The 115,343-nt window shown below is 48.8% G+C and carries 101 protein-coding genes and 3 pseudogenes (1 of these 104 cut by a window edge); 45 read left to right on the top strand and 59 right to left on the bottom strand.

The genetic code is table 11. The annotated features are described in order from the left end of the window. Nucleotides 1-131: 131 nt before the first annotated feature. The 4 genes from MUG06_RS18530 to MUG06_RS18515 all read right to left on the bottom strand — a co-directional run bounded on the left by MUG06_RS18530 (nt 132) and on the right by MUG06_RS18515 (nt 3,459). Nucleotides 132-341, bottom strand: coding sequence for a DUF1471 domain-containing protein (locus MUG06_RS18530; protein ID WP_215844950.1), 210 nt, complete (start codon nt 339-341; stop codon nt 132-134). Between the two features lie 467 nt (nt 342-808). Next, nucleotides 809-1,054, bottom strand: a complete 246-nt coding sequence (locus MUG06_RS18525) for a hypothetical protein (protein WP_215844951.1) — start codon at nt 1,052-1,054, stop codon at nt 809-811. Between the two features lie 228 nt (nt 1,055-1,282). Then, the gene (locus tag MUG06_RS18520) at nt 1,283-2,197 is read right to left on the bottom strand and encodes a ParB family protein (protein WP_215844987.1); all 915 of its coding nucleotides are present in this window, start codon (nt 2,195-2,197) and stop codon (nt 1,283-1,285) included. A 59-nt stretch (nt 2,198-2,256) separates the two neighbouring features. Beyond that, complete coding sequence (locus MUG06_RS18515) at nt 2,257-3,459, bottom strand: AAA family ATPase (RefSeq protein ID WP_243079684.1); 1,203 nt, start codon at nt 3,457-3,459, stop codon at nt 2,257-2,259. A gap of 3,493 nt (nt 3,460-6,952) precedes the next feature. Here MUG06_RS18515 and MUG06_RS18510 point away from each other — a divergent pair. Both MUG06_RS18510 and yajD read left to right on the top strand, forming a co-directional pair. After that, a complete protein-coding gene (locus MUG06_RS18510) occupies nt 6,953-7,978 on the top strand; it encodes a RepB family plasmid replication initiator protein (RefSeq protein ID WP_243079598.1) in 1,026 nt (341 codons plus the stop codon). Between the two features lie 893 nt (nt 7,979-8,871). Beyond that, nucleotides 8,872-9,219 carry an HNH nuclease YajD gene (gene yajD, locus MUG06_RS18505; protein ID WP_243079597.1) on the top strand — a complete coding sequence of 116 codons (348 nt, stop codon included), beginning with the start codon at nt 8,872-8,874 and terminating at the stop codon, nt 9,217-9,219. Between the two features lie 498 nt (nt 9,220-9,717). On the opposite strand, the pseudogene MUG06_RS18500 reads toward yajD, so the two are convergent. Further along, nucleotides 9,718-10,258: pseudogene (locus MUG06_RS18500) on the bottom strand (transposase); the annotation flags it as partial. Nucleotides 10,259-10,711: 453 nt separating this feature from the next. Here MUG06_RS18500 and MUG06_RS18495 point away from each other — a divergent pair. After that, on the top strand, nt 10,712-11,695 hold the full coding sequence (locus tag MUG06_RS18495; protein ID WP_215844952.1) for a DUF1852 domain-containing protein: 984 nt from the start codon (nt 10,712-10,714) through the stop codon (nt 11,693-11,695). A 26-nt stretch (nt 11,696-11,721) separates the two neighbouring features. Continuing rightward, nucleotides 11,722-12,753 (top strand): methionine synthase, encoded by a 1,032-nt coding sequence (locus MUG06_RS18490; protein ID WP_243079596.1) that lies wholly within the window; start codon nt 11,722-11,724, stop codon nt 12,751-12,753. Between the two features lie 658 nt (nt 12,754-13,411). On the opposite strand, the gene MUG06_RS18485 is transcribed toward MUG06_RS18490, so the two are convergent. The 3 genes from MUG06_RS18485 to yahO form a co-directional block, all read right to left on the bottom strand. After that, the gene (locus MUG06_RS18485; RefSeq protein WP_215844953.1) at nt 13,412-14,281 is read right to left on the bottom strand and encodes an ATP-grasp fold amidoligase family protein; all 870 of its coding nucleotides are present in this window, start codon (nt 14,279-14,281) and stop codon (nt 13,412-13,414) included. A gap of 5 nt (nt 14,282-14,286) precedes the next feature. Beyond that, nucleotides 14,287-15,522, bottom strand: coding sequence for an oligosaccharide flippase family protein (locus MUG06_RS18480; RefSeq protein WP_347568904.1), 1,236 nt, complete (start codon nt 15,520-15,522; stop codon nt 14,287-14,289). Nucleotides 15,523-17,044: 1,522 nt separating this feature from the next. Next, the gene (yahO, locus tag MUG06_RS18475; RefSeq protein WP_243079594.1) at nt 17,045-17,314 is read right to left on the bottom strand and encodes a DUF1471 family periplasmic protein YahO; all 270 of its coding nucleotides are present in this window, start codon (nt 17,312-17,314) and stop codon (nt 17,045-17,047) included. A 551-nt stretch (nt 17,315-17,865) separates the two neighbouring features. Between yahO and MUG06_RS18470 the strand changes: the two genes are divergently transcribed. Together MUG06_RS18470 and MUG06_RS18465 are read left to right on the top strand one after the other, a co-directional pair. Then, nucleotides 17,866-18,117 carry a DUF3313 family protein gene (locus MUG06_RS18470; protein WP_347568906.1) on the top strand — a complete coding sequence of 84 codons (252 nt, stop codon included), beginning with the start codon at nt 17,866-17,868 and terminating at the stop codon, nt 18,115-18,117. 1,105 nt (nt 18,118-19,222) lie between these two features. Continuing rightward, nucleotides 19,223-19,792 (top strand): DUF4142 domain-containing protein, encoded by a 570-nt coding sequence (locus MUG06_RS18465; protein ID WP_243079592.1) that lies wholly within the window; start codon nt 19,223-19,225, stop codon nt 19,790-19,792. A 365-nt stretch (nt 19,793-20,157) separates the two neighbouring features. On the opposite strand, the gene MUG06_RS18460 is transcribed toward MUG06_RS18465, so the two are convergent. Continuing rightward, nucleotides 20,158-20,421 carry a DUF2798 domain-containing protein gene (locus tag MUG06_RS18460; RefSeq protein WP_243079591.1) on the bottom strand — a complete coding sequence of 88 codons (264 nt, stop codon included), beginning with the start codon at nt 20,419-20,421 and terminating at the stop codon, nt 20,158-20,160. Between the two features lie 128 nt (nt 20,422-20,549). Here MUG06_RS18460 and MUG06_RS18455 point away from each other — a divergent pair, with 128 nt between their 5' ends. The 4 genes from MUG06_RS18455 to MUG06_RS18440 all read left to right on the top strand — a co-directional run bounded on the left by MUG06_RS18455 (nt 20,550) and on the right by MUG06_RS18440 (nt 24,653). After that, on the top strand, nt 20,550-21,452 hold the full coding sequence (locus MUG06_RS18455) for a LysR family transcriptional regulator (RefSeq protein ID WP_243079590.1): 903 nt from the start codon (nt 20,550-20,552) through the stop codon (nt 21,450-21,452). A gap of 271 nt (nt 21,453-21,723) precedes the next feature. After that, nucleotides 21,724-22,035 (top strand): cupin, encoded by a 312-nt coding sequence (locus MUG06_RS18450; RefSeq protein ID WP_215844958.1) that lies wholly within the window; start codon nt 21,724-21,726, stop codon nt 22,033-22,035. A 462-nt stretch (nt 22,036-22,497) separates the two neighbouring features. Further along, complete coding sequence (locus MUG06_RS18445; protein WP_243079683.1) at nt 22,498-23,757, top strand: sensor domain-containing diguanylate cyclase; 1,260 nt, start codon at nt 22,498-22,500, stop codon at nt 23,755-23,757. A gap of 392 nt (nt 23,758-24,149) precedes the next feature. After that, nucleotides 24,150-24,653, top strand: a complete 504-nt coding sequence (locus tag MUG06_RS18440) for a DUF1543 domain-containing protein (RefSeq protein WP_243079589.1) — start codon at nt 24,150-24,152, stop codon at nt 24,651-24,653. A 183-nt stretch (nt 24,654-24,836) separates the two neighbouring features. Here MUG06_RS18440 and MUG06_RS18435 read toward each other — a convergent pair whose 3' ends face one another. Then, on the bottom strand, nt 24,837-26,279 hold the full coding sequence (locus MUG06_RS18435) for an amidase (RefSeq protein ID WP_243079588.1): 1,443 nt from the start codon (nt 26,277-26,279) through the stop codon (nt 24,837-24,839). A 120-nt stretch (nt 26,280-26,399) separates the two neighbouring features. Between MUG06_RS18435 and MUG06_RS18430 the strand changes: the two genes are divergently transcribed. The 3 genes from MUG06_RS18430 to MUG06_RS18420 all read left to right on the top strand — a co-directional run bounded on the left by MUG06_RS18430 (nt 26,400) and on the right by MUG06_RS18420 (nt 29,649). Then, complete coding sequence (locus MUG06_RS18430) at nt 26,400-26,978, top strand: TetR/AcrR family transcriptional regulator (RefSeq protein ID WP_243079587.1); 579 nt, start codon at nt 26,400-26,402, stop codon at nt 26,976-26,978. A gap of 553 nt (nt 26,979-27,531) precedes the next feature. Beyond that, nucleotides 27,532-28,827 (top strand): MFS transporter, encoded by a 1,296-nt coding sequence (locus MUG06_RS18425; protein WP_243079586.1) that lies wholly within the window; start codon nt 27,532-27,534, stop codon nt 28,825-28,827. A 15-nt stretch (nt 28,828-28,842) separates the two neighbouring features. After that, entirely contained in the window at nt 28,843-29,649 is an 807-nt protein-coding gene (locus MUG06_RS18420; RefSeq protein WP_243079585.1) for a substrate-binding domain-containing protein, read from the top strand. Here MUG06_RS18420 and MUG06_RS18415 read toward each other — a convergent pair. The 5 genes from MUG06_RS18415 to MUG06_RS18395 form a co-directional block, all read right to left on the bottom strand. Further along, nucleotides 29,624-30,523: a LysR family transcriptional regulator gene (locus MUG06_RS18415; RefSeq protein WP_243079584.1), complete on the bottom strand. Its 900-nt coding sequence runs from the start codon at nt 30,521-30,523 to the stop codon at nt 29,624-29,626. The two genes, MUG06_RS18420 and MUG06_RS18415, sit on opposite strands and share 26 nt — an antisense overlap. Nucleotides 30,524-31,232: 709 nt before the next feature. After that, on the bottom strand, nt 31,233-31,502 hold the full coding sequence (locus tag MUG06_RS18410) for a hypothetical protein (protein WP_243079583.1): 270 nt from the start codon (nt 31,500-31,502) through the stop codon (nt 31,233-31,235). A 640-nt stretch (nt 31,503-32,142) separates the two neighbouring features. Beyond that, a complete protein-coding gene (locus tag MUG06_RS18405; RefSeq protein ID WP_243079682.1) occupies nt 32,143-40,590 on the bottom strand; it encodes a glucoamylase family protein in 8,448 nt (2,815 codons plus the stop codon). Between the two features lie 835 nt (nt 40,591-41,425). Then, entirely contained in the window at nt 41,426-41,719 is a 294-nt protein-coding gene (locus tag MUG06_RS18400; RefSeq protein WP_243079582.1) for a DUF1330 domain-containing protein, read from the bottom strand. Nucleotides 41,720-41,808: 89 nt separating this feature from the next. Next, nucleotides 41,809-42,270, bottom strand: coding sequence for an aldo/keto reductase (locus MUG06_RS18395; RefSeq protein WP_243079581.1), 462 nt, complete (start codon nt 42,268-42,270; stop codon nt 41,809-41,811). A 116-nt stretch (nt 42,271-42,386) separates the two neighbouring features. Between MUG06_RS18395 and MUG06_RS18390 the strand changes: the two genes are divergently transcribed. Next, nucleotides 42,387-43,292: a LysR family transcriptional regulator gene (locus tag MUG06_RS18390; RefSeq protein WP_243079580.1), complete on the top strand. Its 906-nt coding sequence runs from the start codon at nt 42,387-42,389 to the stop codon at nt 43,290-43,292. Between the two features lie 85 nt (nt 43,293-43,377). On the opposite strand, the gene MUG06_RS18385 is transcribed toward MUG06_RS18390, so the two are convergent. The 3 genes from MUG06_RS18385 to MUG06_RS18375 all read right to left on the bottom strand — a co-directional run bounded on the left by MUG06_RS18385 (nt 43,378) and on the right by MUG06_RS18375 (nt 45,499). Further along, nucleotides 43,378-44,142 (bottom strand): NAD(P)-binding domain-containing protein, encoded by a 765-nt coding sequence (locus tag MUG06_RS18385; protein WP_243079579.1) that lies wholly within the window; start codon nt 44,140-44,142, stop codon nt 43,378-43,380. Nucleotides 44,143-44,293: 151 nt separating this feature from the next. Further along, nucleotides 44,294-45,046 carry an NAD(P)-binding domain-containing protein gene (locus MUG06_RS18380; protein ID WP_347568905.1) on the bottom strand — a complete coding sequence of 251 codons (753 nt, stop codon included), beginning with the start codon at nt 45,044-45,046 and terminating at the stop codon, nt 44,294-44,296. 18 nt (nt 45,047-45,064) lie between these two features. Continuing rightward, nucleotides 45,065-45,499 (bottom strand): MarR family transcriptional regulator, encoded by a 435-nt coding sequence (locus tag MUG06_RS18375; protein ID WP_243079577.1) that lies wholly within the window; start codon nt 45,497-45,499, stop codon nt 45,065-45,067. Between the two features lie 431 nt (nt 45,500-45,930). On the opposite strand from MUG06_RS18375, the gene MUG06_RS18370 reads away from it, so the two are divergent. The 3 genes from MUG06_RS18370 to arsC all read left to right on the top strand — a co-directional run bounded on the left by MUG06_RS18370 (nt 45,931) and on the right by arsC (nt 48,144). Further along, entirely contained in the window at nt 45,931-46,284 is a 354-nt protein-coding gene (locus MUG06_RS18370; protein WP_243079576.1) for a metalloregulator ArsR/SmtB family transcription factor, read from the top strand. Nucleotides 46,285-46,382: 98 nt separating this feature from the next. After that, a complete protein-coding gene (locus MUG06_RS18365) occupies nt 46,383-47,666 on the top strand; it encodes an arsenic transporter (protein WP_243079575.1) in 1,284 nt (427 codons plus the stop codon). Between the two features lie 49 nt (nt 47,667-47,715). Beyond that, nucleotides 47,716-48,144, top strand: a complete 429-nt coding sequence (gene arsC, locus MUG06_RS18360) for a glutaredoxin-dependent arsenate reductase (RefSeq protein ID WP_110015861.1) — start codon at nt 47,716-47,718, stop codon at nt 48,142-48,144. Nucleotides 48,145-48,202: 58 nt separating this feature from the next. On the opposite strand, the gene arsH is transcribed toward arsC, so the two are convergent. The 4 genes from arsH to MUG06_RS18340 form a co-directional block, all read right to left on the bottom strand. Beyond that, a complete protein-coding gene (arsH, locus tag MUG06_RS18355; RefSeq protein ID WP_269294802.1) occupies nt 48,203-48,916 on the bottom strand; it encodes an arsenical resistance protein ArsH in 714 nt (237 codons plus the stop codon). A 5-nt stretch (nt 48,917-48,921) separates the two neighbouring features. Further along, entirely contained in the window at nt 48,922-49,257 is a 336-nt protein-coding gene (locus MUG06_RS18350) for a metalloregulator ArsR/SmtB family transcription factor (protein ID WP_215844726.1), read from the bottom strand. Nucleotides 49,258-49,675: 418 nt separating this feature from the next. Then, a complete protein-coding gene (locus tag MUG06_RS18345; protein WP_243079574.1) occupies nt 49,676-50,563 on the bottom strand; it encodes an EamA family transporter in 888 nt (295 codons plus the stop codon). Next, nucleotides 50,560-51,771, bottom strand: coding sequence for an MFS transporter (locus tag MUG06_RS18340; protein WP_243079573.1), 1,212 nt, complete (start codon nt 51,769-51,771; stop codon nt 50,560-50,562). Before MUG06_RS18340 ends, MUG06_RS18345 begins: the two co-directional genes overlap by 4 nt. Before the next feature lie 128 nt (nt 51,772-51,899). Here MUG06_RS18340 and MUG06_RS18335 point away from each other — a divergent pair, with 128 nt between their 5' ends. Both MUG06_RS18335 and MUG06_RS18330 read left to right on the top strand, forming a co-directional pair. Beyond that, nucleotides 51,900-52,361, top strand: coding sequence for a helix-turn-helix domain-containing protein (locus MUG06_RS18335; RefSeq protein ID WP_215844727.1), 462 nt, complete (start codon nt 51,900-51,902; stop codon nt 52,359-52,361). 429 nt (nt 52,362-52,790) lie between these two features. After that, entirely contained in the window at nt 52,791-53,654 is an 864-nt protein-coding gene (locus MUG06_RS18330; protein ID WP_243079572.1) for an alpha/beta hydrolase, read from the top strand. Between the two features lie 186 nt (nt 53,655-53,840). On the opposite strand, the pseudogene MUG06_RS18325 reads toward MUG06_RS18330, so the two are convergent. Then, nucleotides 53,841-54,133, bottom strand: a pseudogene (locus MUG06_RS18325) (RidA family protein); the annotation flags it as partial. 43 nt (nt 54,134-54,176) lie between these two features. Here MUG06_RS18325 and MUG06_RS18320 point away from each other — a divergent pair. After that, entirely contained in the window at nt 54,177-54,350 is a 174-nt protein-coding gene (locus MUG06_RS18320) for a hypothetical protein (RefSeq protein ID WP_243079689.1), read from the top strand. Between the two features lie 52 nt (nt 54,351-54,402). Here MUG06_RS18320 and MUG06_RS18315 read toward each other — a convergent pair whose 3' ends face one another. From MUG06_RS18315 to MUG06_RS18260, 12 genes are all read right to left on the bottom strand, one after another. Beyond that, a complete protein-coding gene (locus MUG06_RS18315; RefSeq protein WP_243079571.1) occupies nt 54,403-55,986 on the bottom strand; it encodes an SUMF1/EgtB/PvdO family nonheme iron enzyme in 1,584 nt (527 codons plus the stop codon). Between the two features lie 48 nt (nt 55,987-56,034). Continuing rightward, nucleotides 56,035-57,249: an FtsX-like permease family protein gene (locus MUG06_RS18310; protein WP_243079570.1), complete on the bottom strand. Its 1,215-nt coding sequence runs from the start codon at nt 57,247-57,249 to the stop codon at nt 56,035-56,037. Beyond that, nucleotides 57,239-57,967, bottom strand: coding sequence for an ABC transporter ATP-binding protein (locus MUG06_RS18305; RefSeq protein WP_243079569.1), 729 nt, complete (start codon nt 57,965-57,967; stop codon nt 57,239-57,241). Before MUG06_RS18305 ends, MUG06_RS18310 begins: the two co-directional genes overlap by 11 nt. Continuing rightward, nucleotides 57,967-59,925, bottom strand: a complete 1,959-nt coding sequence (locus MUG06_RS18300) for a vWA domain-containing protein (RefSeq protein ID WP_243079568.1) — start codon at nt 59,923-59,925, stop codon at nt 57,967-57,969. The genes MUG06_RS18305 and MUG06_RS18300 overlap by 1 nt, the downstream gene beginning before the upstream one ends. Further along, complete coding sequence (locus tag MUG06_RS18295) at nt 59,925-60,917, bottom strand: hypothetical protein (RefSeq protein WP_243079567.1); 993 nt, start codon at nt 60,915-60,917, stop codon at nt 59,925-59,927. Before MUG06_RS18295 ends, MUG06_RS18300 begins: the two co-directional genes overlap by 1 nt. Next, the gene (locus MUG06_RS18290) at nt 60,911-63,604 is read right to left on the bottom strand and encodes a virulence factor SrfC family protein (protein ID WP_243079566.1); all 2,694 of its coding nucleotides are present in this window, start codon (nt 63,602-63,604) and stop codon (nt 60,911-60,913) included. Before MUG06_RS18290 ends, MUG06_RS18295 begins: the two co-directional genes overlap by 7 nt. After that, a complete protein-coding gene (locus MUG06_RS18285; RefSeq protein ID WP_243079565.1) occupies nt 63,604-66,678 on the bottom strand; it encodes a virulence factor SrfB in 3,075 nt (1,024 codons plus the stop codon). Before MUG06_RS18285 ends, MUG06_RS18290 begins: the two co-directional genes overlap by 1 nt. Before the next feature lie 17 nt (nt 66,679-66,695). Then, nucleotides 66,696-68,186, bottom strand: coding sequence for an SrfA family protein (locus MUG06_RS18280; protein WP_243079564.1), 1,491 nt, complete (start codon nt 68,184-68,186; stop codon nt 66,696-66,698). A 49-nt stretch (nt 68,187-68,235) separates the two neighbouring features. Beyond that, nucleotides 68,236-69,381 (bottom strand): tellurite resistance domain protein, encoded by a 1,146-nt coding sequence (locus tag MUG06_RS18275; protein WP_243079563.1) that lies wholly within the window; start codon nt 69,379-69,381, stop codon nt 68,236-68,238. An 85-nt stretch (nt 69,382-69,466) separates the two neighbouring features. Next, nucleotides 69,467-69,949, bottom strand: coding sequence for a hypothetical protein (locus tag MUG06_RS18270; protein ID WP_243079562.1), 483 nt, complete (start codon nt 69,947-69,949; stop codon nt 69,467-69,469). Nucleotides 69,950-70,036: 87 nt separating this feature from the next. After that, nucleotides 70,037-70,777 (bottom strand): hypothetical protein, encoded by a 741-nt coding sequence (locus tag MUG06_RS18265; RefSeq protein WP_243079561.1) that lies wholly within the window; start codon nt 70,775-70,777, stop codon nt 70,037-70,039. A 1,038-nt stretch (nt 70,778-71,815) separates the two neighbouring features. Next, nucleotides 71,816-72,322: a GNAT family N-acetyltransferase gene (locus MUG06_RS18260; RefSeq protein WP_243079560.1), complete on the bottom strand. Its 507-nt coding sequence runs from the start codon at nt 72,320-72,322 to the stop codon at nt 71,816-71,818. A gap of 156 nt (nt 72,323-72,478) precedes the next feature. Between MUG06_RS18260 and MUG06_RS18255 the strand changes: the two genes are divergently transcribed. After that, the gene (locus MUG06_RS18255) at nt 72,479-72,721 is read left to right on the top strand and encodes a hypothetical protein (protein ID WP_243079559.1); all 243 of its coding nucleotides are present in this window, start codon (nt 72,479-72,481) and stop codon (nt 72,719-72,721) included. A 149-nt stretch (nt 72,722-72,870) separates the two neighbouring features. On the opposite strand, the gene MUG06_RS18250 is transcribed toward MUG06_RS18255, so the two are convergent. After that, nucleotides 72,871-74,052, bottom strand: coding sequence for an MFS transporter (locus MUG06_RS18250; protein ID WP_243079558.1), 1,182 nt, complete (start codon nt 74,050-74,052; stop codon nt 72,871-72,873). Between the two features lie 41 nt (nt 74,053-74,093). After that, nucleotides 74,094-74,621, bottom strand: a complete 528-nt coding sequence (locus MUG06_RS18245; protein ID WP_215844734.1) for a GNAT family N-acetyltransferase — start codon at nt 74,619-74,621, stop codon at nt 74,094-74,096. A gap of 98 nt (nt 74,622-74,719) precedes the next feature. On the opposite strand from MUG06_RS18245, the gene MUG06_RS18240 reads away from it, so the two are divergent. Together MUG06_RS18240 and MUG06_RS18235 are read left to right on the top strand one after the other, a co-directional pair. Then, complete coding sequence (locus MUG06_RS18240; RefSeq protein ID WP_243079557.1) at nt 74,720-75,625, top strand: LysR family transcriptional regulator; 906 nt, start codon at nt 74,720-74,722, stop codon at nt 75,623-75,625. Nucleotides 75,626-75,787: 162 nt separating this feature from the next. Continuing rightward, nucleotides 75,788-76,114 carry an SDR family NAD(P)-dependent oxidoreductase gene (locus MUG06_RS18235; RefSeq protein WP_279234055.1) on the top strand — a complete coding sequence of 109 codons (327 nt, stop codon included), beginning with the start codon at nt 75,788-75,790 and terminating at the stop codon, nt 76,112-76,114. On the opposite strand, the gene MUG06_RS18230 is transcribed toward MUG06_RS18235, so the two are convergent. Then, nucleotides 76,076-76,951: an MBL fold metallo-hydrolase gene (locus tag MUG06_RS18230; protein ID WP_243079679.1), complete on the bottom strand. Its 876-nt coding sequence runs from the start codon at nt 76,949-76,951 to the stop codon at nt 76,076-76,078. The genes MUG06_RS18235 and MUG06_RS18230 overlap by 39 nt on opposite strands. Before the next feature lie 127 nt (nt 76,952-77,078). Here MUG06_RS18230 and MUG06_RS18225 point away from each other — a divergent pair, with 127 nt between their 5' ends. Next, nucleotides 77,079-77,999, top strand: coding sequence for a LysR family transcriptional regulator (locus MUG06_RS18225; RefSeq protein ID WP_243079556.1), 921 nt, complete (start codon nt 77,079-77,081; stop codon nt 77,997-77,999). 446 nt (nt 78,000-78,445) lie between these two features. Continuing rightward, complete coding sequence (locus MUG06_RS18220) at nt 78,446-78,895, top strand: VOC family protein (RefSeq protein WP_243079555.1); 450 nt, start codon at nt 78,446-78,448, stop codon at nt 78,893-78,895. A 316-nt stretch (nt 78,896-79,211) separates the two neighbouring features. On the opposite strand, the gene MUG06_RS18215 is transcribed toward MUG06_RS18220, so the two are convergent. Further along, a complete protein-coding gene (locus MUG06_RS18215; protein WP_243079554.1) occupies nt 79,212-79,982 on the bottom strand; it encodes a DeoR/GlpR family DNA-binding transcription regulator in 771 nt (256 codons plus the stop codon). Between the two features lie 136 nt (nt 79,983-80,118). On the opposite strand from MUG06_RS18215, the gene MUG06_RS18210 reads away from it, so the two are divergent. Continuing rightward, a complete protein-coding gene (locus MUG06_RS18210; RefSeq protein ID WP_243079553.1) occupies nt 80,119-81,282 on the top strand; it encodes an MFS transporter in 1,164 nt (387 codons plus the stop codon). After that, a complete protein-coding gene (locus tag MUG06_RS18205; RefSeq protein ID WP_215844738.1) occupies nt 81,279-81,662 on the top strand; it encodes a VOC family protein in 384 nt (127 codons plus the stop codon). Before MUG06_RS18210 ends, MUG06_RS18205 begins: the two co-directional genes overlap by 4 nt. Before the next feature lie 353 nt (nt 81,663-82,015). Here MUG06_RS18205 and MUG06_RS18200 read toward each other — a convergent pair whose 3' ends face one another. Continuing rightward, nucleotides 82,016-82,885 carry a LysR family transcriptional regulator gene (locus MUG06_RS18200; RefSeq protein WP_243079552.1) on the bottom strand — a complete coding sequence of 290 codons (870 nt, stop codon included), beginning with the start codon at nt 82,883-82,885 and terminating at the stop codon, nt 82,016-82,018. Between the two features lie 129 nt (nt 82,886-83,014). Here MUG06_RS18200 and MUG06_RS18195 point away from each other — a divergent pair, with 129 nt between their 5' ends. Together MUG06_RS18195 and MUG06_RS18190 are read left to right on the top strand one after the other, a co-directional pair. Next, complete coding sequence (locus tag MUG06_RS18195; RefSeq protein ID WP_243079551.1) at nt 83,015-83,761, top strand: glucose 1-dehydrogenase; 747 nt, start codon at nt 83,015-83,017, stop codon at nt 83,759-83,761. A gap of 99 nt (nt 83,762-83,860) precedes the next feature. Further along, nucleotides 83,861-85,318 (top strand): MFS transporter, encoded by a 1,458-nt coding sequence (locus MUG06_RS18190; protein ID WP_243079550.1) that lies wholly within the window; start codon nt 83,861-83,863, stop codon nt 85,316-85,318. Nucleotides 85,319-85,411: 93 nt separating this feature from the next. On the opposite strand, the gene MUG06_RS18185 is transcribed toward MUG06_RS18190, so the two are convergent. After that, nucleotides 85,412-86,245, bottom strand: coding sequence for an oxidoreductase (locus MUG06_RS18185; RefSeq protein ID WP_243079549.1), 834 nt, complete (start codon nt 86,243-86,245; stop codon nt 85,412-85,414). 104 nt (nt 86,246-86,349) lie between these two features. Between MUG06_RS18185 and MUG06_RS18180 the strand changes: the two genes are divergently transcribed. The 3 genes from MUG06_RS18180 to MUG06_RS18170 all read left to right on the top strand — a co-directional run bounded on the left by MUG06_RS18180 (nt 86,350) and on the right by MUG06_RS18170 (nt 89,096). Continuing rightward, nucleotides 86,350-87,270 (top strand): AraC family transcriptional regulator, encoded by a 921-nt coding sequence (locus tag MUG06_RS18180; protein ID WP_243079548.1) that lies wholly within the window; start codon nt 86,350-86,352, stop codon nt 87,268-87,270. 333 nt (nt 87,271-87,603) lie between these two features. Beyond that, a complete protein-coding gene (locus MUG06_RS18175; protein ID WP_243079547.1) occupies nt 87,604-88,308 on the top strand; it encodes a TetR/AcrR family transcriptional regulator in 705 nt (234 codons plus the stop codon). A gap of 92 nt (nt 88,309-88,400) precedes the next feature. After that, nucleotides 88,401-89,096, top strand: a complete 696-nt coding sequence (locus MUG06_RS18170; protein WP_332626127.1) for an aspartate/glutamate racemase family protein — start codon at nt 88,401-88,403, stop codon at nt 89,094-89,096. A 157-nt stretch (nt 89,097-89,253) separates the two neighbouring features. On the opposite strand, the gene MUG06_RS18165 is transcribed toward MUG06_RS18170, so the two are convergent. The 4 genes from MUG06_RS18165 to MUG06_RS18150 form a co-directional block, all read right to left on the bottom strand. Next, on the bottom strand, nt 89,254-89,529 hold the full coding sequence (locus MUG06_RS18165; protein ID WP_243079546.1) for a hypothetical protein: 276 nt from the start codon (nt 89,527-89,529) through the stop codon (nt 89,254-89,256). Nucleotides 89,530-89,603: 74 nt separating this feature from the next. Beyond that, the gene (locus MUG06_RS18160) at nt 89,604-90,143 is read right to left on the bottom strand and encodes a cytochrome b/b6 domain-containing protein (RefSeq protein WP_243079545.1); all 540 of its coding nucleotides are present in this window, start codon (nt 90,141-90,143) and stop codon (nt 89,604-89,606) included. Then, nucleotides 90,140-91,195 carry a catalase family peroxidase gene (locus tag MUG06_RS18155; RefSeq protein ID WP_243079544.1) on the bottom strand — a complete coding sequence of 352 codons (1,056 nt, stop codon included), beginning with the start codon at nt 91,193-91,195 and terminating at the stop codon, nt 90,140-90,142. The genes MUG06_RS18160 and MUG06_RS18155 overlap by 4 nt, the downstream gene beginning before the upstream one ends. A 78-nt stretch (nt 91,196-91,273) precedes the next feature. Continuing rightward, a complete protein-coding gene (locus MUG06_RS18150; RefSeq protein ID WP_243079543.1) occupies nt 91,274-91,858 on the bottom strand; it encodes a DUF308 domain-containing protein in 585 nt (194 codons plus the stop codon). 136 nt (nt 91,859-91,994) lie between these two features. On the opposite strand from MUG06_RS18150, the gene MUG06_RS18145 reads away from it, so the two are divergent. Further along, on the top strand, nt 91,995-92,426 hold the full coding sequence (locus MUG06_RS18145) for a hypothetical protein (RefSeq protein ID WP_243079542.1): 432 nt from the start codon (nt 91,995-91,997) through the stop codon (nt 92,424-92,426). A 335-nt stretch (nt 92,427-92,761) separates the two neighbouring features. Here MUG06_RS18145 and MUG06_RS18140 read toward each other — a convergent pair whose 3' ends face one another. Then, nucleotides 92,762-94,285 (bottom strand): DUF1214 domain-containing protein, encoded by a 1,524-nt coding sequence (locus MUG06_RS18140; RefSeq protein ID WP_243079541.1) that lies wholly within the window; start codon nt 94,283-94,285, stop codon nt 92,762-92,764. Nucleotides 94,286-94,964: 679 nt separating this feature from the next. On the opposite strand from MUG06_RS18140, the gene MUG06_RS18135 reads away from it, so the two are divergent. The 4 genes from MUG06_RS18135 to MUG06_RS18120 all read left to right on the top strand — a co-directional run bounded on the left by MUG06_RS18135 (nt 94,965) and on the right by MUG06_RS18120 (nt 98,186). Beyond that, complete coding sequence (locus MUG06_RS18135; RefSeq protein WP_243079540.1) at nt 94,965-95,843, top strand: AraC family transcriptional regulator; 879 nt, start codon at nt 94,965-94,967, stop codon at nt 95,841-95,843. A gap of 81 nt (nt 95,844-95,924) precedes the next feature. Further along, complete coding sequence (locus MUG06_RS18130) at nt 95,925-96,575, top strand: LysE family translocator (RefSeq protein WP_243079677.1); 651 nt, start codon at nt 95,925-95,927, stop codon at nt 96,573-96,575. 232 nt (nt 96,576-96,807) lie between these two features. After that, nucleotides 96,808-97,548, top strand: coding sequence for a metallophosphoesterase family protein (locus MUG06_RS18125; RefSeq protein ID WP_243079539.1), 741 nt, complete (start codon nt 96,808-96,810; stop codon nt 97,546-97,548). Between the two features lie 182 nt (nt 97,549-97,730). Further along, nucleotides 97,731-98,186, top strand: coding sequence for a GNAT family N-acetyltransferase (locus MUG06_RS18120; protein WP_243079676.1), 456 nt, complete (start codon nt 97,731-97,733; stop codon nt 98,184-98,186). Between the two features lie 142 nt (nt 98,187-98,328). Here the strand turns inward: MUG06_RS18120 and MUG06_RS18115 are convergent, their stop codons facing one another. After that, complete coding sequence (locus MUG06_RS18115) at nt 98,329-98,811, bottom strand: glutathione peroxidase (protein ID WP_243079538.1); 483 nt, start codon at nt 98,809-98,811, stop codon at nt 98,329-98,331. A 577-nt stretch (nt 98,812-99,388) separates the two neighbouring features. On the opposite strand from MUG06_RS18115, the gene MUG06_RS18110 reads away from it, so the two are divergent. Further along, nucleotides 99,389-100,453 (top strand): mechanosensitive ion channel domain-containing protein, encoded by a 1,065-nt coding sequence (locus MUG06_RS18110; RefSeq protein ID WP_215844751.1) that lies wholly within the window; start codon nt 99,389-99,391, stop codon nt 100,451-100,453. A gap of 126 nt (nt 100,454-100,579) precedes the next feature. On the opposite strand, the gene MUG06_RS18105 is transcribed toward MUG06_RS18110, so the two are convergent. Continuing rightward, a complete protein-coding gene (locus tag MUG06_RS18105; RefSeq protein WP_243079537.1) occupies nt 100,580-101,368 on the bottom strand; it encodes a sulfite exporter TauE/SafE family protein in 789 nt (262 codons plus the stop codon). A 108-nt stretch (nt 101,369-101,476) separates the two neighbouring features. Between MUG06_RS18105 and MUG06_RS18100 the strand changes: the two genes are divergently transcribed. Continuing rightward, on the top strand, nt 101,477-102,244 hold the full coding sequence (locus tag MUG06_RS18100; protein WP_243079536.1) for a helix-turn-helix transcriptional regulator: 768 nt from the start codon (nt 101,477-101,479) through the stop codon (nt 102,242-102,244). Nucleotides 102,245-102,634: 390 nt separating this feature from the next. On the opposite strand, the gene MUG06_RS18095 is transcribed toward MUG06_RS18100, so the two are convergent. Then, complete coding sequence (locus MUG06_RS18095; RefSeq protein WP_243079535.1) at nt 102,635-103,099, bottom strand: nuclear transport factor 2 family protein; 465 nt, start codon at nt 103,097-103,099, stop codon at nt 102,635-102,637. Nucleotides 103,100-103,127: 28 nt separating this feature from the next. Here MUG06_RS18095 and MUG06_RS18090 point away from each other — a divergent pair, with 28 nt between their 5' ends. Next, nucleotides 103,128-103,598 carry a helix-turn-helix domain-containing protein gene (locus MUG06_RS18090; RefSeq protein ID WP_208294490.1) on the top strand — a complete coding sequence of 157 codons (471 nt, stop codon included), beginning with the start codon at nt 103,128-103,130 and terminating at the stop codon, nt 103,596-103,598. 28 nt (nt 103,599-103,626) lie between these two features. On the opposite strand, the gene MUG06_RS18085 is transcribed toward MUG06_RS18090, so the two are convergent. After that, nucleotides 103,627-104,517, bottom strand: a complete 891-nt coding sequence (locus MUG06_RS18085) for an AraC family transcriptional regulator (RefSeq protein WP_243079534.1) — start codon at nt 104,515-104,517, stop codon at nt 103,627-103,629. A gap of 138 nt (nt 104,518-104,655) precedes the next feature. Between MUG06_RS18085 and MUG06_RS18080 the strand changes: the two genes are divergently transcribed. The 3 genes from MUG06_RS18080 (at nt 104,656) to MUG06_RS18070 (ending at nt 106,870) form a co-directional block, all read left to right on the top strand. Next, nucleotides 104,656-105,399 (top strand): SDR family oxidoreductase, encoded by a 744-nt coding sequence (locus tag MUG06_RS18080; RefSeq protein ID WP_243079533.1) that lies wholly within the window; start codon nt 104,656-104,658, stop codon nt 105,397-105,399. 14 nt (nt 105,400-105,413) lie between these two features. Next, nucleotides 105,414-105,815, top strand: coding sequence for a VOC family protein (locus tag MUG06_RS18075; RefSeq protein ID WP_243079532.1), 402 nt, complete (start codon nt 105,414-105,416; stop codon nt 105,813-105,815). A 71-nt stretch (nt 105,816-105,886) separates the two neighbouring features. Continuing rightward, entirely contained in the window at nt 105,887-106,870 is a 984-nt protein-coding gene (locus tag MUG06_RS18070; RefSeq protein WP_243079531.1) for a saccharopine dehydrogenase NADP-binding domain-containing protein, read from the top strand. Between the two features lie 1,028 nt (nt 106,871-107,898). On the opposite strand, the gene MUG06_RS18065 is transcribed toward MUG06_RS18070, so the two are convergent. From MUG06_RS18065 to MUG06_RS18030, 8 genes and pseudogenes are all read right to left on the bottom strand, one after another. Next, nucleotides 107,899-108,189 (bottom strand): Bor family protein, encoded by a 291-nt coding sequence (locus MUG06_RS18065; protein WP_243079530.1) that lies wholly within the window; start codon nt 108,187-108,189, stop codon nt 107,899-107,901. Between the two features lie 201 nt (nt 108,190-108,390). Next, nucleotides 108,391-108,525: pseudogene (locus MUG06_RS18060) on the bottom strand (molecular chaperone DnaJ); the annotation flags it as partial. Nucleotides 108,526-108,874: 349 nt separating this feature from the next. Further along, nucleotides 108,875-109,252 (bottom strand): hypothetical protein, encoded by a 378-nt coding sequence (locus MUG06_RS18055; protein WP_243079529.1) that lies wholly within the window; start codon nt 109,250-109,252, stop codon nt 108,875-108,877. Nucleotides 109,253-109,859: 607 nt separating this feature from the next. Next, entirely contained in the window at nt 109,860-110,279 is a 420-nt protein-coding gene (locus tag MUG06_RS18050) for a VOC family protein (protein WP_243079528.1), read from the bottom strand. 214 nt (nt 110,280-110,493) lie between these two features. Further along, nucleotides 110,494-111,204 carry a helix-turn-helix transcriptional regulator gene (locus MUG06_RS18045; RefSeq protein WP_243079527.1) on the bottom strand — a complete coding sequence of 237 codons (711 nt, stop codon included), beginning with the start codon at nt 111,202-111,204 and terminating at the stop codon, nt 110,494-110,496. Beyond that, nucleotides 111,201-111,593, bottom strand: a complete 393-nt coding sequence (locus tag MUG06_RS18040) for an amino acid-binding protein (protein WP_243079526.1) — start codon at nt 111,591-111,593, stop codon at nt 111,201-111,203. The genes MUG06_RS18045 and MUG06_RS18040 overlap by 4 nt, the downstream gene beginning before the upstream one ends. Continuing rightward, nucleotides 111,586-111,909, bottom strand: coding sequence for an antibiotic biosynthesis monooxygenase (locus tag MUG06_RS18035; RefSeq protein ID WP_243079525.1), 324 nt, complete (start codon nt 111,907-111,909; stop codon nt 111,586-111,588). The genes MUG06_RS18040 and MUG06_RS18035 overlap by 8 nt, the downstream gene beginning before the upstream one ends. Nucleotides 111,910-112,193: 284 nt before the next feature. Beyond that, on the bottom strand, nt 112,194-112,925 hold the full coding sequence (locus tag MUG06_RS18030) for an aspartate/glutamate racemase family protein (protein WP_243079675.1): 732 nt from the start codon (nt 112,923-112,925) through the stop codon (nt 112,194-112,196). Between the two features lie 436 nt (nt 112,926-113,361). Between MUG06_RS18030 and MUG06_RS18025 the strand changes: the two genes are divergently transcribed. Both MUG06_RS18025 and MUG06_RS18020 read left to right on the top strand, forming a co-directional pair. Then, on the top strand, nt 113,362-114,264 hold the full coding sequence (locus MUG06_RS18025) for a pyridoxal-phosphate dependent enzyme (protein WP_243079524.1): 903 nt from the start codon (nt 113,362-113,364) through the stop codon (nt 114,262-114,264). Nucleotides 114,265-114,587: 323 nt separating this feature from the next. Then, on the top strand, nt 114,588-115,190 hold the full coding sequence (locus MUG06_RS18020; RefSeq protein WP_243079523.1) for a LysE family translocator: 603 nt from the start codon (nt 114,588-114,590) through the stop codon (nt 115,188-115,190). A gap of 89 nt (nt 115,191-115,279) precedes the next feature. On the opposite strand, the gene MUG06_RS18015 is transcribed toward MUG06_RS18020, so the two are convergent. Next, nucleotides 115,280-115,343, bottom strand: partial view of a DMT family transporter gene (locus MUG06_RS18015; RefSeq protein WP_243079522.1) — the 3' end only. The gene runs 797 nt beyond the window's last position; 64 of the gene's 861 nt are visible here — the last part of the coding sequence; its start codon lies beyond the right edge, outside the window — the gene reads right to left on this strand; its stop codon occupies nt 115,280-115,282.

The raw sequence follows: 115,343 nt of genomic DNA, 5'->3' as shown, positions 1-115,343 counted from the left end.
GCCGTATCAGTAAAAAAAGAGGAGGATCACGTAGGCACGACTTAATTATGCGACATCATTCTGGGTGAGAGTGTTGACTTCAAATGCGAAAAGGCCACCCTATTGGGCAGCCTTTCCTGAATCAATTCTGTTTATTTGGTCAGTTCGGCTGATACGTAAGCTTTGTTATCAACACGGGCGCCAGTAATTTTATATGAAGCGCCAATCTTATGAGCCTGAGCCGCAATTTTGGCTTCGGCACCGTCAAGTGTAGAAGCGGAAGCAGTAACGCTTTGTGCGAAGCTACCGAAAGAAACCAGGGTCAGGGCTGCAACTGCAACGAAAGTTTTGATAGATTTCATGGTCATTTCCTCAGTTAATTTTATACGGTGTGAGGCATTGTGCCTCGATGTGTACAATCATAGAGCTGAGGAAGCTTGATTAAAAGCAGTGCTATTTGCTCAAAGAAATCAAAAAATTTGAATATTCATTCGTGATGTATAAACCTTAAAGCGTGAACACGGATTCAACACCAATGCATGGATCGACGCCTAAGAGAGTAAACATATTTGTTAGGTTCGCGAAAGTGACAGGCGTAAACGTAAAGGTTGAGTGGACGAAAAGGCTTTAAGCTAATAAAGAACCCGCAACTGATTGTTGTCAGGATATAGGACGCGCTTAATGATAGAAGTCATGACTCCCAAACGGTGTGCTTTGATTTATTGGTAAGCGTTATGTTAGAAGCTGTGCCGAGACCATTCTGAGGTTAAATGCTCTGCGGCACTGTTCATTCTAAATAGCAGCTTAACTGTTACGCTGTAACCTGTACTTACCAGAGAGCTGCTTCAATGAGTTTATCTTGCGCGATATAGACACGTTGTTTTAGATCTTCACTTTCATTGAAGCCCAGCTTTTCGGCCGCAAACTCTTCATTAATGAGCGCCAAAACAATTTTAGTTTTATTTTTTAACCCAACATGCCAGTTACCGTCGGGAAAAGTCGCAACCTGATTCTCTATCATTGATACACACTCAACTGCACTTTTACCCGCGGTAGAATTTAAATACGCACACATATCTACCTCTTTAACCAAAAGAAAAAATTATACCTTAGGTTGCCCATTCGAAGGGCTCTTTTATGAGCATTCACACCTTATGATTACGCTCAATTGAAGACGCGTAACTTGAAATGCCACTAACATTTTAAATTATCAAAACCAATAAAAAACCGGCTCGTAGCCGGCTTCTTAAATGTAATCATAAAGCAGAGAACTCAGCACCTTCCCCTGCCCTACTCAACGGCGTTATTTCATTGTCGCCAAAATTTCTCTAATTGAGCGGTCGATCTGATCTGCAATCTCTTTCGGCAAACGGCTGAACTCATACTGCACCGTGCGCTTCTCTTCATTGGTTTTACGACGTGCATAGGTATTAGCCGTGGTAAAACTTGCCAATTTTTCTGTAACTGCTTTATTGATCTTAACCGGCGCTTTTAGTTGCCGTTTCGTCGCCTTGAAGAATCCCAGGATCGCAGACTTCTTCTCGTCAGCATTGCTGGTGTTTGGCAACTCAGCTTCGGTGATCTTTTCCTTAACCTTCGCGATTACATCTGTAATGTCGACAGCTTCCGCTTTCGCCTCTTCCCAAACATCCAATAGCAGTTGATAGTCCTGAAGCGTCAATTCTGAAACCACCGGGAACAGCTCAATAAATTCCACTGGCACTGCGGCGGCTTGAAAAGCACGCGTCACCTTGGCATTAGAGATACCTTCAGCTTTGGCAATATCGCTTTTGCTCATGCCTGCTTCATGCAGCAACATGAAGCGCAAACCTAACTCGCGTAGGTTGTGCTCTTTAGCTGTCTGTATATCTGCAGCTAGCTGGCGCGCATCGCTGATATCGAGTTCGTCTACGGTAGTCAGGACTTCAAGGCTGGCACCGGAGAAAAGACAAGCCGCTCGACGACGCGAACCATCCATGATTTCAACACGATCGCCCTTCATACGGCCAATCGCTGGAAAGAACTGCTGTAAGGTGATAGTCCGCGTAATGTCTTTAACGGACTCTTCCGTCAACGTTTTTTGGTCACGTCCATTGATCTGCGGATCAACAAAAGTTTTCGCTTCAATATCATCATGTGGCACTAACTGACGAACAAAGGTCGCTGTTTTTCCTGACTTCAGCGTGAAGACGCGAGACTGGCTACTGCTGTCGATCATACTCGCGATCGCTGATTGGCCAAGGGTTCGGCCGATGCGCTTTAGTTGTTTTGGATCGCTCACAGCGTGCTCCTGATATATTCAATGCGGTCAAAAACAGCCCGTGAGAACTGCTCAGCTTCATGTTTGGCTTTACGTAATGCGTCCGCACTACCAGGATAAGAAGAAGGATTTGCACTTATCACAGTATCAAAGGATTCACCGCAGCGCTCAAATCCATCCAATCGCGGTAAACCGCAGTCCAGCATTGATTTGGTAAAAACTTCGCGCGCGTAGCTCTGAGAGGTTAAATGGTCATGCTTAGACGTCATCTTCGACATAAAGCCAATATTAGCTTTAAGTCGCGGCTCAACCCCTTCTGACTCGATGCGCTCAAGCATTTCCGGTAGGCGCGTCAGGTACTTCATCGTTGAATGGAAATCAACTTGTGCAGGCGGTGTCGGTGTAAGCAGAACATCACTGGCGGCGATGGCATTCAACATAAAGGAGTCAAGATGCGGACCCGTATCAAGGAAGATAAAGTCGTAGTCGCCTGCCAGGCGATCAATCACATTTCGACGCAACACTTCTGAAGGTGCAACTCCTGGTAAATGTTCCGCAACCAGCTCTTCCCAATCGCTGGCCACAAAGCCGTCATCAATTGAAGCAGGTATAACATCAACGCCCGGCATGACTGTCGGTTTGATGAATTGAGCACGCAACTGATCCGCATCCAGATCGTTAAGCATCGCTTGGGCAGCCGTCTCGAGTACAGAACCGACGCTGTTGGTATGGCTTAAGAACATGGTGCTGGATGCCTGCGGGTCAAGATCGATGACCAAAATGCGCAAATCGTTGTGCAGCATGGACGGATGGGCGCGCATACCATGAGCAAGCGTGACGGTGCTGACGGTTTTAGACACGCCACCCTTGAGGCTCACCACAAATACAACGAATGGCCCTTCATGCTTATCGCGGTATTTTGGCACTTTGCGATGCTGATAGATGTCGATGACGTTTTGTAAGCTCAGTGCGTATTGTGAAGTGCTGCCCGTTTGCTTTTTACCAAACTGATAACCGGCTTCTTCCATATCATTTATGGCAGCAACGACAGCGTGTTTACTCAGCAAAGGCATGTTAGCTACAGCGTTGCGGGAAAAAGTTTGATAAAAGCTTGTTTGATTAAATTCCTGCCGCTGCTGTTCAATGTGACTGCTTAACCCGTGCAACATGGAATTAGCACGCGTCGCCATCTCCAGCACACCACCGTAATCACGCTTCATAAGCACCTCAGTATTAATGTTTTTTGGCATACTACACAAAAAACTGAAATCTGCCAATTTTTTAGGAAAATCCCAAAAACTTGGATTTTTTCTGGCTAGGTGGATCAAAGCATGCAGTTCATTATTAGATGATTTCAAATTACTACTTTTGAATTAAGAGAAAGAAACTGACATTTATCATAAATAAGGTTCATAACGATATAACGCTAAGTCGCGTAATAAGGAAAATGCATATCTATTATTGACCTTTTCTTACAACAACAATTTGGCTGGCTGTTCTTACTGAAGCGATTTTATTGCTTTGTTGCAGTTTCAACACGCTTATAAGCAAGAGCTTTTCAGATCGAGAGCATTTCTTCTCTTTAGGGGAAATCAATGCTTCTATCTGTAATCATTTTAATACAGTAAATGATGCTTAGAAGGCTGCGTGTTTCGAGCATAACTTTTTGGGTTTATTCATAAGAGGGGGTATCCAAATTCCGCTATCGTAAAGTCTTAAAGACGAGTGCAAAGAGGTGTTTTCATCATGAAAATTATAATATATTGCTTTATATTCAATAACATAGAGTAAAAATGGCAAGGTGATATATTTTATGAATAATGAGATTAGAAGTATGGGAATCAAATGCGATTAGTCTCGACGGAAGGCTGTCGGTATTCGCTTCTGAGGTAAGCTAAAGAGGATTACGTATCGTTTAAGGGCTTCAAAAGAGGTAATGGCAGATCAGGTTTGTTTGACTACTTCACAGTAGTTGTCAACGTTGTAGAAACTCTACGCAAGTATCTTTACGCCGGTTAATTCACAGACGCCTTGGGTCGTATTTTTTCTAGTCAACTTTGGCTTATTCGGTTTACGTTGTAAAAAACGCATTCATGAGATGGACTACAATTTAAAGCACAACTATGTTGAGCGTCACGTCAAATCCTTCTCAACTATTCAAACGATACACACAGACCTTATTTAATTACTGATAACAACCAGGGAAGACATGTAAATTTCGCTGTCTTATCACGCTTAAGTTAATTTGAAGCATGGAACTGCCATCAATAAGTAAAGCTTAGCTCCACAAGGTAAATTTAGCAGAGAGCAGTGCGGCTGCGCTTCAAAAAACAGAATAGTAGGAGCATATAACGTATGAGTGCTTATTAAGATCATAGCTACTTAACAAGCGTGCATTTGACAGCCATATCTAATCCCGCAAACTAATTCCACCTTTATTAACAACCGGGTCAAAGCAGTGCTACGCAAGATAAAGAACGTGTAACGCTCGAAGCTTAATTCAATTCATAGTGATTCACTTAAATCATTGGGTTGGTGAAACGAATCTGAAGATCACGTTTCGTAGACTACCTCTATTCTTTCTAATGGAAAATAAAGAGTCTGATGTTCACTTCACGCTGTGTTTGCAAGTTATTATTGCTACATTCAGCAATATTAAAAAAAAAAAAAGCATGCGGCTTGATAGCTAAGAGAAAAATTATCTAGAGTCTGGATCTGGCAACCTGGCCTGATGATGCTGAACGATAATAAATTTTTTTAAAAAAATTAAGATGCGAGCAAGTAATATTGCTGTGCCGTTCACATTTGCATTACCTCATCAAATTAAATCTGCTTTAGGTAGGTATACGCAGATATATATCTTAGTGAGTTTGAGCCACCAAACTGCAAATTGGTGCAAGGTACCCTGATTACTCGTACGCAATCGAAAAATTCAAAAGATTAGTTAGGGTATTTTCATCATGAAAATCTCACAAAAACCCCTTATTGTCATATAGTTAGCAGCATATTCAAAGGGTGAAAAAAAATGTTCTGCTGCTGGCATACGATTCTGGGCAATCGCTTTCTGCTGTAAATTACTGCTTTCAAAAGCTTGTTTTGTACGGCAGTGCGAGGATCTATTAAGTGATGGTACATGTATAGGCGGCACATAAGGATGAGCAAAGGGGAGGGCGGTTCATTTGGATTTAACGACATATTTAATAGAGAAGATAAGCAGTAGATAGGTTTAACGAGTTCTATTTCTAAAATGATCTGTTCTAATTTTTTAGTCTAAGCATGTACAACACTTTCATGTCGGCGTTAAAACTGTTGATGTACGTACTGATGACGGATTTATTTCTATACGTAAAAAAGTTTCATCCACAAATCGAGTGAGAGCTAAGCATGATAAAAAGTGTAATGCCGTGTTGAGCGAGTGAAACTTACAGAGGCTCGACATAAGTGACCTGTATCTGAACATTTAGCCTCTTTGCAAAAGAGAAATCATATCGTTGATCCCCATCATCAAAAGTTCTTCTCGCACCAGTCTGATCAATCCTAAGTTCTCCCTCGTCTAATTTCAGAAAGCCGAAGCCTTCCTCATTACGTTCGTATATGCCTGTAAAGGGAAAATATCGTTATAAAAGAGTTTTTGGTTTTGCTCATCAGAAACGGCAAACTCAGGAACCAAGATCTTCCCATTTTAAAATGTCTATTGTCGTCATCTTTAAACTTCATTATCAGTAAGTTAATACGTTAACTTCACAGATATAATGAGCCATTATTTTAATTATTAACATCCTTTAAAAACCACATATTTTATGTGGTTAAAGAGGTTGTCGATCAGAAAAGCATATTTGATGTATTTAAAAGAATTCTTTTGCCCGGTTTCAAACAATACAGGTTACGTTGCTCGTCATGCATGGACCTACCTTTGCGAAGGTAAAGTTTCAACGAATGTCACCTTTTTGAACAGAGTAGGGCGGTGTCAAAAACTGAGCGTTAAGGTGAAGGGTTGTTCAATCTGAAAAAATGTAGATTCACTGCCAATACAGGCCGTTAACTTTGCATCTTGCGTTGTCTCTTTTTGTATATCGCTCTCAAATATTTATGAATCACTTTTCCCCGTTATTCACAGGCTAGATCCAATCAGTCGATCCTATATAGATCATATATAGATCCTAAATAGATCCCCGTACCTTGGCAGCCCTTGCTGTATAAGGCCTTTAAGGGCTTCTATAACCACTATGGAGAGAAGATTAACCACTATAGGTAGTGAAACAACCACTGTAGCGAGTGTTACTAACCGCGCTGGAGAGTAGATGAAAACCACTATAGCGAGTAACTGTGCTTTTATCCTGTGCTTAACTTCTGGCTACGAAATGAACGAAATAACCCATCGCGGTTGAGCCTTGCAGTGAAGGATATTGAATTCGAAGAAAGTATGATGAAGATATGCACAGTTCCTGGTAACTATTTGAGCGAGTTATTCAATGGGTAGATCCAATAACAGATCCTCATAAGATCCCTATAGTTCCTATAAGATCCCCATGTGCAGCCATCCCTTGCCCTACCTGCCCTGAAAGGGGATTACTATCCACTGTAGTGAGTAAAGCAACCACTATAGCGAGGAAATAAACCACTGTAGTAAGTAGCCTAACCGCTACAGTGAGTGCTAGTATCCACTATAACCAGTAACGGCGATTATTAATTGTTCATATCACGGAATTTCCGATGCCGAAAAAAGAACAAGAAAACAATATGATAGCGGAAGCGTTTAGCGAAACTGACAAGCGAACCGGTGAAGTTATCAACCTTACACCCAATAGTAACAACACAGTTCAGCCCGTTGCCCTGATGAGACTGGGTTTATTTGTCCCTACGCTGAAATCCACGGCTCGAGGTCAAAAGAATCAACTCTCTTCAATGGACGTTACTGATGAGCTAAAACAGCTGTCGATCGTCAAATCTGAAGGCTATGAGAATATAAAGATCCTTGGTGCCCGGCTGGATATGGATAACGATTTCAAAACCTGGGTTGGTATCATTCATGCCTTTGCCAAATATAAGGTTCTGGGAGACAGCGTAACGCTTCCTTTCGTCGATTTCGCCAAGTTATGTGGCATACCCTCTGTTCGCTCCTCTGCGAAGCTCAGAGACCGTTTAGATTCGTCCTTGAAGCGTATTGCCACTAACACCATCTCTTTTTCAAACAAAGAGGGTGATACTTACATCACTCACCTTGTTCAGTCAGCAAAATACAGCGTCAAAAACGACAGTGTAACCTTGCAGGCAGATCCCAAAATCTTTGAGCTCTATCAGTTCGATAAAAAAGTCCTTCTTCAGCTAAGGGCTATCAATGAACTCTCTCGTAAAGAGTCTGCACAGGCGCTCTACACTTTTATTGAAAGCCTTCCTACCGATCCAGCACCAATATCGATGGCACGCTTACGCGCCAGACTTAATCTCACCTCACGTGCTATTACGCAAAATGCCACGGTCAGAAAGGCGATGTTGCAGCTTAAAGAGATTGGTTACCTGGATTACACAGAGCTAAAGCGTGGCAATACGGTTTACTTTGCCGTGCATTATCGCCGGCCAAAACTCAGGCCTGCAGACCTGCCGTTAAGCCTGCCTGATATTCATGATGATGAGCTTGATAACGAGCCGGACGTGAATGAGAAGGGCGGAGAGATGGTGATGCTTTCACGTGAAGAGATGGCGCTGCTTGAGAAAATCAGAAAGGGCAAAAAGAGTTAGCGCTTTCTGCAGAGAGTAAGCAATGCAAAAGCTATCCATTGTAGCGAGAGTAAGAAGGCTCACTAACCACTGTGATGAGTATTTTTGATCTCTTATCAAGTAACCGCTATAGCGAGTAACCAACCACTGTAACGAGGTATTTTACTCTTCATAGTGGTTATTCTTTTAAACCGCCCTGGTAACTACTAACCTGCCAAGCCATGTCATTACTCATGTTAGTAATCACTAACATGACAACAACCACGCCTTCATTCTGTAATTTCTCACTATAGCGGTTAGCTTGTTAGGGCAGTAACTTCACTCGCTACAGTGGTTATACTCGTTTTTATACTCCCTACAGTGGTTATCCAGGCAAACATTTCTCATCATGACTACCGCATGAGCAGGTTTACTCTCTACAGTGGATAGTTAGCGAGCCCAGATGCCGCTATTTACTCGCTATAGTGGATAGCCTCTTTAGATTACTCGCTACAGTGGTTATACATAGCGATCTTCTCGCTACAGTGGTTATTGCAGAGAATCGGTCTGTATATCTTTGAGTTGCATAGCCATATGTTCCTTAGTCATCAGTACTGGCCGGATCATCCCCTTTGCTTACGCACTTCTCAGGCCTACACAGTAAGAGATAAGCTTTCAGTAATAAACTCATGCGATTCATTGCTCAAAAAGCCGATTAGCCGCTCAAAAACTCATGACAGAAGTGGTAAAACGGAAAGGAGTAAGTCGAGGATCAATTAGAACGCATTCTCCTTGAGATCTGCATTTAGCGGGTCTTCTAATCGAATTTTAGGTGAGGAGCGGACTTAGTATTCAACTTGGAGTACCCTGTTAAGCAAGCTAGCCAGCTAACAATCAAATGTAAGATTATCTCTTTATAACAGGTGACATCGGTAATGGCTCTGATCCCAAAAAACTACACGCGGCTGGAAAATGGTTACCGCGAAAAAGCATTGAAAATCTATCCGTGGGTTTGTGGACGCTGCGCGCGCGAGTTTGTTTATTCAAACCTCCGCGAATTAACGGTACACCATATTGATCACGACCATACCAATAACCCGGAAGACGGCAGTAACTGGGAGTTATTGTGTCTGTATTGTCATGATCATGAACACTCGAAGTACACTGAAGCTGATCAGTACGGGACAAGCGTTGTGGCGGGGGAGGACGCGCAAAATGATGTTGATGCAGCAACCTATAATCCCTTTGCCGATTTAAAGTCGATGCTGAACAAGAAGAAATAAGGTTTGATATGTCCGCTGTTGGCACCAAACTGCCTCAGACGGCTATGAGCTAAGAAGAAACATTGAGAAAGCAGTGAGCCAACGCGATGCGCATCTTTTGAGTCCCCAATCTAAACCGTCAACGGAAGCTCATAATGAGCCATCCGTTCTTTTATCGGCTGGATATCTGACCTAATCGATTATCTCTTTGAACGCTCTAATACAGGTGTTTCAGTTGGTTATTCTGAACGCCTGTTTTAACAAGATACTGCCTGTACTGTCAGCATAATCTCTTCAAGGGTTAGATACCTCCACCAGTAAAAAATGCCGGTCTTAATTGACGGATTCTCCGTTTCGCAACATCACTACAGGCGCTAATAGTATTAGATAATTTAGCGTTGCATGTAGGCGACGTTCGTTGTTGTGCTGCCGCCAGTCATAAATGATGTCAGACACGTGTTGTTGCGTCAGGCTGGCCGCTTTCGGGTACAGCAGCGAAAGCCGCTCAGTGGCAAGTCACTTGCGACGTCTGTGTTTATGGCTTGGCCGCTGAGATGATAAACGACATGCTTCGGATTTGCGTAATGGTCCTCACGCCGCCGAAGTTGCCAAAGGCATCGCTAACCGAGACGCCTGCGTGCTAGCGCCAATTTAGTTATGCTTGCAGATAAATAAGCACCAGCGTCCGGGTGCTGTGACTTATAGCGACATGTTAACAGGGCCAAATCTGTCAGCTTGCAGACATGACGCTGCAACAGAACCGTCGCATTACTCGCCTCTCGCTTTTGATCTGTCGTCAGTACTCTTGCCCTAAAGCCACTTGAGGCATCTCCTTATCCAGTAGGGTTCTGGCAAGCAGCCACTTCAGGCGGGCATTCTCTTCTTCACGAGCCTTTAGGCGTTTAACTTCGACACTTCCATCCCGCCAGGTTTATTACGCCAGGCGTAGAAGATGGATCTGAGGTGGTATGTTTACAGCAAAGCCTGCAGGCAGAAACCCCGGTTTCGGCTTCATGAAGATCTGTTCCTCGGAAAACGCTTTTCCAAAGGATGCCCTCACGTGATTGATGATGACATGGCCAACATCGCGGTGTGCTAACCAACGGAGCGCAGGACAAACCTTATGCGTGTTCTGATCCTGTCATTCAGCAACATGCATTTTATTCAACAAGACCAGCATAAGTGGCAGATTTTACGCTGAGGGAGACGTCCATCACACCCCAACAGTTAGCCGCTCTACACCCTATGAACTCCAGCTTTAAATCATTTCGATCAGGGTTTCTGCCACAATGCCTTTGCTTACCGCACCCCTAATCATGAATAAGACTCATGTTTAATGAAATTAAATCACTTTTACTCACTCAATGAGTCAGGCATAAAATATGCTCTGTAATTAACTATAGATAATATAAAGGCTACTGAATGAGAAAACCACAAATGAAATTTAGGACATGCTGAAAAGCAATGAAAAAATCAGGTTTTTTTATCTCAGAGTTTAGGATGCCAGATTACAATGAATAAAGAATTTACTTTTACTATTAAAAGCATTCGTTTCGACGAGAATTATAACCCCTCCGAAAGTACGCGTATCACTACTAATTTTGCTAATTTGGCTAGAGGTGAGAAACGCCAAGAGAACTTGCGTAACGCCTTAGTGATGATTGACAATCGGTTCAACGCATTGGCGCATTGGGATAACCCCAAAGGCGATCGTTATTCTGTCGAGCTTGAAATTATATCCGCTGAGTTGAATGTTGATGCTGACGGTAACGGTGATGCCTTCCCAGTTATTGAAATACTGAAAACAAATATCGTTGATAAAAAAACCAACGAACGCATTGATGGTATTTTAGGGAATAATTTCTCCTCTTACGTACGTGATTATGACTTCAGCGTACTACTCCCAGAGCACAATAATAATCAATCCAAATTTAGCACGCCGGAGAGTTTTGGCGTTTTACATGGTAATATCTTTAAAAGATTCATTGGTTCAAAGGCTTACAAAGATAACTTCAATAAAACACCTGTTATATGCCTAAGTGTTTCAAGCAAAAATACCTATCATCGAACAGGTAACGAGCATCCTGTATTGGGCGTCGAATATCAGCAGAATGAATCTTCTTTAACTGACCAATATTTTACGAAAATGGGGTTGCAGGCTCGCTATTTTATGCCGCCAAATAGTGTTGCGCCTTTGGCATTTTATTTTGTTGGTGATTTACTCAGCGATTACACGAATCTTGAGCTTATCAGTACCATCAGCACGATGGAGACTTTTCAAAAGATTTATCGACCTGAGATTTACAATGCTAATTCTGCAGCAGGAAAATACTACCAACCAAACCTGAATCATCAGGATTATTCTATAACGCAGATTGTTTATGATCGAGAAGAACGTAGCCAATTAGCTGTTGAGCAGGGAAAGTTTACTGAGAAGCACTTCATCAAACCTTACCAAACTATTCTTGAGCAATGGTCTGCTAATTCCGTTCTTTGATTAATCAAAATACAAGGTCATCTATTATGAAAAAGTTACTTCCCACTTCGACTGCTGGCAGTTTACCTAAACCTTCCTGGCTTGCTCAACCCGAGACACTTTGGTCTCCCTGGAAATTACAAGATCAGGAATTAATTGAGGGCAAACAAGATGCCCTGCGTTTGTGCCTGGAAGATCAACAACAGGCAGGTATTGATATTGTTAGTGATGGCGAGCAGACGCGACAGCATTTCGTTACTACGTTTATTGAGCATCTCGACGGCGTTGATTTTGAAAAACGTGAGATCGTTAAAATTCGTAATCGCTACGATGCAAGTGTACCGACCGTCGTGGGTGCCGTGTCTCGCCAAAAGCCCGTTTTTGTTGAAGATGCCAAGTATTTACGTCAGCAAACCAAGCAACCCATTAAATGGGCCCTACCAGGTCCCATGACTATGATAGATACGCTCTACGATAGTCACTATAAAAGCCGCGAAAAACTTGCCTGGGAATTCGCCAAAATTCTTAATCAGGAAGCCAAAGAGTTAGAGGCTGCTGGTGTCGATATTATCCAATTTGATGAGCCCGCATTTAACGTTTTTTTTGATGAGGTAAACGATTGGGGTATTGCCGCTTTAGAAAGAGCAATTGAAGGGCTTAATTGCGAAACTGCCGTACATATTTGCTACGGTTATGGCATTAAAGCCAATACAGATTGGAAAAAGACGCTGGGAACAGAGTGGAGACAATATGAAGAGATTTTTCCTAAACTACAAAAATCGAATATCGATATAATATCACTGGAATGTCAAAACTCTCATGTACCAATGGAACTCATTGAACTCATTCGAGGTAAAAAAGTCATGGTTGGGGCCATAGATGTGGCAACCAATACCATTGAAACACCAGAGGAAGTTGCCAATACTTTGCGAAAAGCACTACAGTTTGTTGACGCCGATAAGCTCTACCCTTGCACCAACTGTGGCATGACGCCTTTATCTCGTCGAGTAGCAAGAGGCAAGCTAAATGCTTTAAGTGCTGGTGCAGACATCGTCCGAAGAGAACTCTTGGCTAAATAACTTCGCCAAATTTTATATCCCTACTCAGTCCGGGTTGAGCAATGAGATCAATCATCAACTATCCCAAACCATCATTCGGACTGAGCGATGATGCTCATCGCAGCAATCATTGATAAGAACAACAACGATTGAGTAAAGACGCTAAGCAGACTTTTACCGTGTCTCGGCCATGGTTTTCTACTGATTGGCCTCTATTGCATGTCATTATTCATCGCTGTCATTAACTACTTGTGTTCTACCAGAAGTAAAAATAACGAGAAATTTTTCATTATGGAATAACGGGTTATTTAAGCTTATGTTTCATATGACTGCATGTCTTTTTTTAGGTGTGTCCTCTTTAAATTTTTCGCGAATGTATTTTACCTAAGACGTTTATAAAGGTAATGGCGCAGCCTTGGATGAAAATGAAGCTACTACGCCATTTTTGAGCGAGCTCAACCTTTTAATTTTCTCAACAAAGGCGGCATGCCGCTGAATTGCTGAATTGTGGCCATCAGCCTGACCGTCATAGTTATATGTCTATGAATGATAGTAGTAATATCAATATGTTAGTGTTATCCCCAATCGTTGCCTATTACCTGAAATCACTGTGATCTGACAGAGTAAATGGTAACGCATTTTTCTGTTCCACTTGTAAATCTATTTATCACCTTTCTCTCTATAATCTTAGCTGACTTCCTAAAATAAAGTCTGCTTCCTGTAGTGTTACATCTAGTCCCGCTGAAGGGGTAAATGTCAGCTCACCAAATATTACCTTGCTATTTAGAAGGTAGAAGTCAGCTCGGACAAACTTAAAGTCAGAAGCTAATTTTGCAGCATACTCTTTCATTTTATTAAAACCATCGGGCATTTTTGGGAAACGTTTTTTATTTATTAATTCAATGGTATCCTCGAAAGGTAAAGGGTTCCAGTTCATATCAAAATAGTAAAACTTAGGTATTCCTTTTTCTCGCCCTATGCATACCATTACCGCGTATGGTTTTCCATTAAAACAATAAAATTTGTAATCATCAGGAAAGCCACCGCTTTCATTTTCAATATACTTCTCGCACAGAATTTTCCTTTCTATTTTTTTATACTGGGGCTCAATAAAAAGGTTAGAAAAATCCTGTCTTAACCATTTATTTAGTTGTCTGTTTGTCTTTTCAATGTCTATTGATGATTTATTATCACATATTATATTATAACCGGCTCCATGGTTGCATTTTAGTGCAAACTTTTCAGGTAATGTATTATAATCAATGCTTTGTGGGTTATCGTATACGCCGTATAAGTCATTAAGGATTTCATCACACCCTTTAGATGAAACATACTCCCTAACTTTATATTTATCAGCGCACATGGTGTAAATATCACCATTCAGTTCGTTGAACTTAAGCCACTGTATTTTTTCGTTAAAATTGGTGGGGTTTGTTAAGTTAAGTTTTTTCTTAAACTTAATATAGTAATGAGCTTTAGCACAAAACTTTGGAGAGATATTAGCATAGATGTTTAAAGCTGATTTTACTGTGTGTTTTATCATTTTCATTTAAATTATCTCGTTTTGAAAATGTTAAGATGCATTTTGATGATTGTTTTATTTCTGAAGAAATAATTAAGTAAAGTGCAAGAGAGTATCTCTACAGTTAAAAAACAATATGCAGCACCATTAATCCCGAATGAACTAATCATTAACCAGGATAATGGTATTGTTAATATACAGCATAAGATCATTTTTTTAGCCAGGTAACTATACCCAGACTCTTTTATCATATATCTATAACAAATTGTCCCTAATGAAGAGAACATTGTGCCAATGATTATTATGGGGATAATGTTAACCGAATCCATGTAATTATCGCCATAGAGTAAATGTATAAAATAACCTCCAAAAAGATAGAATCCACCTAAAGCAATAAGTGATAATAGAATCACGATTCTGTTTATTTTAATAAGTAATTTCTCAACGGTTATTTCATTCTTCTCACTATAAATCTTTGAGAAAAAACTGGTTACTAATGACAATACAATAAACGACCAAGCACCTCCTATTGTTAACGCTACGCTATAAATTCCCAGGTAAGAGTAAGACATTATCTTAGTTAAAAAAATGCTGGATATCTGAGTGTATATATCTGCTGATAAGCTTGATAAGATTAAAGCACCACCAGCGTATAACATGTGGCGATTATATATGCCAGCCACCTTACTGTTTTCTTTTATTTTTGTCGTGTACTTAAAATAAATTAAGCGCATAATGTAAGGTATGAGAGGGATAATGACAATAGGTATTGTGAAGTAGTGAACCGGCATTTTAAAGTGAGCAATATAATATCTAATTAATAGGGCGAGAGATAACCCAATTACATTCGTAATTGTATTTATTTTTGATTTTAATTGAGTGTTGTTGTAAATGGAAAAAAAGTCCATCACAATATAGTATGTGGCAATGCAGTTGGCCACGCCAAATAAAAATACAATTAAATCAGTAAAGAAATAGAGATAAATTAAAACTGAGCCTGATGATGCGAGAAAGAAAATACGCCGTAGATTTTGAGTGTGTATCGCCATGGCGATTCCAGACTTTGTATTTTCACTCATGCGTTTAAATATAATGTTCTGACCACCAAACCATGATAGCGTTTGCACAAAAATAAAAATAGATGTAGAAATATTTATTTTGCCAAAGTTTTCTGGCCCAATGTACTTTGCCATAAGCGAATTAATATATATCAAGCCGATTATATTAACTGACTTTTCTAGCATGATCCATATCGCGTTAGAGTACATTTTATTTCTCACGTAAACATAGTTTTTTGATGTCTGTAAATTTGACCCATGATTTTTTGGATAAAGTGGTCCTTTGTTATGAATAATTTCTTTATTTATTGCTAGGGTTTCTTTTTATCTAAATAACCATTCACATCATTTTGTTGAGTTGTTAGTGTGAATGCTTATATAAAAATAGGAAAGTTTTTTTTGAATGAATCAGATTAGTGGCAGTATTATATAAATAATGATTCCACTTATTTTTAGTGTTTTATGGGCAGGTAATTCGATAAATGGAATGGCGATCACAGGTTTTGAATTGGGTGTCACCAGCATGAATTCACATGCATTTATCATAAAAAATCGAATGAGCAAGCGCACCATCAACACCCTGTTAAATTTATGCGCGGGGGCTGCTTATCTTTAGTATTAATACCAGTGACATCTAAAGTATTCGTCAGGAGCAATGCCAATACACGGAGGAATAATTCGTACGACGATGGCCCTGTTGGCCTGTAATAAACACGCCTGTCACGTCGCCTCTCGCCTCTGCTGTTATGCCTCATCCCACTATTTTATTAGACAGGGTACATCGGAGCATTACAGTAAGCGGGTGTTAATTCAAATGTTCAGACCAGTAATTTCGATGACCCTTCAGCATTGAAGAACAGGAAACTGAAATATTGCCATTCTCGTCTTTGATAATGAATGGAAGTAAAGCAATAGTCTGAATGATCGGCTTAGGTATAGGGATGATTTCGAGTTTTATGGCCTAGCCATGGCGGGGACGAGGCGAGCTGACTCCGATAATTTCTGAGTTTACCGCGGAGCGGCAAACATTACCGTCCTGTGGCCTTAGCGCTAGCCTTCTAATCCTGGGTACGTGCTTTTCTGGATAGGTTTTTTTGTTCCTGCTTAAAGAGGATGATCTGCACCCATAGATTAACTCAGCATGGTGTTAGTAAGGACCGCTTCTGGCATAAAGCAGGAAATAAGGAACGTTGTCTGACCGCTATGAGCGAAAAGCAGACCTGAGGCTTACGGTATGTTGAGCGATGCAAGTCATTCTGTTCATGTGTTAGAAGCTTAGCTCTAATCCAATGCTGGTCGCTCCGACAAGTTCGGGAATGCCAGGAGACGGGTGATGCTTCAACAGTTATCACTGTCAGCAAGGGTTTTGTATGCTCATCGTATAGTCTGGACTTAAGCAGTTGCGTCATACTGTGAAGGCACGTCATAAAGCGTATCCGTAAAATTTCCTTTTCTTCCTTGCGGAGCCAGTCAGACAAAGGCATTAACAGAAACGCCATGAGATCTTCAGGGCTGTAGCTGGTATTGACTTCCCCAGATAACCAGCCTGTGTTTCATCGGTTCCGGATAGAAATTGAAAAAATAAATTCCTGCCTGCGAAATTTCCAGCCGCCAGGCTGATACTGCCGCGAATCATTCAAGAGGGGTAATCTTCATGCTCAAAACGCTAGAAGCACGGGCATCCTTTAGACTGGGAAACCCGTGCTTACGCAACGGGTGTCTTTCTCCGAATTCACTTTTTCTTATAAACATCTGCAGTAGCATGCATCTTGTTTTTGGTATTGCCGGATGTCAGGACGTAAATATCTCCGCCTTTCTTATCGGCAAGTTCAGAAAGCTCAGTCTTTGCATCGGCTGCACTGGTCTCACCTGATGTTGAAATGCTGCCAACCTTTTCATATTGCCCCTGCACCTTTTCAAAATCATTTTTCGGCATCATTTCTGCCGCAAATGAGCTAAATGAAAAAATGCACGCGGCTATAGCGTAAATGAATATTTTCATCTGATAACTCTCCCGTCTGGTTTAGTATGAAGTTAATATTAATTACAAGGATAAATATATAGTCAGCTTCAGACTTTTGCCTTAGGCATTAAATTTATTTTTCCTTTTTGTGATGAGTGATTTCTTCAGAGCATATGAGCTACTGCTTAAAAGTGGATTCGTCGCAAATAGCCTCAGTAAAAGAAGAACGTCTTTGGGGGGATTAGCCAGTATTGAATGAGGTTATATATTTTAGAGTGCTAAAGGTTATAGGTTTTTAGAACTTTCAGAAGAAATAACTTTAAAATAAAGACGGGTTGAATTAAATTTTTCGGCGCATGACTGTTGATTTCTTAATTTCCGCTGTAGATTATTTTTTTAATGAGGTGATATTTGTTAGGGTTGCAACATGATAAGTGTATTATCATCCTTAATGAATTTAACTGGCAATGCATTATCAACCATACTTAGGGGAAAGATGATTATTCCACAGAAGCTCGAATAAAAGTTGAGCGCTATTAGAATTTTTAACGCTCTCTGTTTTTTTTTGAAAGTGGCAGAAACCAGTCAGTATTCAGGTTTATGAGCTTCTTCCTGTGACAGCCTTTGTTGCGGGGACAATGACCGGAAAACGCTCACAGCGCACTTATCTGTTTATCGAAGCCGTATTGCCAGACGTCACAACGAATAAGCCGGTCATTAAAGTAGTCAGAAAAGCCTACGGTGGTAAAGTTTCTACCAGTCAGTCTCAGATAAGCAGGGATGACTTAAAAAGTGCAATCGATGTCATGGTTGCTGATGTCGTAGACTTTCCGGGAAAATAAATACGGAGAGGGCAGTCTGGCTTATGCTGAATCCTATCTGGAGATTCACATGGCCTTTTCTGAAGAGAGTTGTCTGTTAGCTAAAAATCCACTCTGAAAATAGTGGTTAATATTTATCGCGTAACAGCGCGTTATTGATGTTTGAAATGAGCCTTGCTGCGACCTGTTACACTTTCGTAAAAACAGAGTAGCCGATTTCTGCCTGCCTCGCATCGACCGGTAGTTTAACCATAAGGGCTGCTAGACAATATCTATTATCTTCTAACAGGCATTAAATATGAGGACGCAGCGAGCCGATATGCCGCGCTGAGATGACCGCCTGCCCGGAATATTTCGTCGCAGTTATGTCTACGATCTTATTCCGTCAAAAAAACAGAGCTGATTTAGATAACACATCGACTGACTGCGTTCAGAGTTAAGATTTTTTTACGAATAAGCCCGGTTGGATAGGTCGTATCGGCCCGGTAAGAAGTTCCTGCGCTTTTTTAGATGCGCTGATACACGTCGTTTTAGGAGCCAGAAGCAGGGATTTCGCTGTTCACAACCTCAGGCCCGACATCAGGTCGGTAAAATCAGCTTGGATCCATTCGACTCGGGCTTGGTAGCGATTTTTTCTAACCGGAAAAGCATTCCCTTTCTTCATAGTCATCTTATGTGAATGAAAAAATTGTCAGCTGAGCTTGCCCCTATTACTGGGGATAGAGGCAAGAGCATTTTCACAATAGACTCAAAGAATAAGGACAGATCGCTGTGGGGCGACGGGCTTCAGTCCGCCCATTCCAGCGCCGCCAGCTCGTGAGGCTAAACCCTACTTTCCGACAGGCGGGCAGCAGACGTTATGGCTTTACGTAGCCACCGGATCAGTTGCGCGCGTTCGTGAGCGGTATGCCTCCAATCTGACCTTCGCCTTGAACTCCGCGCTGTGCAGTTTCCGCTTCTTTGCTTCCGTCATTTCCTGTCGTCCTGCGTTGAGGACAATGAGCGTAAACTGCTGTCTCACATCGTTGCTCCACTATACTGACCATTGCAGTAGTCACTTACATACGAGGCTGCGCACGGTTAATTACCGGGTGCTAACCTTACCCATGACCATCAGGAGAGCAAAATGCAAAAGAGTAAAACCTTGAAAGCCCTGCTAGCCGTAACGGTAGTGGCAGCTATGTTCAGCTCTGTCGGCGTGCAAGCCCAGACCCCGACGAGCGCCGCGAAGAATGGTGCCGCTGGCCAGACCGGATCGCGCACCATGCTCAGCTCCGACGACGTAAAAGCGTTGAAGGACATGGCGCAGGCTAATATTAATGAAATCGCCGCCGCCAAAATCGCGCTGAGCAAGGCCCAAAGCAGTGAAGTCAAAGCATTCGCTAAGCAGATGGTCGACGACCATGGCGCTGCCTTGACCAAAGTACAGACGGTCGCCCAGCAAAAGGGTGTAGCACTGCCGACTGAGCCAGACGCCAAGCACAAGGCTATGGCCACCGAGCTGGAAAAGCAGAGCGGCGGCGCATTTGACAAAATGTATATGGAAAACGCCGGCACTAAGGACCACAAGATGGTGTTATCGACGCTGCAGAGTGACTCCAGGAAGATCAAGGATCCGGATGTGAAGGCCCTGGCCGACGCGCACACGCCGGTTGTTGAGCAGCACCTAAAGTCCGCCCAACAGATGTCGATGTAAGCAAAGTCAGTAAATAGGTCGTTCGATGGGCACAAAGTGCTGCGACGTGGAGTACCCTTTGTTCAAAGTGTTGACGAAAGTCACGGCGGTAATGTTACTGTTGACATTGCTGAATAACGGGGACGACTTTTACTGTAAATGTGCCGATCGATGCTCGCCCATGTGCATTACAAGCTGACACTTACTCTACATGTGGGCGGCTACAATTGCCCGGAAACAGCCGTTCGATAGGCTACATGGCGCAAACATTGACAACGTCCGCTTCGGGCACAAAGCAGCCGGACGCGGACGCACCTTCCATTGTGAGCGAGGATCGGACTCGCAAGCCCTTAATGTGAGATGTCGAAATAGGCGGATTAAATCCCTCAGTGACCGCGAACGGTCAATCCTACAAGTCGGATAACAATCGGACGTACAACGAGTATGCAAACAAAGGCCGCTGGCATAGCAACCTGATAAGCATTCATCACATTTGTCATGTAATGCGGCCCCCTTCCAAATTCAGCCAGAGTGATGACCAAACTCATCAGAAACGCCATGATGGTTGCCATATAAAGAGCAAATATGTAGGGCGAAGCGTGCTTGGGTAAGCGGAATTTTGCTGTTTTTTTAGTGATTGAATGAGTCATCAAGTTGTCCCTTTTAACAAAGATTAGCGAAACAGCGACTAACCTAACAACCTAACGAGGACGAGGGTAGAGCGGTTATGCTTTAATCATTACTAAGTAAAAGTAACGAATCAAGCATTGGGGATGATATGGACGTGTTAGGGCTGATTAGCACTTTTATCCGCGTGGTGGAGAACGGCAGTATTGCAGCGGCGGCACGCGCTAAAGGCATGAGTCCAGCGGCAGTTAGCCAGAGCCTTTCTCGGCTTGAGACCCATTTGGGTGTGCGCCTGATTTCGCGCACCACACGTAGCATGACACTCACCGAAAATGGTAAGCGTTATTTCGAGAAAGTACGCCATATTCCCCATGATATCGAAATCGCCTCGCAGGCTGCAGCGTTTGAAACCAAACCGCAGGGTCCTCTTTGTATCGCTACTACGGCTGCATTTGGTCGTTACGTTCTCGCTCCACTGATGCCCGCTTTTCAAAACGCTTTTCCTGATATTAATATCGAATTGATTAGTACCGATCGCAACGTCGACCATCGGTTGGAAGGCGTCGACGTCAGTATCCGCATTGAGGCACAGCTGAACGATCAACTGATTGCCAGGAAAATCGCATCGTTACCGTTTATCTTCTGTGCGGCCCCTGCTTATCTGAACCATGCGGGCATCCCTCAAACTCCCGAAGAACTTAGCCAGCACGCCTGTCTGGTTTTCCGCTATCCCACAGATGGTCGTTTTCTACCCTGGACTTTTATGATCAATGGCCAACCGGTTAACGCGAAACTCAACCCCACGTTCATTAGTGACGATATTGATATCATTGCAAAAATAGCGGCAAACGGAGGAGGCGTTGCTCGACTGGCAAGCTTTGTTGCTCAGCCGTTGATAAACAGTGGTCAACTCATGCCTTTGTTCTGCTCAGGCCACCGTGGTGAGAGCAAAATAGAGTCTTTACCGATGAATATTTATGCCTGCGTCAACGAACGTTCGGCACTTAATTCAAAGGTCCGAGCCTTTATTGAGTTTTTAGAAAGGGCGATGTAGGGCGAGGCACAGTTGTTTTATGCAGAACCAAAAATTGAGTGCTTTTAAGACAAACGATCAACGGTAAGTTCAGCGGGTTACGCATGGCTATCTTTAAAAAAGGTGGCCGAGCATGACCGATTGAACACACAGCATAATACTGGCTTTTAGCGAAATGCGGACGTATGAAGGACAGATCAGGACAAGAGATGTCGAGAGTATAGAATTAATGAATCCTGTCTGGTAATCATTATGTTGATGAGATTAAAGCACTTCTGCATAAGGCGGATATATGGATTTTTATTGCAGTAAAGAATTCACTGGCTTAAAAGCCTGGGACTCTCAACATGTTGCCAGCTTCGATAATATCAGCGTAAAACTTCACTGGACCGATCAGCCTTACAAATGGCATATCAATGACGGACAAGAGGTTTTTGCTGTTATGGATGGTTGTGTTGAAATGTTTTACAAAGAAAACGGGGAAATTAAAAGCAGGGAGCTGAAAACAGGAGATATTTTTTATGCAAGTGAAGGGACAGAACACATTGCTCACCCGCAAGGAATAGCACGCGTTCTTGTTATTGAAAAAGAAGGATCAATCTAATCCTAATTTCAAATAACCGGTTTAAGCGATTTGATCTGTCACGTACCAGGGAGGTACTGGGTTATCAGCCAGCCGATAATGCCTTGCAGGCGTTTAAGCCGTGTTCACTTCTAAACTGACATCAACAGATGTCATATATGGCCGGGGCCAGGCCAGTTGTAGGATGCAGGTTTCATTAAAGATCATGGGTAAATCAGCCGATAAACGTAGACTACTCCTTCTGACCTTGTATTCGTCATAGAGAATTTCCCGCTCATTTCTGCGGGCAAAATGGCACCGTAGAAGTGCTGTTGATCAAGCTACAGTGTCAGCCACCGCTCATGACTGACATTCGAGAAATTGAGAACCTCTTACCGACGCACTTCCCAAGTTTCTGAGGCAGCAATTACGGCGATCAAAAGGTCGGTGATGACCAGTATCGAGCTTGTTCAGTATTGTCAGCAAACAACGGATCCGACCACCATGAACACTGTGATCAAACCTACCCTTTCCGCCGTTTGGTCTATGGACGCACAAGGCATATGCATCGCCAGTCAGGAAAGCCCTGCGGGTCTAATGCCCGCACTGAAAGGCGTCACGCTAAGTGCATGGCTGAAGCTCGCACAGGCTGATGATGATGCGAAGATCGCGCAGCAACTTACTGCGGCATTGGAATTTGTGACACCTTTTCATCTCGAAGTGCCGATCCATTGTCTGGATGGGACGACGCGGCGTGTGATTGTTTCAGGCCTGCCGGATTGCCAACCTAGTGCTCCTCGTCTGCAGTACAGCGGCTTCATTGTTGATATAACCGGGCAGCGCAAAGCACTTGAAGACGCGCTGCGCACGGCGGCGGAATACCGTCTGTTGATTGAAAACAGCACCGACCTGATCGCCCATTGCGACACGGATGGCAGGTACGTGTCGATCTCGCCTTCTTATAGCAAAATGATAGGCTGGTCAGCCGATGAGATGACAGGCCAACGGGTCGTGGATTTCTTGCATCCCGACGACCGCGCATCCGCCACGGATGTACTGGTACATCTCTTCAATGGTGGCGTGCGGCCGGACGTAGTCGAGGTGCGCAAGCAACATCGCGATGGGCACTACATTACACTTGGCACCAAGGCCTGCGGCGTCAGCGATCCTTCCACAGGCAATAACATCGGTGCCGTGTTGATTTCGCGCGACATTACGCGTGACAAAGAAAAGATCCAGAAACTTGAGAAACTGGCCACCCACGATACGTTGACAGGATTGCCTAACCGAGCCTGGATCAATGACCAGGTTAGCTGCATGCTCTCGCAGGGCGAAGATCTGGCATACACGACAGTCCTGTTTATCGATCTGAATGGGTTCAAAGCTGTCAATGATTCGATGGGACACGCGACTGGGGATGCCTTGCTGCAGCAGGTAAGCGAACGGCTACAACGCTGCATGCGCCCGGGCGACTCTGTGGCACGCCTGGGCGGAGACGAGTTTGTGGTCGCAGCGAAGTGCAGCAATCGCGAGGCGGCGTCCATAATCGCCCAGCGCCTCATTGACAGCCTGAAAGAGCCATTTTCTATCAATAGACTGGAAGTACCGATCGGAGCGGCGATTGGCATCAGCCTTGCACGGTTTGGGACGACATCGGCCAAGATGTTATTTGAAAATGCCGATAAAGCGATGTACCAAGCGAAAGCACGCCGTGATAGTTCATATCAGTTTTTTGAGCCCACAGCGCTACCGTTGCGTGATTAGGATAGCCGGCTTCGCTTTCTGCCCTTGTCTGTAATTCATCAGGGTGTCGTTTACCCTAATGCCCGTTCGGCGCATTACCGTAGAGCGCTTCAGCGCATATTTCCCGCCTCAGAAAGATGCGCTGAATTTCGCAAATGAATCCTGCGCTTAAGCATAGCTAAGCAAAAAATGTATAAGAAATGACGTTAGAAGCTTCTCAGACATTCGCTATTGGCACAAAGCCGTCTTACGCGAGCAAAAGCGGATATTCTGTCTGCGATCTTAATTACAAAGCTAACGGATGCCGGTATGAAAGATCACCCGAACACCAACTCTATCTTTTTTAGGTAGTTGCAGTGCAAATCGTTATGTAGTGAAATATATAGCGATAAGGATACTGAAAGAGGGGTTCAATGAATCTGTATATGTTTTACATCGGTGGAAACGCCGGTAAATCTAATATTGAAGTGCATGACATCCAGTTTGTTGCAGCCAAAGAACCAAAAGATGCTTGGCCTGCTCTGCGGGAAGCATGGTTTGGTGATAGTGATAAAATTCATATTGACGGCTACAGCCGTATTACCTGGGCTGATGGATATTCCGTCAAGCTCTCTGCTGAACCATCGCAATTTACGAAAAAGTTATTTTTCGTAAACGCAGGCGGTTACAGACCTGACAGGCTAGCAGAGTTACATGAATTCGATTTGTTTGTCGCTGAAAATGCACAAGGTGCCAAAGACAAAGCACTACAAACGTTGCTCTGTGGCGTCGATCATCAACATAAGGATAATTTGAAAGATGTTGACGATTGTTTGTTACTTGAAAAAGTAGGGGGATTATTTATTCATCTGGCTCCCTGCGATTCAGGAAGTCGTGATCAACCCGAATGGCAGGGCTATCAACCGATAGGTATCTGACATTGTAAAGACGGTCTTGCCGACTTAGGGTGAGGCTTGTCCCCGCCTTTAGTTTGGCACAAAGCGGTCAGGTACTAGTCCGAGTCTGCTGTGAGCGAGAAGCGGTCGCACAATAAATCTATCTTTGCGCGACGCGCCGCTACGTATATCGCAATCTATCGATTAACTGAGAAGATTGCAGTTTCAGTTTGGCAGCGCACCTGCCCAAATCTCCGGACGCCGTTCACGCCAAGGGTGCGCACGTTCAATCTGACCGGCAAGACTGAGTAGTGCATGCTCGCAGTTGTATCCTGCGAAGAACTGCATCCCGATTGGCAGATGGTTTGATTCGCAGAAACCCAGTGGAATCGACATGGCTGGCGTTCCGCACACGTTAGCCAGCGCTGTGAAGGGCGTCTGGCTGAAAACATGATGTAGCCAATCGCGGCCATCCATTTTATCCTGACCGCGATTGAAGGCACCCAACTTCGCAGGAACGTCAGGCAAAGTCGGGGTCAGCAACATGTCGTATTCGCCAAAAAATGCCCCCATCTTTCGCGTAACGGTGTTTCTCATGTGCATTGCCCCAACAAGCTCAGTTGCCTTAAGTTCATGACCGAGTTTCCAGAGGGCAAGGTTAGAAGGTTCGAGGGTTTCGGTATTGATGGGTTTATTGTTCATTGAAGCCAGCGCATCGATCCAGCCTGCTGAGTTTGCCGCCCAGAAACACGCATTCATTTCCACAAATGCATCCCAGCTCAGCCCAATGTCTGGCATGACTTCTTCCACCTGATGGCCCAGTGCCAGCAGCAGCTTGACGGTTTGTTCAAGTGCAGACACGACTTCCGGTGTGCTTCGTTTACCGTTAAAAGGATGAGTTATAACGCCAATTTTGAGATTGCCCGGGTCGTTATCAACGCTTGTGACTAATCCAGGCGTGGAGCGATCAATGTTAAAGGGATCTCCCGGCATATTTCCCTGAACGGCTTCCAAAAGCGCAGCGCTATCGCGTACCGAGCGGGTGACAAAACCATGCACGGCGAGTCCCGACCAGATTTCGTCGACATCAGGTCCCATACTGATCCGGCCCCGACTGGATTTTAATCCAAACAGGCCGTTTGCTGATGCCGGGATACGAATAGAGCCACCGCCATCTGTAGCATGTGCAGCAGGAACGATACCGGAAGCGACGGCAACAGCTGAACCGCCACTCGATCCACCGGCACTAAAATCACTATTCCATGGATTTCGTGTACCGCCATTAAACAGGGGTTCGGTAGTAATACTGGCAGCTAACTCAGGCGTGGTGGTTCGCCCCATAAGAACCAAGCCTGCCTGCCTCATTTTTACGGTCAGATGGGAGTCATGAGGCGAAACCATGCCAGCTGCGAGACGGCTACCGAGCTCATTGAGGCGCCCGGCGACAGAAATACCCAGATCTTTAACCAGCATCGGCACGCCAGCCATTGGCCCCGCTTGATTGTATTTTTCACCTTCCCAGCATTCTATAACAGCGTCAACATCAGGGTTTACGGCCTGATAAGCCCGCATGGCTGCGGATGATACTTCGGCAGGGCTAACTTCTTTTTTATTGATCAGCTCAGCAAGACCGATGGCATCAAAAGACGTGTAGTCAGATAAGTTCATAAACGTTCCGGTGTTTTGAGTAAGACAGCTAAGCCCGTGTGGGGTATACTTTGTGGTATCTTTTGATACCGATCGGTATCGTATGATACCAATCGGTATCATTGCAACCAGGAATTTACGATGCCCAGAGCCAATGAGCCACGCCTGCCTCCCCGAGATCGCATTCTTCAGGCGGCCGAAGCACTTTTTTATCAGGAAGGAATAGTTCGCGTTACCGTTGATGCCATTGCAGAAAAAGCGCAGTCAACGAAGATGACGCTGTATCGTCATTTTGAATCCAAAGAAGTGCTGGTATCGGAGTGGATCGGGTTGTTAATCGAAGATTACAGCCACGTTTTAGACCAATTGGCGGAAAGTCATGCTGATAGTGCGGCTGAACAAATTAGCGGGTTCGTACGTTTTGTTATCGACAATCTCTCTGGCACCTCCCAGCGAGGGTGCCCCTTTACCAACACGTTGGCAGAGATAGGTGATCAGTATGCTGATGTACGCGCACTGATAATCAGCCATAAAAAAAGGCAATATCAGCGGCTGGAGGCTTTATGTTCCAAGGCTGGTGCAAATGCCCCTGATTCTCTGGCAAAAGAGATAACGCTCATTCTTGAGGGGATTCAAGTGGTTGCTCAAAATGCAAGCTTCGAGAAGTCTTCAGAATTTACCCTCAATATTATTGAAAGCAAGCTCGCTCTGCTTAAATGATCTGTTTTAGAGGCCCCTGAAAGTAAACCCGTTTGCGGTGAGTATGCCTTACTTGTGGCCTGAATGTGTTGAATCACTGAATCGCTATGTCCGCTGCTGGCAAAAGGTAGCCTGATGGGGTGGCTCAGATCGCTATGAGCGAGAAGCGGACCGACATGTCATGCCGTAAACCCCTAATAAATTCAATCTCAAATCTTGCTGCTCAACGTGGCTATAGAGTGAAATGTCGCATACTGACGTAGGGGAAAGATTATTTCAGAGATATTCTGCGGCGTTCCTCAATCCTTCCTACCCACCTTAGCCTTTCTCTGCCCTTAAACCTTATATGAACCTTGTCACAAAACAGGCATGAAGTTTTTAGCCTTCATCAAACAATATTGCCCGGAGTGAAACTGTAGATATCCCGTTACAGCTTCTCGATCATCATTGTTAACGCTGATTCATGCACCAAACGCATCAACTCATGATTTTATTGCGCTTATTTACTTTATTTTCCTGATCCAGTCTGCAGCTACAGGCGCTGTAAAAGCGTCAAGACAAACTGGAGATAAAAATGCATTCCTCTAACGCACCCATGACGACTTGGGCAAGAACCAGCGCGATACTGCGTGTGACCTCTGGCAACTTTCTGGAGCAGTTTGATTTTTTCCTGTTCGGATTTTATGCCACCTACATCGCACATACTTTCTTTCCGGCCAGCAGTGAATTTGCCTCGCTGATGATGACTTTCGCCGTCTTTGGTGCGGGCTTTCTGATGCGTCCTATCGGCGCAATCGTGCTGGGCGCGTACATTGATAAAGTCGGCAGACGTAAAGGTCTGATTGTTACCCTGACTATCATGGCCGCAGGGACCTTCCTGATTGTCCTGATCCCATCCTATCAATCGATTGGCCTCTGGGCGCCGTTGTTGGTGCTGGGAGGGCGTTTATTGCAAGGTTTTTCTGCGGGTGCAGAGCTGGGCGGCGTATCTGTTTACCTGGCAGAGATTGCCACGCCAGGCCGTAAAGGCTTCTACACCAGTTGGCAGTCTGGCAGCCAGCAAGTAGCCATTATGGTAGCTGCGGCCATGGGCTTCGCACTGAATGCCATCATGGAAGAAAGCGCCATTCGCGAGTGGGGCTGGCGACTGCCTTTCCTGTTCGGCTGTCTGATTGTACCTTTCATCTTTTTCCTGCGCCGCAAACTGGAAGAGACCGAAGAGTTCACCGCGCGCCGCAATCATTTGGCGATGCGCGACGCGTTTAAAACCCTTTTAGCAAACTGGCAGGTGGTTATTGCCGGTATGTTAATGGTCGCCATGACCACCACCGCATTTTATCTGATCACCGTGTATGCCCCGACGTTCGGTAAGAAAGTGCTGATGCTCAGCGCCTCTGACAGTCTGCTTGTGACCTTACTGGTTGCGATATCTAACTTTCTCTGGTTACCGGTAGGTGGTGCCCTGTCAGATCGTTATGGCCGTAAGCCGGTCTTAGTTGCCATGGCATTGCTGGCTCTTATCACTGCATATCCGGCACTTAGCCTGCTTGCTAAAGCACCGAGCTTTTCCATGATGCTGACGGTACTGCTGTGGCTGTCCTTCCTCTATGGCCTCTACAACGGCGCCATGATCCCGGCATTAACGGAGATCATGCCAACAGAGGTCCGGGTTGCTGGTTTCTCTCTGGCCTACAGTCTGGCAACCGCTGTGTTTGGCGGATTTACGCCAGTTATTTCTACTGCACTGATTGAGTACACCGGCGATAAAGCCTCACCCGGCTACTGGATGAGCTTTGCTGCTGTATGTGCACTACTGGCGACGTTTTATTTGTACCGTCGCAGCGCATTATCACTACAAACTGCCCGTTGAATCAGGATTTACGTTATGCAAAAAATTTATCGTTCACTCCTTACCACACTGTTATTTGCCTCTGTCAGCTCGGGAGCATTGGCTAAAGAAGTAACCGTCATGATTTCAGGCGGATTTAAAGCCGCACTGGAAAAATTGGCCCCACAATTTGAAGCTGAGAGCGGCGACAACATCATTTTGATATCCGGCCCCTCTATGGGTAAAACCCCTCAGGCGATTCCAGCACGCCTGGCCCGTGGCGAAAACGCTGATGTGGTAATTATGGTGGGTGATGCGCTGAAAAATCTGGAAAAGGATAAATGGCTACTACCGGGCTCGCGCGTAGAGCTAGCTGACTCATCAATTGGTATGGTCGTCAAACAAGGTGACTCTGAACCGACTATCAAAAAGCAGGCAGATCTGCGCAATACCCTACTGCAGGCCAAATCCATCGCTTATTCTGACAGTGCCAGCGGCCGATATGTCAGCAGCCAGCTGTTCAAAAAACTGGGTATTGAAGACAAGGTAAAAGAGAAAGCGCACATGATTCAGCGCATTCCGGTGGCATCCGAGGTGGCGAAAGGAAAATATGCTCTGGGTTTCCAGCAGGTGAGCGAATTGATTCCGGTGGCGGGCGTAACCTTTATTGGCGAGCTGCCTGAAGATGTGCAATACATTACCCGGTTTTCCGGCGCGGTGACCGCCAAAGCAGAACACCCGAAAGAAGGCAAAGCGCTACTGAATTTTCTGTCTTCCGCCGAGGCGCAAAAAACGATTCGTGCCACCGGGATGCGATCGGTGAAAACTGAACGACCCGTTAACCCACGTGATACTGTTCAGTGATCAACTTTTCCAACTCGGCGGCGACGTAGGACTGCATACGTCCGCTGCGCCTGATCAGGCCAACCGTGCGCTTCACCACCGGATCCGTTAGCGGCAGGTGAGTCAGCAATGAATGCTCAGAAGTCGGCATGGACATAGTGGGCACGGCAGCAATGCCGACGCCCGCTTCAACCATACCTAGCATGGTCGTCACGTGACGGGTTTCGCAGATACTGGCACGCTCAGGAGTGATGTTTTCCAGCATTTTATCGAGCAAATTGCGGTTACCAGATGTCTTATCCAGCCCAACATAATCGTGTTGATAAAACTCGCGCCAGGTCAGGCTTTTTTTGCTGGCTATTGGATGATCGCGTCTGCAGGCGGCAACGTAAGCATCTCCCACCAACGGGAGAAATTCGATATTGGGCTGCAGGTTTTTCGCAAAACAGATACCGAAGTCTGCCTGACCACTGGCAACCGCTTCAATGACATTACCGGCACTGCTATCAATAATCTTAACGCGTACCCGTGGATAGCGGACCTGGAAACGGCGAATCACGTCAGGCATGAAATAGTAGGCTGCCGAAGGCACTGTGGCGACAGTTACCAAGCCCACGCGATCCTGACCAACCTTATTGATATCCGCTAATACCAACTCAACATTGGCCAGTAGCTGATCTGAACGTTCAGCAAAGGTCTGTCCATAAAGTGTCAGCGTGACGCGCCGGGTAGTTCTTTGGAACAACTTTATACCGAGCGCAGATTCTAGCTTCTCTATCCTGCGGCTCAATGCTGACTGTGAAAGGCAGATAGACTCTGCGGCAAGCCGAAAATTACCGTATTCAACCAGCGCTCGAAAGGCATAAAGATCGTTGAGATCAAAATTCACGGGCATAGTGGCAGTCAATCCTTTCCGAGCCGACAATGGCTTAAAGCAAGGATAATAGCGCTATATTGGACAACGGCAACTTTTTGAAGCCTGGCCGCTCTTTGCCGCCGGTGACACGTTGTCCGGGGTATCTGAAACGCGTGTCGCCCGCACGCTACGCTGAATTATCAGAGCCCGTCTGATTTTGCAACGGGCTGGAGAAAGGGGAAGGCTGAAAGTGAAGGGGCCGGTATGCTCTACTGAACTTTTCACAAGGCAAAAAAGCGATGAATTTTTAATGTATTAATCTGGCAACTGGTACTGAGCGGTAAGCCGACTTAACAGCCCACCGGTCCTGAGTGATGAGACTCATGCCATAAAAAAACGTCCGCGCGCGGTTTTTATGCATCAGGTAATTATTTTCTATCAAGATGTATAATAAATAGCGACTTACAGTGTGGGCAAATCAACGTCTTTTCATGACAATATCCGTTTTACGACAATTCACGGCTAGCGACGAAGCGCTTGGTAATTTCAGATGGGCATCTTAGAGCGTAAGTTAATCTTTAATCCGTAGTGGTTAATAATCACTATGACCCAGCCCACATAGTGCGGCCAGTACATCAAACTCTCCATCGTGACGAACTAACAGTTTTATGGCCTGTTGCAAAGGTGTCCAGAAGACAGCATCCTGCCAGTCATTTTTTTAATGACAGCGGATAATTAATTTTAGGCTCTAGTATTCATTTAATAGCCTCTGTGATTCTTTTTCTTCTGTGTATTCAAAGGGAAGAAGGTGTGTTTGGATATTGTTGCAAAACCATGCGGATTCGTTTCTATGAATAGTATCGCCGGGTTTGAGACATATTCCTGATGCTGCACGAACGACAGCGAACTTTCCATTATTAAACATGACATTATGGATACAAAAAGTGTGGCTTGACTCGCCCATGCGCCGACTCGCAACAATATGTCCTTCAATAGGCATAGCATGCTTGATTTTCATGAGTTTACCTTTATTACAGTTGTAAAATTAATAAAAAAGATAATTGTAAATTGCCGTCGCGCAGTTCGCTTATTGCAAAAGAGAGTCAATTTAGGAATAGATAAAATCTGTCAGCTTTCGGAGAGTCGACAAAACAACCCTCAAAGGAGGCACTCAAGACAGGTATCGTTTCCAATATTACCGGTTGTTTTGTCAATTATAATGTACAAAAGCACAGGTAATCTTTTTACTGTTAATTTATTTTTCGGCAGCTGGCTAAAAGAATATAAATTAACACCATAACTCTGCAATAAATAATCATACGCCGTTATTAAACAATGTTCTGTGATTTTTATTATTATCCTTGATTTCATCCTAATGCTTTCAGGGATGCCTTGGGAATTTATATGAAAAGCGCAAGACATTCCCGGCTGATACCCCAAAAAATGACCGCCAGTTAAAAAAACATACCCAGAGAAGCCGTTCGGGTGGTCGGTGAGCAGGTTGACCCACCAATACCCGTTCATTGCTTACGTGCTTGCAGAGGAGCCAGGAAAAACAATCAAAGAAGGGAGTGAAACTCCGAGGCAAATCGCAATTCTTCTTCCCCAAGCCAATCAATGCATTAACGGCAGGCGTTAATACACTGATTGAGCCAGTATCAGTTTTGAAAAATATCGACCGTATGGTTTTGCCCGTCATCAATCAGCGGAATTCGGTCGTGTGGCAGTATTACACCATCCAGGACGACCCGGTACTCCTCGCTGCCCTGCGAAACGGTGATGTGGTACTGACTTTGCCCACATTGATACGTTATGCCAACCGGTGGCCAGTCATGAGGTAGGTGGGCATGTATAACTAAATCTGCACCATAATGTTTAATCCCCAGTAATTCCTCTGTAAGCAGGCGATATGCCCAGCCTGCAGAGCCTGTATACCAGCTCCATCCTCCACGCCCGATATGGGGAACGACGCTGTAAACATCCGCGCTCATAACGTAAGGCTCTGTTTTATATCTCTCGACATCGCGGGCATTTAGCGCGTGGTTTATGGGATTGATCATCGACCACAGCTGCCATGCACGCGCAGTATTACCCATTCGCGCAAAAGCCATTACCGCCCAGATTGCGCCATGCGTATACTGCCCTCCATTTTCCCGCACGCCTGGCAGATAACCCTGAATATAACCGGGATTCGGCCCATGGCCATCGAACGGCGGCGTTAACAGTTTTATAATCCCGGCTTCGTTATCTACCAGATGCTTATCCAGTGACTGCATGGCGAGGATGCTGCGCTCCTGACTGGCTGCCCCGGATAGCACAGACCAGCTTTGCGCAATGGCATCAATTCGGCAATCCTGTGAGGCTTTCGCCCCCAAGGGAGTGCCATCATCAAAATAGCCACGCCGGTACCATTCGCCATCCCATGCGGAGGCTTCAAGGTTTTTCTGTAAACGCGACGCCTCTGTACGGCACAGCGAAGCAATCTGGGCGTCCTGACGCTGTTCAGCCAAGTCTGCAAAGCGCTGTAAAATGTCGTACAGGAAGAAGCCCAGCCAGACGCTTTCCCCTTTACCTTCGATCCCGACTCGGTTCATGCCATCATTCCAGTCGCCCGCGCCCATGAGGGGCAGACCATGCAGCCCGAACTGCAGGCCATGTCTGATGGCTTTCACACAGTGCATCCACAGCGTCTCTTCAAAGGTGCTGATAATGGGTTTATCGTAGACGGACTCTTCGCCGGGCTGGAGCGTCCGGCCTTCCAGGTAAGGTATGCGCTCTTCAAGTACGCCGGTATCCCCCGTGGTTTCAACATAGTGACAGACAGCCAGCGGGAGCCAGAGATAATCATCTGAACAGCGCGTGCGGACACCGTTGCCATGCGGAGGATGCCACCAGTGCTGTACGTCACCTTCTATGAACTGGCGCGATGCGCACAGCACAATCTGGTCGCGTAGCCGGTCCGGCATGGCGTGACTCAGCGCCAGCGTATCCTGCAGCTGATCGCGGAAACCGAACGCGCCGCCGGACTGATAGTAACCGCTGCGCGCCATTAAACGACAGGCCACCGTCTGGTACAGCAGCCAGCCGTTCACCAGTAAATTAACGGTGGTGTCAGGCGTTCTGACCACGACTTTATCCAGCACGCTGTGCCAGTACCGGTGAACGTTACCTAGCTCCTCGCGGGCGGCCTCTTCGTTCAGATAATGTGTGAGGCATGCCTGAGCCTGAGCCTGATCTTCCCCAATGCCCAGCACAAAAATAAATGTCTTCTGATCACCATCAATTAATGTGGCTGCAGACTGCACCGCACCGCAGGGATCGAGACCGGCTCCCGTTTTATCTGACAGGGCGCGCAGATTCATTGCCGCCGGTTTTTGCAGGGAACCGTTGCGGCCGAGAAACTCACGACGGTCGCCCGTCAACGAACAGTGAGCACCCGTGACGGCAAAAAATGCGGTACGTGCGGCTCCGTTACTGCCATAAAAGTTATTTGCCATTACACCGCAGCCGCCTTCGACGCTGGCCGCATGGGTAACAACGTGAAGAGCAGATTGAGTTCGTGACTCACCCAGGGTCCACTCTACATAACCCGTAACGCTTAGTTTTCGCGTGCGGCCGGAGTTATTACTGAGCGTCAGGATCGCAAGTTTGACTGGAGCCTGCTCGGCGACCAGCACCGTCAGTTCGCTGTCTATGCCGCTCTCCCGGTGGGCAAATACGCTGTAGCCAAAACCATGTCGGGACAAATAATCCCCCTGACCGCGCACCGGCAAGGTGGTCGGCGACCAGCATGCGCCGCTCTCTTCATCGCGCAGATAGAAAGCTTCTCCGCTGCGATCGCTAACGGGGTCGTTTTCCCACGGCGTTAACCGATATTCATGGGCATTCTCATACCAGCTGTAGGCCTGGCCGGATTCAGACAACACGCTGCCGAAACTCGGGTTTGCCAGCACATTTGACCAGGGAGCAGGCGTCGGACTGTTTTCCCTGAGCACAATCTGATACTCCCGACCGTCCTGAGAAAAACCGCCGTGACCATTGAAATGAAGGAGTTGATCGGTATCTGGCGTCCAGGGAATATGCTGATTGGTTCCCGGCACAACGTGGGGAATAAACGGCCTTGGTAACGTTTTCGACGTCTGAATGCGCTGATCGAGCTGTTCATTAAGGCCGCCTGCGCGGTCATCGAGGTAGAGGTGCGCCACACTCATCAAAAGCAGCTTGTCTTCGGCGGAAAGGTGTTCACCATTACGTACAAAAATCCCGCCAGATTTATCCAGCAGGCTGGCTTCAGATCCGGCGTAAATCAGATCCATAATCTGATTTTGCAGCGCCTGCTGGTAGCCACCCGGGTTGGCATTCAGGATCACCAGATCCACCGCCAGGCCTTTCAGTCGCCAGTAGCGGTGCGCTTGAATCATGGTGGTAATAGTAGGGATGTTATCTTCGCTGGTGACGCTGAGAAGCACAATGGGGAGATCGCCGGAGATGCCCCAGCCCCACAGGCTCGACTGACCCCGTCGATTACTGCTAATTATCCGGCTCTCAGCGCGGAGTTCCTGACAAGGGTAAAGGATCGCGCCCGCAAGCCGGTTAAACAACGCCGCATCATCTTCATTGGCGTTAATTTGTCGTAACACGACCAGACTGTGGGACCAGGCGAGTTCAAAAACGCGGTCAGCGATTGGATGATCGCGATATTTTTCCAGCAGCGCCAGACTGAGCTGGCGATTTTCACTGATACCATAAACGATATCAATGATGACCGGTTTTCCGGGCTGCAGGGTCACAGACTGACGTATCGCCAGCATAGGGTCCAGTACGGATCCCGATGTGTTGCTGAGTGGTCCGCTTTGCCTGATACCCAGTGCATCAACCGGACGTTTGCCGCGACCGAGAAATTTCGCCCGATCGGTTTCAAAGGAGACGCTTCTTGAGTTGTCGCCATGCACCACCATCATGTGGAACAGCCATGGACTCTTTTCGTCTGGAGCGCGCGGACGCCGGTGACACAAAATGGCATTCTGGGCGGGAATAAGCTCAGTCTGGATAAATAAATTGCTGAACGCGGGATGCGCCCGATCGCTGGTGGCAGGAGCCAGCACCGCTTCTGCGTAGGTGGTGAGTTCAATGGTACGAGGCTGGCGACCACGATGCAGCAGCGTGATCCGACGCAGTTCAATATCGTCTTCAGGCGACACCACAACCTGCGTTTTGACGCTAAGAAAGCCGAGGGTACCTCTGAATTCAGCACCAGCTTCAGTAAATATTACTTCGTCGTTACTGTCGGCACGGCCCGTAGGTTGCCAGGTATTGCCCCACACTTCACCCGTTTGTGGATCGCTGATATAGCAGAATGTTCCCCAGTTATCGCTGGTGGTATCGCTGTGCCAGCGTGTCAGGGCAAGATCGTTCCAGCGGCTGTAACCGCCGCCGGTATGGGTCATCATCAGATGGTAATGGCTGTTGGACAACAGCTGAACCTCGGGAACCGGACTCTCAGCGCCAGTGAAAATACGGGGTTCATAGCGAACCGGTTTGACTATCCCTTCATGAGACTCAAAATGACGGCGCGGGCTGTAGAGATCGACCGCATCCGGCACGCGTTCCTGTAACAGCATACTCGCCGACTGGAAGGCCGTGCTGGACATGAATCTCTCCGCCATAGGGGCGCCAAGCAGCACGTGAGCCAGTGACTGAAAGGCCATTCCCTGATGGTGTGCCATCCATGACTGCACCACGGCATATAACTGTCCGGTGGCCAGACGCGACGGCGTGTAGTCCAGCGCTTCATAAAAACCGTACTCGCCGCGCGCGCCACTTTTTTGCAGCCTGAACAAATTTTCACACGCTTTTTGCGGAGAGATCATTAACGCCAGCAGCGTGGCGTAAGGGGCGACGACCATATCGTCAGCCAATCCCCGACGAAGGCCGAGGCCAGGAACGCCAAATGCCTGATAGAGATAATTTTGCTGCACATCAAACGCGTGGTAGCCGGACTCAGATACGCCCCATGGCACCCCGCGCTCTTTCCCCCAGTCTATCTGGCGCATAACCGCCGACTGACTCATCTCATCAATCAGGCTGCCGCGCCAGGTGGGCATCACCAGGTTGGGCATCAGATATTCAAACATTGATCCGCTCCAGGACATCAGTGCGGTTTCGTTATCAATGGTGGTGAACAGCCGCCCCAGAGCGTACCAACTTTTGAGTGGCAACTGATTTGTCGCGATGGCGAGAAAACTGGTCAGGCGAATTTCGGAGGGCAACAGGTCGTATTGACTCTTATCCAGCATATTGCTGTCACAGTTATAGCCGATGTTGAGCAGGCTGGTTGCTTCGCTGTACAGGAACGTGAAATCCATTTGCGCATGATCATGCAGCCGCTGTTCAAGTTCAGTGATGATGTCCAGCTGCATACGTGCCTGCGCGATTGCCGACGCTGGGGGCGTTCCTTCTCCGGTAAATTTCGCCCGGGCAAGCCAGTTAAGAGAGGGCAGAGCTTCTGCGTCATATGCTGCCGTTAACCATCCAAGCAGATGCGCTCCTTCATGGCACAGCAGCGCCAGTTGATTCTGTAAATGTTCTATCCAGCGCAGAACGAGTTTGTCTTCGTGACTGCATGCCTCCTGAAGATGGTTGCTTTGGGTATGCATATTTTTTAATGCGATAAACACCTGTGCCGGAGCCAGCGAGGCAGCATTAAGACATTGTTTACGCAGCGTTTGCAGACTGTCAGGGGCGTTCTGTCCCCAGTGCTTCTCCAAAATACTCAGTGTATCGTCCAGGCCCGCCAGCACCTGTACCGGGTTCAATACCGGCTGACTGCGCATGGCTGAAAGCCCTTCGCGAAGCGTGAGTAAATGGCCTGCCATATTGCCACTGTCGACGCTTGAAACATAACGTGGACTGAGTGCGGCAAGGGTGACGGTGTCATACCAGTTATACAAATGACCCCGGAAATGCGCCATTTTATCCAGTGTGTCCAGGGTAAGCGTCACGCGTTGCAATACCACACTAATCGGAATATAACCAAAATCCCATGCAGTCAGGTTGGCCATCAGTGAGAGGCCAATATTGGTGGGTGAGGTACGGTGTGCGACTACCGGCGGTAAAGCTTCCTGATAATTGTCAGGCGGAAGCCAGTTCTCTTTCGCGGTGACAAAGGTCTCAAAAAATGCCCAAATTTCGCGGCTGGTCTGACGCAACAACAGTTTTTGTTCTTTATTGGGTGCGAACGCATGCGGTACGGGTTGGCGGCTCATCCAACTTAGCAGAAGCGGTGCCAGACACCACACCACACCGACGGGTAAAGCGATTGCCAGGAATGGCGGTGCAAAATACGCGGTCAGGGCAATCAGTGCCACGCCGCTGACCACGTTCAGCCACATCGCCCGGTAAAACCGCACAGGCGAGGTTTTTGCCAGGTCATTATCCGGACTGTGGCTGGCCCACTGGCTGAGGTTACGTTGACTGTATCCCAGACGCCATAATGTCACGGCAATGGCGTACAGGGCATAGCCGGCCTCATGGGGCAAGGTGGTAAAATTGAGCCCGATCCGGGAAAACCGCTTCAGCGCACCGGTAGTGACCAGTAGCAGATGCTGCCCAAGGGGACGGCGGGCAGGCTTATTGAGGAGATCGTGCACAACAGCCAGCACTGTAGGCATTAGCCACACCAGCAGCAGTACACTTAGCCAATAAAATGGGTTCGGTACCCACAGCAAGCTACAAAACAGGAGTAGCAAGGAGAAAGGGGCCACCAGGCTGCGTCGCAGATTATCGAATAACTTCCAGTAAGAGAGTGCAGATAGCGGATTTTTATCCTGTGTTCCATCCGCTTTTCTGACGTTGGGTTTGAGCCAGTTAAGCAGTTGCCAGTCCCCACGGATCCAGCGGGTGCGTCGTGCAACGTCCGACAGATAGTTATTTGGGTACTGTTCATAGAGTAAGACTTCGCTCAGCAGACCCGAACGTGCATAACATCCTTCCAGTAAATCATGGCTGAGCACCAGATTCTCGGGGCAGGTATTTTGCGTGGCCTGAACAAAGATATCGACATCGTAAATCCCTTTGCCGATAAACGATCCCTCCCCAAAAAGGTCCTGATAGATATCTGAAGACATCATCGAATAGGGATTATTACCCGCAACGCTGCTGCTCATGGCGGCATAGCGCCCCTGCCCGTTGCGTGGCATCTCCTCCGCCAGTCCCGGTTGCAATATCCCGTACCCTTTAACCACCCGTTGGCGTGCAGCGTCATACTCGGGCCGGTTCAGTGGGTGCGCCATTGTCGCGATCAGTTTGTGCGCCGTATCGCGTGGCAGAACTGTGTCACTGTCCAGCGTAATAACGTACTTAATCCGCGCAGGTAGCTGGTCAGCAGGCATACCTGCCACACTGGAAAACTGGGCTTTGGGATGGCGTAACCAGCTGTTCAGCAAGGCCAGTTTGCCACGTTTGCGTTCATAACCCATCCATACACCCTGGAGCGGATTCCATTCAGGTTCCCGGTAGAGCAGATAAAAACGTGGGCGACTGGCCGGGTAGCGGCGGTTGAGATCTTGCGTTTGTGAAATGGCCTGTTCGATCAGTGCGTTATTTTGCGGAGAATGTTCATCTGCCGAATCAGTCACGTCAGCCACAAGGGCGAAACAGAGATTTTCGCTATGGTTGCCAAGCCAGCAGACCTCAAGACTGGTGATGAGTTTGTTGATGCTTTCGCTGCTGCTGAGCAGGCAGGGGATTACTACCATGGTGGCGGCGCCCTCCGGGATCCCGGTAGAAAAATCCATCCTTGGCAGCGGGCGCGGGGTGCGAAATCGGGTGGTCGCCTCACTCAGCAGGTCGGTCACTGACTGACTGATCACCACAACAAGCGGGATAGCGAGAAGTATCAGTAGCCAGTCCATTCCCTGGTGTGCCGTTTCTTGCACTATTTCGGCTGTTATCGCGGTGGTTAGCAGACACAAGCTACCAAGCCATGAAACCAGTGGGATCTGGTTGAAACTGTGCCGTAGACGGATAAGCCGTGAAGTATCTGCCGACAAAAGCGTTTCCAGCTGATGACGGCCTTCGCCCATCAGGTAATAGCCAATATGGGCGCCCGGCGTGTCAGAGGCGGCTTCCTTGGAGAGCGCCAGCACGCGGCGGGCGACTTCTGGCTCGCTGAAGCGACTCTCTCTGGCCAGGATCTCAATGACGTGGCGATAATGATCTCGCGTATCAAAGTGCATCAAGGGGTAGGTGCCCGCAGGATCAAGACGTAATGTCTGCTCCACCACGCTCATGGCCTCAGCGAAATTAGCCCAGTTCGTTTCACTCAGTAAACGTAAACCGGCGATGCTGTTGCTCACCGAGAGCTGGCTAGCGGCAAGTTGTTGATTGAATAGGTTTATCAGGGTGTCGGTGGTCGTACCTTGCTCAGCCAGTCGCTGCTCAATCCAGCTCAGAGGCAAGGTCAGCATATTGCCGCGCCCCTGTAGACGGCGTACCAGTTCCGCAACAAATGCACTGTTCAGCGGGGGATTGGAGCGCGCCATATCAGCAATTACCATGATCAAGTCGGCGGGAGCATTCTCCGCGCATTTGAAAATTCGCGTTACCCAACTGTCTGCCAGCGTGCGTGCTTGCTGGGCTTTTACGACATCGATACTGACCCGACGGAGGTTCTCAATTAACGCCAGGCGCAGCATACCGGGTAAAGCCCAGACTTCGCCGAGCGTAAGCGGCGTCACCTGTTGATAGGCGCTGATATAGCTGGTCAGATTTGTTGCGTCCCAACGCCCGTCTCCGTGAGCAATGGCTTCGGCAGCAATATCATAAATACGCGGACAGGAGTGCGGCGCGGCCAGCGCCGGAAGACCCTTGCCGAAATTCTTCGGCAAGTGCTGGCGAACGATACGGATCTGCTCCTCAATAAGATAGTAATTGTCCAGTAGCCACTCCCCTGCGGGCATGATGCTTGCCTTTTTCCCGGCATTGAGCTCGTAGCAGTTTTGCGTAATTACCGCCTCATTATTATCGAGGCGTTTGAGCAAATAATAGGGCAGTTTGTCAGGAGACAATTTATGCGAACGTGCCAGCTTTTGTCCGTAGCGCTCCATCTGAGAGGTCGAAAATAGCTCTGCTTTGAAACTATTTTCACTGCCAGGGTCATTGCTCGGAAGGTACGGGATGAACTCGGATGTTTGTGGCCGTGTAGAGAAGTGGCCGAGCCACTTCTTAAGCTTCATGTTCATAAGATGGCTCTGATGCAGCGTTAATGCTCAGGAGCAGTTGCGAAATCAGTTCAGAAACGTTCTCTCAGGATGGGCGTCGGGCATCAGGGATTTAACAGCTGCTGGTATGTTTTTTAAGTTCTGGTTACTGATTTTCGCCTGAGTATGTTTCAGGATCATCATAGAGCAACAAACAGGACTTTAAATCCAAAGCAAAGCATTGTTTGCGTAAGAAGAATTATTGAAAAGGGATAGGACCTAAAGGCTCTAACAGAGCAGGTAACAGTGGTTGTAGATTCACCACCAAGGTTCATTGCGAATCGATACAAGACATAACGATTAACCTTTCAATGAATGAACTTCATCCTATCATACACTGAGCAAAAAATGTGCGATGAATCGCCAGGGATAATCCTGATTTGCCCAGGCTTATCCAGTTCCATACCATCCAATGCGGTGCGCAGCAGGAGCAGCGACGCGTCCAGGGCGTATATCGGGCGGCGGTAGTCCGGCTGCGGGTAAGCGGCAGCATTGAAAACATTTAGAAAGCCGGGGCGTTTGTGGAGAGTAACGGTTTTCCGTCATATGTGCGGGCATCCGCTGAGAGTATCCAGTTGTTTATGGCCGGATATGCCCTGTGTCGGGCATATCTGGGTACGGTGCGGGTGAGGCGAGGGCACACTCTTCTGTGAACGCAAAACGGACATGATAGCCCTTGGTATTAAAGGTCAGCGCCTTCAATCAACACAAAAGTTCCGGTCGCAGCGCCTGCTCGTATTGACCTGGCTGCCTGATATTTAGGGCTCTCATAAAAACGTTTGGCCTCGGCAAAAGAAGCGAACTCAAAAACGACATGCCGTTCATGGGATTCTCCCTCAAGATTTTCATACTGCCCAGACCAGGCAATGATCTTCGGATTGAAATCCTGCATTGCCTCCCCGGCAGCTTGGGCATACTCAGAGTATGCGACAGGGTCTGATACAGTCACGTGAGCGATTAAATAACCTTTATTCATTTCTCTTTATCCTGCGTAAGTGGTGTTGTATTTCAGCGTAAGCACAGAGATAGCCGTGAAAAAGCTGAGGTGATTTAAAGACGTTGGGTTTAATTCTGTGCTTTAGAGGTGAAAGGTTTCGGGTAGCGTTCTGCATCCTGATGGTCGATCATCCATCCCGGATAATGGAGAGGCATAGCGCTTATCGCATCAAGATGCTTCCCTTCCTCCGCTGTCAGAACGATGTCGGTAGCCCGAAGATTATCGGTGAGTTGGGCGATCCGTTTTACACCGATAATTACGCTGGTGACGCAGAGTCTGGCAAGTAACCATGCGAGCGCAATCCTGTTTACCGATACAGCATGTTTGTCCGCTATGACCCGCATTGCGGCAATGCAATTCCAGACCCGATCGCGATCAACAGGTGGGAAATCGAATGTGTTACGGCGGGCATCGCTTCCCGCTGATGCATCGGGGCCAAATGTAGCGACTGCGGCTACCATCCGTTCCGTATGCCCGTAGCCAGAGTGATAGATCACAACGGTGTTAATCATTTTCAGGGGATGAGTCATCTTAATTACCTTCAGACAGCGTTATGCGGGATACGCGGTGTGAAAGCAGTCTATTAAGTATTAAAATGGTAATAAATAACGGAAAAAATAACGCACTGTTACCCTGAGAGTGAACAATGAAGAATCTGGAGGCGCTGATTATTTTTGCGCGCGTAGCGGAAATGAAGAGCTTTACTCAGGCAGCTGAAAGTCTGGGTATCCAGAAAGGACGTGCCTCAATGGTGGTGCGTGAGCTCGAACATGATGTAGGCGCTACGCTTCTGCACCGGACAACGCGGACCGTGCAGCTGACAGAAGATGGGCGGGCTTTTTATTCGCGCGCGCGCGATCTCTTGTCGGAAGCTGAAGAATTGCAGTCAATGTTCACTGATTTCGGTATGCCACTGCGGGGACGGTTACGCGTTGATATGCCGGCTGTGTTAGCGCAGAGCGTGGTGATTCCCGCCCTGCCACAGTTGCTGGAAGCACACCCTGAGCTGGAACTTGAGCTTTCAAGCACCGATCGGCGTGTTGATTTGGTTTTGGAAGGATTTGACTGCGTGGTTCGTCTCGGGCCCGTGGTAGATGAAACGCTTATTGCCAGGCCGCTGGGACATCTACGCATGATCAATGCAGCAAGCCCAGGCTATCTGGATCGCTTCGGTGTGCCGAAAACGATAGATGATCTTCTTAACCAAGGCCACAGGATGGTTCATTACATCCGGAATTTTGGTTCGAAGCCTGACGGATGGGCGTATCCAGCAGGCGATGGCTACAAATCGTTGATGCTACCAGGCGCGATAAGGGTCAACAGCGTGCCGGCGTATCATGATGCAGGACTGGCGGGTTTGGGCCTAATCCAGGGTGGGTATGCCTCGCTCTTACCGCACATCAAACGCGGCGCCCTGATTGAGGTCCTTCCTGATCTGCGACCCGAGCCACTCACGGCATCTTTTGTTGTCGCGCATCGGCGTAATTTGTCGCAGCGTGTAAGGGCGTTTATGAACTGGACTGAAGAAATTTTAAAACCTTACTTTGACTGATGTCAGCATTAATTTTCGGGACTACCACGAACTCCTGTACTGAATGAGGGATGTGTAAAGCCCTCTCTGAGCGCCCGGTAAATAGTTACATAAAGATTATACGTGATACCTGTACACCAAAATCAGCATCCGGATTGGTCCTGTTGTCGCCGGCCCGCTCCTGAAATATGGTGGCTGCAAGATCCCTTCTTGTGGCCAGACGAGATGCCTCAGCGGATGCCAGAGCGGCGGATATCTCATCGTATTGCAGATCTGTACAGTAAACCGGAGACCCCGGCTGCTGACGCCAGGATTCTGTCAGACTGCCGGCATCATAGGCATCAAAGCCGGTATCACTGACCAGTTTCATAATCAGTTCGCGATGCTCCTTGTTATCACCCGCCACGGGAATGGCGATGCGGCCTTCTGCGCCGGCTGGCTTGCCTTTGGCTGCAAAAGATCCGGAGCCAATCGCATTCCATGCCTTAATAACGGGCCGGCCTAACTGCTTCTCAACCCATTGGCTTTCCACCTGACCGCCTTCAATCGCGTCAATTTTCCGATCCCGGTGCGGATAATAATTAGATGTATCAGCCACGATAACGTCAGAAGGCAGACTTACGATAAGCTGCGAAATCTCAGGGATCCGCATAAGCGGTACTGAAAGTATTAACACATCAACGTCGCTGACGGCGTGTTCAGCCGTAACGGGCAGAGCGCCCTTTTCCAGTGTTTCGGCCTCAATTGTTTCCGGACCACGCGAGTTTGCGACCTTTACGTTGTGTCCTGCGGCTGCCAGTTTACGTGCCAGGGTTTTACCTATGTGGCCTGTGCCAAGGATACCGATGCTGAGAGGGAAAGAATGATTCATCGTTTTCTCCTGAATGAATATTTGCTTTCAGAGAGAGGGCGTTCACATACAAATTGTGACGCCTCTGAAATGGAAGTCCGGCTGTTTAATGCCGACAGGTCCTGCGCCCCGACCTGTCATTATTTACTCAAAAAAGCAGGGGGCGAGGGCGCTAAGCCGTCACTTCTCTGTTACGTGCGATAACGTCTTCATGCGTGAAATTCGCACCGGGGGTCATAAATTCCTTTATCAGATCATCGCGGTTTTTCGGGGCGCGTGCGGCATCGGCGAATGAAAGGGCTTTTTTGAGTTCCTCTGTATCCAGCTCAGTGCAATAGGCAGGCGTACCGGGCTGCTGACGCCAGGATTCACTCAGAGGACCGGCATCGAGTGCATCAAAGCCGGTTTCGTTGACAAACTTAAGCACTACGGCTTTTGCGTGAGCGTTATCTCCGGCAACGGGCAGCGCAATGCGATCGGGCGCGCCGGATGGAAGACCTCTATCAGCCAGCGTGGCGGCTAAGACTGCATTCCAGGCTTTTACCAGTTGTCGTCCGGTTTGCTCGCTCGCCCATACAGATTCCGGTTTGCCATTATCAACTTCAGCAATGGCACTGTCCCGGAAGGGATAGTAGTTAGAGGTATCAATAACCACGACACGCTCCGGTACCTGGCTGAACAGGCTTGCCAGGCCGCGATGCTTTTCAAAAGGAATGGCAAGAATAATCGCGTCAACGTCTTTTACCGCATCTTCGCGCGTAACGGCGGTTGCGCCCACATCACGAGCCAGGTCAAGGATGCTGTCCGGTCCTCTGGAGTTGGCGAGCTTTATTTCATGTCCGCCAGCAGAAAGCTTACGGGCCAGAGTTGCGCCAATGTTTCCTGCGCCAATGATGCCAATCTTCATATTAAGTACCTTGTTTATGGAGTGATGACACGCCGCTTATTCGGATGCCGGGTGGGACAAAGCATTCAGCGTGTCACGCAGCTGAGCCAGCCCTTCTTCGCTGAGCTGACAGGCGGTTTTGATTTTGTCGGTGATACACCAGAGTTCCTCTCGCAGGGCATCTCCGGCCTCGGTCAGGGTGATAAGCACCCGACGCTCATCAGCAGGATCGCGCGTGCGCTTTAACTTGCCGGAAGCCTCCAGGCGCTTTAGCAGAGGCGTGATGGTTCCCGTGTCCATATCAAGTTTGTTCCCTAACTCACCCACAGCCCGTGGTGTGCCACAGAACAGTTCAAGCATTACAAGATACTGGGGAAACGTCAGGCCCAGCGGGTCAAGAAACGGCTTATGGAGCCGGTTCATGCGATTTGCGGCACCATAAAGGGCAAACGACAGCTGCTTACCAATTTCCATATTTTCTTTGGGTTTCATATTTCTTAATCTCTGGTGCTTGATTGTCTAGTGCACTAGATAAAATAGTAGGCGTTCTTGCTCAGTTACGAAAGGTTTCACTATGGGTAATTTGTGCGGTAATTACGTTTAGCTGCCCAGCTGAGATGTCATGGCTTTGCAAAGGGGAGCAGGACTTACTTTCCCTTGCTTAATATACTTTAGCGTCAATAACGTCCGCTTCTGGCACAGAGCGGACATAAGTGCCGGGAAGGTTCGATTTGAGCGAAAAACGGACATTCAATATTCTAAAGAGGATACAGCTACTCCGTTAAACTGAGCAGGCATAACAAGCATTCAGTTCTTAAAAAATAAATCCTGTTCAGATCAATATATCTGTTTTTATGCATATGTTATTGACTCAAAGTTTGCCAGCTACGACACTTGTCTTAACATCGTATACAGGAATCACCATGCCGCAACTTCTGCCCCTGCAACTTTTCAAAAACCTGTCTGACGAAACCCGGCTCAGCCTTGTGCTGTTACTTCGCGAAAAAGGTGAGCTCTGCGTCTGCGAGCTTTCGTCCACGCTAAAGGAATCACAACCCAAAATTTCCCGACACCTGGCTTTACTGAGAGAAAGCGGCCTGCTTATCGACAGGCGAGACGGCAAGTGGATCCATTACCGTTTGTCTCCGCACATGCCAGCCTGGGCATCAGCAGTAATTGAACAGGCTTACCTGTGCCAGCGAGATGACATCCTTAAGCTCAGCCAGCAGGCTGAACGCGATAACGCAACCACCAACGGCAAGCCTGTCTGCATTTAAAAAATTTCACCATCATATATGCGATTTTTTGAATGTGTTTTGTGCGGGATAATTATCAACCCGGATTAACGGGCAACTTTATTTAAAAAGGAGAAAGTATGTTTCTGGCGGGTGCGATTTTCGTCCTGACGCTGATACTGGTTATCTGGCAGCCGAAGGGCTTCAGTATTGGCTGGAGTGCAGTCATCGGTGCGGCTCTGGCGCTCCTGACCGGCGTAGTACAGATTGGGGATATTCCGGTGGTCTGGCAGATTGTCTGGAACGCTACGGCTACCTTTATTGCCGTCATCATCATCAGCCTGCTGCTCGACGAATCCGGCTTTTTTGAGTGGGCGGCGCTGCACGTTTCCCGCTGGGGAGGCGGAAAAGGCCGGCTGCTGTTCACCTATATCGTTCTGCTGGGTGCGGCGGTAGCCGCCCTGTTCGCTAATGACGGGGCGGCGCTTATTCTGACGCCGATCGTCATCGCCATGCTGCTGGCGCTGGGCTTCAGCCCCGGCGCCACGCTGGCGTTTGTGATGGCAGCAGGTTTCATCGCCGACACCTCCAGCCTGCCGCTCATCGTGTCGAACCTGGTGAACATTGTCACGGCGGACTTCTTTAAGCTGGGTTTCAGCGAGTATGCCTCGGTGATGGTGCCGGTAAATATCGCCTCCGTGGCCGCCACGCTGGTGATGCTGCACCTGTTTTTCCGCAGGGACATCCCGGCCACCTACGACCTGACGAAACTGAAGGCGCCGCGTGAGGCCATTCGCGATGCGCGCACTTTTAGAACCGGCTGGATTGTTCTCATCCTGCTACTGGTCGGCTTCTTTGCTCTCGAACCACTCGGCGTGCCGGTAAGCCTGGTGGCAGCGGTGGCGGCGTGTATTCTCTGGCTGGTTGCCCGCAAAGGACACGTGATTGATACCGGCAAGGTGCTGAAAGGCGCGCCTTGGCAGATTGTTATCTTCTCGCTGGGCATGTATCTGGTGGTGTACGGTCTTCGTAACGCCGGCCTGACTGATTACCTTTCTGCCGCCCTGAACCGGTTTGCAGAGCACGGTGTCTGGGGCGCAACGCTCGGCACCGGTTTCCTGACGGCGGCGCTCTCTTCTGTCATGAACAACATGCCTACCGTGCTCGTTGGTGCGCTTTCGATTGACGGCAGCACCGCACAGGGCGTGGTGAAGGAAGCGATGATTTACGCCAACATCATCGGCTGCGACCTCGGCCCGAAAATCACCCCCATCGGCAGCCTCGCTACCCTGCTGTGGCTGCACGTACTGGCGCAAAAAAACATTACTGTCAGCTGGAGCTACTACTTCCGCGTGGGCATCGTGATGACCCTGCCGGTACTTTTTGTGACGCTGGCCGCGCTGGCCCTGCGCCTGTCTGTTTAACCTTAACCCCGGTGTTGCGACTGTGCAGCGCCTTTACGGAGTACCGCTTATGACTGACATCACCATTTATCACAACCCGGCGTGCGGGACGTCCCGCAACACCCTGGCGCTTATCCGCAACAGCGGCACCGAACCCAAGGTTATTCTGTATCTGGAAACACCGCCGTCACGCGACGAGCTGAAGAAGCTGATTGCGGACATGGGCATCAGCGTACGCGCCCTGCTGCGCAAGAATACCGAACCGTACGAGCAGCTCGGCCTGGCAGAAGACCGCTTCAGCGATAACGAACTGCTCGATGCCATGCTGGCTCATCCGATCCTTATTAATCGCCCGGTGGTGGTGACGCCGCTCGGCACGAAGCTCTGCCGTCCGTCCGAAGCGGTTCTCGACATTCTGCCAGATCCGCAGCAGGGAGCGTTTACCAAAGAGGATGGCGAAGTGGTCATTGATGAGCACGGTCACCGCGTCAGCCACTGATTTTTCACCAGGCTGCAGACATAACGAGTGTGAAAAAAGCCGGCATCTGCCGGCTTTTTTATATGCTGCGCTGATTGACCCGCTCTGAGAGCTGAGCGGCACTCTCTTTTCTTTCACTGTAGCGGTCGGTCAGGTAGTTGCTTCGCCCGCGCGTCAGCAGGGTGAACTTCATCAGTTCCTCCATGACGTCCACGATGCGGTCGTAATATGGTGAAGGTTTCATGCGATCGTCCTCATCAAACTCGGCCCAGGCTTTTGCCACGGATGACTGGTTCGGGATGGTGATCATTCGCATCCAGCGCCCGAGAATGCGCATCTGGTTTACGGCGTTGAACGACTGTGAGCCGCCGCTGACTTGCATGACTGCAAGGGTTTTCCCCTGCGATGGCCGGACCGCCCCGGACGTCAGGGGTATCCAGTCAATTTGCGTCTTCATGATGCCGGTCATGGCACCGTGACGCTCAGGAGAGCACCAGACCATCCCTTCTGACCAGAGTACCAGTTCGCGCAGCTCTGCAACCTTCGGGTGCGTTTCAGGTACATCATCCGGCAGCGGCAGGCCGGACGGATTAAATATTTTCACCTCCGCGCCCATAGCCGTCAGCAACCGGGCAGCTTCTTCCGTGGTGAGCCGGCTGTAAGAGCGTTCCCGCAACGAACCGTAGAGCATCAGGATGCGGGGCGGGTGCGGCACTTCTGCGGCCTTCAGCTTCTCTTCCGTAAGGGGCGCATCCAGGAGCGTCGGATCGATATTGTTCAAGGCATCATTCACGTTATTCACAATGGAGTCTCTTTAAGGGGGATCGCGGCAGTCAGGCTGCAGTCGCTGCCGCCGGCGCAGCACTCTTCAGTCAGAAAAGCCATCAGCTGCTCAAGCTGTGAATAACAGGGCCTGCAGAACAGGGTTCGGCTCTGACGTTCCTGACTTATGAGGCCAGCAGACATCAGCGCAGAAAGATGATGGCTGAGAGTGGAGGCAGGAATATCAAGGTGCTTCTGTAGTTCGCCAACCGGCAGGCCGTCATGACCCGCCCTGACAAGCTCCCGGTATATGCTGAGACGGGTCGGGTGGCCCAGCTCCCGAAGTGCGTTTGCTGCGGTATGTAAGTCCATACTACCTCCAATAACTATATTTCCAGAATAATGGAAATTTAGTCAGCGTCAAACATTGATTTAATCAACTTGGCACTCTATTGCTGACTTAAAATGACTGGGTTGTTTCTGAATAGGTAATGGATTAACGTCCGCTTCAGGCACACAGCGGTCAGGCGCTACTCTGAGTCTGCTGTGAGCGAAAAGCGGACGTTAACTTCACTCGGATATAATCAGTTTGTCGGAAGCGCTTTAAAGGTGAATGATTCGAATTAAAGGAAGACTTCGATTTCAAGTGCAGCAAGAATTGCAGCTTCCATTTTCTCAAGGTAGAGCAAGTAGCCGGGCTTCCGGGCCGCTTTATTTAATTGATCCCTGATGGCTTTAAGGGCTTTTCAAAATAGTTCTTGTGCCGTCAGCCGGTAAAGAACGTAACGTGTCAAATTGATGCGTTTTCCCGCAAAAAAGACGTTAACCGGTGACCATACAATCCTACAGCCAGTCCAGAAATAATCAGCAGCAGGGCGAGAATCTTCACCATCGAGACATCTTCCCCAAATATCACCATAGATCCCAGAATCCCGAACACCGGTACCAACAGCGACAAGGGCGCCACGGTAGAGATCGGGTATTGCTTAAGCAGGGAATTCCACACCCAGTAGCCAAACAGCGTATTGGGATAGACCTGGAACAGTATTGACAGCACAGAGCGAGCGTCAAGGTGTGTGACTAGCGCAGTGTATCCGTTGGCACCGTTGACCAGCCAGTCCAGCAAAAAAAGTGGTACTGGAGAAAAGGCGCTCGACCAAACCAAAAAGGCAAATATCTGCTTCGTACCCGAACGTTTATTAATGATATTGGCGATACTCCACGCCATTGCACCTGCCAATACCAGCAGCGTACCGAAGAGAGTAACGGAACCATCAGTAATAAAAACAATACTCAGTAAGCCCGTACAAGCGAGAGTGAAGCCCGCGATTTGATAACGGTTGAGACTTTCTTTAAATACCAAACTTCCCAGTAGGATGGTAAAGAAGGCACTGAATTGCAGCAGAAGTGATGCAATTCCGGCAGAAAGCCCGGTTTTAATCCCCAGGTTGACCAGCCCCCATAAACCAATGCCAAAAACCAGACCATAGCTGATGATATAGCGCCATTTGACGTCAGGTTTTCTTATGAAAAATAACGCAGGCAAGGCGCATAGCGTGAAACGTATACCTGCCAGAATTAAGGGATCCACGGCATTCAGCCCCAGCTTGATAACTGAAAAGTTAACCCCCCAGATTGCTGTTATCAGAATCGCAAGCAGCAGATGATGTAATTTCATGATTTAGGTAATCCTGACCACAAGATAAAAGCACAGGCACTCACGAATGCACCCGCGAAGCAGACGGACTGCCACCCCCAGAGCGCATAGAGCTGAGTTGCGACAAGCGCGCCAAAGGCGCTGCCCACGGAATAAAAACACATATAAGCTCCGACGAGGCGGCTGGCCTCTGAGGGCATGGCTGAAATGATGATGCTCTGATTGATCACATGGACCGTCTGCACCGCAAAATCCAGCGCGATGACGCCGATAATCAACCACAGCAGGGATTTTTCGGCATACGCGATGGGTAGCCATGAGAGTGTCAGCAATGCCAGAGCTGATCCGGTTGCGCGCTGCCCCTTGCCTCTGTCTGCCCATAATCCGGCTTTTGAGGCCGCCAGCGCACCCGCTATGCCAGCTAAACCAAACATGCCTATTTGAGTATGCGAAAGCGACATAGCAGTAAGTGGCATGACCATCGTGGTCCATAGCATGCTGAAAGCTGCAAAGATAAGCAGAGCAAGAACTCCGCGCTTCCTCAGTTGAGGTTCAGTGATGTACAGACGGAAAATAGAGAGGAGTAGAAAGGCATAGGTTGGTTTTTTCGCCTGCGGCGGGGAGGGCGGCATCACTTTCGCAACGATTAATGTGATCAGCAATATCAGGCAGGCAGCAATCAAATAAACAGCCCGCCAACCGGCAAGATCGGCAATAATTCCTGAGACGAAGCGGGCCAGCAGAATCCCCAAAACGATGCCGCTGGTCACCTTGCCTACAACCTCTCCGCGTCTATGGGGAGCTGCCAGTATCGCTGCCCATGCAACCATGAGCTGAACCACTACCGCCATCAAGCCGATCAACAGCATAGCGCAAAGCAGGATCGCCAGATTTTGTGATAATCCCGCCATTATCAAAGCCAGTACTGAAAGTATCAGTTGAGTAACAATGAGGATTTTTCGGTTCACCCGATCTCCGAGTGGAACCAGAAAGAGCAAGCCGGCTAGATAGCCTGTCTGAGTTAGGGTGACAACGCTGCCAATTATACCGGGTTCAACATCCAGGCTGGCTGCCATAGATTCAAGTAAAGGCTGAGCAGAATAGACATTTGCCACCGCCAGGGCACAAGTCACTGAGAACAAAAAAATTATCCAGGGAGAGAGCACCGGGTCATATGCTAACGATGCCTGTATCGCAACATCAGAATTCTTGCCTGCCTTACACTGCATACTTGCCTCATCTGGTTTCTTTTTAAAACTACATTGCGAATAGAATCTACAGTGGTGGTTTTTTTTTGCAACCTCTTTTAAGGAGGGGTATGGTTGGATCACTAAAAGTAAACTGAGAGATAAAACGGATGGCAAAACAAGAATCACTCAGGACCAGCGAATGTCCCGTTGCCAGGACATTAGAGTCGATTGGTGAACGTTGGTGTTTGATGATTATCCGTGAGGCATTTGATGATGTACGCAGGTTCAGTGAGTTTCAGAAGAATTTAGGACTGGCCAAAAATATTCTGGCTTCCAGGCTAAAACAACTGGTTGATATCGGTGTGTTTGAGATCTGTCCTGCTTCAGATGGCAGCGCGTACAGGGAATATGTCCTTACCGATAAAGGGCGAACCATTTTCCCCATTGTTGTGGCTATACGTCAGTGGGGAGAGCGCTATATGTTTGAGAAGGACGAAATACATTCAGTCCTTGTGGATAACACGCACGGACAGCCTGTCCAAACATTGGAGGTACGTTCATGTGATGGAAACATACTGCAGCCTACCGACTGTCATCGTCGGCGTGTGATTTCAGGCAAAAAGGAGTGACAGGCCTTTTGTTTTGAGCCGCCGCTTTGTTAACCTCGGTCCAGCGTTGTCTGTGGGGAAATGATCCGTGAAGCCCTTATGCTGGTGGGAGCGGTCTCTGTAATGTTAACCCGCTGCCCGCCGATCACTAGCACGTAATATCTTCGTCAATCACCTATGAGCGTTCCGGCCAGAAGTTTATTTATGAAGCGTCAGAACGGCACAACGCAGTTTGACTCGGACACTCTGTCCTGTATGAGTGAAAAGCGGACGTTAAGCCTGAAAATCTTCCCTGACGAATGCCTGTTTCTGTCCTGTATCCCTGCGTGAATTTCTGGTTGCCCTCGGATGCCATGACTTACCTCAGCTTTACCGTTGCTTATCAGTTCTCAGAATTTTGCGAGCAGAAACTGCCTATAATTTTTACTACACAACTGGCAGGGGAAAAACATGTTTAAGGGATTTACGCACACAGTAATTAACGTTTCAGAAGCAGAGCTTAATGTACGTTATGGTGGTAATGGCCCTCCGGTTTTGCTGTTGCACGGCCATCCTCGTACTCACGTAACATGGTCAAAAGTCGCCCCGGAGCTTGCTAAATCATTTACCGTTGTATGTCCTGATTTACGTGGTTTCGGCCGCTCATCTAAACCTGCCGACCGGCCTGATCATGCGGGTTCTTCTAAAAGAGCTAAGGCAAAAGATTGTATTGAGTTGATGAGCCAACTGGGCTTCGAACAGTTTGCACTTGTTGGACATGACAGGGGCAGCTACACGGCCTACAGGGCTGCCCTTGACTATCCGGAACGAATCACCTGTCTTGCCGTTCTGGATTGTATCCCAATACTTGAAGCTCTCAGCCGGTGTAATGAGATATTTGCCAGACAGTGGTATCACTGGTTCTTCTTTGCTCAGCCAGAGAAACCAGAGCGGGCCATTCTGGCTGACCCGGACAAATGGTACGGAGGCCAGCCGGAATCAATGGGAGATGAAGAATATGTTGAATTCAGGCGAGCCATACACGATCCAGAAACAGTACACGGAATGATAGAAGACTATCGCGCTGGTTTATATATAGATAAACAGCATGAGCTTCAGGACCGTCAACTCGGCCGGATGATTAAATGCCCGACGCTATGCTTATGGTCAAAATTTGATGATCTGGAAGACATATACGGTGACGTATTGGGTATCTGGAGAAGCTGGGCACCAGATGTCACGGGTAAAGCCATAGGTAGCGGTCATCATATGGCTGAAGAGGCACCAGAAGAAGTTACAGCCGAACTTAGAGATTTTCTTTTAAAACGCACTTAGCAGTTCAACTTTTCCTAGTTGATTAACTTACCTACAGGCCAGGCGCGTCCGTTTCTGGCTTGACGCTTTCCGCATGCAAGTAGTCCACGTCAGTATGAGCGAAAATCGGACGTTATGTTGCAGAGAGGGTTTGATAAAACGGCGTTAGAGCCGAACAGTTGTCACTATCCGGCTATGAGCAATGAATCAAAGGCCGAATATAGCCTCAAACTCTATCGAGAGGTCAGGTGAGAAGAGGCGGCTGACTTCTACGAGCGAGCTGGCTGGCAAGTGATCAGGTAATTTCGGTACAGCACGTTGCGTAGCCCGTTGATCTCCTCAAAAGAGGTGATGAATATAGTCACTTTGATTAGTGCTGAAAAATCTATCTCTTCTAGGCTGACAATTTTCCTGATTTGGCTGAATATTTCTTCAGCCTGCTCAGTAATGCCTTCATGTTGGGCCGCTGTGCCAAACGCGGTCAGGCCGGAAATATAGAGCGCACAACTGATGAAGGCATTACTTAAATCCCGATATTTTAATATGACTAGTTTTATCATTGAGCTGAATAGTTACTGCCAGTTCGTTAAACTCTCTGGCACCACTATTGTCCAGCCTGAACACCAGTTAACCAACGCCTTTAATCCATACACTATCGGTATTCCGAATACTGATATAGAGCTGTGTTTCGGCAAGGCTGGTCGACTGCCAACCTAGCCTTGGTAATACCGTTGCCAATATAAGTTACTTGCCCGTTCCACGTTCTTTCCTACTTTGCCTGAGTGATAGCTTTAGGGGTGTTGGTCTGTTTGCAGCTTTCCAGCCAGCCTGCTGTATCTATCTTGCCGTTTGCCAGATATTTCTGCTGATTCTGCCAGTGTGCGGCCAGGAAGGGCTTTAGTCCTGAAAGTCGCTTGTTCAGTGTAAGCATTTGATCGAATACCGTGACTTCATGCTGCAGACCCTCTTTCCCATACAGAGTGGTCGCATCAACCAAGCTACTTGCGTAATATCCTGTAAGCTGTTGCAGTCTGTCAGACTGCTCACCCAGCTTGGTTTTACGAATGGCGCAATTGGCGTCGCTGGCGTCTTTGTTCTTACACAGCAGTTCGTAGTTATGGTTTAAGAAATCGAGGAAGCGGCCATCATCCTGTAACTTGGTGCAGAGAAATGAACCTAAATTCAGGCTGGCGCGAATCGACTGGTCACGCTCTTCCTGCTGTTTCTGGTTGCTGGCTCGCAGTTGGTTTTCCAGATCTTTCAACTTTTGTTTTAGTGCTGCATCGTCAACATTCGACGCGAGACTGCCCAGCGCTTTGACTGTGTCTTTGGCTTCATCGTTTTTCTTTGTGTTGGCCTGATTTTCAGCCCCGAGTGTTTCCCAGCTTTTCTCCAGCAGTTTCACTTTATCAGTTGAAGTGATGGTCGGCGCCACCAGCACCAGACGAAGGCCGGTGGTTTTGCTGGTTAAAGGCGTCGCCTGATCGTAGTAATTTACTTCTTTACGTGTCGCGCTGCGAATTTCTGGCGGGCCGGAGAGAAAATTACCGCCACGTACGACGAAGCCGCCGGCCTGGCCATGCAATCGGTTGAGTTTATTTAGGTAAAACGGATTGAACATCATTTCTGACACGTTGCCCAGCATGTCATACAAACCCAGCGGATTGGGCTGTAACAGCCCAATGAGTTGCGCTCTGCCATTGGAAGACTGCGCACCTGAGAACCACTCATAGTTCTTCATGTCGTCCATCGGGTAGTGCTGATCGCGAAATTCGGCGCTATTCACTTTAAGACCACCACGTGCGGCAAATTCCCACTCTACTTCTGTAGGCAGGCGTAAAAAGCCAGCATCACCGTCTTCCTGCGGCAACTTATCCATGGCATGACTGCGCAACCACTGATTGTATTTATCGGCGGCACTTACTGCATCGAACCAACTGACTCCCGTCATCGGTAAACTGAGCTTGCGAGAAGGAGTGGGGCAAGTGCCCTCCGTCAACGCCTGATACTGCAAGGTGGTCAGTTCATACTTCGCCATCAGGTAATAGCGTCCCTTTGCTTTTTTATCCGAGAAGCTCCCGGCAATAAAAGCGGGGTAGCTATGTTCGATAACCCCCCAGTCCCCACTGTCTTGGCCCAGCGTAATTGGCAGGTCATCAAGTGGCCCTGCCATCGGGATCTCGATCCGACGGAAAACCATAGAGCCTTCGCAGGGCATAGGCAGAACAATATCTTCACCATCCGGTTTCGGATTCCAGTTATTCTCGGTCCAGGGCTCCGCCAATACAGAAGAGACATTGGCGAGAAGGCCCAGTACTAACAAGTATGGCAGTGAGGAAGGCGTTAAGGTCACGAACAATCTCCGCTAATCATCAGTTAACTAAAAATAGGATGGGTGGACTTACACCTCACGCAGACTCTGCGCAGGTTCAATATTAATGGCCCGGTAAGCTCCGATGCTGGCAACCACCAGCGCCACGACAACGGTTATCATCATGGCCAGCAGACTATGCGCTATGGTTATTTTGCACAGCATCTGGTCGGTGGTTTGGCTACCAGCCAGGGCCCGGTTAAAAATCTGACTGGCAATAAGATAGATACCGTAACCACCCACATAAGCGAACAGACTCAGCAGGCAACCTTGCACAATGACATAGCCTCCCACGGCCGGGCCGGTAAAGCCCAATAGCCGCAACACGGCAATATGTTTGCGTTTGCGATCGACGTTAGCGATAAATGATCCGATGAGAGAGGTGATGCAGCCAATCAATGCGGTGGCGGCAATGGTATTGAAGATCAGCCCCAGCACTCGGTTGATGCTTTTCACATTTTCAATATCAGCTATTCGGCTTGACGTTTCGATGCGTTGCGCGCGCAGATCGCGCTCCAGGCTGGCAACGTCGTCAATGCTCCGCGCATATAATCTGGCACGCGCATAGCGTGGGGATTTGTCACTTAATGGTTGTCCACTGCTCACGCCAAGGGCAGGGATAGCATAACCGTCTCTGAAATGCTCAAGCATCAATAGCAGGGAAGATTGGGTAAAAATCGCTGCTCGATTGAAATAGGTAGCGGGTAAAATGCCAACCACTATCAGGCTTTTCCGCCCCCATTCCTGGCGTTCATCGAGTTGACGACTGACACGCAGCGTCACGCTATCACCGACTTTAAGCGCCAGTTTTCGTGCCGCCTCCTGCGTTAACACCGCCTCATTTTCGTGCTGGATCTTGAGATTGCCTAATAGCGGATCACCCATATCGGACGGAATCACTTCGGCATTTTCAATGAAATGGGTACTGTCTACTTGCAGGTCGGTGAGGGTATTGAGCGAACGTGTTTGCCCAATGGCAAATCCCACGTCGGCACGTTGGCGCAGTTGTTCTAACCATTCCGGATCATAACTGCCGCTACTCAACATTCTGATTTCGAGATTGCGCGGATCATGAGCAAGTTCATCCTGCAATTGGCTGACAATGCCAAACCGCAAACCGAACAGCAGTAGGAGTGGGGCAATCACCGCGACCAGAGATGACGTAATGCAAAATGAGATGATGCGATCGTGCCACAGATCTTTCAGTGCCAGGCGGCCCAGCAGAAGGGTGCGATTACAGGACAAAGTGGCTTCCCCTTTGGTCTTGTTCCCCTGATAAGTCAGATGCACCTGAGCCAGGGCGGGCAACTAAGCAGGGCAAATTGAAACGTTGCACCAGTGGCCAGTCATGGCAGACAACGAGTGCCATCATGCCTTCCTGAGCAACCAGATCGATAAACAGGCTAAAAAGTTGCTGCGCATTGTGGGGATCGAGTGCGGCGGTGGGCTCATCGGCCAGGACCAATCCGGGACGGTGCAGAATGGCGCGAGCAAAGGCGGTGCGCTGCCGTTCACCAAATGACAATTGTGCCGGATACTTGTTTAACAGAGTGCCCAGTTTTAGCGTATCAATGACCCTGGATAACATCGCTTTATCCGGCGACTTGCCAAGCAGCTGGCACGGTAGTGTGATGTTGTCCTGCACGCTTAAAAAGGGAAGCAAGCCGCCATTTTGTAGCACAAAGCCCAAATGGCGGGCGCGTATCTCAGCCAGTTCAGTTTGCTGATTGTGGGTTAGCAGCGTGGCCACATCCAGCGGCGTTTCCCCCTGGAAGGTGAAACGCCCGATACTGGCCGGGCGTAACAATAGACCGATTGCTTCCAGGAGGGTGCTTTTGCCACAGCCGCTTTCGCCGGTCACCGCCATCACCTCTCCTGGCCGCAGACTTAGCTGCGGCAGGTAGACAGGATGCGCCTGATCCCCTTCACCACGCACCACACACAAGTTGTCTATATGTAGCATTAGGGCATCATTTCCAGTGGCACCGGATAGACGCGATCGCGCGGGTCGCTGCCTTTGGCGAGTTCCACCCAGCGGTCAACATCGGCATTGTATTTCTGGTAGTAACGTAGCTTAGTGGAGAGCGTGCGGATGAATTTCTCCTGCGACAAGCCATCCCAGCTTTTCCAGGTTTCTTCATCAAGATTCAGCACATCACTACGGTAGGGCAGGTCAGCTAAGTATTCACCTAACACGCCGAGATCATTGATTTTGGCGTTCTCCTGCTGCTTTAGCTGATTAGGGTCGGCACCCATGGTGGCAGCAACGGAGCGCAGGCGCTCAAACATTTTATTTGGCGAGATCATGCCTTCGTTAGCCGCTTGCAGGATCTGGCTCACAACATCACTTAAATCGCTTAACTGCCCTTTGGTCAGCAGTACGCGAACGTCAGTAGTTGGGATGTTTTGCTTGATTAGATCGCGATCGCTGATCCAAGCCTTAAACACCAGCGGAGCCTGAGTGTCATTCTTTTTACCCAGCCATGCCAATTGCATGGCGTGACCAATCAGGGCAGTATCCCCCAGCAATTTCTCTTCTGGCGTCGGTTTTTTGCCCTCATCTTTAGAGTAGAGTGCGCTGCCGATGGCCGGATCGCCCATATAAGCCGCTTTGACCTGTTCTGTAATTGCACCCGCCAACGTATCAACCTGCTGCCCGAAGGTTTTCAGGTCACCTGCATCAACGGATTGGTAGAGATTGGACTGCGTGCTGTCAAAATTAGAGAGGTCGCGGTACTGGCCTTCTGCTTTCGTATGATCATCTTTGCCTGAAGGGGTTTTCAGATGCAGAGTATAAATCGCAATCCCTTTGTTGCCCGCTTCAAGGCGCAGCTGTTTAGCATCAAGTCCGGTAGAAGAGAGTTTGTTGCTACCATCAATGGCGCCAGCATCGGTGATTAAGACGATGTAACGCGCGCCGAATGGACTCCAGTCGATGTTATCGATAGCAGAAAGAACGCCGGAATATGCATCTTCATCAACTAACGAGCTGGACACTTTAGCCTCTTTAAGACCCGCGACTTTCTGCAGGAAATCATTGCCATCCTTCACCTGATTGGGGTCGGCGAAAATCTTCGAGGTGAATTCCAAACCGGGTACTGCTTTGGTGTTTGAGCGGAATGATACCAGGCCAAACTTAACCTGATCCTGCAGGTGTTCCTGTTTAATCTTGTCATAAATTTTGTTGACCGCTTCTTTGGTGCGATCAATATACGGACCCATCGAAATGGTGGAATCGATTACGAATACCACCGAGGCATTAAAGCCTTTAAGCTGATTAACATCATCGGCCGGTTTTGTCGTAAGGTCTGCCTTGCTCACAGAGGCGACGTTAAGTAAGCGAGTATAAAAACCGCTCTCTGTCATCACCTCTTCGCCACTGAGGATCGGCAACAGGTAGAACTGTTTTTGCAGATCAACAAAGTATTCTGGTTCTTGTGCTAAAACCCCGTCTGCATGACCGTCGCGTTTCAGATGAGCGCGCAAGGGGGCAACCACCGAGACGGGATCCGGCGCAGAGAGAATATCATCCAGGCTTTTCTTATCTTTAAAGAACACCAACCGATCGCGGTTCGCTGGGTTAGTAAAGGCCAGGGTCAGCTGCATTTTCCAGTCAACGGTGCAGGACTGTGGTAACCAGCCAATGGTTTTGCCATAGCTATCGGGCCCGACCTTGACCCAGCTCTGGCCGTTCACCTCCGCTTTTTGATAAACATAAAAGCTGCTAAACGCGGGTTGCAGTTGGCCCTTATCATCGCCTGCTGCTGTTCCTATTTTACAGCCTGGTGTCGTCAGAACCCTTTGGAATAAGGTTTTCTTTCCTTCCTGCAACAGGGGTTTGTCACCCTCCGCTGCCAACGGCTGACTGGCGAGAAGCAGGCCACATAGCGGCAGGGCAAGCCGAAGAAAATGCGTAGTCATTATTTTCTCAGCTCCTCAAGACGTTGCTTTGCTTTCTGATTTTCTGGATCGGTTTGCAGCACAGTATCATACCAATAAGCGGCAGTATCCGGGTCAGGGGTTTTGAAACATTCGCTTGGCTTGTGATCCTGCGGATCATATTCAGCGGCATAGGCGAGAGCGACCCTGGTATCGCCACCCTGAGCGCTATGCGCGTAAAGGCGTTGAGCCACACCGCACTGCTTCGCGTCTTTGGCTGCTTGAATGATGAGCAGTAACTTGTCACTGTCGAGTTTCTGTTGCACGCAGTTTTGCACAAAATCGAGCTCACTCTGGCTCGCCAGGTTAGCAGGTGAACATACGTTGGCATCAGGTTTGGCTGCCGCTGAAGCGGCTGGGGCTTCCGGTTTCTCTGCCGCTGGTGGGGTGGCGCTGTCTCGCCCCATAAACCACCAGAGCGCACCTGCGGCAATTAACACCACCAGCAGCACGGCAGCGATAATCGGGAACAGAGACGAGTTGCGTTTGGGACGTGCTGTGGTTGGCGCGCGAATCGGTTCAGGTGGCGCAGGCTCAGCTGCTGTTACCGGGAAAGGTTCGGATTCAGTCGCTGGGAGAGGTGAGTCCGCCACGCTACTACTACCGTAGTTAGCGGTTTGTCCACGGGCACCAGAAGAGAACAGCTCATCACGTACCAACTGGAGTGTGGTACTCCGGGTTTCACCAGAGGCTAACTGAGCCTGAATTTGAACCTGACTAGCGCTTGCTAGCAGAGGGTCAAGTAAGGCCGGGCCAATACGGAAACCGCTGCCATTGTTGAATAAATAACCACCATTGAGGGTAAACAGGTGCGGCGCTGGGCTCCAGCGGCCGTCATGCTGCAGGTAATTCTGCTCATTGTTGCACAACGTAAAGTTCAGATTTGACAGTAATGTGTCTTCACCACGAAGGCGAATCATCAATTGTGCAAAGCCCGGCTCTGCGGGTTGGCAGGGTAAAATTTTAGCTAGCATGACAGGTTCTCTTGTTTCATTTGGCCGATGATCTGGCCAAGTTGCCGGTTTTGTTCAATGGAGATATCGCGAGTGGCGCTGTGGCCTGCATTGTCCAGGGTGAGTGCCATTAATGCCGATAGCCAGTCGCCCATATAGGCTACGCCTGGCTGTGGGGCGACAGCGGCCAGTTGTGGCAATTCATCACTGGCAAGCGGAGCCTGGCGGGCAAACACTTTCTTTTTCTCTCCAACATAGCTGTTAGGGATTTGCGCTTCTGGCAAAGTGAGGTAGCCAAACCAGGCAATAAAATCTCGCATCGCCAGCTGGGTACGCTGAGTCTGGCGTGCCAGTAACTGCTCACGACGCGTTCCCGCCTGCTCCTGGCCAGCCAGTGCGCGTTTGAGCATGCCTTCCAGATCCAGGCGCGTGGCTGCGGTGACCAACTCTTCACACAACAGATTAATAGTTTCACTGTTGAGCCCAAGCTGTTGCCAATACGCGGTTTGCTGCGGCAGCTCCCTTAGATGCGCGACCCAGGCTTTGAATGCCTGATGGGCGAATTCGTCATCCTGACCGACGCGTTCTGGCAGGGGGGCGACCGTTGTGGGCTGTTCCCCGATGGAATCCTCACCGAAAGGATTGCTTGCAAAAGGGTTACTACCAAACGGATTAGCGGCAAAGGTATTTTGCGGAGGCTTGACATCACTAACTTGAAGCTCTTGATCCTGATCGCGGATGCTCAGATAGATATTATTCAGCTCATAAGAGGGCAGATCTAAACGACCAATCATCTCTCCCAAACTTTGCGGGCAAGCGGATAAGCCTTGCCATAGTTCTTTGGCAATGGCTTGTTTTTTGCCAAGTTGGCCGTCACCGTCATGCTGGTACCAACGGCCGAGGCGTTTTTCTGCGGTTTCGATGCGGCATTGCTTCAACTGCTCATGCAGGCGATCCAATTTGAACGCCAGGTGAGCAACGCCACGCAAAGCCTCGGTCAGGCGAGAAATGCCGCCATCATTGAGCTTAAGCATCTCCTGCCATGCCTCGTTGGGTGTAGCAACATGACGATGCACGTTATGACGGGTGATAAAGGCGCGACCCATGGTGTCGATGACGTCACGATACCGTTCGGTAATCGCGACCTCTTTTAGACTTTCCTGCCCAGGGACACTTTCGAGTGTCAGAAACGGGGTATCCATTCCTGGTTTACGCACCAGGAAACAGTTATCAAATGGCTTGCCGGGCGACCACTCTTTTAACCAGTCATATTGGGCAAAACGTTCCAGCAGCGTCATGTGCATCATGCCTTCCCAAGCCTCATTCAACTGACTTTCCGTTTTCTTAAGACTGTCACTGATGCGCATATCACACATGGTGATGGCCCAGAACAGGCCTGCTTTGCTCCTGCCACGCTCTTCTGCAGTTTTGCCTTGCGTCTTCTCGACCCAGCGGGTGAGCACCGGGCCCACATCGGATACGTCACTTTGTTTAAACGAGCTGGCGCATACCACTAGCGCATTCATTTCCTGATTATCGGTATAGCGCTCAAATAGATAGGCGACTTTGCCGCGCAGCAGGAGCTGAGATACTGGATTCTGCCCAGTCTGAGCAGCATCTTTTAGGGCGAGCAGTTTGAGGCGACCGCGATAGCCGGGGAAGTCGAGTAAATCGACCTGCTCCATCACGCTGTCTGGCGTAACCTCTGCCAGCGGGAAAATAAGCTCTGAGGTCAACGCCGCGAGTTCCGCTTGTGACAAGTGGGCGCTGCCGGTTTGTTGATTCTCTTTCCAAAAACGTATTTCGACAGGGCGATCCTGGCCTGAATCAAGACGATTCAGGCTGTCGACGTTCATTATGCTGCCATTATTGTGGTCGATAAGCGTTTCTAGCGGGGCAAACACCATTTTTGCGTGGTTGAGTTTTGCCAGCACATGGGCCAATGAACGGTATGTTTCAGTGAGTTCCGGTTGCTCTCCCCATAAAAGAGAAAAAAGGTCTGCACGCTCATGTGGATTAAGGATGGGGGCGATTTTAAGTACCTGAGGCCACCAGGCATGTTCAAGCTTTTCTACTGATTTTTTGAATGAAGAATTAAGGTAATCCCACAGTGCAACAACGTCCTCACTGCTGACGCCATTATTAACATCAGCCTGACCTGCACGCTGCAGGAAAGGACGCAGACGTTCTTCGATGTGGTTTTCATCAAGCTGATAATTCAGATGTTCATGGTTGAAGTCATTGAACCAGGTATTGGCGAGAATCTTTGCCAATTCGATTTCACTGAACAGGCGCAAAGGAATTGGGAAGCCCTGCGGCGCTTCGGGCGCGTGCCGAGTAAAGCGGGTGACCAGCCCCGTCGCCTCTTTACCTCCGCCAACCGGATTGACCTCTTTAATAAAGTCCACCACCCTGGTGCCATAGCGAGCTTCCAATTCGCCATTGCTACCTGCGGCTAACGCCGAGATAAGATAAGACTTACCCGCTTGAGAAATGCCAAAGAAGCCTACAGTCATCGGCGTACCAGAGACCTGAGAGAGGCTGTTCGCCAGATTACGGGTACGCAGCAAATTAAGATTCAGTGGGTCAGCTTCCGTATCCAGGCGGCGAGACCCGGTGCGCACATTGCCCACCCATTCCAGAGCATCCTGACAACCTTGGGCGATAGCCGCCCATCCTTGTTGAAGAGTCTTTTGATCATTGTTCATTATTTTTTCACACTCCCGCTATCGAGCCAGTGTCGGCTGTCAATGAGTCCTGTATCGGGCATGGTATTGAGTTCCAGCTCGACATCTTTCTTGCCGAAAGACCGGTCGGTGTTGCTGCTGACATCAGCGATGGTTAGACGATCGCTGATCAGGCCTAATTTGCGTGCAGCCTTGCCTTTATCTATCGTGAGCCTGACTTGCAGATACGGAGATCCGCTGTCGAGGGATTTCGCTTTAGAGAAGTTTTCACGTCCAGATTCGCTGAATCGCAACGTGTATAAGGGAGATGCAGACCAGCGCTCCGCATCCAGCTGGCGATAACCTAATCGCAGGTCGCCACGCATCACAATGCTTGCTGTGGTTGCCTCGCCCTCATCATTCATCAACACCGGCAAGGAAATCTGCCCATCTTCAGATTTGATATGACGGTAGATAACGTCGGCATCGTGGATCAGGCTGTCCATATCAATGGTGCCAATATGGCGAATGGTGGAATACGGTTTCAGCGCTGAGATATGGAAATGGAAGTTGGGAATGCTGTGGTTTGCACACAACTGCGACAGCATCGCGCCAACCGAAGCGGTGCTTTTTGGATCGTGAATATGGCCGTTTTTATGGAAAGGATACCAAGTGCCGGTCTTGTAACCATGTAACGCCAGAATACGTCCTGGAGGTAAGGGCAGGTTGCGGCGGACAATTGCCTGAATCCCTGGCAGTTGCGACGGTCGGCCCGTTAACAGCAAGAGGTCACAGTGGTAACTGGACAGCACTTCGCACAGCGCAGTGAGCACTTTGTCAATGTTGAACTTGCCTGAGCACACATCACTGTGCATCTTCGTCAGTGCGATATTGAGGGTAATATCTGCAATTTTAAAGTCATCCTGGCCTCCCGCCTTTTTCACTTCACGGCGCACAAAGCTTTCAACCTCATCACTGATACTGCCCGCCGGCAATAATTCACTGACGCGCTGATTGATCAGCAGATGGGTCTGCTCATTCTGAGGATCATATTGCTCATAGCGGGCAAGGATGTGCAGCGCCAGGGGCACAAACAATTGCAAGCTCAGTTGCTGGCGCAGCACCGCTTCGGCGGCACTGATATTTTGTGAACCGCACAGCTGCGACATCAGCGTCTCAACCGAACGCACATTTGCTTCACGCAGCGACAACTCGAAAGCAGGCAACACGTAGGACTGAATAACGTCGAGCAAAATGTCATCCCCGGCAATTTTGAAGCTATCCCGGAATCGCTGGTGGGGGATGATATGCACGTTTGCGCCACTGCTGGACACGCCGTTACGATCCAGACGGTAATCGGTGATGACCAGATCTGTTGTGCCCCCGCCAATATCAATCGATGCAATGGTGAGGGTTTCCCGATCTTGGCGATCCGGGCGGCCAAGCGTATTGAAAAATACTTCCGGATGACCGGCAAAGTTCTGATTAATCTCTGTATACAGATACACCAGCTGGGCACAGGAAGCCTCATCCCACTCTACGCGGATTTTAGGCAGTGGAATTTTGATGTTGCCCTTGCTGTGGTCTTCACCCTCATCAAGATAAGGATCATTCTCACCCGTATGCCAGCGCAGAGATTTCCATACTAAACCTACGGCCTGACGCATTCTTTCATCAAGAATACAGCGCTCCGCCATCGGCATACCCGGTGGAACCGTCAGAATAATATGGCGAAGTTGACGAGGAAGACCGGCATGGCCTTCGCGAATACGCTGCTCAGGGCTGTTGATCTGGCTAATGGCTTGAGTCAACACCTCTGCCAGCATAAAGGTCATCAGCGAACTGCGGGAATAGCGTGGAGTGAATACCGGGATGCGATCCATCTCATCTTCAATGGTATGCAGGGCTTCGCCTTTTTCATTAATTAAATTGGCAAAGGGGGCGGCAGTGGCGAGAGGATTGGTCTCCTGCATTGAGCTGCCGTTAAAGCGCCAGCCCTGGCCATAAAATTTCTCATCCCACAGATAGCGTTTAGGGCTGGAAAGCCCTGTAGAACCTTCGCTCCCTCGCCGGCGTGAAGCTAAGCGACTGGCCTCACCCCCAATGCGGGCGATGGTTGGCCACTGGAAAGCATCGTGGCGACCGCTGCGTACGGAATAAAGATCTTTGCCAAAAAAGGCTTGGGCGAACTCCACCTTACTTTCAAACGGGTCGATATAGATATGTTCAGGTGCGCTCAGATCGCGCAGCTTCAGCACATAGTTGTGCATCAAGCCGGATCCTGATTGCCCGTGATCTTCAATCAAAATGCCGCAGGTACGAGAGTTACCTACATCGAGGATCATGTCGACCGGAATCGGTTTAATGGCGTTTACTTCCCGATTGGCGATCACTTTAAACTGGGGTATCTCGATAAAGGCTGTGGTTTGGGTTTGTAGGCCCTCAAGTGGCTCAGCCATCAGTGACAGCAGGTTAAGATAGTGCGCCAGCGGATACTGTTGGGCGATTTCATCCTCGCGCTCGTCAATATCCCGGCCTTTGCTGGCTTCGCCAAATACATCGATCAGCCAATCTTTGACCCAGTCCTGGGTCAAATACCAGTTGAGTGCATAAGTGGCAGTGGCTACTGCAAAGGTGGCTCCTGCATTCACATCTTCATGATTAGGGCTGAGGTCCGCGGCCGATTGTTGTTTGGCCATGATGCGGGTATCAATCGCCAGCGTCATGCGGTGGCTGTGGCCATCCATATCAGGTTCCGGCAGTTTCACAATGCGAAAACGTGCCCAGTTCAGCGGCCCTTCCTGGTAAATATTGGGCAAGCTAAAACGGAACAAGGGAAGCGGCAACCAGACGCTGTCCAGCAGCTTCAGGCTCTGCTCAACAGGAATGTCGTATTGGCTTTTCGCTTTCTCAATTTTGTCTGGCGTCGGCTGATAGAAATAGTAATCGCGCTGTTCGTTGTAAATCAGACGTGTTAGCACGCCGTTGGCGAGTTTGACAAATTCACCCGTACCCGCAGTCTGGCGTTTAAGGGTTAAACCGAAATCCATAAACTGAATTCCGGAGTCTCCGACCAGAGTGACCTGGCGATCAAAAGAAACAATTTCAGGCAACATAATCTCTTCGTCCCTGTTTAAGAATGGGGTTGCAGCATACGAATGGGGAAGGTTTTATCCCCATCATTGTTACCGACACAATCGGTGTGGCCAGCAGTAGGCGATTTGCACTCTATGGTTGGGCCAATAAAGTTTGAGCCATCACTGCAGGCCATTTGCTCAGGATTCTTAATGTTGAGTGCACCTTGTTGCACACTCCCTTTAGCCGCGCCGGTACAGATGACACCATTGGACTGACGGACGCTGACGGTGCCGTCGCCCTGTTTGAAGTTGTATTGCAGCTGCAACGGGCGACCAGTAAGTTTGTCCTGAATACCGCCGTTAACTCGCCACTGCCCATTAAGAAACTGTGCAGGGCCATCGGGTAAAGCAGCAGGAAGCGTCAGCGGTTCACCCTGCACGGGTTGGACTGGTGGCACGGTGTTAGGCGTGACCGCAGGGTTTTGCGGCGCACTGTTTTGTGTCTCTGGCATAACGGGTGCAGTCACCGCTGCTGAATCAGCTACTGGAACTCCGCTTGCGCCTGGCTGCGCCTGTGGCTCACTTGCATTTTCCGTTGAGGTTGGGGTGTCAGCCATCGTCGGCTCATTGGCAGTCTCTGTACCTGTACGATTCAGAGACTGATTAGCCTCGGCTGGATCCGCTACTGTCGCATTGTTTGCTGTGTTCAGCCCACCGGTATTGACAGGGATTTGGGTGCCGGTACTGGCTGAAGGATTGACCTCCACGTCTTGGCTATTGCCCACATTGCTGATCGGCTGGCTATGATGATTCTCACCGGATAATTTCGGCAGTCCCGGCAGGGAAAGCGAAGGAACGCAGCCACGCAGTAATCCCAAGATCAGCGCAAGAGATAGCAGGGCGACCAGAAGCCAGAGTAACCATCGCCAGTTCCATTTCCTGCGTCCGGTATGCGGCACGGTCTCGATGGAGTGGATAGGTGTCGATGCTGCTTGCGCCAGTGGCTGAGTGACGGGAGCACCGGTTTTTGGCGCGGGTACTGAGCTGGGTTGCAGCCAGTGCATCGGGTTACTCTGCTCGCCAGTTGGATGAACAAAGCCCCAGAAAGTGATCACCAGCACCCCATTAACCAGATAAAGAAACTCATCATCGGGAAAATTAACGACCGCTTTTAACAACTGGGCGAATACCCGCCGATCGCCGCCTGCACCACTATTCTCAGCGTTCAGCATCTGCTCACTTAAGGCCTGTACCGCCATCTGGAATTCACTGAATTGCTGTCGCGCAGAAGCTCGCTCGCTTTCCGTTGCAACACTCCAGGGGATGACATCGCCTGCAAAGCTGCTGTACCAATCAGTACGATCGCCATCCTGTTCATTTTGCGGGATGGCAAGGTGTCGTGCCAAATCGCGCCCGGCATCAAGACGGTAAATAGCTTCACGGAGTTGAAAGGCCATCTTAAACACCGGATAGCCGGTCTCACCCAGCGCCTTAAACAAAGAGTTTTTTCCGGTACGTAACAGTGGTCCCTGAATCGAATTTCGCATTGTCTAAACCTTGTAAGGCTGTTATTTAACGCAAGTCAGATGAAGGTGGCTAATTCTTGCTGGCACCAGGCGTCCATTCAAAGTTCCAGCCATAGTGCTTAGCCAGTGACTCCCGGTTTGGGAAGAAGCTGTTAAGCCGCTCAACCTTAATGTCACCATCAACGTTCTTTAATCGTGCGATTGCCGCAACATCATTGCGTTCACCGCTATTAATCAAAGTGGAACTGATCGGCGGCTGGTTCGGAACAGAGAGCGTGATCGTGGCATCAAGCCCCTTCCAGTTATTCGCGCCGCCGTAAATGAAGCTGTATATCAGTACTTCATCAATCTCCTGCCATTGGCCGCCGTTAATGAATAGCCATTCGCCATCTTTGTTGCCTGCGTCGCGAAGATCTTTTTGCAATAGCATGAAGGGAGCTTTTTCATAATCACCTGAGTATTTACTGAGTGCCTCAACGCCACTGTTCCTGCCGTTTTTCAACTTAACAAACGCGGCAATATCCAGATCTACCGGTTGCTCATTCTGGCCTTGTTGCCAGGCCAGATTGACTTTGATGCGGCCGAAGTCGTTTCTTTTGGCGAGGTTTACGCTTGGATTATCCTGCGTTAACAGGGTCTTTTTCGGCCAGGCGTCCTTAACCGCAGCTGGCGTTTTGCTCTGTGCGGGCAGGGCTGCATCTGGAAGGGAGGAGGCACGGAACCACCACCCTACGAAAGTAAGCAACAGCAGCAACAATCCCAATAGCAACCAAGGCAGAAATCGTCGCTGCCTCGGTGTTGATACCACCTCAGTAAGGGGAGTCTGTTCCGGGATGGCCCAGTTAATTAATACCGGCTCACCACTGACGCCATAACAGTCCAGAGCCTGTGAATGGGTAAGCAGCGTTTGCAATGCCTGGGCCGCTTTGCTTTCCTCCCGGGCGGTAAGTTGACCAATTAGACCTGCAATTGTGTCCTGATACTGCTGACGCTTACGCTGAATCTCGATTTGTTCAGCGTCGCTGAGTGCTGACAGCGGAGTGGCAAGACCTTGTCGCGCTGTCCACCACTCCAGATTCCCTTCTGCATTTCGGCGTGTGGTGGCATAAAGCAGCGCAAGGGAAGTCGGAAGACAACGGTGAATAATCGCAACCGTTTCTTCATAGATGGCGAGGGTGGAATCATCAATTAGCGCTGATCTTGTTAATCGTTGCATAGCCCAGATTCATGTTTGTTGTTATTAGCATCAGATGCTGATTGGTCATGTGGCGAGCATAAAGTGCCGCCACCCTGGCGACGCATTATTGAAGTGCGTTAGCTTGCTCAAGCGCTGCAACTCTGGCTTTGGCAGCAGCGATTTCCTTCTCAATCTGGGCAACTTCACTGGCGCTATTAGCCTGCTGAGACTGACTTTGCAACGCTTCCAACTGCTTAATTTCTTGCTGGCGCAGCTGGTTGTTTGCCTTTCCCGACTTGAGCTTTTTCAGCGTCTGGGCCAAATCAGATCGCGCCGCTTTCAACCTGGTTTGTTCATTAGCCAGTTTCTGACTAGAGGCTTGCTCCCTGGATTGGGTATCCGCAAAATTTTGTTGGGCGATTTTATTGTCGCGTTGACTTTGCAGTACATGGCGCTCTTGCTCGTCGACTTTCTGACGATAGCCGCCGGAAGTAGTACAACTCAACTTGGTAATAAAACCAGGATCCTGAGCGTGTAAATCGCAGTCCTGAGGAGATGTGGCACATCCGGCAAGTAATAGCGAAGCGACTAAGACATAAATTCTCATAAAGGCGTCCATGAGTTGATAGGGCTGATATAAAATTGTTCAGCAATAAAATTAAACAGGGCCGACAATAATGTCGGCCCGTCATTATCAACCTAATGAAATAGCTTGGCGTTGGCTGTATAAACCATTCGCTTCAGATTCCAATGCGGTAATTTGGCCACTGAGCTCGCTATACTCTGCGTTCAGTTTTTTCAGTTTGTCTTTATCCGCCGGTGTGCTGGTGGCTTGTCCCTGCAGCGCGACCTTATACGCAGCGCTTTTTTCATTCATATTTTTAATTTTTTCTTTCATGACGCTGATATTGGCATCAACTTGCGACAATTCTTTTTTTGCGCTGGCTTTATCAAAGCCTGCTTTGTCTTTCTGTATGCTAATTTTGGTTAATGTGGCATGGTTATCACTGATAACTGCCTTCATGGCCGCGGTTGTTGTCGCTATATCAGCAGTGTCTTTATTAATGTCTTTATCCATCGCTTGCAGACGATCGGCGGTGGTGGCGTAATCTTTTTTCAGATTGTCTATGTAGTAGTTTGTCGCAACCCCTGCAGCACATCCGGCAGCGCCACCTACTGCAGCCCCTACCAATGCTTTCTTGCTATTTCCAGCCAGAGCCCCCGTCAAAGCACCAAGGCCTGCACCCGCTAGAGCTCCCATGCCGCAGCCCTGGGCGGCTGAACTGCTAAATAATTGGGATTGTTCACCACTGGTCAGTCGTGGATCTGGTTTGGTGCTTGATAAGAGAGAGCTCCCAGTGTTAGCACAACCACCAAGCAGAAGGGAAAAAGAAACAAGGAGACAGGTTGTGCTACGTTTAAACTTATTCAACATCTTTTTATCCTTAAATGATCGAATGGATCAGCGCTGAAAGAGTGTGCTGTCCATAGACACTATTACTGTAAAATTTAAAAATCAGGGTTTGGCTGTGATCTATCAAGCGCAAATCCAGGGCTATAAATCCTGCAAGTCCAGATAAACTCATATACTTGAGTTTTCACTTATCTCTGAATGTACAAAGCATACATTGCATCTAATGATGGATAAGTTTGGGAAGATTATCGGCGTTTGTGTTAAGAACTTTAGTGCCTGACAATAAATAATAATGTTGTTTTTTCCACCAATACATAAGGCTCTATCTTATTCACCTGATGAGGTTTCAGAGGTTTATACATGGTTGCCATGTCCACCTTTGAATTCTTATTTCATTAACGAAGAAACAGGTTAATCTTGTGAACGACAGAAATGGCGCAATCTCAGGCTAATATGCCTAAAGAAACGGGGCATTCGTAAACCATGAAACCTTAAGGAGATCGGAGATCTTTATTAAATCATTTGCAGAGGCTTCTTTTATTTTACGGTTGTCGATATGATTTTAATACGTAATTTAAAAAGACAAATATTTCAAGGTCTATTCATGCTTGGAATTTCTTCGCGAGTTTAATGAAATTAACCTAATATGATTTATATTCTATAGGCTGCACGTCATGGATGAAATAATATATTTCAGTACAACTAAAATAGACTATTTTCCGCATGTTTTACTTAATATAGAGTTCAATGCAGCATCAAACGCCTTAATGTTATGGTTTTATGGATGGATATTTGGGTGTCAAATCTCTGATTGTCCTCGTGAGACTGAGGAAATGATGATAAGGCTGTCTTACTACCCAAAACTTATTGCAGCGAAGAGTTAGCAACGCCCGCTCTTGGCACAAAGCAGTATTACACGAGCGCATGGTCCGCTATGAGCGAAGAGCAGGCATCAGATATGTGACTAATAGCTATTCGGATGTGTCTGTATAGACCGTGATGATTCATTTGGATTCCCTAACGCCCTTTACGGCCAGCCGGTTTTTCCAGATATCCGGGTCACGAACTGGATTCAGCATCCAGCCTCATAAGAAGTTCGTCATAAAAAACGCCATCAACGCATAATGCAGCGGTATCGGTTGCCCATTCTCTGAATCCAAAGGATCGATAGAGAATCTGGGCTGCATGATTTGTTGTAATCACTGAAAGTTTTATTGTTTTAGCTCCGCTGGCAGCTTCTATTGCCGCTGCCATAAGCGATTTCGAAAGACCCGTGCCTCTCATCTCAGCGCGCACATACATTCCCCAAATAGTGGCAACATGACAAAGTTTTGGTGCGGTACTGCGACTAACGCCTATCATCCCTTGTAATGTATTTTGAAGATCGAATCCTCCAAATACACTTTCCACACGTAACCTTTCAGCAAAAAACTCTGCAGATTTCTGTTTCCAGTCTTCATAGGAGGCACCAAAGGCAGCTGGATGAAGTCGCAAAGCCTCAAGTCTTATTCTTATGAAATCGTCAAGGTCACTGTCGTTAATGCGGCGCACTGTAAATGCTTTCATCCTGAGCTCCTTACTGTCGCAAATTTTTCAAAGCTTTAAGTATATTGAATTACCTTAACTTCTGACTCACGAACTGAAGAAACACCGATGTGAACAGAATCAAGCCAGATGAGATATGTTATCTCATGAAAAACTATCTTTTCTCGGGAGCGACAGATGCCGGATTACATTTTTTTTAGAAAGGGTGAACAAATTGCTGTGCTGGAAAGATCAGAAGCCGAGAAAGCCCCTCTGCTGACCGATCAGGGTTATGAAAAGCAGTATGAAGAGATCGATGCCCCAAATGCTGAGCATGCTCTTGCACGCTATGCTGACATACGCAAAGAAGAACGCACAACTGAACATGCTTTTATAACGGGCACAGTATTCAGCACAATTGTGACAGCAATCCTAAGATAAGCCGGCTGAAGGGCGGTTTTTACTCATCTGATAATGTCCGCTTTTGGCACAAAGCAGACAGGCACACGGTCAAGTCCGCTTTGAGCGAAAAGCGGACGCACAATATTTTGATCAATCTAGATAAAATTTTGATGGTATCGCGGACTGTATCAAACGTTTTTCCCGGGAAGGGGAGGCGCTTCCTCATCACGGCTCTGTACGACTGAGCCGGAATGGCGTCGCCAGAGCACCACGGAAATCGCCGTAATGAACAGGGTCAGGAGAGAGGAAACAAGCAGCGTGCCGGGTATACCGTACCGCTCCAGCAGCATGGCATACGCAGACGGGGCAAGCGCCGCGAGAAAAAATCCTGGTGACAGCAGTACGCCTGTTTTGCGGGCGTACTGCTGTGGATCAAACAGCACAAGAGGAAGTACGGCCTTCACAACCGTGCACAGTCCGTTCACGGCCCCATAGCCCAGGACGAAGAGGGCTGTAGCCACAGGCGTAACGCACCCCGCAAGGCCGGCCAGAAAGCAGAGTGGCAGCAGGACACCGATAATAAGGTTTAGGCGTAGCGCGGAGAGGCGAGCGCCGGAGGCCACATCCAGCAGGCGGGCACTCACCTGTCCCACGCCCCAAAGCATGCCAGCCAAGGTGGGCAAGCCATAAGCGGCCAGTATCCGGGGAAAATGCGTGGACACGCCCGTGGAGACAAAGCTGAGCAGCGCAATCAGGGCGGCATACCACAGGCCACTGATGAAACCTTTTCGATCTTCTGCCGTCCCGGCCGCCGGAAGACCGGACCGACCAACCATGGGAGGGTTTACCCGACGGCCTGCCGGAACGGCGGTCAGAAAAAGCAGGCCCACCAGACCCGCACAGCCGTAAACGAGTAAGCCATGCCGCCAGTTGGTAATGTGCAGCAGGGCAGCGCCAGCAGTCCAGAACACGGCTGACGCAAGACCGCCCAGTAGAGTAACCAGAGAGACTGCTCTGCGGGCCCCTGCGCCTGCGGTTTCCACAATCAGGGCAAACGCAGCATCATACAGGGCAAGCCGCATGCCGACTCCCGTCAGGACCCAGACCGCAACCCATGCCGCTGTGGAATGAGTAATCGCCATCAGAAAACACCCGATGGTTATGGCGAAGGTTCCCGCCATCATCATCATGCGTCCGCCGGTTCGAGCCATAACGGAACCGGTCAGCGGCGAAACCAGCCCCATAACCAGCATGGCAACGGTCAGGCCAGAGAATGTCATCACGGGAGACCAGCCCGTCTCCGCCATGATGGCGGTTCCGAAAACGCCCGGCATGTAGAACGTAATACCCCAGTTGATAAGCTGCGTCATGCCTATGCAGAAAATGCTGCGCCCTGTCAGATGTCCGTCTGTCAATCTGTGCTCTCCGCAAGCGTGGTGTCGCCCAGCCCGAGCGTGCGCTGCAGGATGACCGTATCGAGCCAGCGCCCGTGCTTGAATCCTACCGATCTGAGTGTGCCGGTGATGCTGAAGCCTGCGGCGCGGTGCAGGGCAAGGGAGGCAGTATTTTCGCTGTTACCCACCACAGCCACGAGCTGGCGGAAGCCACGGGCTTCTGCCCAGGCTATCGCTCGGGATAACAGCATTTTGCCGGTGCCCCGCCCCTGACACGTGGCGTCAATATAGACGGAGTCTTCCAGGGTAAACCGGTAGGCGCGGCGTTCCCGGTAAAAAGACAGGTAGCAGTATCCCCGCACTTGCCCTTCATCAATCGCCACAAACCAAGGCAGTCCTGCTGAACGTACCTTTTTCAGGCGGGCTGCCATTTCAGCCGCATCCGGCGGTTCGGTTTCAAAAGTGGCGGTGCCATGTAATACGTGGTAAGCATAAATCTGCTGGATAGCAGGAATATGTCTTTCATCTGCTTCAGTTATTTCCATCGGTATGGCTCTTTTTCCGGTCAGAAACAAAGACTAACCCGGATGAATAATTTCAGACAGGCCGCGTGACTTATCAGCGGTATAAGGAAAACTTTGGCATGGCAAACCTGAACCTTGATCACCTTGCTACTTTCAGGATGGTCATCAGCCGGGGCAGTTTCTCCGGAGCGGCAGAAGCGCTCGGGCTATCACAGCCGGCTGTCAGCCTGCAGATAAGACAGCTGGAGCAGGCGCTTCATGTCCGGCTTATTGAACGAACCAGCCGGGGGATAAGGCCCACTCCTGCCGGGCTGACTTTTTCTGAGCACTGTATGAAAATTGATTCCGTGGTAAATACAGCCATTGAATCGGTGTCTCGGCATTCAGACGAGATAACCGGTACCGTTACTGTCGGCACGGGTGCAACGGCCTGTATTCATCTTCTGCCTCCCTTACTGCAACAGCTGCGACAGGCACATCCTCTGCTGAAAGTGGATGTACGCACAGGCAATACTTCCGATATTGTCCGGAGCGTGGAGGAGAATCGTATAGACATTGGACTTGTAACACTTCCAGCAGCCGGCAAATGCCTGAGCGTAAGCCCGCTGGGTACTGATGAGTTTGTTGTCATCATGGAAAAGGATGCATCAGAGCAGAGCGCGAACCCGCTGTCTCCCGACGCCCTTTTGTCACTGCCGCTGATTATATTTGAACCCGGAAGCGGGACACGCGCCTTGATCGACGAATGGTTCCGGTATGCCGGGCATACTGCCAGCCCCATGATGGAGCTTGGCAGCATTGAAGCGATTAAAAGGATGGTACGTTCCGGTCTGGGCTACAGCATCGTTCCCCGCATGTCCGTTGCGAGTATTGAAGAAAGGCAGGGTCTCAGTCTTTACTCTGTGACGCCCTCGCTTCATCGGACTTTGGGGACAGTAATGCGGGAGGATCGGATTGTCAGCAGGGGCATAAGTGAAGTGCTGAAAAGACTAAACGGCAGTTTTGCAAAAGAGGAAAGCAGATAAATATCATTCAATACATTTATCTGACGGATCCGGTCTGTTCAGACCCCAAAAATGTCCTTGCTGCTCAAGCCACCTATGTCCGCTTCAGTCTGTGAGTTCAACGGGTCGAGGCAAAACTATTCTTAAATGAGGAGGGCGTTGTCATGATCGGTGTAGTCTGTTCTGCTTACTGTTCAGCAGGCGTTACCTCTGCTTCGTAAAGGTTCATGCGTAATCATCATCGGTTCGACGGCATCTGTAGATCCGGGTCCAAACATGCGTATTTATGGTGCGACCAAAGCCGCAGTCAGGAACAGGGTGAGAAGTTGGGCTGCAGAGCTGCATGGCTCCGGCATACGGATAAATATCGTCAGCCCTGGTCCTGTTAATACAGAGTCACTCAGAGCCGCCTTTGGAGAAAATGCCAAAGAAGAGCTTGCTTTCTTACTTCAAAAAGCTCGCCGGGGCGCATTATACCGTTATACCGCGGACGAGGTTCTGCTGTTCTGAACATGACGTCAGAAAATACCCCCTTTCAGGAGAACCGGAAACATATGCGAACCCGGGTTCACCGAAGTGCATGCCGGCAACACGTAAATTTTGACGAGCGGCCTGTTCAAGAATGGTTTTTCTTGTTTTCTCTGCCTGGGCTGGATCACAGTCAAATGAAATTGAAACTTCAGGCCGGGCTGACTGAATATGCGGATAATGCACAAGGTCACCCCAGATCAGCAGGCTTTCATCGCATGAATTTATCAGAAACCCAGTGTGTCCAGGCGTATGTCCCGGCAGACTTACAGCCTTGATCCCCTCACTGATTTCTGCTTCATCAGTAAAACGCAGCACAGGGCCATAAGCTTCCAGCGTGCGACGAACCAGTGACCCGGTCATCTGTATGCGCTCACCCATGAGTTTCAGCTTATTTTCATCCTGCCAGAATGCTGCTTCATCACGACTCATGAAAAGTTCAGCGTTTCTGTATGCAGGCTGACCATGCTCATTCAGCAGACCGCCGATGTGGTCTGGATGTCCGTGAGTCAGAAGCACGGAATCTATATCGTCTGGATTAACGCCTTCAGAGAAAAGGTTTTTTTTAAATTCGCCACCTGCATAATTCAGTCCTCCCATCCCGGAATCCACCAGTATGACGCGTCCCTGTCCGCGTATGAGGTAGCAGTAAATGTGAATATCATCGGGAGCTGTTACTCCTGATTTCTCCTGAATTTTTCCTGCTTCGGTTAAATCAATTCCTGACAGTAAACCCAGGCTGGCTTTCATTCGTCCGTCGCTTATTGCGGTTATCGAGTAATGGCCAATTTTTTGCGAAAGAAAAGGTGACGTATCCATACTGTCCTCGCTTAATGAAAATAAAATTATAATTTGCAGCTTCATTCGGTCCGTGATGTTTAAACCAGCCAGTAACAGTCGCTGGCAAGTCAGTGTTACGGTCACGGCCTAAAGATATTGAAGTTAAATGCCTGATGAGACTATGATAATTTTCGACTCAGTTGAGACCAAAATTGTTGTGGACATAAAATTACTGCGTTCTTTTGCCACCGTTGCCTTATTCGAACATGTCGGACAGGCAGCAGAAAGGCTTCATATTTCTCAATCTCCACTCAGCAGACAGGTCCAGCAGCTTGAAAGTGAATTAGGTATTACGCTCTTTCATCGTGATAAAAAGCGGTTACGGCTGACAGAAGAGGGAAGAAAATTTCTTAATGAGGTAACGCCTTTTTTACAACATCACGATCGCCTGAAAGATTACGGGCGGCATCTTTCGCATGATTACGCAGGGCGACTGGATATAGGCTATGTAGAAGCGGCACTCCATTCCCGGCTTCTTCCTGAGGCAATTGCACGGCTTGGTATGGGGCATGAAGCGGATATCCGCCTACATGCTATGCGTTCAAAGCAACAGATTGAACATCTGAGGGAAAGAGCCATTGATCTGGCCCTGCTGCATACGCCACCTGCTGCTAATGGCATGTTCCGTCAGGAAAAAGTCCTGACGGAACCTGTGATACTGGCTATGCCTAGAGAAAGAATGCTACCAGCTCCCGGCCCTGATGATCTCAATGGCCAGCCGTGGATAGCAGATCAGGAAAACCTGAATCCTACGGCGCGGGCGCGATTGCTCGCCGCATGTCAGAAAGGCGGTTTTCGCCCCAATATCTGTCTGGAAGTCAGCGGGCCACTGGCTGCGCTAGCCTGTGTGGAGGCCGGGTTGGGTTTCACATTCATACAGAAAAGCCTTGCGCGGATTGTTCCGGATAATGTCGCTCTGGTATCTCTCCCCTGGCTGCCGCTTGAAATCACCCTTTTTGCCGTATGGTGGAAAGAGGAAACGAGACCGCTGACAAAACGTTTTCTGGCAACGCTGGGGCTGTACTGATGTAAGAATGTGATGTCCGGACGCATAAATGCAACGAAATGACAATTTTTGTGTTCCTGATAGGTAATCAAACGACCTTTGCCAATTCATTACAATAAAAATCTGACCGGGAAGTTTGCTGTTATATCTAACATTCAGGAGCATGTATTCACCGTTTCGCTTCTTACTCTACCCGCGCGCTTTTTCTCTGTGAGGCTTCTTCCTACTTTCATTTTATCGGGTCAACGATTTTCCATTGCTGGTGGTACACAGCAGTTACACTGGTTGCTGATGATTCAGAACCAGTGGAGGGGAAGTCTGAATGGCCCCCTCTGGCTTCCCGGCAAGCCGAATTATCAGCGCGATAGCCTAACCGGCAGAGTCGCCAGGTTCTGCCGAACCGCCGGAAGCCAGTTTGCTCAGGCATTCACCTTGGTTCCAGATGATTAACGTTGGGAGTTATGGCCATGAGTAATGCACTTGTACCTGAGTTTTCTGTATCAGATTGGCGCAATTCGAAAAGATTCTACTGCCAAATTCTGGGCTTCGAATGTGTATATGAGCGCGCTGAAGAAGGCTTCTGTTACCTGAAGCTGGGAGAAGCTGAACTCATGATCGATCAGATAGGAGAAGGCCGGACATTTGAAGGAAGGCATCAGCCGACTGGTTACCCGTTCGGAAAAGGGGTGAATGTTCAGATTTTGGTTCCCTCAATTACTCCCCTGATAAACTCATTGTCCCAGCATGGCGTTGGTCTTTTTCTTCCTGTTGAGGATCGCTGGTATCGTGTTGAGGCAGTGGAAAGCGGAAACCGTCAGTTTATTGTTGCCGATCCTGATGGATACTTACTACGGTTTTATCAACATCTTGGAACACGTAAAGTCAAAAATTCCGAGCCGGTTACTCCCCATCGATAGTTCGGCCATCACATTAGTCAATTAACCGCCTTTCTAACTCCCCCTTTTGTCCACTTCCGGCACAGAGCAGACATTTACGCGGGGCAAGGTCCGCTATGAGCGAGGAGCAGACGCCCGAATGAATAATAATTATTCATTATTACTTTTATCAACCGAATCAACTTCTCATTGCATTAACTCACTCAAGAAATTAATCCTGTTTTCAATAAGGTAACACCGCACCGTTGCAAACTCATCTTTTTTACTTCTGGCGTAATATCCTTGTAAGTAGTGATGCAACACCTTCTTAATATTAATTATTTAATCTAGTTAATAATTAAACGGTCAAGATGGTTATATTCTCCGCGAGGAAAGATGAATGGAAATTTTTGTCAAGATTTTCTTCAACCACAAGAATGTCTATATCTTCACAGCTGGCAACAGAGAACCTTGCCACGCCTGGAATTTTCTCTGAGGTCAGCCCGACAATAACCTGGCTACTCTGCGCTATTGCCGCTTTCTTAAACTCACAGTCATCAAAATTAAAACCCGTCAGCCCGGCTTCTGGACTCATGGCACATCCTCCCATGAAAGCCTGATCGAACATGATGTTTCTTAGTTGCTCAATTGCTGTGTTCCCCACAGAGCCGCCACTATCTTTCTGAATACGCCCCCCAAGCATAATAACTTCTATATTAGGATGTTTTAAAAGCGCAGCAGCGATATCTGGCGCGTTTGTTACCACCGTTATGGTGAGTTCATCAGGCAGAGATTTTGCCATTGCCAGGTTTGTGCTGCCTGCATCAATAAATATGCAGTTCTCACTTGTAATCAAGCTTGCACACCTTTGCGCGATTGTGCTTTTTGCTGATAGATTTTGCCCTTTTCTTGAATCCAGTGTTCCTGCATCTGGAAGCTGCAATACCGCCCCTCCGTAGACTTTTTTGCATACTCCTTCTTTACTTAATTCATGAAGATCACGACGAACCGTGTGCTCTGAAACTCCCATCTGCTGGGCGAGTTCGATACAGACCACTCTCCCCTGGTCACGCAATATTTTCCTGATCAAGTCTTGTCGTTGTTTGGGGAAAGCTGCATAATCGAGCATGTAACACCTCTTAAATCATCACAATCGAGCATTGGTGGGCATGGTCGCGCAGGATTAATTCTTTGTCAATCACTTACTGGCTTGTATCAAACGCTCTGCCAGTAAATAACTTCCAGCTTTCAGGATAGGGAATAAAATGAATCAGAAGTCACACAGGATCTCTTCCAGTCGGGCGACACGGCTGGCCTTCTTCATCGCCGGCTTTGTCACGGCGACGTGGGCGGTTCTCGTGCCATATGCTCGTGCAAATACGGGTGTTAATGAAGCAACACTTGGAACCTTACTCCTGTGTCTTGGGGTTGGAGCTTTGATTGCGATGCCAGTAACGGGCTCACTGACCGGCAGGTTTGGCTGCCGTACTGTCATAGTTGCAGCCATTGCGATAGTTGTAGTAAGCACACCTTTACTGGCGGTAATTAGCAATCCTGTACTTCTGGGGCTTACTTTACTGGTCTTTGGCATTGGCGTTGGTGTGACAGACTGCGCCATAAATATCCAGGCAATCCTTGTTGAAAAGGAATCGTCTGTTCCGCTGATGTCCGGTTTTCATGGCATGTACAGCTTTGGCGGTATAGCTGGCGCGGGTTTGATGACCCTGCTTCTGGCTGCAGGTCTTAATATTATTGCTTCCACTGTGCTGATAACGCTGACTGTTATCGTCTTAGCCATATTGAGTTATCCGGGATTACTGACTTACGCCAACCCTAAAGAAGGTTCCGCCTTTGCCGTGCCGCGTGGGATCGTACTGATCTTGGGAATGGTCTGCTTTGCGGTGTTTCTCACCGAAGGTACTGTGCTGGACTGGAGTGCCGTTTATCTGACGCAGGTCAGAAATATGCCTGAAACGCTGGGTGGTCTTGGGTATACGTGCTTTGCTGTGGCTATGACAGCAGCCAGACTGATGGGTGATCGGATTGTCGGAAATCTTGGTCGTTTAACCGTAGTTGTTGGCGGATCACTGACTACGGCAGTCGGTCTGGCTTTGATTACTTTCATTCCTTCATGGCATCTGTCGCTTCTTGGTTACATTTTGATGGGGGCTGGGTGCGCGAATATCGTCCCGGTGATGTTTTCGGCGGTGGGCCAGCAAAGCGTCATGCCTCAGTCCGTTGCTGTTCCTGCAATTACCACGATGGGTTATCTCGGCGTATTAAGCGGCCCGGCTATTATTGGATATGTCGCTCATTTTAGTTCGCTAGCACTAGCTTTTTCACTGATTATGGCATTAATGCTGTTTGTCGGTGCGATATCATTCTCTCTTAATCTTAGACAGAATAATTCGGCGAAGGAAAATGCATGAAGATTTCACATGTAGCTTTGTGGACGACAAATATTGAAGCACAAAAAGAATTCTGGCGTGATTATTTTGGTGGAACATCTAATGAATTATATATCAGTACAAACAGGCCTGGTTTTTCCTCTTATTTTGTCAGCTTATGTGATGGGCCGACTATTGAGTTAATGAGCCTGGATGGTTTGGAAAAGGGGCTGCATGGTAAAGAGCTTACGGGATGGGCGCATATCGCTATCAAACTGAACTCTCGTCAGCAGGTTGATGAGATGGTCATTAAAGCATTAAATAATGAAATTTTAGTGAGCCCAGCCCGCGTTACGGGAGATGGCTATTATGAGGCGATTATTCATGACCCTGACGGTAATTTAATTGAAATAGTAGGTTGAGTGTAACAGTCAGTGTTTTGATTACTGTGCATCTATAAACGCTAAGGATTTCTATGTCCGCTTCTGGCACAAAGCGGAAGTTCACGCCTACCGGCCTGTTTGAGTACAGGCAGTTTTTTATTAATGGTAGGAGTGGGGCACAGCACATCCAAAAGTAAGGGGAAACGAAACTGGCAAAGTTTGTTGGTAAGGGACGCAAACAAGCCAGAAGGTTACGACGCGAGTAACCTTAAAGTCGTTTTAAGCAGTGATCACGCGATACCGGAAGGTTTTTAGGCGTAATGGCCCCTCCTTCTGCTGCCACATGAACTCCTTCAGAACATCAGTTTAAGTGAACGGGTGGGGGAACAGGCTCACGGAGCCACCAGTGCGGGATCCGTAAGCAACGCATCGGCGATATCCAGCATGGCGCGTAAGCGATCCATGTGCCGAAGATCTTGGTGGTAGCCTACCCAGATATCTCTTGAGGGGGGCAAATCAGGCGTTGCAATGCGCTGCAGCCCAGTGGTGGCATCGCCCAACGGTTGTGGCAGCACGGCGATCCCCATTCCGCGCAGACACATTTGCGCCTGAATCGCCCGACTCGTGCTTTTGAAGGCACATCTGGAGTGCGGAAACCGCTCGAGCAGCCATGAGACGTCAGGAAAGTGTGATTGCTCGGTATTCATCAAAATTAGCCCCACCGAAGAGGGATCGATGAGCATTGTCTGTGCATTTTCAGGCGTGCCATAGAGGGCGTAGGGCATGCTCATCAGACGTCGCTGGACAATATCCGGCTCGGTAAAAGGCACAATGCGAAACGCTATGTCGGCATCACGGCGCGCTAGATTGATCAAGCGATAGCTTGCGATGACTTCCGGCACAATTGCCGGATGGCGGCGCGTCAGTTCGCCCAGAATAGGGGCCAGAACATAGTTAGCAAACCACTCTGCTGAAGATATCCGCAATATCCCTTCAAGACGTTCGTGATTACCTGCCAAGCGGCGTTCCATCGCCAGTGCGGAGTTTTCCATCGCTTCGGCCAGCTTCATAACCCCGTCGCCGGCGTCCGTCAGCACCAGCCCCTCCCGTGTCCGGCGAAACAGCGCTTGCTGCGCCTCATCCTCAAGCGCCTTTATACGCCGCCCGACCGTCGGATGGCTCACGCCAAGTCTTCGGGCCGCCTCCCCGAAAGAACCGTTACGAATGACTGCAAGAAATACCCGGACGTCACCCCACTCCATGTCATCGCCTCACCGTTCAAAAATGAACATTGAATATACAAAAGTGGCAGTTCCCAAACAATGATGTTGGTATCACCATAGCCTCCACCACCATACCGCGCCAGGCGGTCCTATCAGGAAGCTGAAAATATGAACAAATTGAAAGGTAAAGTTGCCATCGTAACGGGCGGCTCTAAAGGTATCGGAGCAGGCATTGCCCGCCAGCTGGCGGCTGATGGTGCGAAGGTCATCGTTAATTATGCCACAGGCAGAAGCGGTGCCGATAAGGTCGTTGCCGATATTGAAGCCGCCGGTGGGCAGGCCTTAGCGGTAGCGGCGGATGTCACCAACCAGGCAGAGGTTGAGGCGTTGATCAACGCGGCCATCGGCAATTTCGGGCGGCTGGACATTGTGGTGAACAACGCCGGTATTTACCAGTTCGCCAAAATTGAAGAGAGCACCGAAGCGCTCTACCGCAGGCAATTCGACATCAATGTTCTGGGACCGCTGTTAGTGAGCGCTGCCGCCACGCCGCACCTGGGTAAAGGCAGCAGTATTATTAATATCAGTTCGTTCGTCACCCGCGTCTTTATTGCCGAGAGCGCCATCTACAGCGGCGCCAAAGGCGCGATTGACGCCATCACCGGCGTACTGTCACGAGAACTCGGCCCCCGGGGAATTCGTGTCAACGCCGTCAACCCCGGCCTGATCGAAACGGAAGGAAGCCACAGCGCTGGCGCGATGAACTCGGACTTCCAGACGTGGAATGAAGAGCAGACGCCGCTCGGCCGCATCGGCCAGGTGAAGGATGTTGCCCCGATCGTCTCATTTCTCGCATCAGACGAGGCGGGGTGGGTCACAGGTGAGGTAATTCTGGCCTCCGGCGGCATGCGCTAACCCCCAGCGCACACGCCCCGTCCTGACAGGTTAACTGCACATTTTGCCATCGCAAAACGTCCCTTACCGGGGATTGTACCGTTTCATAAGGAGTGCTTTATGTCGGCACATAGCATCCCGCAAGCCGAGCCACGTCGCTGGGCAATGTTTGTCATTTTACTGGTTGGGGCATTTTTGCCGCCGCTCGATTTTTTTATCGTCAACGTGGCGCTGCCTGCCATTCAGAACGAGCTGGGGGCCTCATCTTCCGCTGACCAGCTGGTCATTTCATCCTATGCTGCCGTGTATGCGGTAACATTAATTACCGGCGGCCGCCTGGGCGATATTTATGGTCGTGGAAAGATGTTTTTTCTTGGGCTTATCGGGTTTGCCGCTGCATCGTTGCTGTGCGGGTTAGCTTGGTCACCTTGGGTACTGATTACCGGACGCATGTTACAGGGTGCCACCGCCGCCATTATGGCCCCTCAGGCGCTGGCTTCCGTGCAGGCCATTTTTCCCGAAGCGGAGAGACCGTTAGCGCTGAGTATCTATGGTGCAGTGTTTGGTCTGGCCTCCGTGATCGGACAGGTACTGGGCGGCATCCTGATTTCAGCGGACCTGTTTCACTTGGGATGGCGGGCTATTTTTCTCGTTAACCTGCCTGTGGCGCTGCTGGTCATTCTTTTTGGCCTGCCATTGCTGAAAGAAACGCGGGTGCAATCTGCACAGCGACTGGACCCCGTCGGCATGCTGCTAGCAACAGCCACGCTGTGCACGCTGATAGTGCCGTTGATTGAAGGCCGTGAGGCGGGATGGCCCTGGTGGACGTGGCTGTTGTTTCTTACTGTCCCACTGCTGGTCTCGTTGTTATGGCGTTATGAGCGTCGCCTGAGCCAGAAGGGAGGTTCGCCACTGCTTAATCCGAACGTGTTACGCGCGCCAGGGCTGGGCCAGGGACTTGTGATTATTTTACTGTTTTATTCGATCGGCGCGTTCTTTCTTCTGTTTTCTGTTTATCTGCAAGGTGCGTTGCATTTTAACGCCCTGAGCGCGGGCACGCTTTTTCTGCCCTTTGGCATCGGCTTTCTGATTGGTCCGTTACTGACACCTTACCTGAGGCGCTTTGTCGGAAATTACCTTAGCGCAATCGGGATGGGATGCGAAACCGTAGGGCTGGCGGGCCTGGCATGGTTGATCGCCACGACGCTGACGGGCAGACCTCCCGCCATGCTGCCGCTCGCAGTTCTCCTTTTTGTTACTGGTCTTGGACAGGGGCTGGCGATGCCAACCCTGGTGCGGATGGTGACAGGCCGGGTTGCGCCACAGTTTTCAGGTATGATTGCTGGCGTAACCAGCTCGGTATTACAAATTAGCACTGCGCTGAGCGTCGCCGTCATCGGCGGTATTTTTTACAGCATGTTGGGCAACGGTGACAGCGGAGCAGTCATTACACATGCCTTTATCGTCGCGCTTCTGGTGATGGCAGTCTGCCTGGCTACTGGGGCAGGGCTAAGTATCCGGTTAATCCGGCGCTCCTTCGATCGCTCTACAGTCCCAGCCAGCTTTTCCCTCAAGTAACACAACAAATCTCAGTTGGCTGCGAACTCCCGCGTGATTCGGCAGCCAGCTGAGAACCCGTTATTTTTCGCTTCAGCTCTGCTTACGTGCCGCTTAGTCATCCGTTGAACGAGTGAGTTTTTCCCACTGTTCTATTTCATTATTTAATGCAGTCAGCTTTTGCCGCACTAAGCTCAGTGCATCACTGCCTAACAACAAATGCACGGGGGGACTCTGGCTTTCAATCAATGCCAGCATGGCATGGGCGGCTTTAACGGGATTACCGAGTTGCTTACCGCTTTTTTCCTCACGAGCCCGGCGAATGGGGTCGAATAAAACGTCATAGTCCGGGATACTGCGAGCACTGCGTACCATTGAGCGCCCGGCCCAGTCCGTGCGAAACGAGCCGGGTGCTACTGCGGTCACGTGTATGTTGAACGGGGCAAGCTCTTTGCTTAACGTGTCTGATATCCCTTCCAGTGCAAATTTGCTGCCGCAGTAATAGCTGATGCCTGGCAAGGTAATGAAACTGCCCATCGAAGTGATATTGATAATGTGTCCGCGACGGTGCTGGCGCATGCCCGGTAGCACGGCTTTGATCATCGCCACCGCGCCAAACACGTTCACGTCAAACTGGCGGCGCATCTCTTCGAGGGCCGATTCTTCAAGAATGCCTTCATGGCCATAACCAGCGTTGTTCACCAGCACATCAACCGGACCGACGGTTGACTCAATCTCCTCAACTACCTCATCAATATGCTCAAAGTCCGTGACATCAAGCAGTCGGCCAAAAGCCCGCTGCGCATTGAGCGCCTCGAAAGCCTGCTGTGCTTCGCGGTTGCGTACGGTTCCGACGACCCGATGGCCTGCGGCTAGGGCTTCCTGTGCAAGCGCACGACCCATGCCGCTGCTGACGCCAGTGATTAAAATCGTTTTTGCAGATGTCATAAAAGAACTCCCATGAACAGTGAAGGTTGCATGGTATTCTCTGTTCTGCCGCATTTTTAGGCCTTATCTTCTCTTTTCCTTGCCTGATTTTATGAGGTGTTGTGATGACCGTAATGATTGCCCTGATGAAGGCACTTGCGGTGCAGGAGGGGTACAACCTTACTGCCTTGCCTGATGTGCGAATTTTGCGTTCCGATCGCCCGCTTGCCAGAACGCCTGTGCTTTACGATCCGGGGATCGTGATTGTCTGCCAGGGCAGCAAGCGCGGCTATTTTGGTCAGCAAACTTATTTATATGATGAGCAGCACTATCTGGCGGTTTCGGTACCGGTGCCGTTTGTGATGGAAACCGACGCGTCGGCAGAACATCCGTTGCTGGCGATTTATATGCATCTGGATCTTCAGCTGGCCGCTGAACTGATGTTGCAAATTGAACAGCATGACGCCTCGCATCCTCCCGCTGCTCCACAAAGCATGATGTCGAGCCCGATGGACGACGCAGTAAAAACGGCCGTGCTGCGCTTGCTTGAAGTTCTGATCAATCCGCTTGAGGCGGCGATCCTTGGCCCTGCGCGGGTACGTGAGCTCTATTTCCGCGTATTGACGGGCGCACAGGGCAACGCAATGCGTGCCGCGCTGGCCTTGCAGGGGCAGTTCGGCAAGATAGGCAAAGTGCTTCAGCGCATCCATGCCACCTATGCTGAGCCGTTAACGCTGACGCAACTGGCGATGGACGCAGGAATGAGTGTGCCGACGTTTCACAGCCATTTCAAAGCGATAACTAGAATGCCGCCGATGCAGTATGTGAAATCGGTACGCCTGCACCAGGCGCGGATGTTGATGGTGCGCCAGCAGATCACTGCCGCCGCCGCGAGTTATGCCGTTGGCTATGAAAGCCCATCGCAATTTAATCGCGAGTTCAAACGCCTATTTGGTCTGCCGCCGGCTGAGGAGATAAAACGCATGCAGCGTAACTTCGCCGTTCCGCCTGTGCAGCAAGCGTCGGTATTTGTTTCATCGCATTGAGGTTTATTCGGCATAGCTGAATAGGCCGTGAGGTATGTAATGTCCGCTTCTGGCACAAAGCCGCTTGCCGTGGCCCCCATGTTCGCTATCAGCGAAAAGCGGATATCTGCGAGTAAGCTGTTGCATATTCTCGTAGCCCAACGCACATGCACGCTGCGCAACTGAAAGAAACGCGAAGTTATATACGCAGGTTCAAGAGGCTGGCTCACTATTCTGTCGTACGGAATCGGAAAGAATCTTATCTTCTGACCCGGTTACCGTTTCGGAAGCCACAAGAAGGTAGAGAGCATAGAGCTATAGACAGACTTTTAAGGCTGTAAAGGCGTGAACCACATGAAAAGCGCTGCCTTGACAAACTGGCTACCTACAGATAGGTTGGATGATGCAATATTTACACTCGATACAAGGGCTATCCTTTTCTTTCGTATCGGTAATCCGAGACTATTTATGACTGAACTTTCACAGAAAGCTAACGAAATTGTTGCCCATACTCGTCGCTTGCTGACCACCGGCGGCTATAAGAGCTTCAGCTATGCTGATATTGCCGAAGTCGTGCAGATTCGTAAGGCCAGCATTCACCATCACTTTCCCGGTAAGGCGGATCTCGTGCGCACTGTGGTGGCGCAGTATTGTGAAGAAGCGCGTGCGGGTATGTCAGCTCTTGATCGTCAGCTCAACGACCCACTGGCTGAGCTTAAAGCATATATTGGCTACTGGTCCCAGTGTATCAAGGACGGTTCTTCCTCATTCTGTATATGCGTGATGCTTGCTGTGGAGTTACCTACCTTACCAGCCGAAGTGGCTGCTGAAGTCTCCCGTCACTTCCACGACCTTTCCAACTGGTTAACCTCGCTGCTCGAAAAGGGGCAAAGCGAAGGCACATTTAAGCTACAAGAAACGCCAGCCGTAGAGGCGAAAGCCCTGATGGCCACGGTACATGGTGCCATGCTGGCGGCTCGAGCTTTTGATAATGCCGATATGTTTCAACAAATTATAGAGCCTGTTTTTAATCGTCTTATTGCTGAAAATTCGCCATAACGGTAAATGGAGATGCAGCATTTTATGTCTCCTCCTTTTTAATTACTTCAGCTGTTTATCCTCGAAATATTCCTCTATAACTGAGTGGAAATATGATGCAAACGATTGGAATCCTGGGGGGCATGTCTGCGGCCTCAACGCAAATTTATTACCGAAAAATGTGTGAGTTGGTTCGTCAGCGCCTGGGTGGCTTGCATTCTCCTGAACTGCTGATTCGTTCGCTAAATTTTGCAATCATCGAAGATTTACAGATCAGAGGCCAATGGGACGAAGCCGGTTCACTTTTGAACACCGAGGCAAAGGCGCTGGAACGCGGAGGCGCTGATTTTATCGTTCTGGCAACAAATACAATGCATAAACTGGCTGAGCAGATGATGGACGGTATCAGCATCCCGCTGCTGCACATTGCGGATGCAACGGCCGCCCGGGTTATCAAAGAAGGTCTGCAAGCGCCAGGTCTGATGGCGACCGCTTTTACAATGGAGCAGTCCTTTTATCTTGATCGTCTCAGGGCGGCTTCACTTCAGCCTGTTGTTCCCGATACTGCCGATCGGGCAGAAGTGCATCGCATCATCTATGAGGAGCTGTGCAAGGATATAATAGTCCCAGCCAGTCGCTCTGTTTATGAAGACATAGCGCAGCGTTTAGCTGAAAAGGGTGCAGATTGCGTGATTCTTGGATGTACGGAAGTGGGTATGTTACTTAACCAGGATAACGTCTCCGTGCCCGTTTTTGATACCACGCTGATTCATTGCGAAGCAGCGGTTGAGATGGCGTTACGTCCCTGATTGCACCCATCATGATTCTCTTAATGCGTTATCCCGGTCTTGCCAGCTCATGATTGAGCTTGGGGAGTATGAAGTTTTGGCCATCATACCGGCAAAGCTTATAAATAATGCATTCGCAAAGCTCGCAGAAACTCTATTCTTGCGAGCTTTGACCTCATTAAGGTTTATCCTGAATACAGCGAGATTCCTCAACCAGCATCCTGACAATTTTATCCACCAGGAATGGTGCAGCATGGTTAAATTCTCTGTCTGTTAAGAGCTTTTCAGCAATTATCAGCGCGAAATGGCGAACCGCTTGCTTTTCACCAGCGATTACAGACTGAGAAGGCTCTTCAACCGCCTGCGATTTTGGGGCGCCGGATTCATTCGGCATACAGGCCGTACATGCATAGATTTCTAATAATTTCCTGTCAGGAAAACGGATAACCGTCATTGCCTTTCTCCATCAATGGGATTGCGTTCACGGTGGCAACCTTTTTCAGCAAGGTTGCGCCATAAACCGGACAGTCAGGGTTTACGCATGCCGGTCATACTGCGGAACACGCCATCTCGCAGTACAAAAGCATGGAGCAGCGCAGCTGCCAGATGCAGCATTACCGTAGCGAATAGCGCGATCGCAAACCAGGTATGCAGGGGGCGCAGTAGCGCATACCAGTCATTATTCACGGGCACAACAGGCGGCAGGACAATTCCGGCACCGAGAGTAACAGGATAACCCGCCGCTGAAAGCATCGCCCAGCCAATAAGAGGCTGGGCCAGCATCATCAAATAAAGTATCCAGTGTGAAAGATGCGCCACGCCACGCTGCCATGCGGGTAATGACGCTGGCAAAGCGGGCGTTACGGTTGCAAAACGCAGCCACAAGCGAACCACGACTAAAACCAATATCATCACGCCGAGCGGCTTATGTATCGCCACCAGTAAACTATGCAGGGATGATACGCTGGCAACCATGGCTACGCCGATAAACAGCATTGTTAAAATCGCTGCGGCCATAAGCCAGTGCAGGAAGCGTATAGCTGGATGAAAATATTCGACATGCTTCATAATTTCGCTCCTGCTTGTTGAGCTTGTTCCCGAGTGCGCAAATTGTACGACCTGGCATAGGCCGACGAACGCGCATTCAATATCGGATCGTCAGAGACGGCTATACCATCGGGCAAAATCAAAGGATCAAAATTGATGTCATTGCAGGGGCCTTGCTGCTGAGGAGTGGCTTGGTTTATCACCAGCGTGCCGGCATTAATCGTTTGACGATCGGCTGGCCATGCTTTAGTGGCATCATTACTTTTATCGCCAGCCTGAGCCAGTGTGATGACTAAATCCCACCTGAGCGCGCCCTGACCAAGGCGCTGTATAAGGTCTTTCTGCAAAAAATCGCTGTCATGTTTATTGGCATCGCTGACAGGGTCTGCCTTAATGGCCGGAACCATACTCCAGCGGACCAGATGTGAGTTGCCCGATTTATCAATCAAGCGGAAGGCATTGAGACTGTTAAAGCGATCGATGGCCCAGCTGGTGGACGGCGTATACTGCTTAGCCCATGCAAAAAAAGGTTTTACTTCCGGATGATTCGTTATGAAAGCGTTGAGTTTATTCGGGTTTACTTTTCCGGTACTGGTATCAGGCAGTGTAGCCGTCTGAAGCTGATAAAACGCTTCAACCGAAGAGACAGGAAAGAAGGGCATGGCATTCATACCCGTGCGCCATTGTTCACCATTGGCTTGTTGAAAAAGCAGAGCCATGCTGCGTACCGGCACCGCGTAATCGGGTGCAAGGGGATTACCACCCGCAATGGCGAAACGTCCCGTTAGGGCTGTTTCTCCTCGGGAAAACAGTGACGCGCGCGATAAAACGCTGGCATTACCATTAGAGATAAAACGGCCAAGCACGCAAATGCCTTTAGCATGATTCCGACGATAGGTCGGATGCACGCCAGATGACTTTTCTAATACATTTACAAGCTTGTCTGAGGTAAGACGTTCAGGTGCCAGCCAGCCGCCAGTCCAGAGGAATAATAACGTTACTGTTACCGGAATAACACCAGCTAGCGCAATACGCAGCAATATTCTTCCGGTGAAAATTGATTGCATTTTCATATTTCACTTAGCGTTTACAGAATGGATTCAATGTAATTTATCGAAATTAAAATCTGAATCGATAAAACCACTCTTTGATTAAGAAAAGCTAACCGGTTTATTTTTTCTGATGATCGCCGTGAGTGATACGGCTGAAACAAGAAAATAGAAAGCGCCAAAGGCCGCATAACCAGCAATGTTAATAATGGAAGGTGGAACAGGCATTTGAGCCTGAAAAATAAAAAATGTCCCAGCCAGGGCGGACTGCGCACCACTAAGAGCCATACTCCACTGAGCGTTATTATTTTTCCAGCGTTGAATCGCCGCCCCAAGCTGCAATAGTCCTGATAAAATTGCCCATCCGCCAAAGACAGCAATGACTGCATTCATGCTTTTTGTGATTGTTAATATCACTGCCAGCGTAGTGATTATGCTGACAATAATATTGATGGTCTGCATGCGATTTTTTCCGAAGCCACCGCTCTTAGTTGAATCAATATAATTGGCTAACGCATCCCAGGCAGGATAGATAACCAGTAAAATAGCGGCTAAACCAAATGAGTGCTGACCAACAGTAAAAGCGGCTGCAACCCACATTAATGAAAATCCGGTACGTAAATAATAATATTTTTTTAGCCAGTAATGAGAGGGCATATTTTGCATCGGCTTAATATTCAGCGACATTTTATTCTCCAGCATGTACGTATGCTTTAATTATTAACACAGAATTAACCAGAAATGCCATCCTACTAGTAGGATGGCATTTCTGTCAACGCGGTTATCTTTTTTCCAGAGGCTTTGCCACAAAAGGATAAAAAGCATGCTTTTTATGCTGTTTGGTGCCGGCTATCTGACTGGTCCGTTGCTGGCGCGTTATCTGAGGTGCTTTGTAGGAAATTACCTGAATGCACTTAAAAGTCTGATCCGTTATCCGCATATATTTCGCCGCTCGCTTGAAAGCCAGAACCGGCTATGTATGGGCAGCTTTATGGCTGCTGAGTATGATGATCTGCCGGAGCCGGTGAAAAAAGAGATACAGAAATTCGCTGACGTGAATGTGGTGTGGTTGAATACGCAGCTTCAGGAAGCAGGTATCGCCAGTGCTGAAGACGGCGAAAAACGCGCGCGTGCTATTTTTTCCGCTATTGCCGGCGCACAGCTAATGGCCAGAAGCCGGAACGATATTCACCTCTTTGACGAAATTATTGAAGGATATGCACAATCGGGCTTGCTGCCTTCCGTTACGAAATGAATATGATAATGCGGGGATGAGGAGTTTAAACCAGGCATCTGGCCGATGGGCAGTTCCTTAACCGGCAGAACCGGTAAGCTCCGCCAGAAGCGGAGTTTCGGGCCTAACGGCTGGGGGCTGATGGCAACGGCAAGTACCAGCCCTGAATCTGGCCGCGCCAGTTAGTCTTATAGACTTAATTAAGGTCGAAAAAAGGGAAAGCGAGCGATCTGCTGAAGGTAGCGGAAGAGGGGCTATGTAACCGTTAAGTCTGGAAAAGTCCGCTAAGAGCGAAAAGCGGACATATTGTCTTACGCTGTCAAAATGTTATCTGACAACGTATTAATGTCTGATAGTCAGTGATTTACTCGTTCAAAATCGGGCAATTTAAAGGTTTTATTGTTTAATTCGTCAGTTGGCCCGTAGCAACGCATTGCGGGCAAAGGTCGTTTTCCACTGGTGGGGATCCAGTTATTTTCCAGTCCTTGCGGAGCTTTAGGCCCAATGTAGAGCGTGACGCTGCCATCTGAATTTTTCGACATCTTATCCATATCATACGAAGAGAGAGTCGTACGGTTCGAATCGGAATAGATGAAAGACATCGTGTCACGGTTATAAACCGATAAGGCCCAGAACTGTTTTACCGGCATCTTTGCAGGCACGGTAATCTTGTATAGCTGACCCGCCTCAAGCAGGTTGCCGTCGCTGTCAGCCATCGCCATGAGATACTGTGTTGCAGGCGAATTACCCAGCTCTTTAGGCATGTAAGTACACCAGAAGTATTCTGCCGCGCGGTTGATGAGGTCAATGCGGTTGTCATAGACAAACGTGAATTTTTTATTCTCGTCAGCCTGAAGCAGTGATGCGTAATGTCTGTCGGGCCAGTACAGCTTTTCTTGAGGAAAATTATCAAACCAGTATTGCAGATAGAACCAGGCGTCTATCGCTGCCTGACGCATGGCTTTCCTGGTTTTTTCATCGGGTTTAAAAGGCTTGCCATGTTCGATCCCCAGAGACATCAGCATGCCCATCATCACTTTATCCTGTTCCTGCACCGGCTCTACGCTCATAACCGCATGCAGGTCTTCAAAATGACGCTCATCGTAGAACGGTAACGTAGGGTATCGGTCATTGATTGGATCGACGAAACGTTGCTGCGGAGGTGAACCTGCCTCTGACAGGTAATACATGCGAAGCCGCTTTGAGTAGTGATAGGCGTCCTCAGCGGTTTTACCTTTTGCCGGTACGGAACGGAATGCAAGGGCAATGCGGTAATTTGGCGAAGGGACATGAATATAACCTTCAGGAACAGGTTTTTCATAGCCTGGTGGCGTCAGTAGAATTTTGCCGCCTTGTCCTTTATCAAGCCCTGCGGGGCCGATATCCGCAATGGTGAACTGCCATGCATCAACAATCTGACCATATAAACTTCCGTCGGCAGTCGTTGCCGGAACGTCGAGCACAACCGGGCCTTTCTGAAGATCGGTAAAAGCAGAAATGTATGGCGTGGTGCTGTTGGCCGTGATGGCTTCCAGCTTTGGCGTTGCCGGAGCGGAGTAGGCAATAATATCGTTATCTTTCAGTCCCAGGTCGGTAAACGCCGCCCGGCGGAAACTGTAGATGGCGATAGCTGGCATATTCCAGAGAACAGCCTCAAAAGCACGCTGATATTTAATCTGGTAGTCAAAATCGCTCACCGAACACTGAGAACCCGCAGGTGGCAACCCACTCAGCGTTTCCCCTTTATCACCCGCGCCCTGCTTTAAGTTAATCGGGATTGGCCGCATTTCAGCCAGTGCCGAAGGAGACTGCCTGAGAACCGCTAATCCAACCGCAGAGCCGACGGCCAACTTATAAAAATCTCTACGCGTAATAGCCATCTTATTCCCTTTATTTACAGTGAGGAGAAGAAAAGTTTTTATGTATGTTAGCTGTAAAAATGGAAGTTAGCTGACCTGTCCCTGTTGATTAACTTACTGTGTTAACTATGTCCGCTTCTGGCACAAAGCGGACATTGAGTAGGGCAAGGTCCGCTATGAGTGAAAAGCGGACATCAATCTTTAAGCATGTCCTCAAAGGCCAGGCTCCACGATAAAACCTCAGCCGATGCTCGCAAGCCATGGACCCAAAAAGGATCATCGGAAAATATGGATAAGGCCTCTTCTTCATGCTCAGCCTTTCACGACCCATAGCGCTCCGACAGGTTGATCGTTATGCTTTTCACGTAATGAACCGGCAGCAAGAACCACACCTCGTTTTTGCTTTTACCAGTCTAAATGAGGATTGAGATAGTGTTTTCTGACATTGTATTCACTTTGGTGATCGGTGAACCTTATTGGGAAAAGCATTTCTTCCCCTTTTCCAGCATTCTAGTTGGCGATTTCTTGAAGTTAATAAGCATCAGAGCCTAATTCCATAGAATGATAAAACCCGCGGCAACACATCTGTGCAAACTAAGTGCAGGCTGCAGAGTTCTCTCTCTTTAAATTAATGACATCATGGATGATTTCACGCCATGCTGGCATGACCCGGTCCACTGGCATCAGGAAGGAAACAGCCATGATCATCAGACCCATGCACACCGCTAAGGATTCGAGCCTCAGCAGTAACGATAACGTCAGCACAGACAGCCGGACAGAATTCTGGCGCGATCCGGCCGTTAACTATGTAGAAAGTCGCCGCGCCTGTAACAGCCGCGCGTGTTATAAGCCACACAGTCATCCGACTTTTTCTATAGGCGCGGTTGATGCAGGCGGTAGTACTTTCACTGGCGCGACATCTGGCCCATGCTCGTTGCGGCCCGGAATGATGGTTTTCATTCCGGGTGGCTGTGTTCATGCCTGTAATCCTCTGCCTGACCAGAGCTGGAGCTATCAGATGCTGCACTTGGATGCCGGCTGGTTAAGTGCTTTAGTTGCAGAAATGAGCAATTTGTCGGGTGGGTTCATCAGTGAAAGTGAAATTCGACTGGTTGATAAAGACGTTGTCTATCGTCGCTTCTGTGAACTGAATAACGTCCTGTTTTCAACCGCCAGTAATGAAGATAAAAATGCTGCGCTGATAGAGTTTATTGGCGATTGTGACTGCGGCGAAAATATGGTTGAAACATTCCCGGCCGTGTCGCCCTGTGCCAGCCTGGCAGTAAGAAGCGTTATAGATGCACTGCAACAGACCGAGCGGCAGCCATGGGGGTTAACAGAGTTGGCAAACCTCTCAGGGCTGAGTCGTTATCAGCTGATCAGGGCGGTTCGCGTTGCGACCGGAATGACGCCGCACTCTTATCAACTGAATGTTCGCATTAATCAGGCGCGCAGCTGGCTTCAGTCAGGCCATGAAATAACCGATATTGCCTACCGACTGGGTTTTGCCGATCAAAGCCACTTCCAGCGTGTATTTAAGGCTCATACTGGTGTAACGCCGGGCTGCTATCGGGCTTGAGCAAAATGCAATTTTATTCAATACAATGCTGTTCCAGTTTTGCATCCTGTTAAAAATTTTTTTTAAGAGGATCATACTGTGATGCAACAATTTTTTTTCGTGGCAGCGGCACATTTTCTGGCGCTGCTGTCGCCCGGTCCGGATTTTTTCCTGGTTGCACGTACCTCAATAAGAGCCGGTTGGCGGCGTGCAGCAAATGTATGTCTGGGAATAGCGATCGCGAACGGCGTATTTATTCTCGCCGCTTTCAGCGGCATAACGCTTTTCCGACCGGACAGCATCAGCTTTATTGCTATTCAGCTCGCAGGCTGTGCCTATTTACTGTACATCGGTCAACTTTTTATCCGCTTTGCTGGCAGGAATTCCCTTGCTGAACACAATGTCGAAGCAGATGCCCTTAAGACAGAATCTGCGGACGTAATGAGTCCTTACCGTGAGTCAGGCATGGGCTTTTTGTCTGGTATTCTCAACCCTAAAAACGCACTGTTTTACGTCAGCCTGGCCACGCTGCTCGGCGGGACCCATACGGCGATGAGTCTGAAAGTCGCCTATGGTGTGTGGATGTTTAGTATCGTGCTGCTGTGGGATTTGCTGGTGGCAATATTCATTGGCAATCGCTTGTTCCTGCGGTACTTTTCGCAAATGTTGCCCTGGCTGGAACGTATCTCTGGTGTCATCCTGATTGGCCTGGCCTTGAGCGTTATCGCGGTCAATGTTATCAAACTTTCCTGATAGTCCTCATGCCTTTAACTTCTGCTTTGGATTAAATGCAGGCATGCGTATATCCCTCTGGAAAACATCCCCATGGCACAATTTTGAGTGGCTATGAGCTAAAAGCTGACCAAAATATAGGAGCCTGTTAATCAAACAGGATGGGCCAGCGGAAGCCCATCTTAACCCCTTGATGCAAGGGTAAAAAGCAATTAGAGAAAACCAGGTATCTGATTAAGAAAACAGGAGTTTGATGATGAAAATGGCAGCGATTTCGGACATTCATGGAAATATTTTCGCGCTAAATGCCGTGCTGCAGGATATCGAAACCCGGGGAGTAGATTTTGTTGTCAATCTTGGCGATGTTTTTTCTGGTGGTCTTTGCCCGGCAGAAACGGCCGAGAGGCTTTTACCGCTGAATTTCCCCACGATAAAAGGTAATCACGAACGGCAGTTGCTTGAAACGCAACCTGAAAGAATGGGGCTGTCCGACAGCCATGCGTGCAGGCATCTCAGACCGGAACACTGGGACTGGCTGCGAAATATGCCTGCTGAGCTAACCCTTCATGACGAGATCCTAATGGTTCATGGGGTTCCGGGTGATGACAGTATTTATCTTCTTGAAGAGGTGACGGAATCAGGCGTCAAAGTCTCTTCTCACGCAAGGGTGAATGAGTATGTGGAACATCAGACCGCTTCTCTTATCCTCTGTGGTCACACTCATATCCCCCGAAGCCTTGAACTGAGCTCAGGATGCCTTATCGTGAATCCCGGCAGTGTTGGTTTTCAGGCCTATGAAGATGATCAGCCCTATTATCATAAAATGGAAAGCGGTTCACCGCATGCCCGCTATGCGATTCTGGAAAAGTGCAACGATAAATGGTCCGTAGCGTTTCATAAGGTAGCCTATAACTGGGAAAAAGCCGCCGAGGTTGCATTGGCTAACAATCGCCCTGACTGGGTTAACGCGCTCACAGCAGGAAGAATGGAATAGGGTGTAGTGGTAAGAAACCTGCCTCCATAAAAATCCCGGTCGGCTTTGTGCGAAAAGCGGACGTAGTGACATCGGTGATGGCGGTATGTTGCAGTCTGGCTATTCACTATCATCCATTGAAGGATGATGCATTCACCATCAGCATTTTCTATCCTGCGGATACTTATACGAAAGGTAACGGCATGATCACAGTAGAAATATCAGATCCACGTTCTCCAGATTCTCATTATTTAACAGAAAAACTGTCAGCAGAGCTTGCCACCATTACCGGTGATAGTGGCAAAAGCAACTTCACATCAGACTCAATGAATGGGGACAGATCACTGTGGGCACTGGCAAGAAACATAAAGGGCGATGCGATAGGATGTGGCGCTATCCGACCGCTAACAGGGAATATAGCGGAACTTAAAAGGATGTTTTCAGACCGGAGCTCTCCAGGTATTGGTAATGCTTTACTTACTTTCCTCGAAACTTCCGCGAAGAGCATGGGATATACCGAACTCTGGCTTGAAACCCGGCTTGTTAACCACAGGGCAGTACATTTTTATAAGAAAAATGGCTACGTGCGCATTGAGAATTACGGACCATACATAGGCCGGGAAGAGGCTGTATGTTTCTCTAAGCCATTACAAGACTGACATAAAGCTTACTCAACCTGAGCCCCTGTTAGTGCAGCGTGCGCATGTCAGCTATGAGCGAGAAACGGACGATAACCTCTTACGGTTGTAATTAGTTTTCCGGAAGCTCCCTCAAAGGAAATAGTGTGATTTACAGGAAGTATTAGATTTCAAGTGCAGCAAGGATCGCGGCTTCCATTTTTTCAGGGGTGGAGATCGGTGCGAAACGCTTGAGCGGTTTGCCATCGCGTCCGATCAGGAACTTAGTGAAGTTCCACTTGATCCGCCCACCCAGCACGCCGGGCAATTCGTCTTTCAGATAACGAAACACCGGATGCGTTAAGGCACCGTTGACCTCCACTTTCTCGAACATCGGGAAGCTCACACCATAGTTAATGTGGCAGGTCTGCGCGATTTCGTCAGCACCGCCGGGTTCCTGCTTACCGAACTGGTTGCAGGGAAAACCTAGCACCACCAGACCCTGGGCGGCGTACTTCTTGTAAAGCGATTCAAGGCCTGCGTATTGTGGCGTAAATCCACAATGGCTGGCGGTATTAACGACGAGAACCAGCTTGCCAGCATAGTCGGCCATAGGGATGAGCTGGCCACGCAAACTGGTGGCAGTAAGTTGATAAAAGGTGGTCACGTAGGAATCCTCAAAGCAGAATCAGTTCAACATTGAAATTGCCACGTAGCCCGGAGCTGCAAGGGCACACGGCGTGGTTTGTGGCGAGGCTTAGGTCGGCAACCCGCTCCTTCAAGCGAACTCTCCTGCTCCAGCTCTGCCTGCTTCACGGCAAAGACAATCTGCGCTTCGGTAAATCGTGACTTTTTCATCGGCACAACCACCGCTCAGAAAAGTGAATATCATGCCGAAATTCTGTTTCTGAATGGAGCAGTATTTCGGGGCAGGGCCAACCTGACACTGATATCCGCTTCTGGCACTTCTCGGCTAGTCTGTCCGTTTTGTGCCAAAAGCTGACTTTAACACGTTGAAAAAGCAAAAACGGTGAACAGAACCCATACTGAACTCATCGTACGCAGGAAGCGTTAACCAGGAATTACCCCATGTTTTTCATGTCCTGAGGAGGCCAGTTTATTATATTTTTCATATACTCATGCGCGTGAATTAGCTAATCCGCAGATAACCAGGAAGAGAATGGTTACTGTTTTTTTGACTTGTCTGACAACGTAAAGTTGTTGGCTGAATATAAGGGAAAATAATGCCATCGTTATTTGGTGAGTTATCTGGCACTCCATCATGGGTGCCTGCTGTATTGCTCGTCACTCTCTCACTCGCACTCGGTTTTCTGGCGCGATTTATCCTTCTCAGATTCATCCGCTACTGGCAGAGTCGTGATAAGAAGCTATTCAAATCACTTGAAAAGCACCTTCGTGGATCAATGTTTCTTTTCATTCCCTTATTGTTAATAAGCGTAGGGGTCAATTATGTAAACATTCAACCTGACTCACTTAATTTTATTACAACAACCACTCATGTATTTATTATATTATCCTTCTGCTCCGTTTTGATTCGATTGACTAATGTTGCGCAGGATATGCTTTTTATACGTTATGACATTAATCTTTCGAATAATCTTCGCGCCCGTAAAATTCGCACTCAGATAATCTATGTTAAAAAAGTCGCTATCGTCGTACTCGTGACATTCTGTGTTTCTCTGATTTTACTCAGTTTTCCTGGTGTTCGAAAATTCGGCACTACAATTCTGGCGGGTGCCGGGGTTGCCGGAATAATCATTGGTTTTGCCTTACAGAAATCCCTTGTTAACTTGTTTGCCGGAATTCAGATAGCCTTTACGCAGCCGATAAAAATTGATGATGCTGTGGTCGTTGAAAAAGAATGGGGCTGGATTGAAGAGATAAACCTGACCTATGTTGTGGTGCGTCTCTGGGACCTGCGCCGACTGGTGTTACCCATCACATACTTTACAGAAAATGCGTTCCAAAACTGGACACGTAATAACGCACAAATTTTAGGTTCTGTTTTTCTTTACGTTGATTATTCCATGCCGTTAGATCCTCTCCGAGCGCATTTTGAAAAAGTTCTCAGTGAAACAAAGCTCTGGGATCAACAAACTCAGGTGCTCCAGGTTACTGATACGAGTGAAAAAACCATGACTATCAGATTATTGATGACCGCTCAGAATTCCCCCATCGCCTGGGATTTACGCTGTCACGTTCGGGAAAAAATGATTGAGTTTATTCAGCAAAATTATCCCCAGAGTCTTCCTCACGTGAGGGCTACCCTGACCGATTCCGGTATTTGACAGTTCGAGAGTTGAGTAATTAAGCGCTCTCGTTTTTATAGGGTGGAACGTACAGCGTCTATAAGCATGCGGCACAAGCATCAGGACCGCTGTACCTCCGCTCTTCCCTCATAGTGCACGTTATGCTTACAACAGCATAGCTAGCAGCACGACGCACAACAGCAGCACATAGATTCGCGCATGCCAGACATCGGGGACGGCTGGGATCACCCGGCGGGTAAACAGAATGCCCATCCAACCCGTCAGCACCAGTAAGCCCATAATTTTCAGGCTGATGAAACCCAGGAAGCCCTCTGCCGGGATTTTTTGCCAGCCGCTCACCGTATAAGTTACGGTGCCGCACAGCGCCACTGGCAGCGAAAGGGGATTGGCCGCGCTGGTGCAGTCTCGCATCGCATAGCCGTGTCGCCGCAGCAGCGGCACCGTCATAACGCTGCCGCCGACACCCAGCAATGCGGCAATGACACCAATCACTATCCCGCCGCCAGTCACTGTCGCAAACGATAAACGGCGCGGCGCACTGCCGCTGAAGAAACCTTTGCGCAGCAGGCAGTCGCCAATCGTCAACAGCATATAAAGGATAAACAGTACGCGAACCCATTCTTCGCTCAACAACCCTGCCAGCCACGAGCCAACCACTGCGCCCGTGGCGATGAACCACAGCAGCGGCAGACATGCCTGCGCTGAGATACTGCCCGCACGCCAGTTTCGATAGCTGACCCAGCCTGCGTTGAATATCATGACCGCCGTCGAGGTGGCGACGGCGATATGTAATGCATTCCCTGTCATATCAGGCTGATGGCGCAGCAGCTGATAGACAAAAGGCACCACAACGAAGCCGCCGCCGAAGCCAAACAGCACCGTTGTGATACCAGTGGTGAACCCTGCCAGAGCAATAATAAGGATGTCGTTCAAAGGAATGTTCCGCTATGAAATTGAACCCGCAGCTTATCCCCCTTACGCGCCACTTCCCATTTGCGCAGCGCTCAACTACCCTTGCAAACCGGTCAGAAGGAGGCAAAAGTGCGCAACGTGAGCATTGACAATGTTGATAGTCTGGCGCGTGACGTGGTCGCGATCGGCAATGATTATGCGCAGGGTTTTTTACTGCCTCTCCATCGGCATCGCCGCGCGCAGTTGTTGTATGGCGCAACCGGTCAGATGCATGTATCCACCCGTGACGGGGAGTGGGTAGTGCCGCCACAGCATGCGGTGTGGATCCCGCCTGAAACTCTGCATGCGGTAAAGTTTGTCGGCGTGACGACGCGGAGCCTGTATATCGCGCCCGAATGCGCGGCGCGCCTGATCCACCGTAACCGCTGCGACGTTATCAGCGTCTCGCCACTGTTGCGTCAGTTACTGCTTGAGGCTGTCGATTTGCCTCCGCTCTATGAGAGCGACCACGAATGCGCGCTGATGAACCTGCTGCTACTGGAACTGGCAGCCATGCCAGCGCGCGAGTTCGATATTCCATTGCCGCGGCAGCCTGCGCTGCTGGCGCTGTGTCAGACATTTCTACTCGCGCCAACTGTCCACGATCCTGCTAAACGCTGGGCCAGGGCGATGTTTATGAGTGCCAGCACCTTTCGCCGCCATTTCCTGCAGCAGACCGGCATGTCATTTTCCGCCTGGCGCCAGCGGGCCTGCGTGGTCAGCGCGCTGGCAATGCTGATAACGGGCAAGCCGGTGAATGAAGTGGCATTGTCGCTTGGCTATGACAATGGTTCATCCTTTGCGACTATGTTTCGCCGCGTGACGGGCCAGCCTCCTTCGTTCTATCACCCGGCTTAAGACTGCAGGCACTGAGTAAAGCCTGCACTCAAAGCGCCTGTATTACTCCTGCTCTCTACAGCCGCGCCAGGCTCTGCCGATTCTCTGTATATGCGCATGATCGTTTTTGTATTGGCGGCAAGATGCGCCTTGCGCGGAGCAGCGTAGGGATGCGACCGTCCGCTTTGTGCCAGAAGCGGACATCAGAATGATTATATAGATATCAAAATCTATTGAAGTGGCCCTGATGGTGTCATTAACCTGGAATATGAAACATCCTTCTTTTCTTTTAACGATGGATGATTTAATGCTCCTTCATCCACCGTTGTTTTAAGATAAGGCACACACAATAAAGATTTCAGTACATTTGCATATCTCAGAAATTCTGGTTATCCAATGTTCCGGTAAACCTTACACTCCTGCCAGCACTGTCGGGTCACCCGTCCTCCAGACATTATCAACTGTGACCCGGCATATGAACCAGCCGTCTTGTTGCTTTAAAAGTTCAACGTCATAACGATTTTTCATCAGATAGTGGCGTGAGGGATCGGATTCAGGCAAGTGCTGTGCTTCCACAATCGCCTCCAAATATGCTTTATCTCCATCGATAGTTACACGTGGGTTCGTCACTGAATGAGTGGTGACAATCGGCTTAAGCGAATTCAGCAATGCATCAGCTATCGTTTCTTTACCCTCCAGGACAGGATATTCAAAACCCGCTTTAGCTCCCGCAGGGCGGAAGTCAGACACCGCATCTTCAGTAAAGGCCCCTTTAATTAACTCCGGGTCTTTGAGATCAATTCCTGCCGCATATCGGTAAAGCGAATCGATGATAGCAAGCTTGTTTGCAACATTTTCACTGAGTGATACTGACATAATTTGCTCCTTATGATTGGCGATTCAGATGGTATACTGTGGATACCTAGTGTCAATTAGGCACCTTTTTTCACCCAGGTATACGGAGGTAAACTGTATGTCAGCAAACAACAGGCAAGCGCACAGTCCGGAGTATTACCCCGGTCATTCATGCGAGGACAAGGCTTCAGGCCGGTTATTACTGGATCAAATAACTGACAAGTGGTCTGTCTCAATCCTTTTCGCTCTGTGCAGCAAGCCATTGCGGTTTAACGAGATAAAGCGGTGCATGGATGGCATTACCCAGAAGTCACTGACTCAATGCTTACGCCGTCTTGAACGAAACGGCATAATTGCCCGTCGCGTCATTCCATCGTCTCAGATTGCAGTTGAATACAGCATTACCCCTTTGGGACGCACTCTGGAAGCGCCGTTTCAGGCGCTATTTAACTGGACCATTGAATACAGTTCTGACGTGACACTTGCTCAGGCTGCGTTTGATGCCAGGACAACCGAATAAAATTCTGGCAGGCAATCTTCACATTGCGCTAATTGCGAGCATGGCTGAGGGAGATTTTTTTCAAATCAGCTGAGGGCGGTAATCCAAATTGTCTTGCGTATTCCCGACTAAACTGAGTGTGACTTTGATAGCCCACCGATAGCGCGACATTCATAATATTTTCGCCCGATGTGGCGAGCTTAAGCCGGGCATGCATCAGGCGAATTTGTTTCTGGTATTGCATGGGGCTTAAGGCAGTTATGGCGCGGAAGTGGCGGTGAAAAGCGGACACGCTAAGCGCTGCCATTTCAGCCAGATCCCCTACACGTATGGCTTGTGTGTAGTTTGTCTTAATCCAGTTGATCACCTTGTAAATCCTTGCAAGGTGGGTTTCAGGCGTTGCGATCTCCCTTAGCATCCATCCAAGGGGGCCCTGTAGTACACGAAAAAGAATTTCCCGTTCATACGCCGGAGCCAGAGCGGCAATTTCATCAGGCTTTCTGATAAGGGACAGCATTCTAATCCATGCATCCAGTAATTCCCGTGTGACTGGCGCTACTGAAAATCCTGAATGATAGAGATAAGCGTCACCATTGCCGGGAATCTTGTCCAGCAGATCGGCAATAATTTCAGGCTTGGGCGTCAGGCTGACAGCCAGATAAGGTGCATTTGTAACGTTATCAGGGAACACATTTCCTACTGCGGGTAAGTCTACTGACATGACAAAATAAGTAGCTGGATTGTAGTTTAATGTCCTTCCGCCGACAGTCATGCTTTTTGAACCTGTCAGGATCAGATTAATCATAGGCTCATAAACAGCAGAAAGTCTGTGCTCAGGAATTTCTCCCTGCACCATTGCTACCCGGGGAATTCCCGTCTCTGTCCGCTGATTTCCGGCTCCGGATGCCAGTTCTCGTAGTTCGCGTAATTTATTTTCCATCAGCGATTGATAACACGTCTCCGTTACCCACAACAACATAAAAGCAGAATCGGGCAACAATCAAAGAGGATCGCATAAGCCAGCGATAATCCCGGTGCGTAACCTGTGTAGCGTATTCTTTCACTTACAGGAGCCATCATGAAACACGTTCTGATTACCGGGGGCAGCAGGGGAATTGGTGCCAGCACAGCGATCGAGTGTGCAAGGCGTGGATTTGGCGTCATTCTGACGTGGAACAACCAGGCTGAATCAGCGCAATCCGTTGTCAAGAGCATCCAAGCCTCCGGTGGTAAAGCCATTGCTATGAAGCTGAATGTTGGCGACGTCGGTAGTTTTGATGAGTTCCGAGCTGCACTTGAGCGGGTGATGAAAGCACAATGGAATACAACAGGTCTTGATGGCCTCGTAAATAACGCCGGCTACGGACTCTTTAACCCCATTGAGGCCGTAACTGAGGAGCAATTTAATGGCTTGATGAATGTGCATCTCAAGGGGCCATTCTTTCTGACACAGAAGCTGCTGCCTCTTCTGCGCAGAGACTCCTGCATTGTCAATATCACAAGCGCTACCACGCGTGTCGCCACCGCTGGTGTCGCCCCTTACGCAGCATTTAAGGGGGGGCTTGAAGTCCTGAGTCGCTATATGGCGAAGGAATTTGGCGAACGCGGGATTAGAGTGAACGCAGTATCACCTGGCCCCATCCGCACTGAACTTGGCGGTGGGCTTAATGACGAATTTGAATCTCTGCTCGCTTCACAAACTGCGCTGGGACGCGTTGGTGAGCCTCATGAAGTCGCTCGGGTGATTGCCTCTTTGCTGACGGACGATGGGGGCTGGATCAATGCGCAGTCAATCGAGGTTGCGGGTGGCTATAACGTCTGATAAAGGAATTTATTTTGCTTGATCATATTTTTATCTCAGTCAGTGACCCCGTACGTTCAATCGCATTTTATGAGCGCGTACTGCCTGTTCTTGGCATCGTAAACCGCCATGACTATGACGGTGCACAGGGGCCTCACGGACACCCTGACCTCAAAGGATTTGGTGCAAATGGCCGGATATTTTTCTGGCTCAGGCAGGGGACTGTTTGCGCTGATGCTGTCCACGTAGGTTTCATCGCAGAATCGGAGTCCATGGTTAACGCGGCGCATGCTGAAGCTCTTGCTGCTGGTGCAACCGAAATTCACCCACCGGGAGCACAGAAGCATTATGACCCCCGTTATTACGCAGCCCAGGTCAGAGACCCAGACGGATATAGCATTGAGTTTGTCTATAAAAGTTGGCAACACAATCCATAAGCCGTACACGCTTACTATATGAACTCAGATGCTAAACCAGCATAACGGGTGCACTGTTACACAGGATGAATATGAAAACTATGATGATCTATGGCGCTACCGGGTATACAGGAAGCATGATTGTTCAACACGCATTAGATTCGGGCATACCGGTGACTATTGCAGGCCGTAGTGAAGATAAACTTGTCGCTATGGCCAGTGAGCTGAACTTACCATACAAAGTTTTCTCTCTTGAAAATCCGTCTGAAATAGATGAGGCGCTGGCAAATGTTACGGTATTGCTCAACTGCGCAGGGCCTTTTGCGTACACTGCCGATGCCCTGATAAACGCAGCGGTACGCAATAAGATTCACTATCTCGATATTGCCGCAGAACAGGACAGTTACAGGCTGGCTGAAGCCTATGAAGAGGATGCGAGCGCCGCAGGCGTTATGCTGCTACCGGGGTGTGGAGGATCGGTAGCAATGCTGGGGTGCCTCGCAGTACATGCCGCAGAACGGGTAAAGTATCCTGTAAGCATTTCTCTGGCACTGAACGTGGCCGGATCAATGTCACGGGGCTCAGCTGTGAGCGCGATGGAGAATTTATCGCCTGAATGTCTCATAAGACTCAATGGACAGCTGGTGCCGAAGGACCCCGGCGAACTGAGATCTTTTGATTTTGGCAGTGGTGCACGAGAATGTTTTCCAGTAACCCTGCCGGACCTGGTCACTGTCTGGAAAACAACGGGCATCCCTGATATCTCTACATTTGTACACGTTAGTGGGATTGGGTTTCCACAAGGGGATTTATCTACATTACCCGATGGCCCTTCAGCAAAAGAGCGTGAAAGCAGTCGTTACCAGGCTGTTGCCGAAATAGTAGACGCTGAAGGAAAGACAGTACAAATGCTGCTAGACACGGTTAATGGATACAGTTTTACTGCGATAGCCGCAGCGGAGGCAGCGCGAAGAGTGCTGGCGGGAGATGCAAAGCCTGGTTTCCAGACGCCCGCAGACTTATTTGGGAAACATTTCGCGGAAACCATCGCAGATACGCGTATCACTCAACTGTAAGCCTTGTGTCCTAAATAATTTGAGGGGCCAATGAATGTTGGCCTACTGAAAATGTCCTGTCTTCATATCCTAAACATTTTTGATGTACTTCTTATTCCTGAGCTTTAGCACTTCCAGGAACATTCATTGTTAAACGCCAGCCTCATAAGATTTTCAGCGTCCGCTGATCGCTCTTAGCAGACCTTGCCCTGCCGCATGTCCGCTTTGTGCCAGGAGCGGACATTGCTAGCATTGGAATGCTCAAATCTGTGGCGAGCAGATGACAGTGCATAACCATGCAGCCGCATCGAAATCATCAGAGGCGTTTTTCAGGATTCTGGTCGGGGAAAGGTGCCTGAAACGGCCCGCACGCGCCAGAGTTGCGCTGAGGAGCTATACGGCGGGGCAATAGCACTGTTATGTTAAATCTGCCAGGGTGGCAGGGTGCGGTGCGAAAAGGGCGGCAGCTGGCTTCGCTTGTGCGGCGGAACGTTCCTTACCAGCCTTAAAGGGTGACGGTTCCTGCTGGTTCCGGTCACAGTAAGCCGTTCTGAATCTCACCCCTGATTCACCCCGCTTTAGATGGCGGTTTTTTTTGCCTTCGGGGAATAATGAATTTTACTGAATATTCACTGCGCGAAGCCGATAAATATGTAGCCCTCACCAGGGTGACCTTTGATCACTGCAAAGCAGATTTTTGTTTCTGACGGCGCTTAATGCGCCGTTTTTTTTGCGCTTTGCAGACGCAGGTAAAAACGTGTATCCCGCTACTGGCGGGCTTTTTTGCTGGCATGCGCAACAGGGAAGATATGTTTGAAATTATGAAAATATTCAGTAGTCATTAGTGTATGTCCGCTTCTCGCTCAAAACGGACTGACATGCCTCAACAGCTTACCACTGCTTTTACCAGGCTGGACGACGTTGCCTGAACTCGTTTCGAGTAACGTCGTCAGCAGGCAAGCCGCGCAGCGGTACGACAGCAGAATTTAATAGTTACAATATTTAATAACAGGCGCAGGATTAGGCCGGCGAACCGGCCTGAGGCATTATCAGATGGCGCAATAAACGCGCGCTTCACGTGGCGTGTAGATACCAAACGTCACCACGCTCAGTAAGCCATTAACAAACGTCTGCTGCACTTCAACCCGACTAATTTTTTCCTGGCCGCCGCACACCTGCGCTGCATCAATGCTCTTACGCTGACCGATACCTGAAACAAAGAACGGCTGGCTAGTGGTTTTCGTCGCCGCGCCAACTTGATTCTGTTTCATTACGAAAGTCTGCTGCGCACAGCCGGTTAAACTCAGAGCCAACAACGCCACAACACAAAGCTTGTTCATAAATATCCTTATCGCCTGAAATGAAAAAATAAATGCTGAGTGAAATCATCACTCAGCCAGCAATCAGGTTATCGACAACGAAAGCGGAAACATGAGAAAGATTTTTAAGTACGCCTAACGGATACGTTTTGCTGAATAGTACAGCAATAAAAAAAGCCCCTGCACAGCAGCGGCTTTTTATGTTTACCGCAGCGTTTCCGCTTAGCGAGTCAAATCGTAGAAGAACTTTTTGACGCCATCGAGAAAGCTTTTTGAATGCGGACTGTTCTTCTCGCCCGCCGCACCACCAAAGCTCTATTCCAGCTCACGCAGCAGCGACTTATGCTTCTCGCTCATAGCGGACCCTGGCCTGCCGTCAGTCCGCTTTGTGCCAGAAGCGGACGTTGCGAACATTGTGCTATGTTGTTTTACGGGTAGCAGGATCAATGATCCGGAATGGCACATCACGATTAAAAGCAGAACCAGCCCAATTTCCGTCCCTGCAGTATCCGGTAAAGTAGAAGGGCAAACAGTCCGGTTAAGCCAAGACCCGGTATATCCCGGAAGGATATATTAAAGAAATAATTCAAATGACTGTATCATTTAAATAAAAACCCTGATTATTCTCAGGAAATTAAAACTAAACTGGCAGGGGTTATATTGCACCTGATAATCATGAGCTAAATTACAACTTAATTATCAAACGTTAATGTAGATGCAGATTATTGTCGTTGCGCTCAGGTATACCATTTTGATGAAGTTGTCTTGGGCAAGTCTTAATTGCACAACGGTGCGCATAACTACATTGGTCTTTTTTCAAAAATTTCTCGCAGCCCGTATAGGCTTTCAGAGAGTTCCAGGCGGTTTTCGTATAAAAACCTGTCTTTAACGCCCTGATAAGCTTGATTGTTTCTCTGCCTTCAAACATAAACTTACCCTTGCTTAAAAGAATATATTTTCCCGGCGTCAGGTCCTCATCGTACTCATGCCAGATAATACGGCACACTTTGTTATGATTCATAATCAATGAAAAAGATGTGGCTGTTTCGGGACTGATGAGCGTTTCCAGTAAAAACCATTCCATATTGCCTCCTCGGTCAGTGGGAGGTGTAATTTATATCAATATGAACAGGCTGTAAGATTTGAAAAGTAAAAAATTACTAAGAGATCAGCATTATTTTGTTTAACAGTCTTGAAAAAATTTTGTTACCTGACAGTTCCCACTGTAAGAAAATGGAGTCATTTATTTTAAACTTAATGCATGTGTAAATATACAGTACCTCATATACTTAACGTAAAACATTACGCATGGCTTTTCTTTAATCTTGATTAATCAACACAAGGAAAAGTCGATAACTTTCTTGATTCAGATCAAATTAAGTTTGAAAGTTATGTTATGTATAATTTGACCTGTAACAAACAAATTGTGCATTTGTTATCCGGAAGACACAGTTTTAAAAAAATATATTCATCCGGAAATATCTTCATTAATACTGATTAACTGAAGACAGAATACTTGCTTCTGGTACTGTTAACAGTCAGGCAGGGTGTCAATATCAGTGACTTGCATTGCCAGCTTAACTTTCTCTTCAGCTTTTTGTACGGGCAAACGTTTAAATCAGCAATGTTATACCATTGCATATTCCGTTCAGTCGCAGTTGCTTAAACAGGCCGGAGGAAAAGCAGGAAAATCACTCAATATATTGGCTGAAACGCAGAAGATATCCATCCGGATCCTGCACCAGAAACTCTCTCTGGCAGGCTATCGTTTCTCCGGTACTGTAGTGGTTATCGCGTAAAGCCCGATATAGCGATATGCCATGTGCGAGTAAACGCGCAAGTATTTGCTCAATATCGTCCACTTCTATCTGGAAATTAACGCCACGACCTAACGGTTTGACGAGTTCTGATGTATTCCATCCTTCAGCATGATACTGCTCAAGCATGATTTGCGCCTCACCGAGGCTGACATAAGCAAAATCAGGATCGCTACGTTTTATCACAATATTGAAGCCAAGCACATCAACATAGAAGTACAGGGAAGCAGGAAAATCCGTTACGGTCAGTTCGGGAACCATACGGTTCAAGTAGGGGTCTTTCAGGTCAGCCATTGATATCATCCTTTTTGACTGGCATAGCATACATCAGGCGGCTTTGTGTAAGACGATGTTATGGGGTAAGTCCGGTGGCCATATTGTCTGACTTACAGTGCGAGAGTTTATGCTGTGTTTGTCAGGCTGCATTAAAGCCCGACTGAAATCAAAACAGATGAATCAGAGTAAAGCGGAATAACCGGCGAAAAAGCAGCCTGCACGCAATTAAGGATCAGGTTAAATCCAAACTGAACAGGCGACGCAGGGCAGTTCTGCCTCTGTCGGTCACGTTCACTTCGCGATATCCCGGCGTGCGGGCTACCCATTCTTTCTGCAGAAAAAGCGTCATCAGTGCCGAACCAGCATCCCCTCCCAGATGAAAGCGTCTTTCGCTCCAGTCGAGGCAGGGGCAGCAGGATTTGCGACGCGGGCGTGAGTTAAGCACTGCGCCAAGATTCTGGAAATGAGATTTTCCGTCTGGCGTCAGCGCAGTGCCGTCAGCCTCAAGCCATTTATCCTGCAGCATAAACTCATAAATATTTACAGCAAGTTCTCCCGCCAGATGGTCATAACAGGTGCGTGCATAACGTAAATAGGCGGGCGAGCGAGACACCGGAGATTTGAACGTGTGCATGGAAATCCCCATCAGGTTTTCCAGCAGTCCGGCGATATGGTAGCCCGCAAGGCTGTAATAGCGGTGACGGCCCTGAGTCAGGCAAATAATCAGCCCGTTGCTGAGAAGCCGGCTGAGATGACCGCTGGTTGTCGATGCGGCAATGTCAGCCACAGCGCTGAGTTCAGTGGCTGTCCACGCGCGCCCATCCATCAGGGCGCACAGAATACTGACCCTCGACGGGTCAGATAGGGCAGAAGCAACCTGTGCCATAGATTTTTCCAGAGAATCATCCGGCTCACTGTCGCGTTCAGTTTTTAGACGTTTCATTCAGGGAGTATTGCCCATTGTTGGGTTACTTCAGCTGCCCGGCTATCGTCATCCGTAATCAGAATAAGCCTGTTAGTGTGATCGCTGTACTGTACCAGAATGTTAATGCCGTTCCTGGCAATTACTTCAGCTATGTCTCCAAGCTCACCCGGGCGTTTCTGAGGTAATTTTCTTATCAGAGGGCGGCACACATTGCTGACATCAAAACCGGCATCAGTCAGAACCTTACGGGCTTTCTCACCGTCTTCAACAAGGAAATGCGCGTGTCCGGCTTCTGGTGTCGAAAACACGCCTCCTCCCTCAAGGCCGACACCATTTGTGCCCAGCACACTTCCCAGTGAGCCAAGCGAACCTGGAGTATTACTGAGAATGACGTGAATATCATACATGCTGATGCGTTCCCTTATCAGATGAGTAATCACGGAATACACTGGCAACGCGTATTCTGTAAAACGAGAAAATTGACTGTTTACCTTCTTTTTGTGCTGCCAGGTGCATAACGTTCCGCTTCCACTCAGCCACAGAATCTTCATCCTCCCACCATGACAAAGAAAGGATTTTTCCGGGCGTAGTCAGACTCTGGAATCGTTCAATGGAAATAAAGCCCGGCGTGTCTGACAATACTGGTTTCAGCTCGGCAGCGAGCTGAAGATACCGTTCCCGGGACTCTGGTAAGGCATCCGCCTCAAAAAGTACTGCAATCATTTGTCTGCTCCGTCGTTGATTTCCGGTCAGCTTATTGCCAACAAAAGCCTGATGCTTCGGCCTTCACCGAAGTATGTCTGTTTCGTGGAAATCAGAATTGTTTAGACGGATGAAGTCTCACAGAAAAACGGACAAAAGATTCAAGGTCTGCAACGATTTATAGACTGGGCTGATTTACTTGCGATTAGTCCATACGTAGTGATATTCGAAATCTCCGCTTCTGGCATGTGGCTGCCAATATGCAAGGTTTTCAGGTTGGCTATGAGTGAAAATCGGATATCAGTTTAGCCGGTATTATTGGTGTCGCCTGTAGTTTTCCCGGACAGTCGCCTGTAGTTTTTGATGGTCGCATTGGAAAGGCTTGCTGCCGTATCCACAATGACAAAGCTGAAAGAATTGTCATTTATCAGGGGACTAAGATCTGTACATGCGATAAGAAGAGCCTCCACCTTATAACTTGCCACTAAAGACATTAAATTCTGCCACTCTGCCTTTACATCAGGCTCGTGAAAGCCTTTTGTTTTAACCCGACCAATCAGCGATGTGGTCATTTCACGAAGTAGAGGTGAATCAATAATCTTTTTGCCAGTAGCTTCAATCCGCGCCTGATAGAAACCCGCTTCCAGCGTGGGTTCTGTAGCCAGTACAGCTAGCCTGGTTGTTTCTACAGGCAACGACTCAAGTGCACTGTCTGCAATATGCAGAAGTGGAATACCAGAGCTCGCCGCCTTCATTTCGGCAAAGTAGCAGTGCGCAAGGTTACAGGGAACAGCTATCAAACTCACTTTTGCTCTGACGAGTTCGGCAATACCCTGCTGCAGGGCTGCGATCATCGCATCATCATCAATTTTCTTGCCCGGCCAGAAAGGTGTAGGCAACGAGATGATATGCATTTTTGGAAAATCCAGGTCATATGTCGCTCCGTACCCGATCTGGCAGTCTGCCACCAGCATATCAACAAAGGGGGCTGTGGAACGGGGTCCCATACCTGCAAGCACACCTATAGAAACAGTCATCAACAGTGCCTCCTTTCAACATTTTCTTTCAGTTAACAAATGATCGCTGAGTTGCTTAAAAATTACAGATTTTTGATTTTTATGCTTATTTTAAAGGGCTGATTATAATTTTTGATCTGCTTCTCGTCAGAGAAAAAATCGTCATGCGAATAATGTCTTCATCAGCAGTATAAGGACTTGCTCAGTAAGACGCGTTGTCCATGAGCAGTGACCTGGAACAGAGTGCCAGTTATCGTGAAGAACTGATTCTGATGCCTCCTCATCAAGCTACAAGTGAGAACACATCGGTGGAACACGGCTATATATCTGTAACCAGCCCAATCAGTAAGAGGTGTATCCACCGCGTTTTGCTAATAAATTTTATGATGTCCTTCTGAAAAGGCTTCGGGCAGAACAGCAGTTACGCTGAGAGATGAATTCATAAGGAATTAAATAAATGGAAATAAGCATTCGGACCCCTTTGATACATTCCCTTTCTTTAAGTCAACACAGTGGATGCAATGTCTGGCTGAAGATGGAGTCTTCCCAGCCCACCGGCTCTTTTAAACTCCGGAGCGCGGGGCATGCCTGTTGCCATTATGCCAGTAAGGGCGCTACAGCATTTGTCAGTTCATCGGGCGGAAATGCCGGAATTGCGGTGGCTCACAGCGGTCGCAAACTGGGGCTACCGGTAACTGTCGTTGTACCGGAAACCACGTCAGCCAGAGCAAGACAGCTTATTGAACAGGAAGGGGCCAGGCTCATTGTGCATGGAAAAGTATGGAGTGAGGCTAACGATTATGCCCTGTCACTGGCGACGGATGAAATCATCTATATCCATCCGTTTGATAACCCGCTTTTGTGGGAAGGTATCAGCACAATTGTGGATGAGGTTATCAGTGAGGGGGTAAAACCTGATGCCGTTATTCTGTCCGTCGGCGGCGGAAGCATGCTGTCCGGCATAGCGCAGGGCCTGGAAAAAAATCAGCTTAGTCACATTCCGATTTATGCCGTTGAAACCCACGGCACTGCCTCCCTTAACGCCTCGCTTAATGCCGGTAAGCTGGTGCGTCTTGATAAAGTCAGCGGCATAGCCACGACGCTGGCCGCAAGCCAGGTGTGCGAAAACGCGTTTAACGTGGCCAGTCGCCTGGATGTCAAAAGTATGCTGGTTTCTGACGCAGAAGCACTGCATGCCTGTCGGCATTTTCTTGATGACCATCGCGTGCTTACTGAGCCGGCATGCGGTGTGTCACTGTCACTCTTGTACGAAAAAAAAATCCGTTTTAAACCTGCCGATAATGTACTGGTTATTGTTTGCGGTGGGGCGTCGGTCACTCTGGAAGGGATCGCGGGATGACAGAAGAACGGAGTGAACATACCGGCGTTCACTCCAAAAGGGGCGGCTGATCTGCCGCAATTGATTAGCATATCATGATGCGAGGTGAGGCCGCTTTTGGCACAAAGCGGTCAGGTGTCCGTCAGAGTCTGTTATGAGCTAAAAGCAGGCATTTTCGCCCAGAATGAACGCTGAAATATCCCAATGTCATTAGTAAGTCAGGTAGGGTGATTTGGATTACGACGAGGATTAGAAACTGAAGCGATTTACGAGCCTGTTGTGTAAGACGGATTATGCTTAATAGATTCGCAACGTAGGGGCTGGTCGCTTACTATTTAACTCATATGGACATCAATCTTCCTGGCTTTATGCCAGCATTATTACCTGTTGCTTTGTCTCCTGGAGCAAGTTTCACGCTTGTTATGAGCAGCGCGCTAGCAGATGGACGCAACGGCCTTTTCAGAACCCTCGCCGGAACAGCATTGGGAATTTATACCCATGCGCTTTTCATCGGACTCGGCATAACTGCAATTATTATTTCATCGCCAGCAGTTTATGGTTTCCTGAAAATTGCAGGAACAATTTATCTTCTTTGGCTGGGCGTTACGCTTATCCGAAGTGGACTGAATGCAAAGCGCAATCAACCCAAAAACAGCGTGCCTCCAATTACATTAAAAGGTGCGTGGCTGGCTAATGTCCTCAACCCTAAAGCCATTATTTTTTATCTCACCGTTGTTTCTCAGTTTGCTGGAAACCAGGGAGGCGTAGACAACTACCTGATATTAGCTACCGTCCATGTGGTGATTATGAGCCTCTGGCTTATTACCATAAGCCGTATCTTGGTATTCTCAGCCCAAAAAACCAATCCCTTGATGCTGAAAAAATATGTGAACATAGCTGGAGGAGCGCTACTCATTATTTTTTCACTGCGCAGCCTTATTCACTAACTTCTGACAATCGACTTCCGCCTTCTTCTTACTCTGCTCTGAACGATATCATTTAGGTCTGTTTTGAGCGGAAAGCGGACTTTCACTGTTTACAATCGAGGTGTCCTGAAAACCATCATAATCCCGAGCAGGATGGCTCCCATGCCCGCCACG

The sequence above is a fragment of the Pantoea sp. MQR6 genome (assembly GCF_022761075.1).
Taxonomy (GTDB): Bacteria; Pseudomonadota; Gammaproteobacteria; order Enterobacterales; family Enterobacteriaceae; genus Pantoea; species Pantoea phytostimulans.
The sequence above is the reverse complement of the archived record's forward strand: the minus strand, read 5'-3'. Positions and strand labels throughout refer to the sequence as shown.

What these genes read in the sequence shown, in the direction of transcription:
- MUG06_RS18025 (WP_243079524.1), top strand. Translation starts at nt 113,362, where the DNA reads ATGGAAATAAGCATTCGGACCCCTTTGATACATTCCCTTTCTTTAAGT.
- MUG06_RS18150 (WP_243079543.1), bottom strand. Translation starts at nt 91,858, where the DNA reads ATGTCGCTGAATATTAAGCCGATGCAAAATATGCCCTCTCATTACTGG.
- MUG06_RS18320 (WP_243079689.1), top strand. Translation starts at nt 54,177, where the DNA reads ATGACTAGTTTTATCATTGAGCTGAATAGTTACTGCCAGTTCGTTAAA.
- MUG06_RS18390 (WP_243079580.1), top strand. Translation starts at nt 42,387, where the DNA reads ATGAAGAATCTGGAGGCGCTGATTATTTTTGCGCGCGTAGCGGAAATG.
- MUG06_RS18450 (WP_215844958.1), top strand. Translation starts at nt 21,724, where the DNA reads ATGGATTTTTATTGCAGTAAAGAATTCACTGGCTTAAAAGCCTGGGAC.
- MUG06_RS18400 (WP_243079582.1), bottom strand. Translation starts at nt 41,719, where the DNA reads ATGAATAAAGGTTATTTAATCGCTCACGTGACTGTATCAGACCCTGTC.
- MUG06_RS18270 (WP_243079562.1), bottom strand. Translation starts at nt 69,949, where the DNA reads ATGAGAATTTATGTCTTAGTCGCTTCGCTATTACTTGCCGGATGTGCC.
- MUG06_RS18225 (WP_243079556.1), top strand. Translation starts at nt 77,079, where the DNA reads ATGCCTGATGAGACTATGATAATTTTCGACTCAGTTGAGACCAAAATT.
- yahO (WP_243079594.1), bottom strand. Translation starts at nt 17,314, where the DNA reads ATGAAAATATTCATTTACGCTATAGCCGCGTGCATTTTTTCATTTAGC.
- MUG06_RS18370 (WP_243079576.1), top strand. Translation starts at nt 45,931, where the DNA reads ATGCCGCAACTTCTGCCCCTGCAACTTTTCAAAAACCTGTCTGACGAA.
- MUG06_RS18405 (WP_243079682.1), bottom strand. Translation starts at nt 40,590, where the DNA reads ATGGAGCGCTACGGACAAAAGCTGGCACGTTCGCATAAATTGTCTCCT.
- MUG06_RS18285 (WP_243079565.1), bottom strand. Translation starts at nt 66,678, where the DNA reads ATGTTGCCTGAAATTGTTTCTTTTGATCGCCAGGTCACTCTGGTCGGA.
- MUG06_RS18430 (WP_243079587.1), top strand. Translation starts at nt 26,400, where the DNA reads ATGCCCAGAGCCAATGAGCCACGCCTGCCTCCCCGAGATCGCATTCTT.
- MUG06_RS18440 (WP_243079589.1), top strand. Translation starts at nt 24,150, where the DNA reads ATGAATCTGTATATGTTTTACATCGGTGGAAACGCCGGTAAATCTAAT.
- MUG06_RS18220 (WP_243079555.1), top strand. Translation starts at nt 78,446, where the DNA reads ATGAGTAATGCACTTGTACCTGAGTTTTCTGTATCAGATTGGCGCAAT.
- MUG06_RS18160 (WP_243079545.1), bottom strand. Translation starts at nt 90,143, where the DNA reads ATGAAGCATGTCGAATATTTTCATCCAGCTATACGCTTCCTGCACTGG.
- MUG06_RS18480 (WP_347568904.1), bottom strand. Translation starts at nt 15,522, where the DNA reads ATGTACTCTAACGCGATATGGATCATGCTAGAAAAGTCAGTTAATATA.
- MUG06_RS18210 (WP_243079553.1), top strand. Translation starts at nt 80,119, where the DNA reads ATGAATCAGAAGTCACACAGGATCTCTTCCAGTCGGGCGACACGGCTG.
- MUG06_RS18020 (WP_243079523.1), top strand. Translation starts at nt 114,588, where the DNA reads ATGGACATCAATCTTCCTGGCTTTATGCCAGCATTATTACCTGTTGCT.
- MUG06_RS18185 (WP_243079549.1), bottom strand. Translation starts at nt 86,245, where the DNA reads ATGACATCTGCAAAAACGATTTTAATCACTGGCGTCAGCAGCGGCATG.
- MUG06_RS18425 (WP_243079586.1), top strand. Translation starts at nt 27,532, where the DNA reads ATGCATTCCTCTAACGCACCCATGACGACTTGGGCAAGAACCAGCGCG.
- MUG06_RS18290 (WP_243079566.1), bottom strand. Translation starts at nt 63,604, where the DNA reads ATGAACAATGATCAAAAGACTCTTCAACAAGGATGGGCGGCTATCGCC.
- MUG06_RS18420 (WP_243079585.1), top strand. Translation starts at nt 28,843, where the DNA reads ATGCAAAAAATTTATCGTTCACTCCTTACCACACTGTTATTTGCCTCT.
- MUG06_RS18035 (WP_243079525.1), bottom strand. Translation starts at nt 111,909, where the DNA reads ATGATTGCAGTACTTTTTGAGGCGGATGCCTTACCAGAGTCCCGGGAA.
- MUG06_RS18135 (WP_243079540.1), top strand. Translation starts at nt 94,965, where the DNA reads ATGATCATCAGACCCATGCACACCGCTAAGGATTCGAGCCTCAGCAGT.
- MUG06_RS18085 (WP_243079534.1), bottom strand. Translation starts at nt 104,517, where the DNA reads ATGGAAAATAAATTACGCGAACTACGAGAACTGGCATCCGGAGCCGGA.
- MUG06_RS18095 (WP_243079535.1), bottom strand. Translation starts at nt 103,099, where the DNA reads ATGTCAGTATCACTCAGTGAAAATGTTGCAAACAAGCTTGCTATCATC.
- MUG06_RS18375 (WP_243079577.1), bottom strand. Translation starts at nt 45,499, where the DNA reads ATGAAACCCAAAGAAAATATGGAAATTGGTAAGCAGCTGTCGTTTGCC.
- MUG06_RS18130 (WP_243079677.1), top strand. Translation starts at nt 95,925, where the DNA reads ATGCAACAATTTTTTTTCGTGGCAGCGGCACATTTTCTGGCGCTGCTG.
- MUG06_RS18330 (WP_243079572.1), top strand. Translation starts at nt 52,791, where the DNA reads ATGTTTAAGGGATTTACGCACACAGTAATTAACGTTTCAGAAGCAGAG.
- MUG06_RS18245 (WP_215844734.1), bottom strand. Translation starts at nt 74,621, where the DNA reads ATGGAAATAACTGAAGCAGATGAAAGACATATTCCTGCTATCCAGCAG.
- MUG06_RS18120 (WP_243079676.1), top strand. Translation starts at nt 97,731, where the DNA reads ATGATCACAGTAGAAATATCAGATCCACGTTCTCCAGATTCTCATTAT.
- MUG06_RS18295 (WP_243079567.1), bottom strand. Translation starts at nt 60,917, where the DNA reads ATGCTAGCTAAAATTTTACCCTGCCAACCCGCAGAGCCGGGCTTTGCA.
- yajD (WP_243079597.1), top strand. Translation starts at nt 8,872, where the DNA reads ATGGCTCTGATCCCAAAAAACTACACGCGGCTGGAAAATGGTTACCGC.
- MUG06_RS18520 (WP_215844987.1), bottom strand. Translation starts at nt 2,197, where the DNA reads ATGATCGACAGCAGTAGCCAGTCTCGCGTCTTCACGCTGAAGTCAGGA.
- MUG06_RS18460 (WP_243079591.1), bottom strand. Translation starts at nt 20,421, where the DNA reads ATGACTCATTCAATCACTAAAAAAACAGCAAAATTCCGCTTACCCAAG.
- MUG06_RS18395 (WP_243079581.1), bottom strand. Translation starts at nt 42,270, where the DNA reads ATGACTCATCCCCTGAAAATGATTAACACCGTTGTGATCTATCACTCT.
- MUG06_RS18125 (WP_243079539.1), top strand. Translation starts at nt 96,808, where the DNA reads ATGATGAAAATGGCAGCGATTTCGGACATTCATGGAAATATTTTCGCG.
- MUG06_RS18145 (WP_243079542.1), top strand. Translation starts at nt 91,995, where the DNA reads ATGCTTTTTATGCTGTTTGGTGCCGGCTATCTGACTGGTCCGTTGCTG.
- MUG06_RS18080 (WP_243079533.1), top strand. Translation starts at nt 104,656, where the DNA reads ATGAAACACGTTCTGATTACCGGGGGCAGCAGGGGAATTGGTGCCAGC.
- MUG06_RS18495 (WP_215844952.1), top strand. Translation starts at nt 10,712, where the DNA reads ATGAATAAAGAATTTACTTTTACTATTAAAAGCATTCGTTTCGACGAG.
- MUG06_RS18140 (WP_243079541.1), bottom strand. Translation starts at nt 94,285, where the DNA reads ATGGCTATTACGCGTAGAGATTTTTATAAGTTGGCCGTCGGCTCTGCG.
- MUG06_RS18215 (WP_243079554.1), bottom strand. Translation starts at nt 79,982, where the DNA reads ATGCTCGATTATGCAGCTTTCCCCAAACAACGACAAGACTTGATCAGG.
- arsC (WP_110015861.1), top strand. Translation starts at nt 47,716, where the DNA reads ATGACTGACATCACCATTTATCACAACCCGGCGTGCGGGACGTCCCGC.
- MUG06_RS18515 (WP_243079684.1), bottom strand. Translation starts at nt 3,459, where the DNA reads ATGAAGCGTGATTACGGTGGTGTGCTGGAGATGGCGACGCGTGCTAAT.
- MUG06_RS18065 (WP_243079530.1), bottom strand. Translation starts at nt 108,189, where the DNA reads ATGAACAAGCTTTGTGTTGTGGCGTTGTTGGCTCTGAGTTTAACCGGC.
- MUG06_RS18445 (WP_243079683.1), top strand. Translation starts at nt 22,498, where the DNA reads ATGAACACTGTGATCAAACCTACCCTTTCCGCCGTTTGGTCTATGGAC.
- MUG06_RS18165 (WP_243079546.1), bottom strand. Translation starts at nt 89,529, where the DNA reads ATGACGGTTATCCGTTTTCCTGACAGGAAATTATTAGAAATCTATGCA.
- MUG06_RS18265 (WP_243079561.1), bottom strand. Translation starts at nt 70,777, where the DNA reads ATGTTGAATAAGTTTAAACGTAGCACAACCTGTCTCCTTGTTTCTTTT.
- MUG06_RS18300 (WP_243079568.1), bottom strand. Translation starts at nt 59,925, where the DNA reads ATGACTACGCATTTTCTTCGGCTTGCCCTGCCGCTATGTGGCCTGCTT.
- MUG06_RS18260 (WP_243079560.1), bottom strand. Translation starts at nt 72,322, where the DNA reads ATGAAAGCATTTACAGTGCGCCGCATTAACGACAGTGACCTTGACGAT.
- MUG06_RS18030 (WP_243079675.1), bottom strand. Translation starts at nt 112,925, where the DNA reads ATGACTGTTTCTATAGGTGTGCTTGCAGGTATGGGACCCCGTTCCACA.
- MUG06_RS18190 (WP_243079550.1), top strand. Translation starts at nt 83,861, where the DNA reads ATGTCGGCACATAGCATCCCGCAAGCCGAGCCACGTCGCTGGGCAATG.
- MUG06_RS18345 (WP_243079574.1), bottom strand. Translation starts at nt 50,563, where the DNA reads ATGAAATTACATCATCTGCTGCTTGCGATTCTGATAACAGCAATCTGG.
- MUG06_RS18180 (WP_243079548.1), top strand. Translation starts at nt 86,350, where the DNA reads ATGACCGTAATGATTGCCCTGATGAAGGCACTTGCGGTGCAGGAGGGG.
- MUG06_RS18305 (WP_243079569.1), bottom strand. Translation starts at nt 57,967, where the DNA reads ATGCTACATATAGACAACTTGTGTGTGGTGCGTGGTGAAGGGGATCAG.
- MUG06_RS18435 (WP_243079588.1), bottom strand. Translation starts at nt 26,279, where the DNA reads ATGAACTTATCTGACTACACGTCTTTTGATGCCATCGGTCTTGCTGAG.
- MUG06_RS18410 (WP_243079583.1), bottom strand. Translation starts at nt 31,502, where the DNA reads ATGAAAATCAAGCATGCTATGCCTATTGAAGGACATATTGTTGCGAGT.
- MUG06_RS18090 (WP_208294490.1), top strand. Translation starts at nt 103,128, where the DNA reads ATGGTATACTGTGGATACCTAGTGTCAATTAGGCACCTTTTTTCACCC.
- MUG06_RS18195 (WP_243079551.1), top strand. Translation starts at nt 83,015, where the DNA reads ATGAACAAATTGAAAGGTAAAGTTGCCATCGTAACGGGCGGCTCTAAA.
- MUG06_RS18530 (WP_215844950.1), bottom strand. Translation starts at nt 341, where the DNA reads ATGAAATCTATCAAAACTTTCGTTGCAGTTGCAGCCCTGACCCTGGTT.
- MUG06_RS18040 (WP_243079526.1), bottom strand. Translation starts at nt 111,593, where the DNA reads ATGTATGATATTCACGTCATTCTCAGTAATACTCCAGGTTCGCTTGGC.
- MUG06_RS18050 (WP_243079528.1), bottom strand. Translation starts at nt 110,279, where the DNA reads ATGGCTGACCTGAAAGACCCCTACTTGAACCGTATGGTTCCCGAACTG.
- MUG06_RS18230 (WP_243079679.1), bottom strand. Translation starts at nt 76,951, where the DNA reads ATGGATACGTCACCTTTTCTTTCGCAAAAAATTGGCCATTACTCGATA.
- MUG06_RS18070 (WP_243079531.1), top strand. Translation starts at nt 105,887, where the DNA reads ATGAAAACTATGATGATCTATGGCGCTACCGGGTATACAGGAAGCATG.
- MUG06_RS18485 (WP_215844953.1), bottom strand. Translation starts at nt 14,281, where the DNA reads ATGAAAATGATAAAACACACAGTAAAATCAGCTTTAAACATCTATGCT.
- MUG06_RS18155 (WP_243079544.1), bottom strand. Translation starts at nt 91,195, where the DNA reads ATGAAAATGCAATCAATTTTCACCGGAAGAATATTGCTGCGTATTGCG.
- MUG06_RS18385 (WP_243079579.1), bottom strand. Translation starts at nt 44,142, where the DNA reads ATGAATCATTCTTTCCCTCTCAGCATCGGTATCCTTGGCACAGGCCAC.
- MUG06_RS18250 (WP_243079558.1), bottom strand. Translation starts at nt 74,052, where the DNA reads ATGACGCAGCTTATCAACTGGGGTATTACGTTCTACATGCCGGGCGTT.
- MUG06_RS18055 (WP_243079529.1), bottom strand. Translation starts at nt 109,252, where the DNA reads ATGGAATGGTTTTTACTGGAAACGCTCATCAGTCCCGAAACAGCCACA.
- MUG06_RS18415 (WP_243079584.1), bottom strand. Translation starts at nt 30,523, where the DNA reads ATGCCCGTGAATTTTGATCTCAACGATCTTTATGCCTTTCGAGCGCTG.
- MUG06_RS18170 (WP_332626127.1), top strand. Translation starts at nt 88,401, where the DNA reads ATGATGCAAACGATTGGAATCCTGGGGGGCATGTCTGCGGCCTCAACG.
- MUG06_RS18455 (WP_243079590.1), top strand. Translation starts at nt 20,550, where the DNA reads ATGGACGTGTTAGGGCTGATTAGCACTTTTATCCGCGTGGTGGAGAAC.
- MUG06_RS18280 (WP_243079564.1), bottom strand. Translation starts at nt 68,186, where the DNA reads ATGCGAAATTCGATTCAGGGACCACTGTTACGTACCGGAAAAAACTCT.
- MUG06_RS18240 (WP_243079557.1), top strand. Translation starts at nt 74,720, where the DNA reads ATGGCAAACCTGAACCTTGATCACCTTGCTACTTTCAGGATGGTCATC.
- MUG06_RS18525 (WP_215844951.1), bottom strand. Translation starts at nt 1,054, where the DNA reads ATGTGTGCGTATTTAAATTCTACCGCGGGTAAAAGTGCAGTTGAGTGT.
- MUG06_RS18275 (WP_243079563.1), bottom strand. Translation starts at nt 69,381, where the DNA reads ATGCAACGATTAACAAGATCAGCGCTAATTGATGATTCCACCCTCGCC.
- MUG06_RS18510 (WP_243079598.1), top strand. Translation starts at nt 6,953, where the DNA reads ATGCCGAAAAAAGAACAAGAAAACAATATGATAGCGGAAGCGTTTAGC.
- MUG06_RS18200 (WP_243079552.1), bottom strand. Translation starts at nt 82,885, where the DNA reads ATGGAGTGGGGTGACGTCCGGGTATTTCTTGCAGTCATTCGTAACGGT.
- MUG06_RS18045 (WP_243079527.1), bottom strand. Translation starts at nt 111,204, where the DNA reads ATGAAACGTCTAAAAACTGAACGCGACAGTGAGCCGGATGATTCTCTG.
- MUG06_RS18205 (WP_215844738.1), top strand. Translation starts at nt 81,279, where the DNA reads ATGAAGATTTCACATGTAGCTTTGTGGACGACAAATATTGAAGCACAA.
- MUG06_RS18255 (WP_243079559.1), top strand. Translation starts at nt 72,479, where the DNA reads ATGCCGGATTACATTTTTTTTAGAAAGGGTGAACAAATTGCTGTGCTG.
- MUG06_RS18340 (WP_243079573.1), bottom strand. Translation starts at nt 51,771, where the DNA reads ATGCAGTGTAAGGCAGGCAAGAATTCTGATGTTGCGATACAGGCATCG.
- MUG06_RS18110 (WP_215844751.1), top strand. Translation starts at nt 99,389, where the DNA reads ATGCCATCGTTATTTGGTGAGTTATCTGGCACTCCATCATGGGTGCCT.
- MUG06_RS18335 (WP_215844727.1), top strand. Translation starts at nt 51,900, where the DNA reads ATGGCAAAACAAGAATCACTCAGGACCAGCGAATGTCCCGTTGCCAGG.
- MUG06_RS18490 (WP_243079596.1), top strand. Translation starts at nt 11,722, where the DNA reads ATGAAAAAGTTACTTCCCACTTCGACTGCTGGCAGTTTACCTAAACCT.
- MUG06_RS18175 (WP_243079547.1), top strand. Translation starts at nt 87,604, where the DNA reads ATGAAAAGCGCTGCCTTGACAAACTGGCTACCTACAGATAGGTTGGAT.
- MUG06_RS18465 (WP_243079592.1), top strand. Translation starts at nt 19,223, where the DNA reads ATGCAAAAGAGTAAAACCTTGAAAGCCCTGCTAGCCGTAACGGTAGTG.
- MUG06_RS18365 (WP_243079575.1), top strand. Translation starts at nt 46,383, where the DNA reads ATGTTTCTGGCGGGTGCGATTTTCGTCCTGACGCTGATACTGGTTATC.
- MUG06_RS18350 (WP_215844726.1), bottom strand. Translation starts at nt 49,257, where the DNA reads ATGGACTTACATACCGCAGCAAACGCACTTCGGGAGCTGGGCCACCCG.